Origin of the sequence: Bradyrhizobium sp. SZCCHNR3119, from assembly GCF_032487775.1 — a bacterium.
GTDB lineage: Bacteria > Pseudomonadota > Alphaproteobacteria > Rhizobiales > Xanthobacteraceae > Bradyrhizobium.
In genome coordinates, this window is the sequence record NZ_JAUEUV010000001.1 from 2,658,385 (window position 1) to 2,772,948 (window position 114,564).

A 114,564-nucleotide genomic window follows, 5' to 3' on the forward strand; every position below is an offset into this window, starting at 1 on the left:
CCGTTTTCGCAGTTAGCCCAGGCGCGCGCGGGTCGGGCAGGCCGCCTGCGAGCAGCAGGCGGAGATTCTTACGGCCGGCGATGATCGCGATCGCCTCTTCCGTTGCATCGGGCGCGATGATGACTTCGGTGAAGATGCCGGTGATGGCTCGGGCCGTCTCGGCATCCAAGGTCCGGTTCATCGCGATGATGCCGCCGAACGCCGAGGTCGAGTCGCATGCCAATGCCTTCTGATAGGCGGTGACGAGATCCGGCCCCTCGGCGACGCCACAAGGATTGGCGTGCTTGACGATGACGCAGGCCGCAGTGCGCGCCGGATCGAACTCGGCGATGCATTCATAGGCCGCATCGGTGTCATTGATGTTGTTGTAGGAGAGCTCCTTGCCCTGAAGCTGGCGCGCCGTAGCGACGCCGGGCCGCCGGCCGGGCAGCGCATAGAAGGCCGCTTGCTGATGCGGGTTTTCGCCGTAGCGCAGTGCCTGGATCAGACGGCCGCCGAAGGCGCGATAATCCGGCTTATCGTTCTGGATCGTCGCGTTGAACCAGTTGGAGATCGCAGCGTCGTAGGCCGCGGTGCGCGCATAGGCTTTCGCCGCAAGCTTCCGGCGCAGCAGCAGCGTGGTCGCGCCATCATGTCGGGCAAGCTCATCCAGCACCGCCTGATAATCCTGCACGTCAACGACGACCGCGACATCGTCATGGTTCTTGGCCGCAGCGCGGATCATCGCCGGGCCGCCGATATCGATGTTCTCGATGCAGTCGGCGAAGTCGGCGCCTTTCTCGACCGTGGCTTCGAACGGATAGAGATTGACGATCAGGAGATCGATCGGCGCAATGCCATGCTTCTTCATCGCATCGACATGCTCGGCGTTGCCGCGGATGGCGAGCAGTCCGCCGTGGACTTTCGGATGCAGGGTCTTGACCCGTCCATCCATCATCTCGGGGAAGCCGGTGAGGTCGGACACATCGGCCACCTTCAGGCCGGCTGCGGCGATGGCCTTCGCGGTGCCGCCGGTCGACACCAGCTCGACGCCACGGGCGGCGAGCGAACGGGCGAAATCGACGAGGCCGGTCTTGTCGGAAACGGAAAGAAGCGCGCGGGTTACGCGGCGAAGCTGGTCGGTCATGGGCAGAGTCCTGTTGCAGGAGTTCAATTTGCCCAGGCGCACGGCGGTCCAACCCGCGCTCCCCGATGGTGCTCCATCCAAAGTCGCCAGTCGCGCGAGAGCCGAGTCCTTATCAGCTTTTGGCGTCCGCGACAACGGGCACCGGCGATGCCATCATTCAGAGCGGCAATTCCGGCTCGCGCCGCGCATTCCGCCGCGCACTGGTCTCGGCAGGCGACGCCGACGAGCGCACGAAGCTCCAGCGGATCGAGTCCGTCTGGCGCACCTCCTGCCGGATCACGATCTGGGTGGTCCGGCGCGGACCGTCATTGCCGGCCAGGAAGACGCTGTCCTCGAGGTCGATGCGGTCATCGTCCATGGTCTCGAAGGTCCAGACCTCGCGGTTGGGCAGTACCAGCATGGCGCCGCGGCCGTCGCTGAGCCGGCTGGCCTTCACCGCGGGATGCAAGTGAAAGCGGATCGTATAATCGGAACCGCCACCACGCAGGCGCGCGCCCTGCGCCGGAGTGACCGTGTCCTCGCCGTCGAGCCGCGCTCCATCGTCGGCCACCATCAGGACGCGGCGGTGGATCAAGCCGAACTTGGCGGCATAGCCATTGTGCGAGGTCGACAGCACGGTGCCTTCGGCCACTGCCTCCCGCAGATTTTCCACGCGGGTTGGCCCGGATACGATCGGCGCGCCATGCAGGAGCCGCTTCACTGCCGACATCTCGACGAACTGGCAGGACGAGGTGTTGTGATAGGTCAGGGTCGAATGCGCCACCGTGCTGCGGGCAAACGCCCGCCAGTTGTCGCGGCCGTTGGAAGGCATGCCGCAATTGATGACGATGCGGCAGATGCCGGACGACAGTTCGAAAGCAAGACAGCCGGCATGGGCGTCGTGGCTGAGATGCGGCGGCGGCGGCAGTCCGGTATCCACGATCACCGTCATGGCGCCGGCATCCAGCCGCTGGAACCCCGAATGCGGCATGCTCGCCATCGGGGTGCCGTAGGTGTCGTCATAGGCGAGCAGCGTCGCCAGGAGGTCGGACGGCGTCGCGCCCATGCCGTTGAACAGCGCCATGTTGCCGTCGCCATGGCGGAAGAACCGCAGCATCGGCATCATGCGGTCGATCGCATTCAGGAGCGCCGGTGGCGGCGCGATGTTACGCGCGGCGAAGGTCTGCCGCAGCGGCAGCAGATCGATCAGAAGATCGATCAGCGCGCCGGGATTGCGGGAGACGTGGCCGCCATCGGGCAGGACCTGGCGCTGCAGTTCGTCGGAAAGTTTGCGGCTGGTGCCGCGGATCTGCTTGGACTGATTGGCAAGGCACAAGGCCGCATAGCACAGCGCAATCGATACCTGCAGCCGCGGCACCCCATCGGGGATATCGATCGTGCCATAGCGAAGGTAGCGGATCTCTCGGGCGAGGCCACGCAGATAGCGGCGATAGAATTTGCCGTCGGAATCCGCAAGCACCAGGGGCGCCTGCGACAGAAGCGAGATCACTCGGCGCGCCAGCACATCGGCGCGGCGGCTGACGGGGTGCCGGCCGATCTGATTGGTGATCCAGTCGTCGACCAAAGCACGGGCATTGGCACGGGTCAGGGCGGTGTCCGCGGCACGCAGATGCCGCAACCAGCCGAACCCGAGCAGCGCCACCTCCCAATCCTCCGAGGGCGGCTCGAGGTCGAAGATCGAGCGACCATGGCAGGTGACGATCTTGCCGGCGAACACGAAACGACCGGCGTAGATTTCCGCAGCACGGGTTGCATCCGCCGTCCGCAGATCATGTGGGGCGATGATGAGCCGGTCGGCGCGGCCCGGCCACAAGGCAGACAGGGACACCGCCAGGCCGCTCGCATGCGCCATCAGGCTGCGCGCGAAGCGGCCCAAAACCAGCGTCGATATGCGTCTCGTCTGAGCGGCGGACACGCCTTGCCTTGAGGTGAGGAGGAATCTTCAGCGAAGCCTTACTAGATCGGAAATGCCGCTGATGCACCATTTCGGCCTCGCCGAAAGCTGCCGGTCAGCGCAAAAATCTGGTGCAAAATCAGGATTTAACTAAGGGTTTCACTCTAGCACCCAGACCACGCTACCGCCAGCAGTTCCACACCTGGTAAACGCCAGCGCAGCTCAGCTGCGCCGTTCGAGCCGGGCCGCGTAGAAGCCGTCGAGCCCGCCGAGCCGGGGATCCTGATGCGGCAGATGGCAGGGCAGCGTGCGCAAATCGCCGGCCGGCGTCACGATCTCGCTCAATCCCGCCACCTCGCCAGGTGTGACAGGTATGCGGCGAAGCCCGCTCTCGCCGGCGAGAAAGCTCTCAACCATCTGTTCGCCCTCTTCCGGCTCCAACGAACAGGTGCAGTAGACCAGCGTCCCGCCCGGCTTCAGCAGGCTCATCGCCTTGTGCAGCAGGCGCTTCTGCAAGACGGACAAGGCCGCGATCTCCTGCTCCTGGCGAAGCCAGCCGACATCCGGATGGCGGCGGATCGTGCCGGTGGAGGTACAGGGCGCATCGACCAGAATGGCGTCGAAGCTGTCGCCCGCCGGCTGCCACTCCGCGGCATCGGCGACGACCGATTCGATCTCGAGTTGCAGCCGGGTCATGTTGTCCTTGAGGCGCGCCATGCGGCCGGGGGAGCGGTCGACCGCGGTCACTCGGGCGCCGCCATGCGCGAGCTGCGCGGTCTTGCCGCCCGGCGCCGCGCAAAGATCGGCCACGCTCTTTCCGGCGACATCCCCAAACAGCCGAGCCGGCAGCGCCGCAGCGGCGTCCTGCACCCACCACTGCCCCTCGGCAAAGCCCGGCAGCACGGTCACCGAACCATGCAGGAGCGTCCTGACGGTATCGGTCGGCAATACCTCGCCATGGAGGCGCGCGGCCCACTGCGCGGGTTCGGATTTGACCGTGAGATCGAGCGAGGGCTCGTTACCGAGCGCAGCGGCGATGTCCTTCGCGGTCGCCTCGCCATAATGAGCGATCCAGCGCTTCAGGAGCCAGGGCGCGACGTCGAGCGCCTGGCCTTTGACCTCCTCGACGATGCCTGCACCTTCGCGGGCACAACGGCGCAACACCGCATTGACGAGGCCCGCATATTTCGCCGCGCGCCGGTCGGCCTGGACCAGCCGCACCGAGAGGTCGACCGCCGCATGGTCCGGCACGTCCATCCAGAGGATCTGGGCAGCCCCGATCAAGAGCGCGCTCTGCGCCCGCGGCGCATCGGTCGGAACACCGCGATCGAGCAGGCGGGACAAGAGATGGCCGAGCGTGCCCAGCCGGCGCAAAGTGGTCGCCACCAGGCGACGCATCAGGGCGCGGTCCCGGTCGGCGAGCTGCTTCAGGCCCGGGTGTGCGCCGGCGCCGTCGAGCTGGTCGTCCAGCGTCCGATGTTTGTGTAAAACCCCGTCGATAACGTCTGCTGCGATCCGCCGTGCGGCCAAGCCGGGCACTTCGGAGGGGGTCGCAAATCGCGGTGGAGGCATGCTGGAGCGTCACTCGCAGAAAAAGAAGGCAGTTCCGCGGGCGATCCGGCGCATGCCAATGAGAGCTGTCGGCACCTCTGCCACGGGAATATGCCGAATATAAGAAGCCGCTCTGCTATTTTAACCCTGTCACTTCACCTCCGGGCACACGATCTGATGATATCGGCCGCAAGCCGGTTCAAGCGGGACACGACACCATGAGCGACCATCCTTCCACGCCGGCGGCACCTCCCGGCGATACCGCACGCAAGCCCCTGACGCCCGCCGCCCAGCGCGCGCTCGCCGAGGCCGAGGAGCGGCGGCGGCAGGCCGCCGAGCACGCCAAGGCCATGCCGAGGGAGCTGCAAGGCCCCAAGGGGCCGGAGCCGACCCGCTACGGCGACTGGGAGCGCAAGGGCATCGCCTCCGACTTTTGAGCTTGGCGCCGGAGCCCCAGCGCAAGCGATTATTGCGCGACCACGACCGTGGTCCCGATCGACACGCGATCATAGAGGTCGGTGATGTCGGCGTTCAGCATCCGGATGCAACCATAAGACACGTAGCCGCCCACCGAGTTCGGCAAATTGGTGCCATGGATCGCATATTCGCCGCCGGCCAAGGTCATTGCCGCGACTCCCATCGGATTCCGCGGCGAGCCGCCCGGAATCACGTCGGGAATGTTCGGCTTGTCGCGCTTGACGTCGGCGGGCGGCGCCCAGGCCGGGTATCTGTACTTGCCCTCGATCGAGGTGGTGCCCGCCCACTGCTTGCCGGCCTTGCCGACGCCGACCGGATAGCGCATGGCGTGCTCGCCATCGAGAATGAGGTAGAGATGGCGCTCGTGGGTCCTCACCACGATCGTACCCGGCGAATATTGGCCGCTCATCCCTACCAGCTCCGGCCGCGCCTCGGCCGCACCCGTCGCCGCAAGTCCCGCCCCGATGGTGACGGCCAGCGTCACCGCAATTCCCTTCAGCATCGTCGCTCGCCCCTTTGCCTCGGCGCGCCCTCGCGTCCGGGAATTTCAAGACGCGCCAACACCTGCAAGGCCGACCGCCCCGAACGCGCAGAGATTTTGCCGAACCGCGTTTACCAGCTGGTTTCCGCGCGACAGCTCGGCGGGGTCGAGGAATGAAGATTTTCAACCTAAAGTAAATGATTCAAAAACAACACTCGCGCGGAAATTGCCGCGCGAGGCCGAAATCGTGAGCAGGAGGCCCGGTCTCAGGCCTGCTTCTCCTTGCGGTTCTGCCGGTGCGTGACGAGGTCGTCGACCACGGCGGGATCGGCCAGCGTCGAGGTGTCGCCGAGCGCACCCGGCTCGTCCTCGGCGATCTTGCGCAGGATACGGCGCATGATCTTGCCCGAGCGGGTCTTCGGCAGACCTGGCGCGAACTGGATCTGATCCGGCGAGGCGATCGGACCGATCTCCTTGCGGACCCAGCCCACGAGTTCCTTGCGCAGCTCCTCGCTCGGCTGCTCACCTGCCATCAGAGTCACATAGGCGTAGATGCCCTGGCCCTTGATGTCATGGGGATAGCCGACCACGGCGGCTTCCGAGACCTTGGGATGCGCCACCAGCGCGCTCTCGACCTCGGCGGTACCCATGCGGTGGCCAGAGACATTGATGACGTCGTCGACGCGGCCGGTGATCCAGTAATAGCCGTCGGCGTCGCGCCGGCAGCCGTCGCCGGTGAAGTACTTGCCCTTGTAGGTCGAGAAATAGGTCATCTCGAAGCGGGCGTGATCGCCATAGACGGTGCGCATCTGTCCGGGCCAGGAGCGCGTCAGGCACAGATTGCCGGTCGCCTCGCCTTCCAGCGTCTTGCCCTCGGCATCGACGATCTCCGGCACCACGCCGAAGAACGGCAACGTCGCCGATCCCGGCTTCAGCTTGGTCGCGCCCGGCAGCGGCGTGATCAGGATGCCGCCGGTCTCGGTCTGCCACCAGGTATCGACGATCGGGCAGCGGTCCTCGCCGACGACGCGGTGATACCATTCCCAGGCTTCCGGATTGATCGGCTCGCCGACCGAACCCAGCAGCCGCAGGCTCGCGCGCGAGGTCTTCTTCACCGGCTCGTCGCCGCCTTGCATCAGCGCGCGGATCGCGGTCGGCGCGGTGTAGAAGATGTTGACCTTGTGCTTGTCGATCACGTTCCAGAAACGGGAGTTGTCCGGATAGTTCGGGACGCCTTCGAACATCAGCGTGGTCGCGCCATTCGCCAGCGGCCCATAGAGAATGTAGCTGTGGCCGGTGACCCAGCCGACATCGGCCGTGCACCAGTAGATATCGCCATCATGATAGTCGAACACGTATTGGTGCGTGATCGAGGCATAGACCAGATAGCCGCCGGTGGTGTGCAGCACGCCCTTGGGCTGGCCGGTCGAGCCTGAGGTGTAGAGAATGAACAGCGGGTCCTCGGCGTGCATATGCTCGCACGGGCACTCCGTCGTCACGACCTCGGCGGCCTCGTGATACCAGAAGTCGCGGCTCGGCTTCATCTCGACATGACCGCCGGTGCGCTTGACCACGACCACCCAATCGACGCCCTCGACCTTGTTCAGGGCGGCGTCGACATTGGCCTTCAGCGGCACCTTCTTGCCGCCGCGCAGGCCCTCATCCGCAGTGATGATGATCTTGGACTGGCAGTCCTTGATGCGCTGGGCAAGGCTGTCCGGGGAAAAGCCCGCAAACACCACCGAATGGATCGCGCCGATCCGCGCGCAGGCCAGCATGGCATAGGCCGCTTCCGGGATCATCGGCAGGTAGATGGTGACGCGGTCGCCCTTCTTGACGTTCCGGTTCCGCAGGATGTTGGCCATCTTGCAGACTTCGTCGTGCAACTCACGATAGGTGATGTGGCGGCTCTGCGACGGATCGTCGCCCTCCCAGATGATCGCGGTCTGGTCGCCGCGGGTGGCGAGATGGCGGTCGATGCAGTTGTAGGCGGCGTTCAGAACGCCATCCTCGAACCATTTGATCGAGATGTTGCCGGGCGCGAACGAGGTGTGCTCGATCTTCGTCGGCGCCTTGTACCAGTCGACGCGCTTGGCCTGCTCGGCCCAGAAGCCGTTCGGATCGGAGATGGAGCGGGCGTACATCTCGCGATATTTCGCGTCGTTGATGAAGGCGCGTTTCGCCCAATCGGCAGACACGTCGTAGATCTTCTCGGACATTTAATCCTCCACCCTGCGGCTTGCAGATCGGCACTGCGCAAGCCGTCGTTATTGCCACTATGCGTCCGCGTAACCGGCACCGACAAGTAAAGACAAGTTGGACCTTCGACGGGGAGGCAGCCATGCGCCCGATCAAGGATCGTGCGCCGAGATTGCGGCCGTGAGCGGCCCCCGCGCGTCGCCGCGGCGTCAAGGTTACCCCGAATGGCTGCCATGAAAGGGTAATTTGGAACCGTTTTGCCCAATTTTCGGGACTCGCTATCCGTGCATAAACGCCCTACATGCCGCCATTGTTGTGGATAACCCGGCCGGAACCAAAGTGGAGGCAGGGGCATTAAGCGGGTCAAGAACAGAACAAGGCGTCTAAACCGATGAGGGATCAGCAGAATTTCGATGGGCTCCGGTCCCGTGCCGCCGATCCTGACGTCGCACTCGCCAAGGCTCTCGGCCAGTGGCCGCCCAAGCCGCCCCGCCGGAAGCTGTCGCTGAAGGACCTTTCCACCGCCAAAGCCGCAGCGAACGCCAAAACGACCGTCGAAGAACTCGCCACCGAGCACGGGCTGACGCTGGGCGACCAGAACGAATTGACCATCCGCCGGGTCAAGCGCGGCAAGGGCTACAGCTTCGTCCGCGCCAACGGCACCACGGTCCGCGATTCCAGCACCATCCGCCGCCTGCATGCGATGGCCGTGCCGCCGGCCTATCGCGAAGTCCGCTACTCCCCCGATCCAAACTCGCATCTGCAGGCGGTCGGGATCGATGCCGCCGGCCGACTGCAATACCGCTATCATGCCGACTGGGAGAAGGTGCGCGAGCACCGCAAGGCGCACCGGCTCGCCAAGCTGGTCGGTGCGCTGCCGAAGATCCGCCGCGCCGTCACCAAGCATCTGGCCGGCGACGAGCCGACCCGTGAATTCGCGCTCGCCTCGGTGATCGAACTGATCGCGCGCACCGCGATCCGTCCCGGCAACGAGTCCTACGCCAAGCTGAACGGCACCCGCGGCGCCACCACGCTGTTGAAGTCCAACGTCCTCCTGGAAGACGACTCCGTGGTGCTGACCTTCAAGGCCAAGGGCGGCAAGGCGGTGCGCAAGGAATGCGACGCCGCCAAGCTGGTTCGCGCCATCGGCGTCATGCGCCAGCTGCCCGGCCGCCGCATGTTCCAGTATCGCGACGCTCAAGGCGTCGTGCGCGCGGTCTCGACCACCCAGGTCAATGCATTCCTGCGAGAGATCGCCGGCATCAAGATCTCGCTGAAGGATTTTCGCACCCTGATGGCCTCGGCGGTGGCGCTGGAGACCTTGTCGCGGATCACGCCGGCGGCGAGTGCGCGCGGCCGCAAACGCCAGGTGCTGGACGCGGTGCGCGCCGCAGCCGACGAGCTCGCCAACACGCCGGCGATCTGCCGCAAAAGCTACGTGCATGACACCATCGTCACCGCGTTCGAGGACGGCATCCTGGAACGCTTCGCCGCGACGTTGAAGGGCCAGCGCTCGCAGAGCAAGCGCGAGCTGCTGCTGGCGCAGGTGGTGGTGGCTGCCGCGGTGTAAGCGGCACGCCGTCGCGTGGACCGGCATCATCGGCCAAGTTCTCCGTTGTCATCGCCCGGCTTGACCGGGCGATCCAGTATTCCGAGAGAGTGGTCGTCGATCGAGGGGCCGCGGCGTACCGGATCCCCGCCTTCGCGGGGATGACTGATGAGGATGCCGCGGCACCTCTTTCGAGCAGATACACCTTCGCATTCCCGCGGCGCACGTGCGTCCGGGTCATGCTCATCTTCCGCCCTCGAATTCGTTGAGGGCGCAGGGAAGGCCGGGAGCTTGCCGCCCCCATGGCCCGCCTGCGAAAAAAATGCAGGCGGCAGGTACCACAGGTTCGGCCAAGACATCCCGGCCTTCCCTGCGCGACGGCTTTAACGGCTGCTTCGCGTTCTCCCCGGTGCGCCGGGCTTTCTGGCCACCGTCATCCGCGTGATGCACCAGGCATCATCGCGAACTTGGCATCAGCGTCGGGATGCCAGGACCGCGCGACTTGACCGTGCGTGGCGACGTCGTTCGTCGGCGAACTAACAGCTCGCTGCAACGCCTTCACGCCCATCGCATCTCACCGCCGACGTCCGTGACGATCGCGATCCGCCCCTCATGTGGCGGCGAGACGAGCGGAATGATCGTTCTGATTTGCCCGACATGGCAAGGGCGCAAGCGTGCGACAAACCAACACGACGGGCAGTTTGCGCATGGGAGCGATGCTGCCACCGTCGCCGTCATTGCGAGCGCCGCGAAGCAATCCAGAGCGACGGACGGGACTCTGGATTGCTTCGTCGCTTTGCTTCTCGCAATGACGGTGGCAAGCATCACGCCCAACGTCAGCGGCGGGATATCTCCCATTATGCGATCTCATTCCAGCATGCGGGCGTGATCCCGGGCTCGTGCTTCGCACGCCCCGGGATAGCAGCGGAGAGGACGGCTCGCGGTCTCCCGCGAGGCCAAGGCGCGCGCCATCGCCCTGGCCGACCAATCCGCCTCCTGAATGACTCGCCTCAGAACGAGGTCCCGCCGCCGAACTTGAACTCCTGCACGACGTCGTATTTGCCCTTGGTCAGCGGCACCGCGTAGTCGAAGCGCAGCGGGCCGAAGGGCGAGGCCCAGATCAGGCCGACGCCGACCGAGGTGCGCACCACCTTGCTGTCGTCATATTGCAGGCCGCATTTGCAGGCTGCGGAATTGACCTCGCCCGTTTGTGCCCACGAGGTCGGGCCCTGATAGCCCCAGAGCGAGCCGGCGTCGGCATAGACCGCGCCTTTCAGGCCGACTTCCTTCGGCAGGAACCAGAACGGCATCTGCAGCTCGGCCGAGGCGCCCCAATATTTGGTGCCGCCGAGCGCGTCGCCGGTGGCGCCGAAATTGACGTAGGTGATGTCACGCGGCCCGATGCCGTTGGAGGCGAAACCGCGCACCAGGTTCGCGCCCATCTGGAAATGGTCGAGCATGCGCAGGTCCTTGTCGCCGACCTTGTTCAGGATGCCGCCCTGCAGATGGATGACGCCGACGATCTCCGACACCAGCGGCGTGAAGTATTTCGCATCGACCGCGGTCTTGAGATAGCTGACGTCGCCGCCGACACCGGCGAAATCCTGCTTCCAATCGATCAGCAGGCCGTCGGTCGGGTTCTTGTTGTTGTCGAGCGTGTTGTAGGACAGCGTGTAGCCGATCGCCGAGGTCAGCGCGGCGCCGTCGGAGAGCTCCTTGCGCACCGGCAGAGTCGATTCGCCGTCGGCATAGCAACCCCAGCCGTAATAGCCCGAGCTGGTCGAATTGGTCGGGTCCTTGCCGCCCAGCACGTTGGCGATATAGGCCGGGGTCGGATTGAAGGCGAGCAGGCTGTTGGCGGAATTGTTGTTGCAGTTCTGATAATAGGACGGCAGCGAGATCTGCTGGCGGTACAGCGAATAGCGCAGCTGCAAGGACAGGTCTTCGCGCAGCTGGAAGCCGAGCCGCGGGCTGAAGCCGATCGTGGTCACGCCGTAGCTGGTGTAGCTGTTGGCGAGCTGCTGCTTGTAATAGACGTCGAGCCCGAGCGCGACGCGGTAATCGAGCAGGTAGGGCTCCACGAAGGACAGCGACACGCCCCGGCTATACTGGCCATAGGAGACCGACGCCTTGGCATAGAGGCCGCGCCCGAGGAAGTTCCGCTCGGAGATCGATACCTCAGCGAGCGCGCCGTCGGTGGTGGAATAGCCGCCGGACACCGAGAAATCGCCGGTGGACTTCTCCTCGAGGTCGACGACCAGGACCACGCGATCGCTGGACGAGCCCGGCTCGGTGGTGATCTTGACGCTCTTGAAGAAATCGAGATTCTTCAGCCGCCGCTCGGCCCGATCGACCAGCGCGCGGTTGTAGGCATCGCCTTCGGCGATATCGAACTCGCGCCGGATCACGTAGTCGCGGGTGCGGGTGTTGCCGCGAATGGTGATGCGCTCGATATAGGTGCGCGGGCCCTCGTCGACCGTGAACACGATCGAGACCGTATGCGCCTCGAAATTGCGGTCGCCGCGGGGACGTACGACGGCGAAGGCGAAGCCGCGACGCGACGCCTCGATCTGCATCTCCTCGACCGATTTCTCGACCTGCTCGACATTATAGAGCGAGCCGACACCGACGCGCGAAAGGCCGCTCAGCGATTTCGCGTCGAGTGCCGCGATCGAGGACTGGAAATCGACCGAGCCGACCCGGTATTGCTGGCCCTCGTCGATCTTGAAACTGACCAGGAAGCCCTTCTGCTCCGGATCGTATTCGGTGAGCGCGGCCACCACCTGCACGTCGGCGTAGCCGTTCTTCAGATAGAACCGACGAATCAGGTCGCGGTCGGCCTCGACGCGATCGGGGTCGTAAATGTCGTTGCCGCCGAGAAAGCTCAGCCAATTGGTTTCATGGGTCTTGATGATGTCGCGCAGGCGCGCCGCGGAGAAGGCATTGTTGCCGATGAAGGTCACCGACTTGACCGTGGTCTTCACGCCCTCTTCGATCGTGAAGACCAGGTCGACGCGGTTGTTCGGCTGCTCGATGATCTCGGGCGTGACGCGCACGTCATAGCGGCCGGAACGACGGTAGATCTCGGCAATTCGCGACGCATCGGACTGCACCATCGGCCGGGAGAACGTGCCGCGCGGCTTCGACTGCACCTCGGCCGAGAGCTGCTCGTCCTTGATCTTCTTGTTGCCCTCGAAGGCGACGCGGCCGATCACGGCATTCTCGACCACGGTCACGACGAGACGGCCGCCCTGGCGGTTGATCTTCACGTCCTGGAACAGGCCGGTCTCGATCAGCGCCTTCAGGCCGTCGTCGACCTGGCCCGCGTCAAGCGTTCCGTTCGGCGACGCCTTGAAATAGGAGCGAATGGTGTCGGCCTCGACGCGCCGGTTGCCTTCGACCGCGATCGAAGCCACGGCCTGCGCCACCGCGGGTCCGGCGCCGACGATCCCGATCAGGGGCGCAGCCAGCGGCATGGCGAAGATCATCAGGGCGAGCACGCCCCGCCGCAGTGTCAGACCAGTCATCGACGCTCTTTCGCATTCTCAATCCCCGCGCAGGCGCGACGCACGATTTGCGTCGGCACGCGCATTCGGAATCGGGTGATGCATGTGAAAGATGGTCAGTATGCGCCGAGTTCGTTTCGCGAAATTTCGAAAGATGCTGAGCGTGACTGATTGTTTCTAACTAGAAAGATTTCAGCCGCGACGGGCGCCGCTACAGGGATATGTAGTACATTCCGGCGCGCGATTTTGTGGCGCGCGGCGGCGGACATCCAATTCTACAAATCGAGATGTTCCGCTGAATTGGCAGGCTCCAGAAATCAATCTCTACAATTCTTCGAATGCCGGCAACACGCGAGAAAAACTGCGGTGCTAGTGTCAGCTCATCCGAACTGAAGCCCCCAAGTCGGTTCGGGTAGGCCCGGTGCGCACAGATTCCCATTTTCATTCCGGCGCACCGGGCCGCCTTTTCGGCGAGACGATTGCTCACCCGATGGCGCGATGCTCACTCGTTGCGAGCTTCTCGTCATCACCCGTCGTGTCCCGGCAAGAGCGCGCAGCATCCTTCAAGACCGATGCCCCGGCCATTCACCCCCATGCTGATCCGAACGGCGGACGTGGATGCCCGCGACGAGCGCGGACATGACGAGCAGCACAACCTCCGCGTTGGACGATGTCCGCGTTGAACTGCTGCCGAGAGTTCCCCGACCATAGGCGGCAACCCTGCCGCAACCAGCGGCAGCCTGCGCCCGGCGAAGCGCCATAATCTCCGCCGCTGTGGCCAAAAAACTCTGGATTGGGGCGGCAAAACCGATCAAAACGACGGGACGAGCATGGCTCGTGCGCCGATGGTTAATCGCGTCTTAACCTCGCCTTATCTATGGTGACTTCATCCGCTTCCACCGGAACCGGGCGATCGGCGGCTTCAACAGGTTTGGCGCGTTGACGTATGGCAATGACCGCTTCATCCCCCGCGCCCGTGGGCGCCGGCCAGTCGGAGGGCGAACGCTCGCCGTTCGTACGGCTGACCGAGCTCCTGTCGCCCTATAGTCCGGGCAAGCCCTTGATTACGCTTGCCGTCGGCGAGCCGCAGCATCCAGTTCCGGATTTCGTCGGCCCTGTGCTGGCCCAGCACATCGCCGCGTTCGGCCGTTATCCGGCCGCCAAGGGCATCGAGCCGTTCCGCAAAGCCGCCGCACAGTGGCTGTCGCGCCGCTTCGCCCTGCCGCGGCCGCTCGACCCCGAGAGCGAAATCCTGGTGCTGAACGGCAGCCGCGAGGGCCTGTTCTTCGCCGCGCACGCCGCGCTCCGCCATGTCGGCCCGCGCCGCGGCCGGCCCGCGATCCTGATGCCGAACCCGTTCTATCCCGTGTACGGCGCCGGCGCCCGCACCGCGGGCTGCGAGTCGATCTACCTGCCGACCACGACCGAGACCGGCTTCCTGCCCGACCTCGATGCGCTCGACGAGGCGACGCTGGCGCGCACCGTCGCGTTCTATCTCGCCTCGCCCGCCAATCCGCAAGGCGCGGTGGCGAGCCCGGACTATTTCCGCAAGCTGAAGCGGCTCGCCGATCGCTACGGCTTTCTGATCTTCAGCGACGAATGTTATTCGGAGATCTACACGCAAGAAGCACCGGGCAGCGTGCTCGAACAGGCCGGCCCGGATTACGGCAACGTCGTCGCATTCCAGTCGCTGTCGAAGCGCTCCAACGTGCCGGGCATGCGGATCGGCTTCGCCGCCGGCGACAGGCGTTTTCTGAGCGCCTTTCACGAGCTGCGCAACGTGGCCGCGCCCCAGGTGCCGGTGCCGCTGCAGCATGTCGCGGTCGCGGCTTACGGCGACGAGGCGCATGTCGAGGAGAACCGAAGGCTCTACCGCATCAAGTTCGACCTCGCCGACCAGATCCTCGGCAACCGCTATGGCTACAAGCGGCCGGCCGGCGGCTTCTGCGTCTGGCTCGACGTGTCCGATCGCGGCGGCGATATCGCCTGCACCGTGAAGCTGTATCGCAACGCCGGCGTGCGCGTGGTGCCGGGCAGCTATCTGGCGCAGCCGCAAGCCGATGGCTTCAACCCGGGCGCCGGCTATATCCGGCTGGCGCTGGTGGCCGACAGTGAATCGACCGGCGAGGCGTTGCATCGGCTGGTCGAGGTTTTGGGTTAGCTCCGCGAGACGGATGAGGATGGCGACGATCGAACGAGTCATTCCCCTGGTCAACCACCTGCCGACGTCGCTCCGCGACGCGCTGGTGCGGCGGCTGCGCGAGCTCGTGGGCCTCGTCCTGATCGGCGGCGCGGCGATCGCGGCGGCGGCGCTGATGACCTGGTCGGTGCAGGACCCGAGCCTGAGCCACGCCACCTCGCGCCCGATCCGCAACATCCTCGGCTATCCCGGCGCGATCTGCGCCGACCTGTTGATGCAGATCCTGGGTCTCGGCGCCATCATGGTGATCCTGCCGCTCGCGATCCGCGGCTGGCGCATGCTCACCCATCGTCCGTACGATCGCGAGGCGCTGCGCTTCGGCGCCTGGGTCCTCTGCGCCGTGCTGGCCGCCGGGTTCGCCAGCTGCTGGCCGCATTCGCAGACCTGGCCGCTGCCAACCGGGCTCGGCGGCGTGGTCGGCGACGCGCTGGTGCGCGCGCCGGCGGTGGTGTTCGGCCCGCCGAGCTTCCTCTATCGGCTGGTGCTCGGCAGCATGCTCGGATTTGCGATGGTCGCGGCGCTCCTGGTCGCCGGCGGCCTCGGCGCGCGTGAGAGCGACAACGAGCTGGGCGCCGAGGAGGAGGACGAGACACCGTTGTCCGATCCGGACGAGGAGGACGACAAGGGCGCGGTCCGGCTCGGCTTCGTGTTCCACGCCATCATGAGCGCGAAGGCGCGCGTGGTCTGGTTCCTGACCACGGCCTATCGCGCTTTCGTCTCCAGCGGTCCGCAGACGCGCGCCGCCATCAGCCGCAACGAACCGACGCTCGCCGGGCGCAACCGCGCCAGCCTCGCCCCGAAGCTGGAGGACGAGGCCGAAGCGGAGGAGATCGAGGAAGACGAAGAGGAAGAAGAGGAGGAGGCCCCGGCCGCCCGCGCGCCGCGCAAGAAGCCGGCACCGAAGCCCGCCCCTCGCAAATCCGACAAATATGATCTGCCGTCGGTCTCGATGCTCGCCGCGCCCAAGGCCGCCGATCGGCAGCCGCTGTCGAAGAGCGAGCTGGAGGCCAATTCGCGCGCGCTGGAAGGCGTGCTGCAGGATTTCGGCGTGCGCGGCGAGATCGTCAAGGCGCATCCCGGTCCGGTGGTGACGCTGTACGAACTCGAGCCGGCGCCCGGCATCAAATCATCCCGCGTCATCGGTCTCGCCGACGACATCGCGCGCTCGATGAGCGCGCTGTCGGCGCGCGTCGCCGTGGTGCCCGGCCGGAACGCGATCGGCATCGAGCTGCCGAATGCGCATCGCGAAAAGGTTTATCTGCGCGAGCTGCTGGTGGCCAAGGAAGCGCAGGAGAGCGTGGCCAAGCTGCCGCTCTGCCTCGGCAAGAACATCGGCGGCGAATCGATCATCGTCGACCTCGCCCGCATGCCGCATCTGCTGATCGCCGGCACCACCGGTTCGGGCAAATCGGTCGCGATCAACACCATGATCCTGAGCCTGGTCTACCGTCTCAGGCCGGACCAGTGCCGCCTGATCATGGTCGACCCGAAGATGCTCGAGCTCTCGGTCTATGACGGCATTCCGCATCTTTTGACGCCGGTCGTGACCGATCCGAAGAAGGCCGTGGTCGCCCTGAAATGGGCAGTACGCGAGATGGAAGAGCGCTACAAGAAGATGGCCAAGCTCGGTGTGCGCAACATCGACGGCTACAACGCCCGCCTTGGCGAAGCCCGCAACAAGGGTGAGGAGCTGACGCGCACGGTCCACACCGGCTTCGACAAGGAGACCGGCAAGGCGATCTATGAGGAAGAGAAGCTCGACCTCGATCCGCTGCCTTATATCGTGATCATCGTCGACGAAATGGCCGACCTGATGATGGTCGCCGGCAAGGACATCGAGGGCGCGGTGCAGCGGCTGGCGCAGATGGCGCGCGCCGCCGGCCTGCACGTGATCCTGGCGACGCAGCGTCCCTCGGTCGACGTCATCACCGGCACCATCAAGGCGAACTTCCCGACCCGCATCTCCTTCCAGGTCACCTCCAAGATCGACAGCCGCACCATCCTCGGCGAAATGGGCGCCGAGCAGCTGCTCGGCCAGGGCGACATGCTCTACATGGCCGGCGGCGGCCGCATCAGCCGCGTGCACGGCCCGTTCTGCTCCGACGAGGAGGTCGAGAAGGTGGTGCGCCATCTGAAGGCGCAGGGCTCGCCGGAATATCTCGAAGCCGTCACCGCGGAAGAACCCAGCGAGGAGGACGGCGCCGTGTTCGATGCCACCGGCATGGGCGGCGGCGGGGGCGACGACCTGTTCTCGCAGGCCGTGGCGATCGTCAAACGGGACCGCAAGGCCTCCACCAGCTACATTCAACGCCGGCTACAGATCGGCTATAATAAGGCTGCTTCGCTGATGGAGCGAATGGAACAAGAGGGTATCGTCGGCCAGGCGAATCATGCCGGCAAGCGCGAGATCCTGGTGCCGGAGGAAGAGGGCGGGTTCTGACATCGCCCATTTGGCCCCAAACCGGCCTCATCTGTGTCGTCATGTTCACGCAATTACGATCACGCGGCCCGACCGAACCGAGTTAGAAACGCGCAAAAGCTCAGGACGTCGTTTTGAATAGCCCAGCCCCGAACACCTCAATTCCGTCGCCTTCCGTCGTGCGCGTCGCGCCGGCTCCTGCCGGCTTGGCGCTGGCAGGGCTGGTCATATTCGCGCTCACGGGCACAGCCGGCCATTGTGCAGCACAGACTGCTCCGCCGAAGGCCGCGAAGGGGCGCGATAGCACGCAGCTCAGCGCGTCCGAGAGCCAACGCGGCCAGCAGACCACCGCCACCACCCAGAGCGTGCCGCCGAACCCGATCATCCCGGACCCACGGCGCAACGTTCCGGCCAGTATTTTCACCACCTTCGATGCCAACCAGAAGGCCCAGGCCGCGAAGGTGAGTGCTTACCTGTCGTCGCTGCAGACGCTGGTGGGAAATTTCGTCCAGGTCGGGCCCGACGGCAGCAAGGTGAAGGGCGACTTCTACATCCAGAAGCCGGGCAAGGTGCGCTTCGAATATGATCCGCCGAGCCCGATCGACATCGTCGCCGACGGCTCCTCGCTGGTGGTGCGCGACCGCAATCTCGCGACCCAGGACGTCTACCCGCTGTCGCAGACGCCGCTGCGCTATCTTCTCTCCGACCGCATCGACCTGCTGAAGGACACCAACGTGATCGCGGTGTCGGCGGACGACATGTACATCAGCATCACGATCGAGGAGAAGCAGGCGCTGATCGGGACCAGCCGAATGCTCCTGATGGTCGGCGTCAAGGACGGCCAGCTCAAGCAATGGACCGTCACCGATCCGCAGGGCTACGACACCACGGTCGCGGTCTACAATCTCGACGCGACCAAGAAGCTCGATCCGAGCCTGTTCAAGATCGACTTCACCAATTATCCGACCACGCCGCCGGGCTGAGACCAGGCGGGTCCCGCCCGCAAGCGGCCTGTGGAGAGCTGGGGATAAGCGCCGCGACCGCTCGTAGCGCGACCCCCGGGTGCCCGCAAGTAGCCGATTCCGTTGAAAAAGTCGGCAGTAGTTTCGTCGTGAACGCCAGCTGTTTCGAGGACGAATTGGCGCGGTGTGGTTCACGCGGGCGTCGGTGTGGACATCGGGATCAGCTTGGCCATCTTACGAAGATTTTGAGCGGCTGCAGCCAGGGTGAACTCGTCGCGTGCGCCGTTCGGCCCTCTTAGTCGCAGCCGATCCAGCTTGAGAATGCGCTTGAGATGAGCGAATAGCATCTCGATCTTCTTGCGGAGTCGGCGCGAAGTGCGGCCCTCCCATGAGCTTGCGATCTCGCGTGCCATATCGCGAGCGCCCTCGTAGATCGAGCGCGGCACTTTTCGAGCCGGGGTGTTGGGGCAACATCTGCTTTTCAGAGAGCATGCTTGACAATCGTGCTTGCTCGCGCGGTAGAGGATCGTCCTATCGTCGTTCACCGGCGTCCCTGTGGTGGTTAGGGTTTTGCCACCGGGACACCGATAGACGTCCCCGGTATGGTCGTAGGTGAAGGCCTCCCGCGAGAAGGTCCCGTCGGTGCGGGCCGACTTGTCGAAGACGGTCACGTGCGGCTCGATCCCGTGCTCGTAGACCAACCACCCAAGCATCTCAGCGGAGCCATAGGCGCTGTCGCCGAGAAGTCGGCTTGGATAAAGATCGAACCTTTCGAGTGAACGCTCGATCATGCGCTTGGCGGCCAAGACTTCCGCCTGGCGGATCGCCGTGGTCGCCTCGACATCGACGATGATCGCGTTCTCGACGTCGACCAGATAGTTCGTCGAATAGGCGAAGAAGGCTTGGCCGCCGTGCGCTCCCGTCCAGCGCGCCGCCGGGTCGGAGGGCGACACAAACTTGGGCGTGACCTCCGTCGCGGCACCGAACGCGGCATCATCAAGAACGGCAAGGTACTCGTCGATCGCTCGACCCGCAGCCTCCGGCGGAAGCCCCTTATCGCCTTCGATTCCCTTCTGCCGATTGGCATCCGCCTTGATCAGGCTCGCGTCGACTGCGAACCCTTCGCCGCCGACCAGGCGCTCCCGGATGCAGCGGCGCAAGACGGTCTCGAACACGCGACGGAAGAGATCGCTCTCACGGAAGCGGCCGTGCCTGTTCTTCGAGAACGTCGAGTGATCGGGGACAGTTCCATCCAGACCCAACCGGCAAAACCAGCGGTATGCCAGATTGAGGTGGACTTCATCACAGAGGCGCCGTTCCGATCGTATGCCGAAGCAATAGCCGATCAGGAGCATCCTGATCATCAGCTCCGGATCGATCGAGGGCCGCCCGATGTTGCTGTAGAACGGCGCCAGCTCCCGCCGTAAGTCCTCAAGGTCGACGAACCTATCGATCGACCGCAGGAGGTGGTCGGCGGGGATGTGCCTTTCCAGCGAGAACTCATAGAACAACGCAGCCTGTTCGACTTGCCGATGCCCCATCATGACCTTCAGTCCTGCCCACTAGACAGACTGAATCACCGATATCTCTGCGTCGCAACCGCTGACTTTTTCAACGAAATCGGCCCAAGAAGGGCAGACTCCGCCACAATCCGTGCTATGACGCATCTCCCATGCGTCTCGTTCTCACCACCTGGAACATCAATTCGGTGCGCCTGCGCATCGATCTCGTCGCCAAATTCATCAAGTCGGTGCGCCCCGATGTGCTCTGCCTGCAGGAGACCAAGTGCATCGACGACGCCTTTCCGCTGAAGCGCTTCAAGCGGCTCGGCTATGAGCACATCGCGCTGAACGGGCAGAAGGGCTATCACGGCGTCGCCGTGATCTCGAAATGGCCGTTCGAGAGCACCGATGTCAGAACCTTCTGCGACAAGATCGACTCCCGCCATATCTCGGTGTCGTTCGGCGAAAAGGCCGAGCTCGCAAGGCCGCTGGTGCTGCACAATTTCTATGTGCCGGCTGGCGGCGACATTCCCGATCCCGCGCTCAATCCGAAATTCGAGCACAAGCTGCAATTCCTCGACGAGATGAAGGCCTGCGAGCCGCTGCACCCGCGCGGCGATGACCGCCACATCCTGGTCGGCGACCTCAATGTCGCGCCCTATGAGAACGACGTCTGGTCGCACAAGCAGCTTTTGAAGGTGGTCTCGCACACCCCGGTCGAATGCGAGAAGCTGCTGGCCGCGCAAGCGCATGGCGAATGGTTCGACGTGGCGCGCGAGCGGATTCCCCAATCGGAAAAGGTCTATACGTGGTGGAGCTACCGCGCGGCGGATTGGACGGTGGGCGATCGCGGCCGCCGGCTCGACCACATCTGGGTGTCGCGCGCGCTCAAGGACCAGGTCAGCGACTTCCGCATCCTGCGCGACGCGCGCGGCTGGGAGCGTCCGTCGGACCACGTCCCGGTGACAGTGACGCTGGAGGTCTGACGCCCCGATTCCGAAGTCCGCACCGCATCGCGGCGCATCCGGTTGCGAATCTCGGAAACGAGGAGCCGTAGCTACTTCGTGACTATCCGCTTCGGGGGCGCGGTCGGCATCGGCGGCGCCGGCGAAATGGAGAACGTCACCCAGGCATTCCAGCCGTCGGGCCGGCGTTCTGCGGCAAATTCCTTGTAAGCCTTGAAATTCAGATAGCCCTGCATCTCGCCGACCGGGAAAATGAACCCGACCTGCGGACCCACGGCCGCGACCTGAGAGCGGAAGCAGCCGACCCGATCACCGGAACCGCTGTCGCAGCCGAGCTGCTTGTAGACGTAGCCCACCAGGCCGACCTGGACCTGCTTGCTCAGGAACTGCGACGCGCCCCAGTCGAAGTGCATGTCGACGCCGCTCTGATACTGCGTGTCGGTATTCTTGAGATTGTAGGTAAAGCCAAGCACGCCGGAGAGCTCATGTCCGGTCTGCGGATTGAAGTAGGTATAGCCGCCGCCCGCATCGATCGCACCATGTCCGATGCCGATATTGGCGAGGCGCGTCGAGCTGTAGGCGCCGACCGGGATGTCACCCATGACGTAAGTCATGTAGTTGTTGACGCCGGCATTCCAGCGCATGGCGAATTGCGGGATCAGATCACCGAAGCCCGCTGTGGAGTCGCTGATGGAATCGAACCGCGAGAACGGGATCGAGCCGAGCGGGGTCGAGAGTATGCCCGTCACCGATCCGTTGAGCGAGGTGGTATTGGCACCATAGATTCCGATCAGGCTGGCTGACGCCTGACCGCCGAGCACCGGCGTTGCAAAGACATAGGTCGCATTCAGCAGCCCGAGATCGACCTTGGCATTCAGATTCGCGTTTACTGTCGCGGTGAGATTCACCGGAATGCGGCCGATCTGGATTTCGCGTGCCCGTGCCACTTCGGCGCCTGCAGAAACCGAGGTGTGATAATAGATCGAAGCGGCCGACCATCCCGGCTGTTGAGGTGTGGCCGCAAGGCTGCCGAATGTGCCGGGGATCCAGAAGCTGATACCACCTTCATCTGCCGAAGCCACGACGGGCGCCGAAGCGACGATTGCGAATACAATTGCGGCCAGCGCCTTGGTCATTCTCATTGCAGCTCCCCCCCTCTGAACCACGGCCCCGTCCCGTGTGCAGTCCCGAACACGACGCTGAAAATATGACACCGACGGACAAGCGGGCCATAGCTGCCTTAGAGCAGGGAAAGTATTTTGCAACCATATGTTGCACAACGGGTACAGAGCCCTATCGCACCGCTCACCTCGGATCATTGAGGGCGCTGCACGCTGCAGCAGCAGGCAACGCAACGCGTAGTCTCACCCAGCGCGCGCGAATGACGTTCTCGTCTGGATCAATTCTCACGCCGCCGTCGTAGGTAAGTGACGTGTCGCACACAACATTATTCCTACTTCTCGCTTGTCGTCCAGTGCGTTGATTTGCGTCAATTCGTGGCTGTCGACACCAGCCCATGATTGTTTTCTATTTTGAAGGGAGACACTGCAATGATCTCCACTCGCTTCTTCGTTGTCGCACTTGCATTTTCCTTCTTGACGCCAGCGGTTGCTCAGCAAAGTCAACCAAGCACCTCTCCACCACTCGGCTCACCTGCTGCAACCACCACCATTCCAGGTGATCAGTTGCCGCCACCGCCGCCGAAATTCGGGGGCGTGATCAAGCACGACGCCAAGGATTCGAAGCCCTGGTGGCCGCCGACGGTGGTGCCGCCCAAGGGCGCGCCGAACGTGCTGCTGATCATGACCGACGATTCCGGTTATGGCGTGCCGAGCACTTTCGGCGGCGTGATCCCGACGCCAACGCTCGATCGGATCGCCAACAACGGACTGCGCTACACCCAATTCCACTCGACCGCCCTCTGCTCGCCGACACGAGCCGCGTTGATTTCAGGCCGCAATCATCACTCCGTCGGATTCGGCCAGATCAGCGAATTTGCAACCGGCTACCCGGGCTATGACTCGATCATCGGTCCGGAGAACGCCACCATCGGCCGGATCCTGAGCGACAACGGCTACGCCACCTCGTGGTTCGGCAAGAACCACAATACGCCCTCGTTCCAGTACAGCGCGGCGGGACCGTTCGACCAATGGCCGAGCGGGATGGGCTTCCAATACTTCTACGGATTCATGGGCGGCGAGTCCGACCAGTGGACGCCGTATCTCTTCCGCGATCACACCCCGATCTATCCGTGGATCGGCAGGAAGGACTACAACCTCGTCACCGACATGGCGGACGAGGCCATCAAGTACATGAAGGCGCTCGATGCCTCGGCGCCAGACAAACCGTTCTTCATTTACTACGTGCCCGGCGCGACGCACGACCCGCACCAGCCGACCAAGGAATGGATCGACAAGATCAGCAGCATGCACCTGTTCGACCAGGGCTGGGAGAAATTGCGTGAGCAGATCTTTGCCAACCAGAAGCGCCTCGGCGTGATTCCTGCAAACACGCAGCTCACGCCCTGGCCGAACGAGTTGCCGAAATGGGATTCGCTCTCCGAAATCAAGAAGAAGATCGTCATCCGCGAGGCCGACGTGTTCGCCGCCTACACCGTCTATAACGATCACGAGATCGGCCGTGTGGTCCAGGCCGTCGAGGACATGGGCAAACTGGACAACACGTTGATCATCTACATCAACGGCGACAACGGCACGAGCGCGGAAGGCTCGATGATGGGGACGCCGAACTGGCTGACCGTCGCCAACGGCGTGCTGGAACTGCCGGAGCTCGAATATCTGCGGTATTACGAGTCCTGGGGCTCCGACCAGACCTATCCCCATATGGCAGTGCCGTGGGCGTGGGCATTCGACACGCCATTCAAGTGGGTCAAGCAGGTCGCGTCGCATTTCGGCGGGACGCGGCAAGGCATGGCCATCTCGTGGCCCGGTCACATCAACGACGTCGGAGGCATTCGCAGCCAGTTTCACCACGTGATCGACATCGTGCCCACGATCCTCGAGGCGGCCGGGATCAAGGCGCCGGACATGGTCGACGGCATCAAGCAGAAGCCCATCGAAGGGGTGAGCATGGCGTACACCTTCGACAAGGCGAATGCCAACGCGCCGTCCAGACATACCACTCAGTACTTCGAGATGTTCGCCAACCGCGGCATCTATCACGATGGCTGGTATGCCGCGACCACGCCGCCCGAGCCGCCGTGGCTGGTCGGCACGAAGCCGCTGCCTCCGGTCGATCAGTACAAGTGGGAACTCTACAACATCGCCGAGGACTTCTCGCAGAACAACGACCTGGCGGCGAAGAATCCCGAAAAGCTCAAGGAGCTGCAGGCGCAGTTCCTCTCGGAGGCGGCAAAGTACCAGGTCCTGCCGCTTGACAACTCGGTGCTCCCGCGCCTCCTCACGCCGCGGCCAAGCGGCACCGCCGGACGATCCGAGTTCGTCTACACGGGCGAGAACGTGGACATTCCGATCGGCAATGCTCCGAGTCTGCTCAACCGCAATTACACGATCACCGCCGACATCACGATTCCGGCGGCCGGCGCGGAGGGAATGGTCGCCACCATGGGCGGTCGTTTCGGCGGCTACGGGCTCTACCTGCTCGGCGGCAGGCCGGTCTTCGTCTACAATCTGCTCAACTTGAAGCGCTATCGCTTTGAGGGCGGCGTCGGCGCCGAGGACTGGCTGGGCGGCCGAGCCCTCGAGCCGGGCAAGCACACGATCGTGTTCGATTTCAAGTACGACGGACCAGGCCTCGGCAAAGGTGGCACCGGCGTGCTGACGGTCGACGGAAAGGTGCTGTCGCAGCTGAAGATGGAGCATACCATTCCGTTCATGATGGCGATCGATGAGTCTTTCGACGTCGGGCTGGACACCCGTACGCCGGTGGACGACAGCTACAAACTGCCGTTCCGCTTTACCGGCAGCATCGATAAGCTGACCATCAAGACCGGTCCGGAGCAGTTGGCCGCGGAAGAGCGCGAGCAGATGAAACGGGCCCTCGCGACCGGACACGACTGATCGTCGGACGCAGACCGCAGACTCTCTGTGAGTCCGACAGCGCGCGGTCGTCCTGATCCGACCGCGGGGCTTCCTCCAACGAACGGGCATCGACCATGTTGAGCGAACGGAGTCTATCGTTTCACCGCCGGGACCTGCTGACGACCGCCTTCGGCGCAGGGGTCGGCGCCATGCTGCCGGCGGCGACCGCCCGAGCCGCCGGTCCTCTCGAGCGCGCCTTCGGGGACGTGCGAGGAGATGCGGTCGAGGAGTTCGCGTATTTGCTGGGCATGGAAGCATACGTCTATGGCTTCCCCCTTGTGATGATGGATGTCACCAACCGCGTAGAGACTGCGACCTCCGAGGCGGGCGAATATGCCGCGCCTATAAACCAGCTCTTCAAAATGAAAGGGTTTGTCAGTCCGGACTTCAAGAACTGCGTCCGTATCAGCGTCAACTCGGTGTGGTCCGGCGGCGTCTTCGATCTCGAAAAGGAGCCACAGGTCTTCTCGTACCCGGACTCGAATGGACGCTATTTCGTCATCCAGTTGCTGAACATGTGGACCGACGATTTCGCCTCCGTCGGGACCCGCACCACCGGTAGCGCCGGTGGCAACTTTCTGATTGTCGGCCCGAACTGGAACGGCACGGCGCCACCCGACGTCAAAGCTGTCTATCGCTGCTCCACCCGATACGGGTGGGCCCTGGTGCAAATGGCCGCCGCTGGTCCGCAGGACTTCCCGGAAATCCACAAATTGCAGGATGGGCTGAAGCTTACGCCACTGAGCGCCTGGGGTACTCCATACGAGCCTCCGAAGAATGTTCCCGTCGATCCCGACGTCGATCTCACCGCCACACCTTACGATCAGGTGCGATTGATGACAGGGGAGATGTTCTTCAGCCGTCTCGCCGCTCTGCTGAAAGACAATCCGCCGTACCTGGCTGACGCTCCGATGATTACCAAGCTCAAGCGTATCGGTGTCGAGCCCGGCAAGCCGTTCGACCGCACGACCGTGGAGCCCGCCATCATCAAAGGGCTGAACCGGGTGCCCGCTGAAATCTGGTTCAAGCTTGAAACAGGTCCGTATACCGCGCCTACCGTCAACGGTTGGCAGAACACGCTCAATATCGGGAGATTCGGCACGGATTATACGACGCGCGCGTTCGTCGCCTGGTTCGGACTTGGAGCGCTCACGGCGGACGACGCGGTCTATCCCACGGCCTTCGTCGATGGCGATGGCGATGTTCTCGACGGCTCACAAAAATATCTTCTGCATTTCGCAAAGGATGAGATGCTGCCTTCCGAGAGCGGCGTCTGGTCGATATCGCCGTATCGCGAAAACTTCTACGTCCGCAACGCCATCGATCGCTATGGCGTGACGTCCGGAATGCCGCTGAAATACAATCCGGACGGCTCGTTGGACATCTACATCCAGTCGCGGTCTCCGGGAGGAGACAAGGAAGCAAATTGGCTACCTTGCCCGCCGAGCCTTCCCTTCAACCTGAGCATCCGGGTGTATCAACCGAAGGCTGCCCTCAAGGACGGCACGTACAAGATTCCGCCAATTCGGCGCGTTCGCGACAGTTGACGCGGGTGTGACGGCCAATACGATTCAAAGCGCCGCTCGCTTGAAACCGGTGGCGTCCGCCATTGCTCAGTTGGAGCGGGTCATCGATGGCCGATCATCGGCAATGTCGCTGCGCCCGCAATTCGCTCGGGTCTCTTGTCTCTCGGGTCTCTTGGGCGCAGTGGCAACGTCGATCTCAGTCCTGATTTCCGGATCGGTGAGGTCACCGACAGATCTTTACCATTCCATTCACGCTGTCCGAAGCGTGATTCCTCGACATGATTCCTCAAGGCTGATGCGCTTTGGCTGCGGTGCGCGCCACTCTTGTACAGATCACTTTTTGCGTAATCGTCTTTGCTAGCGCGGTCTCACCTGTTCTTTGCCCAGGTTCTTTGCCCAGGTCGGCAGCATGCGGCGCAGCGTATCGTCGCCGAAGACGACGTGATGGACGAGCGCCGCGGCCATGTGGAAGAACGCCAGGGCCAGAAGGACATTAGCCAGGACCTCGTGCACTTCCTTGACGGTATGGGCGAATGCCTTGTCGGCCAGCCACGGCGATGGAATTTCGACGAGCCCAAAAATCGGAAGGGCATGCCCCTTGGCAAATTGCAGCGCGATTCCGCAGATCGGGACTGCAATCAGCAGCGCATAGAGCGCATAATGCATGAGTCGCGAGACCGGGTCGGTCCACTCGACGAGCCACTTTCCGAATTCCGTCGGCGTGACCTTCGGCGGCGGATTTGCCATCCGCCACGGTACCCGAACGAAGGCGATCAGGAGGATGACCAAGCCGATCCAGATGTGAGCGAGCAAGCCCGCGTCCCGCGCGCCTCCCCGAGGAAGCTCATCGCCAAACGTGCCCAAGACCCAGGCCAGGGCCACCAGGGCCACCGTGATCCAGTGCAAGAGCTTTGCGACCGGACCGTACCCTTGACTTAGCTCTTGAGAATCCATGTCCCGTCCTCCTGCGGGAAATTTAGGCCACGCAGCAGGCGAAGATTTGATCCGCATCAAGAGGCAAATCTCGTTTGTTGCTTTCTCGCGTGAGGAAGGTGCGATGCTGCGGACGGAACAGGACACATAAGGAAGGTCATCTTGCGCGACGACATGGAGCGGACGCCTTCAGACAGCTTCGCGCGGCGGCTTGTTCTGGTGTGCCTCGTCGGTGCGGCACTGATCGCGATCTGGAAGCTCTCGGACGTTCTCGTCTTGGCTTTCGGCGCCGCGCTCCTCGCGCTCCTGCTGCGAGGCTTGGCGCACGAACTCGGCCGCAGAACCCGGCTGCCGGATCAATGGGCGGTACTGCCTGTCATCGTCGCGCTTGCCGGATCGATCGGCGCCGTCGGTTGGCTGTTCGGGGCGCAAATCTCGGCGCAATTCAGCGTGCTCGCGAAGGACCTCCCGCAGAGCCTCTCGGAAATCGTCCGCGAATTCGGATCGAGTTCGGTGGGCGTGTGGCTGCTCGGGCAGGTGCGCGACATGAACCTCGGCAACGCGACCGGGCAGGCTGCGGGTTATCTTGCGGCGCTCTTTGGCTCGGTCGTTCGGGCAGGCGCCTACGTCGCCGTCCTGCTGTTCGCTGCGGTCTATCTGGCGGTGCAGCCGACACGGTATATCGAAGCCCTGCTGCGGCTCGTTCCGGCAGATCGCCGCGAGAGAAGCCGCGATGTCGTCGATCTCCTTGGAATGACCCTGCGGCGCTGGCTGATCGGTCAGTCGGTCACGATGGCGGTCGTCGGCACATTGACAAGCATCGGCCTCCTCACGCTCGGCGTCGCTGCGCCGATCGCGCTCGGGATCATCTCGGGGATGTTTGCCTTCATCCCCTATGTCGGGCCGATCCTGGCGTCGGTGTCCGCCATACTCATGGCCGCGATGCAGGGACCGATGCTGGTCGTCTACGTCATCGCGCTCTACGCCGGAATTCATTTTATCGAAGGCAATCTCATTACGCCGTTGGTCCAGGCGGAAGCCGTCGAGCTGCCTCCGGTGCTCACGCTGTTCGCGACGCTCGTCTTCGGATTGTTGTTAGGTCCGTTCGGCGTCCTGCTGGCCGCGCCGCTCGCTGTCGTGCTGCTGGTTCTGGTCAATACGGTCTATATAGAGGGACTGCTCGGCGAACGCCGCGTGTGGCCGTCAAGCCCCAAGCCACCGCGCTGACTTTACGGATGTGGCGCTCATGGACTCCGCGGACGAGCCAGGCCAACACGGGATCGAATGTGGCGTTGCCGCCGCAGCTGAGACCCCAACACCCGTCTTCCGTGCCCGTCGTCTTTCAAAAACCTACCATATGGGCGACGTCGAGGTGCATGCCCTACGGGATGTCGACCTCGATATCTTCGAACGCGAATTTGTCGTGCTGCTGGGACCATCGGGTTCGGGCAAATCGACGCTGCTGAACATCCTTGGCGGGCTGGACAGTCCGACTTCGGGCGAAGCCCATTGGCGCGATCACGATCTGGTCGCGGCAGGAGATGCCGAACTGACGCGCTACCGGCGCGAACATGTCGGCTTCGTCTTCCAATTCTACAATCTCATCCCCAGCCTCACCGTGCTGGAGAACGTCGCGCTGGTCAAAGAGATTGCGGAACGGCCGCTCGATCCTCTGGAGGTGATCAGGCTGGTCGGCCTCGAGCACCGCATCGACCACTTTCCGTCCCAGCTGTCCGGCGGCGAACAGCAGCGCGTGGCGGTGGCCCGCGCCATCGTCAAATCCCCGGACGTGCTGCTCTGCGACGAGCCCACCGGCGCGCTGGATTACGAGACCGGCAAGGTGGTTCTGGCGGCGATCGCGCGTGCCAACGAGAGGTTTGGCACCACGATCATCATCATCACCCATAATGCCGCGATCGCCGGCATGGCCGATCGCGTGCTGCGGCTCGGCGGTGGACGGATCGTCGGCGAAGAGCGCAATGCGCGACGGCTCTCGGCCGACGAGGTGCGCTGGTGAGCCTGCTGGACCGCAAACTGCGGCGCGACATCAGCGCAATGCGCGGCCAAGTGCTTACCATCGCGCTGCTCGTTGCCGCCGGCGTCGCGGTCTTTGTCGGGTCGGTTTCGACCTACGTATCCTTGCGCTCGGCCTGCGAGCGGTTCTACGCGTCCGCCCGGTTTCCAGAGATTTTCGTGACGCTCAAGCGGGCGCCATTGTCGATCGTGCCGCGCCTCAGCGCCACTGCGGGCATCGTTGCCGTCGAGCCCCGCATCGTCCGCGAAGTCATCATCGACTGGCCGGCGGCATCACAGCCGGTGTCGGCACGCATGGTCTCTTTGAATCATGCCGGCGACGAACAGCTGGCGCGGCTACATTTTCGCCGCGGCACGGCACCTGACCCGGGCTCGCCGAGGGACGCCGTCATCAACGAAGCCTTTGCCGAGGCGAACGGCGTGAAGCCCGGCGACGAGGTCCGCGTGCTGCTCAACGGCAAGCTCCAGAGCTTTCGCGTCTCGGGGATCGCGCTGTCACCGGAATATGTCTACGCGGTCAAGCCTGGACTGCCCATTCCGGACGACCGGCTCTACGCTATCCTTTGGGTGGACCGTCGCGCCGCCGAAGCGGCTTTCGACATGAAGGCCGCCTTCAATGATGCCGTCATTTCCCTGGCTCCCGGTGTGGATCCGCAGCCGGTGATCGAAGAACTGGATCGGCTGCTGGACCCCTATGGCTCGGTCGGGGCCATCGCACGCCGGGACCAGCCCTCCAATCGCTTCCTTCAGGATGAGCTGAACCAGCAGAGGGTGATGTCGATCACCATTCCGTTCATCTTCTTTGGTGTCGCCGCGTTCCTTCTGAACAGTGCGCTCGGCAGACTGGTCGGCGCTCAGCGCGAGCAGATCGCAGCACTGAAGGCGCTGGGCTTTCCGACCGTCACACTCGCGCTGCATTATCTGAAGCTCGTCCTGGTCATAGTGCTGATCGGCTCGGTGCTCGGCATCGCTGCCGGTCTTGGCTTCGGGGAAGCGATGATGGCCAGCTATCAGGGCTTTTTCCGCCTGCCCGACCTCCCATTCAACCTGACGCCTTGGTCGATCGTTGCGGGCGTCGCGATCAGCCTGGCCGCAGGTTCGCTAGGCGTCCTGACGGCGTTGCGGGATGTCGTCGGCCTGGCCCCGGCGGTTGCGATGCGACCGGCCGCGCCGCTCGGATTTCGTCGCTCTCTCTTCGAGACGCTTCTGCCGGGCAGGGCGATGACGGTGCGTTGGATGATGATGCTGCGGAACATGGCCGGACGACCGTTCCGTTCGCTGCTCACCGTGGTCGGGGTTGCGTTTGCCGTGCCCATGATGGTGCTGGGCATATTCTGGCGCGACGCCATCGACCAGATGATCGATCTGCAGTTCAATCTGATCGAGCGGGGCAATGTTTCGATCACGTTTTCGCACCCAATGGACCGCGTCATCATTCGCGATCTGGCGCGCCTGCCCGGCGTGTTGGCCGTCGAGGGGCAACGCATCGTGCCGGTTCGGCTGCGTGCCGGACAGCACAGTTATCTGACCTCGGTGATCGGCCTGTCGTCCGCCGACCAGCTTCGCCGGCCGCATGACGCGGCGCTGCGACCGATTGCCGCTTCTCCGGATGGCGTGACGCTGACCCTGAGGCTGGCCGAACGCCTCGGGGCGAAGCCGGGCGATGTGATCACCGTCGAGACGATGGAAGGCCGTCGGCTGAAGCGCGACCTTCCGGTGAGCGCGACCGTCGACGAGTCGATCGGGATGGCATCCTACATGGATATCGATACGCTCAATCGCTTGACCGCAGAAGGAGCCACGATTTCCGCAGCCAGCCTGTATGTCGAGCCGACCGCACTGCCGGCATTGGGGCGAAGCTTCAAGAACCTGCCGACGATCGAATCCGTATCGATGAAAGCCTACACGCTATCGTCATTTCTGGAGAAGATCGGCGGGTTGGTTTTCGTCAGCGCCGGCATTCTCACCGTCTTTGCCGGGATCATCACCGTGGGCGTCGTCTACAACAGCGCGCGGATCAGCCTGCAGGAGCGCGCCTGGGAGCTTGCAAGCCTGCGCGTGCTCGGCTTTACCCGCAGCGAGGTCGCAGGCATCCTGTTTGGAGAATTCGCCGTCGAGATAGCACTGGCCATTCCGATCGGGCTCTCGTTGTCACATGGGATCATCGCCGTGATTGCCCGCTTTCATTCCAACGAAAGCTTCCAGATTCCCGCGGTCATCGAGCCCCGGACGTATCTGATCGCGGCCGGCGTCGTCCTGGCGGCAGCCGCGGGAAGCGCATTCGTCGTCCGCCGGCGCGTCGACCAGCTCGACCTGGTGGCGGCACTCAAGACAAGGGAATAAGCATGCACGTGGCCATCCGCCGCATCGCGATCGCCGGGGCCCTTATCGCGGTCGCGGCGCTGGTCGCCTGGGCGGTGATGCCGAGCGCCGTGACCGTCGAGACGGCAGTCGTCGCCAAAGGGCGATTTGTTGCCACCGTCGATGACGATGGGAAGACTCGTATCCGCCAGCGCTATGTGGTGGCGGCGCCGCTCGCCGGCCGGCTTGGACGTATCCGCTTCAAGGCAGGAGACCAGATCAAGTCTGACGATGCCGTCGCCACCATCACGCCTTCGCCCGCACCCCTGATGGATCCTCGCAGCCGTCACGAAGCCGAGGAGCGGCTTGGCGCGGCGGAGGCCAATGTGGCGCGCGCCAAGGCAGTGGTCGAGCGGGCGCATGCCCAGAGTGATCAGGCGAACGCCGACGTGGCCCGCACGCGGACACTGGCTGAGCACGGGACGGCGACGGCTCAGGCATTGGAGCACGCCGAGCTCGCTGTTCGGACCGCGGACCGGGATCTGCGCGCAGCAGAGTTCCTGGACCATGCTGCCGAACACGAGCTGAGCCAGATGCGCGCCTTGTTGGCACGCTATAGCGGCAACACAAATCCGGACGAGACCCCGGAAAGCTGGAGCGTCACGGCGCCGGTTACCGGAGTCGTGCTGAAAGTCGCGCAGGAGAGCGAGACGATCGTCCAGCCGGGAACACCGCTCCTGGAGGTCGGCGATCCGCACGATCTCGAAATCGTCGTCGATGTCTTGAGCACGGATGCCGTCGAAATTCGCCCGGGGGCGGATGTGACGATTATTCATTGGGGCCGTCCGGAGCCGCTGTCCGGACGCGTCCGCCGGGTCGAACCGGCAGCCTTCACCAAGATCTCGACTCTCGGGGTGGAAGAGCAACGGGTCAACGTCCTGATCGACATCACCTCGCCGGCGGAGCAGTGGACACGGCTCGGCGATGCCTATCAGCTCGATACGCAGATCGTCGTGTTCACGAAGGATGACGCGACCATCGTTCCGGCCGGAGCTCTCTTTCGCCGCGGCGATCAATGGAGCGTCTACGCCGTCAAGGATGGCCGGGCCGAACTGCGCAGCGTCGAGGTGCTACGCCGCTCGGGTCGGTTTGCCGCAATCGCCTCCGGGCTTACCGACGGCGAAGCGGTTATCGTCTATCCCGGCGATCGTGTTGCGTCGGGAGTGCGCGTCACATCGCGCCCGCAGGCCGCGCCGTAGCCATGCCGGCCAATCTTCAAAGTAGCTACCGCCGGAAAGAATATGACAGCTCTCCGAGATGATGGGTGTCCGATGGGTCTGACCGGCCTCAGCGAAAGCGAAGCGCAGGCGCGGCTGGCCGCCGAGGGCGCCAACGAACTCCCTCAACCGGAGCGTCGCACGCCGCTTCGTATCGTGCTCGAAGTCCTCCGTGAGCCGATGTTCGCGCTGCTGATCGGGGGCGGGGTCATCTACGTCCTGCTCGGGGACATCAAGGAAGCGCTGATCCTGCTCGGCTTCGCGATGCTCTCGATCCTGATCACTGTCGTTCAGGAAAGCAGGACCGAGCGCGTGCTCGACGCGCTGCGCAACTTGGCGAGCCCGCGCGCATTGGTGATCCGCGATGGCGTGCGCAAGCGGATTGCCGGACGCGAGGTGGTCCGCGGCGATCTCATCCTTCTGACCGAGGGCGACCGGGTTCCAGCCGATGGCTTGTTGCTCGAGGCGCGGGATTTGCAAGCCGACGAATCCTTGCTGACCGGCGAGTCCGTTCCGGTGCGAAAGCTCGCCTCGCCCGACGCACAGCGCACGATTGCGGCGCCTGGCGGCGAAGATTCGCCGTACGTCTTTTCAGGCTCGCTCGTGGTTCGCGGCAACGGCACGGCCGAGATCGTCGCCACGGGCGCGCGCAGCCAGATGGGCAAGATCGGGCAATTGCTCCATGGGCTCGAGCCCGAGCCGCCCCGTCTGCAAATCGAGACCCGCAGTCTGGTCCGGCTCGCGGCGATCGGCGGCGGCGCCGTCAGCCTCGTGGTCATGGTCCTCTACGGCTTGTTCCGCGGCGGCTGGCTGGAAGCATTGCTGGCGGGCATTACCATCGGCATGTCGATGTTGCCGGAAGAATTTCCGGTGGTGCTCACGGTGTTCATGGCAATGGGGGCCTGGCGCATCTCCCGCGCGCGGGTGCTGACACGCCGCTCGACGGCGATCGAAGCGCTCGGCTCGGCGACGGTGCTGTGCACGGACAAGACCGGGACGCTGACCGAAAATCGAATGTCCATTGTCGAACTGCGAGCGGGCGAAGCCAGATGGCGGCCTGGCGATGCGGGTCCGGCCAGTGATGACATTCAGCAGCTTGTCACCTTTGGCGTTCTCGCGAGCGCGCCGGAGGCGTTCGATCCGATGGAGAAGGCGCTGCGCGAGGCTGCAGACCGGCTCTCCGAACCAGACGTCGATCCGCGGCCGGACGCAAGACTGGTGAACACCTACGGCCTGCGACCGGAGCTTCTGGCGGTTACGCAAGTTTGGGCCAGAACTGACGGCGAGCCGCTGGTCGTCGCCGCGAAGGGAGCTCCGGAGGCGATTGCTCGGCTGTGCCGGCTCTCGACGAGCGAGACCGCCGATCTGGAAGCGTCGGTCGAAGCCATGGCCGCGCAGGGCATGCGCGTGCTGGCGGTCGCGCGCGCGCAGTATGGCGGGACGAAGCTGCCTGACACGCCGGCCGATTTTGCGTTCGACCCGCTCGGCCTGATCGGGTTCGCCGACCCGTTGCGGGCGAGTGTTCCGGCCGCAGTGCGGCAGTGCCAGACCGCCGGCATCCGGATCGTGATGATCACGGGCGACTATCCGACGACCGCCGTTGCGATTGCCCGCCAAGCCGGCATTGCGGCGAACGAAGCTGTCACGGGTGAGATGATCAACAGGGAGGACGCCACAGCGCTGGTCTCCTACGCGCGGAGCGCGACCGTGTTTGCGCGGATCGTGCCCGAACAGAAACTGCGCATCGTGGAAGCGCTGAAAGCGGACGGGCAGATCGTCGCCATGACCGGCGACGGCGTCAACGATGCACCCTCGCTGAAGGCGGCGCATATCGGCATCGCCATGGGCGGGCGCGGCACGGATGTCGCCCGCGAAGCCTCCGCCATCGTGCTGCTGGATGACGATTTCGGATCGATCGTCACCGCCGTCCGACTCGGTCGGCGCATCTACGACAATCTGCGCAAGGCGATGAGCTTCATCGTGGCCGTCCATGTCCCCATCGCCGGCCTTGCCTTGCTGCCGCTGCTGCTGGGATTGCCAATCATTTTCAGCCCGATCCACATAGCCTTCCTCGAACTGGTCATCGATCCCGTCTGCTCCCTGGTCTTCGAGGCCGAGACGGAGGAGGAGGACGTGATGCGCCGGCCGCCGCGGTCGCCGACCGAGCGATTGCTGCCGCTTCCATTGATCGCCTGGGGAGCCCTGCAGGGCGCACTTGTGCTTGTCATGGCTGGGGCCATGTTCATCTTCGCATCGAGGAATGGCATGCCCGGCGACGAGGTGAGGGCACTCACCTTTGTTTCGCTCGTTGCCGGCATTTTCAGTCTGGTGCTGGTGGACCGCTCTTTCAGTTCATCGCTCAAGCTTGCGCTGGTTCGTCCCAACTTGGCGCTGCTCTCGATCCTGCTCGGCGTTTGCGCCATGCTCGGCCTCGGCCTGAGCGTCCCGGCCTTACGTGAGCTGTTTCGGTTCGGCGCGCTGCATCTCGACGATCTGGCGCTGGCGCTCGGTTCCGCACTGCTCATCTTCGCGGTGTTGGAGTTGCTGAAGCCGTTCTGGCGGCCGAGGCTCACGGGCCGCCGTCTCAGCCTGGGAGCCGGGGAACTCTGACAAAAGGCCGTTGATCCATATCAGCTGGCTGTCAGCTTCGATCTGCCATATTGCGGGTCAAACAAGCCGTGTTTTCCGGGAGCATGTCCATTGTCCAGGTCCGCCGCGGTCCTGCCCGCCGCAATGAGGGCGCCGGCAATGCGAGCATCTATCCGGAAGCGAATGGCTTGCGGCAGAGCTGCCGGCAATACCGTCAGATTTGCTCTGGCTGGGGCGATCGTCACTGCCGCCCTGGTCGCGTCTTACGCGCCGCCGGCGCTGGCCCTGAGCGAGGAAGATTGGGATTCCTGCGCGCGTGCTGCCGAGTTGGCGTCCGACCGTCCGATCCGCGGCTGCACGGCTGTCATCAAGGCGAGTGAGAGGGTGCTTGCCCATCTCGTCGCCGCCTACAACAACCGGGGTCTTGCCTTCAGGTCCAACGGCGAGCTCGACCGCGCCATCGAGGATTACGACCAGGCCATCCGCCTGCAGCCGGATTATTATATCGCGATCAATAATCGCGGCGTCGCTTTGATGGCCAAAGGGGAGTTCGATCGCGCCATTGCGGATTTCGATCGCGCCATTCAACTGAAGCCGGACTATCTGGCAGCGTTCGGCGCACGCGCAGCAGCTTATGGCCACAAAGGCCTGTTCGATCGCGCGATCGCCGACCTCGACGTGGTGATCAAAGCCGATCCGAAGAATGCGTTGTTCGTCCGTGAGCGGGGAACGATGAAAGCGAAACTCGGCGACCGCATCGGCGCTGAAGTGGACTTCCGCCGCGCCGAGGCTCTCACCTCCGGCGTTGCTCGGACAGAGCGCCCGAAGTGAAGCGCGGCTCCGATCGGACCGCCACGGCCGCGATCAAGGCAGATCCTCGGCCGAGCCGTCGACCACCCCGAATTCCAAAACGGGCATGATCCAATAGACCATCCTGGATCCGGCGAAGGCCGTCTTCAGGCGCTGGATCAATTGCGTTGCATCCTGCCGACGAAGAATGGTCCGCACCATCACTTCATCGGCATGGCCTCTGACCCGTTCGGACGGAGTCTGCAAGCGGACGTTCGGGCCGTGCCCGGCAACAGCAGACGCCGTAAAGCCGGACGCGAGGTCGCCCTGTTCGCCGAAATAATCGAACAGTTCGTCGCGAAGCGATTGCGGGATGACCAGCGTGAGGCAGACGAGCTCGGCACTCATTTGGCGACCTTCGCGGCGCCGCCGAAGCGGCGATAGAGGATTGGCAGCAGGATCAGCGTCAAAGCCGTCGACGAGACCAGCCCGCCGATGACCACGATCGCCAATGGGCGCTGGATCTCCGACCCCGGACCGGTCGCGAACAGCAGCGGGATCAAGCCGAGCGCCGTGATGCTCGCCGTCATCAGGACCGGCCTGAGCCGGCGCTGGGCGCCCTCGACCACGATCTGCCTTTCCGGCACGCCGCGGGCGCGGAGTTGGTTGAAGTAGGAGACCAGCACGACGCCGTTGAGCACCGCGATGCCGAGCAGCGCGATGAACCCAACCGATGCCGGAACCGACAGGTACTCACCGGTCAGGATCAATGCGAAGACACCGCCGATGACGGCGAACGGAATGTTGACCAGGACCAGCAGCGCCTGGCGGATCGAGCCGAAGGTCGTGAACAGCAGCACAAAGATCAGCCCGATCGCAACGGGGACCACGATCGACAGGCGCGCGGCGGCCCGCTGCTGATTTTCGAATTGACCGCCCCAGGTCAGCCGATAGCCTTGCGGCAGCGGCAACTCCGCCGCCACCTTCCGCTGGGCCGCCTCGACGAAGCCGACCATGTCGCGCCCGCGGACATTGACGCGCACCACGCTCATTCGGGATCCGTTCTCTCGATTGACCTGGACGGGACCGTCGACGCGGCGAATCCGGGCCACTTGCGACAGCGCAACATGTTGACCCGAAGCGAGCGTCAGCGGCAGGCTTGCGAGCAGCGTCGGCGTCTCCCGCGAGGTCTCGCTGCCGCGAACCAGGATCGGGGTGCGGCGGCCGTCTTCGAGCACCGTTCCGATCGTGCGGCCTTCGATCTGGGTGCGCAACGAATTGGCGATCGCGTCCACGCTGAGACCGAGCCGGCCGGCTTCCATGCGGTTCACCGCAACCGTGTAGTACTGCGCACCTTCGTTGAGCGTGGTGTAGACGTCGTCGGCGCCGTCGATGCTGGACAGGATGGCGGACAGCTTGCTCGCGATCTCGTTGAGCTTGGTGATGTCAGGGCCGAATATCTTCACTGCGACATCGCCGCGCACGCCGCTGATCATTTCCTGCACGCGCATGTCGATCGGCTGGGTGAAGCTGAGTGACAGTCCCGGGAAATCGGTCAGCACATGCCTTAGCTCTTCGAGCAGCGCCGTCTTGTCAGCTGCCTTGCGCTCCTCGACCGGCTTCAGGACCAGGAACGTGTCGGTCTGGTTGGGTCCCATCGGGTCGAGCCCGAGCTCGTCGGAGCCGGTTCTCGCGACGATGCCTTTGACGTCCGGCACTTTCGCCAGAATGGCAGACTGAAGCCGCGTATTGATCGCGATCATCTCGTCGAGATTGATCGACGGAAGCGCCTCGACACTGATGATCGTATCGCCTTCGTCCATCGTCGGCATGAACGTCTTGCCGAGCTGGGTATAGGCGTAGGCTGCAGCTGCCAGCGCCAGCAGTGCGGCGATCACAACCTTGCGCTCGTTCTTGAGCGCCCAGCCGAGTGCAGGCGCATACAGGCGCGAGGCCATCCGGACCAGCCATGGATCGCCATGCGATGCGCTCTTCAGGAGGAAGGAGGTCGCAACCGGGATCACCGTAAGCGCGAGCAACAGCGAAGCGGCCAATGCGAATATGATCGCGAGCGCGACCGGAATGAACAGCTTGCCCTCGAGCCCCTGCAGCGTCAGCAGCGGCACGAACACGATGATGATGATCAGCACGCCGGACGCGACCGGCTGCAGCACTTCTGAGACCGAGCGGAAAATGATATGGACGAGCGGAGCGGCCGTTCCCTGCCGCTCCTTGCTGAGATTTCCGACGACGTTCTCGACGACCACGACGAGCGCATCGATCAGCATGCCGATGGCGATGGCAAGGCCGCCCAGGCTCATCAGGTTCGCCGACATCCCCACGATGCGCATCACGATCAGGGCGATCACGATTGCGAGCGGCAGGCTCAAGGCGATCACCAGCGAGGCGCGCCAATTGCCCAGAAACAGCAGCAGGAGGACAACCACCAGGACGGTTGCTTCGCCGAGCGCGCGGACCACGGTGCCGACGGCACGGTCGACCAGCCGGCTGCGATCATAAAACACGTTGATGCTGACGCCCTGCGGCAGCAAAGGCTTGAGTTCGTCGAGCCGTGCCCGCACGTCGCTGACGAGCTGGCGCGCATTGGCGCCGCGCAGTCCGACGACGATCCCTTCGACGGTTTCGCCGCGACCGTCACTCGTAACCGCGCCATAGCGCGTCAAGGATCCCACCTGGACGCGGGCGACGTCCTTGACCCGGATCGGGACGCCGTCCTTGGTATCGATAACGATCTGCCGGATGTCCTCGATCGAGCGGATGCTGCCTTCGATCCGGACCAGGGCGCTGTCCTCGCCCTGGTTGACGCGGCCGGCGCCGTCGTTCTTGCTGTTGGCGTCGATCGCACGCCGAAACATATCGTAGGAAATGCCACGCGCCGCGAGCGCATCGCTGAGCGGCACGATCTCGAACGCACGGACATGACCGCCGAGAGCGTTAACATCGGCCACGCCGGGAACGGTGCGCAGCGCCGGTCGGATCACCCAATCAAGCAGACTTCGCCGCTCGGCAAGCGAGAGGTCCGCACCATCGATGGTGAACATGAACATCTCGCCGAGCGGGCTGGTGATCGGGGCGAGGCCGCCGGTCACACCCTCCGGCAGATCACGGCTGACATTGGCCAGGCGTTCGGAGACCTGGTTGCGCGCCCAATAGATGTCGGTGCCGTCCTCGAAATCGACCGTGACGTCCGCAAGCGCGTATTTGGTCGTCGAGCGCAGGATCTTCTTGTTCGGCAGTCCGAGCAGTTCAAGCTCGATCGGGACCGTGACGCGCTGCTCGACCTCCTCCGGCGTGAGCCCCGGTGCTTTCATGATCACCTTGACCTGGACGGGCGAGACATCCGGAAAGGCGTCGATCGGCAGGCTGGGCAACGCGACCAGTCCGGCACCGACGAGGAGAAGCACGCCGAGTGCGACGAACAGCCGCTGCGAAAGTGCAAATGCGACAAGACGCTCGAGCATGATCAACCCGCACCGAGCTTGAGCAGGACCCCGCGAAGCGCAGAGATGCCGCTGACGGCGATGGCGTCCTTGTCGCTGATCGGACCGGACACCACCACATGCTCCTGGTCCTCTTCGAGCAGCGTAACCGGAACGAGGTGAAAGCCGCCTTCCGTCGCAACGAATACCGAGGCCTGTTCGCCGCGGCGGATCAATGCGCTGTAGGGAATCTGCCAGGCCGTTTCGACAGAGGATACAAATCCGATCCGCGCCTGGGCTGTCTGCCCAGGCCGCAGCTGGCCGTTGTTCGGCACCTCCGCCCGGACCAGGACGGTCTGGGTCGCGGGATCGGCGGTTTCCGAAACCAGCACCACCTGCCCCGGCGTCGAATAGCCCTCAACGTCCACCTTCGCCCCCGGGCGGATGGCGCGGATATTCGACGCAGGGATTGCGATCTCGACCCATAACGGAGACAGCTGGGCAAGCTTGATCAGCGACGCCGTCTGTTCCACCCGCTGTCCGGGAGAGACCGCGATATCGACGACGGTCGCGGCGCGCGGCGCCACCACGGACAGCGCCGCGCTGATGGCACCTTCGTTGGTCAGTTTCGAGAGCGCCTCATCCGACAGCCCGCTCAGCCGCAGCACTTGCCGCCGCTCAGCAACCACGATGCTGGCCTGCCGGGCTTCGGTCTGGCTCGCCTCCAGAACCCGCTGAGGGGTCGCATTGCCCTGGAATAGCTGAGTGTTTCGCGCGAGCTGCTGAGCGGTCAGGGACTCCTGCGCCACGGCCTGCAGGTACTCGCGTTGCTGCGACACGAAGCTCGGGCTCTCCATCATGACGAGAGGCTGGCCGGCCTTGACCCGGTCGCCGCGCGCCACCGAAAGGCTCGTGACCATGCCGGCGACAGGGCTGCTCACGACCCATAATTGCGGCGTCGGAATAACGATCTGGGCGGGGTAGGGCAGCGTCTTATCGATCGGGCTCGCGATCGGATGGACCACGCGGACCCCGAGGCTGGTTGCCTGCTCCGGGCTGAGTTTCACGGTATCCTCGGCCATCGCCTCTGACGGCAGGGCCAGAAGCGCCAACGTCATCACGATGCGAGCCCTCTTTCGCCATGAGGGCGTTGCTGAACTCAGGTGCATGGCAAGGATTCCACGGGCAAGATCGCGATAACAGATTTGGCCCTTTGCAACCGGCTAGTCCCGATCTGCATGTCGGAGGTTGATATTTATCAATGCCGCTCGTCTTCCGGGGCGCTAATCGGTGCCGAGCGTAGACTTGCTTCGTCGCAAGTCCATGACCTCCTGAACAATGATGAATCAGCGCTGACGGGATGCTGTCGATCCATGTCAGCACATTGTAAGCTCGAATTTGCGACGCTGCGACGACGAATTGCACGTCGTGCCGCGTGCGGGCGGCGAACTGAGCGTGCTGTTCCGGCGCCGACATTCGCTCTCTCCTCTTAAGAGGCACCCGAGCGAAATGTGGGCGCGCCAAAAGGACAAGAAAACCACTGGGAGTCCCGCCATGCTGTCGAGGAAGTGGGCCCTTCCGGCAATTGCGTTCGCTCTCTGCTTGTTGGGCTCTCCCCAGGCCGCGTCGGCATACGGAGGAATTGGGCAGAATCCATGGAATCCTGCGCACCTCAGCAATCTACCTTCGGACCTCCGCGTGCAGGCGAAAAAATGGGAGGCCGCCTGTGGTGCTCCGATCGCTGCCGCCCAAGGGTTTGCGCTTTACCTGACCGCTCCGGGCGTTCAATTCGTCGCACTTCACTTCGATGATTTCCAATGCCGGAACAAGATCGCAGTATGCGACGCATACGGGTGTTTGCATGAAGTGTATGTGGCAAACCGAGGACGATATCGGAAAGTGCTGACCGTGCGTGCTCAAGATATCCGGCTGGTCCGCGACCAAGGCGCCGTATTTCTGGAGATACGAAACGGCTCGATCGCCGGTCCAACAATGCTTCGCTGGACCGGGTCACGCTTCATGCGATGAGCTGATACGTGGAAGTCGTGCGGCCGATTCCTTCCGATCGGTTCGTCGCAGATGCTGCCGACCTCTATGCGAGGCCGCCCCACGACCATGGGGCTTGCGACACCCAAAGTGCTTACGACGACACAGTCGCTGCAACTACGAAATCAGCTTCGCACCGGCGGTGAGGATGTCACTGGCGATCTGGTTCGCCCTGTTGGCGAACGCGTCGCGGAGCCGAACGGCAGCGGCCGGATCGCTCTCCAGAACTCGTTGAAACAGGCTTCGCGACAACCGCACCACGGTCGAATATTCCAACGCGATCGCAGTGGACGGTCGTGGCATCTCGAGCAAGAGAGCGAGCTCGCCGATCAGCATGCCGGGCTTGGCTACGATCTCGGCCCCGTTATCGTCATGAATGCGCAAGGAGCCGCGCTGGACCACATAGCCGCAATCGGCCGTATCACCAACACGGAACAGCACCTCGTCGGCCTGGACGTTGCGATTCTCGGCGCCGATCGCGAGCATGCGCAACGACTCGGGGCCAAGCAGCCGCAGGGTAGGGACGCGCTCCAAGAGCGCGATATCGTCTTCAATCGACATCAATGGCCCGGGAGAGGCGAGAACGACTCATTAAACTATAAACTATGCGGCAACTCGCCGCTCCCGGATCGTATCACGGCACCAGCTTGTAGCCACCGGCCTCCGTGACCAGGATTTCGGGATTGGCAGCATCTTTCTCGATCTTCTGCCGGAGCCGGTAGATGTGGGTTTCGAGCGTGTGGGTGGTGACCCCCGAATTGTAGCCCCAGACTTCCTGGAGCAGGGTCTCGCGCGAGACCGGCAGCTGTCCGGCGCGATAGAGGAAACGGAGGATCGCCGTCTCCTTCTCGGTCAGCCGAACCTTGCGGGCGTTGGGCCCGGTCAACATCTTCGAGCCCGGCCGGAAGCTGTAGGGGCCGACCGAGAACACCGCGTCCTCGCTCGCCTCGTGCTGTCGGAGCTGAGCGCGAATCCGGGCCAGCAGCACCGCGAAGCGGAAGGGCTTTGCGACGTAGTCGTTGGCGCCGGATTCGAGGCCGAGGATCGTATCGGAATCCGTGTCGTGCCCCGTGAGCATGATGATCGGCGCCTTGAAACCGCCCTTGCGCAACGAGCGCACCACCTCGCGCCCATCGGTATCGGGCAGGCCGACATCCATCAGGACCAGGTCGGGCGAGTTGGCTTTTGCAGCGCTGGCGCCCTTGGCACCGGTATCGACCGCTGAGGCTTCGAATTCGTCATGCAGCGAGAGCTGCTCCATCAGGGTGTCGCGCAGATCGGTATCGTCATCCACGATCAGGATCTTGCGGGCATTGGCCATTGGTACAATCCTCATATTGGCGCCGGAAGACCACACAGCAGGCGCCTGCAGCGGTGGCAATACAAGCCTCACGGGCCGTATTTCGTTTGAAGTAGGCGTCTGTTACCGATTCACAAGCGCGAGCACAGTCTACTCCAGATTTCCCGAGCGGCGAGACGAATGTCCTGCCAGGCCCGAGGCCGGACCATTTTCCCACATTAAGGCAATTGACGGGCAGAGCTGGCCAATGAAAAGGCAAGATTTATCATATTGTTACGAACGTAACCCAAAAATGAGGCAGCTCGCTACGGTGCGGATTCATACCGCTGCGGGGACTCGGATTCGTGGCTGGATGAGATTCTCGGGCCATGTCGTCCCCGTGGCGCTTGGCCGGGGCGGCGTCCTCGCCAACAAGCGGGAAGGTGACGGCGGCACCCCGCGGGGCACATTCCGGCCGCTTCGGCTGTGGTGGCGGAGCGACCGCCATGTCCGGCCCCATACTTTTTTACCGGTCCGGGTGATCGGCGCTGACGACGGATGGTGCGAGGATCCCGCCGACCGCCGCTACAACCGGCCGCTCCGGGTGGAGGGAGCCCAAGCCGGCGATCGGCTGCGACGTGACGACCGCCTCTATGATTTCATCATCGAAATCGACCACAATACCCGGCCGCGCGTTGCCGGCCGCGGCAGCGCGGTTTTCCTGCATCTCGCGCGCGCCAATTTCGGCCCCACCGCCGGTTGCGTGGCGATGAGGCCATCAACCATGCTGCGCTTGCTGCAACGGATCGGCCCGCGCACGCGGATCATCATCGAATAGGCGCCCGGCGAGACACGCCGCTACGGCGCAGCCCGCTATAGCCGGCGACCGAAAATGGCCGACCCCACCCGGACATGGGTGGCTCCGAACTGGATGGCGACCGCAAAGTCTGCACTCATGCCCATCGACAGGTTCGCCAGTCCGTTGCGCGCGGCGATCTTCGCGGTCAGGGCAAAATGCGGCGCCGGCGCTTCATTCACCGGCGGGATGCACATCAGGCCGGATATCACCAAGCCATAATGATCGCGGCAGCTCGCGATGAACGCATCGGCGTCGCCAGGCGCGATGCCGGCCTTCTGCGCTTCCTCGCCGGTGTTGATCTGGACGAACAGCTGCGGCCGGCGCTTCTGAGCCTCGATCTCCTTGGCAAGCGCCTGGCACAGGCTCGGCCGATCCACTGAATGGATCGCATCGAACAGCGCCACGGCCTCTTTGGCCTTGTTCGACTGCAACGGCCCGATCAGGTGGAGCGCAAGACCCGGATGAGCCGACATCAGAGCCGGCCACTTGGCCTTGGCCTCCTGCACCCGATTTTCGCCGAACACCCGCTGCCCGGCCGTAATCACCGGCTCGATCGCGTCAGCACCGTACGTCTTCGACACCGCGATCAGGGTCACGGCTTCGCGCGGGCGCCGCGCCTCGTTGCAGGCGCGCAAGATTTCCTGTTCCACCGCCGCCAATGCCGATGGTGAAGGCGAGGTTAAAGTCATGGGACGTTCTGTCGCCATCAGGTCTGGCACTCGTAAATTTGCGGACGTTCGTTCCAATTTTACCGAGTCCGGGAAAGGCTTTTTGAACCCTTCCACCTATCCTCGGCAATTGGGGGTACGGGACCGAAGATGCCAAGCATCCGCTTCAACCGCAATAGAGTAAGGCTCAAGCGGATACTGGGAATCCGTGCCCGCCTGGCCCTGCTGGCGGTGATCCTGGTTGCGCCATTGATGCTGGAGCGCGCGCGTTCGCTGGAAACCACGCGGGCGCGACAGATCGCGCTTGCCACCGAAGAATTCTCGACCGTCGCCAAACACAGCGCCGATACGCAGCGCGAGATCATCATGTCGGTCGAGACGCTGCTGAAGTCCTCGGCCTATATCCGCGCATCCACCGCCGGCATCGCGCGGAGCTGCGACATGTTGCGGGCCAGCCTGCCGCTGAACCTGCCCTGGATCCGCAGCATCATGATCGCGGGCCAGGACGGCCGCGTGCAGTGCTCGACCGATAACAACATTGTCGGCCTGGATGTGAGCAACCGTCCCTATTTCCGGAAGGCGCAAGACACGCGCAATTTCGTGTTCAGCGACTTCATGCTGGCACGGCAGGAGCAGAAGCCGATCATCATGGCCGCCTATCCGGTCTCTGCCATCACCGGCGAACCGGACGCTGTCTTGCTCGCGTCGGTCAATCTGGCGTGGATGTCCAAGATCATGAGCAATCTGGACGGCCGCCCCGGCATCTCGGCGGTGCTGGTCGACAGCACCGGGACCGTCCTGGCGGCGTCCGGCGACGAGTCGAGCTTGATCGGACAGTCGCTCGACAGCGCGCCGCTGTTGTCCGCGATCGCGGAGACCGCGATGAGTTCGGATCGCCGCGAAGGCTCGATCTCCTTCGCCGCCGCAGACGGCTCGCGCCGCGCCGTCACTTTCACCCGCATTGCCGACACCGGATCGCGTTTGATCCTGAGCATCGACGAGACAAGGGTCACCGCCGCAATCGATCAGGAAATTCGCACCGCCTATCTGCAGGCCGGCTTCGTCTGCCTGTTCGTTCTGCTGGGTGCCTTGATCGCCGCGGAGCATTTGATCGTCAAACCAATCAACCTGCTTGCCGCGACCGCGAAGCGGTTCGGACATGGCGATTGGCTGGCGCGCGCGACGACCGCGCGACTTCCGGCGGAATTCATGCCGCTCGCCAAGGCATTCAATGCCATGGCGACCAAATTAGCCCAGCGTGAGCGCGAGCTGGTCGAAGCCAACGACCGTCTGACAGTCATTGCCTCGATGGACATGCTGTCCGGCCTCGCCAATCGCCGCGGCTTCCAGAGCCGGCTCGATTTCGAATGGATCAAGGCACAGCAGCACGGCGGCGAGCTGGCGCTGCTGATGATCGATGTCGATCATTTCAAGCTGTTCAACGACACCTATGGGCATCCGGAAGGCGACGCGTGCCTGGCACAGCTCGGTGAGACACTTTCCAACATCGCGGCGGCGGCGACAGGTTTCGCAGGACGTTATGGCGGCGAGGAATTCTGCCTGTTGGTGCCGAATGCCGGTGCCGACCGTGCGTTGGAGATTGGCGAGATCGTCCGCGCGGCCGTGCTCGAACTCGGGCTGCCTCATGCGACGTCCGGACATCAATGCGTCACGGTCAGCGTCGGCGTCGCCTGCGCGCGGCCGAATCCCTCGCTGCGCCCGGTCGATTTGATCGAAGCGGCGGATGCCGCGCTCTATGCGGCGAAGCATCGCGGCCGTAATGCCGTGGTCGCGCATGGCTTCATCCAGATGGTCGAGGAGGGAAGCGACGCGGTTCGCGCGAGCTGACGCGACTTTCGAGAGAGGTTCTCGCGATCAGCCTACCGCGAGCTTGCGATCGAGCTCGGTCTCAGTGACCACGCGATTGCGGCCGAGCTTCTTGGCCAGATACAACGCACGATCGCAACGGTCGATCAGATCCGCCATCGATTCTCCGAACTGGAATTGGCCGACGCCGATCGAGACCGTGATGCGCGGCAGGGTTTCCCCGGTTGACCGGCGCGTGAACTGGCACTCCGAGATCGACCGGCGGATGCGTTCGGCGATCGCGGTGCAGGTCTCGAGGTCGGCCCGCGGAAGCACGGCAATCAGCTCCTCACCGCCATAGCGCGCCGGCAGATCCTTCTCCCGTACGCGCTCGCGCACCGCTTTCGCAACCAGGCGGAGCACCTGGTCGCCGACGCCGTGGCCAAAATTGTCGTTGAACTTCTTGAAGTGATCGACGTCGATCAGAAGCACGCTGAGCGGCTCATCCTGCTCCATGGCCGCGATCTGCGCCTGGCGGAAGAACTCCTCCAGCGCGCGGCGGTTCGGCAGGCCCGTCAGCGTGTCGGTCCGGGCCCGCTGCTCGGATTTGTTGAGGGAGTCGCGGATGGTGTCGAGCTCGCGCGACTTCTCCGCAAAGCTGGCTTCGAGCTTGGCCGCGCGTTCGGTGGCCTTGGCCAGCTCGCTCACCAGATTTTCAATCAGGGGCTTCGGATCGAAGCCGTCGCCGCTGCGGTCGGCAACGTCGTCGATCGCCTCGATCTGGGTCCGGTTCTCTGCAATGGCCGCCGTCAGGTACTGCTTGGCGGAATCCATCACGCCATAGAGCTGCTGCGACACCTTGTGAACCACCGCCGCATCGGCGCCTTGCGATCCGATGTAGGTATCATAGAGCGCCTGGCTCGTGGTCTTGTCGAACTTGCGCTTGTTGCTGATCAGGATGTCGACGGCCCGCTTCAAGTCGGACGCCGCACCCAGCGAGTATTGGAACCAGAGATGAAAGTTATTCGGTGTCGGCGGCACGTGCTGCTGCACCATCGCACGCAGCGCCTTGTCGGCGACAGAGGTCGCGTATTCGAAATCGAGCTCGTGGAAAGTGGCACTGGACACGATTTGAATGGGTCCCAGATACGGGCAGCAGAGCGCGCGCTGCGACGAGACTGTCCCACCCAAGTCTTAACCCCGCCTCAATCCGATCTCCGAGACTCGGCAGCAATCCCGTAAAAAACCTACCAAGTACCGTCGCTTAGCGCCCCGCCAGGCCGGTATCATCATGTGACCAGCCCATTGACCGGGCTGCAGATTTTATGGCCTAGTGCGGCGGATTTGATGGTCCGAACGGTTCGTCCGCACGTGTCATCGGAACTTCAAATCCAAGGCCGCACCAGAATCCCAGATTTGCTGGTGCTCCTGCTTTCCGAAGTTCGCAAACGAACGCGCCGCGATCGGGTGTGAACGTCGGAATGGGAGCACTGGTCCGCGTCTTCACTCGACGCGAATCCTCGAAAATTACAAGCGATTCCATGACATCCGAACGCTACAACGCCCGTGAAGCCGAGCCGCGCTGGCAGCGCGAATGGGACGAGAAGGCGATTTTCGCCGCCAAGAACGACGATCCGCGCCCCAAGTACTACGTGCTGGAGATGTTTCCCTATCCCTCCGGACGAATCCATATCGGCCATGTCAGGAATTATACGCTCGGCGACGTTCTGGCCCGCTTCATGCGCGCCAAAGGCTTCAACGTGCTGCACCCGATGGGGTGGGACGCGTTCGGCCTGCCGGCCGAGAATGCGGCGATCGAGCGCAAGGTGGCGCCAAAGGCCTGGACCTACGACAACATCGCAGCGATGAAGAAGCAGCTGCGCTCGATCGGCCTGTCGCTCGACTGGAGCCGCGAATTCGCTACCTGCGATCCATCCTACTACAAGCACCAGCAGAGGCTCTTTCTCGATTTCATGACGGCGGGGCTGGTCGAGCGCGAGAAGCGCAAGGTCAACTGGGACCCGGTCGACATGACCGTGCTCGCCAACGAACAGGTGATCGACGGCCGCGGTTGGCGCTCGGGCGCTGTGGTCGAGCAGCGCGAGATGAACCAGTGGGTCTTCAAGATCACGAAGTACTCGCAGGAGCTGCTGGACGCGCTCGACAAGTTGGACCGCTGGCCGGACAAGGTGCGGCTGATGCAGCGCAACTGGATCGGCCGCTCCGAAGGCCTCTTGATCCGCTTCGCGCTGGATCCTGCAACGACGCCGGCCGGCGAGACAGAGCTGAAGATCTTCACCACGCGCCCCGACACCCTGTTCGGCGCCAAGTTCATGGCGATCTCGGCCGATCATCCGCTGGCGCAGGCCGCGGCCGCGAAGAACCCCGACCTCGCTGCCTTCATCGCCGAGATCAAGCGCATCGGCACGGCGCAGGAGATCATCGACACCGCCGAGAAGCAGGGTTTCGATACCGGCATCAGGGCCGTGCACCCGTTCGATCCAAGCTGGAAGCTGCCGGTCTATGTCGCGAACTTCGTGTTGATGGAATACGGCACCGGCGCGATCTTCGGCTGCCCGGCGCATGACCAGCGCGACCTCGACTTCGTCAACAAATACGGGCTCGGCAACACGCCAGTGGTCTGCCCGGAGGGGCAGGACCCCGGCACCTTCGTGATCACGGATACCGCCTATGACGGCGAAGGCCGCATGATCAATTCGCGCTTCCTCGACGGCATGAGCATTGCGCAAGCCAAGGAGGAGGTCGCCAAGCGGCTGGAAGGCGAGACGCGCAGCAATGCGCCGGTCGGTGAGCGCCAAGTGAACTTCCGCCTGCGCGACTGGGGCATCTCGCGGCAGCGCTACTGGGGCTGCCCGATCCCGGTGATCCACTGCCCAAAATGCGACGTCGTGCCGGTGCCGGCCGGCCAATTGCCGGTGACGCTGCCGGACGACGCCACCTTCGACAAGCCCGGCAATGCGCTCGACCATCATCCGACCTGGAAGCACGTCACCTGCCCCCAATGCGGGGCGAAGGCGCTGCGCGAAACCGACACGATGGACACCTTCGTCGATTCGTCCTGGTATTTCGCGCGCTTCACCGATCCCTGGAACGAGGCCTCGCCGACGACGCCTAAGGTCGCCAACCGGATGATGCCGGTCGACCAATATATCGGCGGCGTCGAGCACGCGATCCTGCATCTGCTCTACAGCCGCTTTTTCACCCGCGCGATGAAGGCAACCGGCCACGTGGCGATGGACGAGCCGTTCGCCGGCATGTTCACGCAAGGGATGGTCGTGCACGAGACCTACCAGAAGGCCGACGGCACCTATGTGAGCCCGGCCGAGGTCAAGATCGAGACCGGCGACAACGGCCGGCGCGCCGTGCTGGCGGCGACCGGCGAGGACATCACCGTCGGCCCGATCGAGAAGATGTCGAAGTCGAAGAAGAACACGGTCGACCCCGACGACATCATCGAGAGCTACGGCGCCGACGTCGCCCGCTGGTTCATGCTGTCGGACTCGCCGCCCGACCGCGATGTGATCTGGAGCGATGAGCGGGTGCAGGGCGCCGCGCGCTTCGTGCAGCGGCTCTGGCGGCTGGTCAATGAATCGGTCGAATTCAGCAAGGGTGCGCCCTCCTCCCGGCCGACGCAGTTCGGTGCCGACGCGCTGGTCCTGCGCAAGGCCGCGCACGGCGCGCTGGACAAGGTGTCGGGCGGCATCGAGCGGCTGCACTTCAATGTCTGCCTGGCTCACATCCGCGAATTCGCCAATGCGCTGGCCGAGGTGCTGGCAAAGGGCGGCAATCCCAGCGCGGACCTCGCCTGGTCCGTGCGCGAAGCGGCCACCATCCTGGTGCACCTGTTCTCGCCGATGATGCCGCATCTGGCGGAGGAGTGTTGGCAGGCGCTGGACCAGCCTGGGCTGGTCTCGGAAGCCGGCTGGCCACAAATCGAACCGGATTTGCTGGTTGAGGACAGCGTCACCCTGGTGGTCCAGGTCAACGGTAAGAAGCGCGGCGAAGTCACAGTCGCCAGCAATGCGCAGAATCCGGAAATTGAGGCTGCCGTTTTGGGCCTCGATGCAGTAAAATTGGCGCTGGACGGCAAACCTGTCCGCAAGGTGATCATCGTCCCCAAGAGGATCGTGAATGTCGTCGGCTAAGTTTCGGATCGCCTCTCGGCTCGTGGCCGTAGCCGCCCTGGCTGCGCTGACCGCGGGCTGTTTCCAGCCGATGTACGCCGAACATGCCGACGGCACGCCGGGCCTGCGCGACAAGCTGATGGCAATCGACCTGCCGCCGGTCGACAAGCCCACCGCCTCGCCGGAAGCGCGGATCGGCGTCGACATCCGCAATGCGCTCGCCTTCAAACTCTATGGCAATGCCACCGGCTCGCCGCCACTCTATAAGTTGGTCCTGAAATTCCAGACCACTCGCTCGTCGCTGATCATCGATCCCAATACCGGGCTGCCGACCACCGAGAATGTCGGGATCGACGCACAGTATAATCTGGTCGAACTCGCGACCAACAAATCGGTGATGACCGGCACGACCTTCGCCCGCACCTCCTATGACATTCCGGGCTCCTATCAGCGCTTCTCGCGTCTGCGCGCGTTCCGCGATGCCGAAGACCGGGCGGCCGATCAGATCGCCGAAAACATCAAGACCCGGCTAGCCTCCTATTTCAGCGCCGGCATCTAGCCAGCGCGCTCTGAAGAACCGTGGTCGCGCTACGCGGACAAGACATCAACGCTTTCCTCGCCAAGCCGGATGCGGCGCGGCCGGTCATCCTGCTCTACGGCCCCGATGCCGGCCTGGTGCGCGAGCGCGCCGACGCGTTGATCACCTCGGCGGTCGACGATCGCGATGATCCATTTTCAGTGGTCAAGCTGGACGGCGACGAGCTTGCCGCCGAACCCTCGAGGCTGATCGACGAAGCGATGACGGTGCCGCTGTTCGGCGGCCGCCGCGCCATCCGGGTCCGCGCCGGCGCCCGCAATTTTGCCAGCGGCATCGATACGCTCGCAGAGATGTCGCTGAAGGATTGCCGCATCGTCATCGAGGCCGGCGATCTCAGGCCGGAATCGCCGCTGCGCAAGGCGTGCGAACGATCCAAGACCGCGGTCGCGATCGGCTGCTATCCCGACACCGAGCGCGATCTGGCCAAGCTGATCGACGACGAGCTGCGCACGTCCAATCTGCGGATCGCGCCCGACGCTCGGGCCTCGCTGATGTCCCTGCTCGGCGGTGACCGTCAGGCCTCGCGCAACGAACTGCGCAAGTTGACCCTGTTCGCGCACGGCCAGGGCGAGGTGACGCTCGATCACGTGATGGCTGTGGTCGCTGACGCCTCCGAGATGAAGCTCGATCCGATCGTCGACGGCGCCTTCGGCGGCAAGCCCGAACTGGTCGAGACCGAGTTCGCCAAGGCGATGGTCGCCGGCACCTATCCCGGCCTCATTATTTCCGCAGCACAGCGCCATGCGGCCTGGTTGCACAAATCGGCGCTGGCGGTCGCAGCAGGCACGCCGGTCTCGGGGATCCTCGAAGGCGGATTCCCACGGCTGCATTTCTCACGCAAACCTGCTGCGGAAGTGGCGCTGCGAAATTTCTCCCCGGCGCGCCTGCTGCCGATCATCGATCAGCTCGCGACCGCCGCGCTGGAGGCGCGCAAGCAGCCGACGCTGGCCGCGGCGATCGCACAGCGCGCGCTGCTGTCGATTGCGGTCAGCGCCAGACGCCGCGGGTGATGGTTGCGTGGAAGACGTCGGACAGAAGTGACGCTTCGCCCTTCTCCTGAAGAGCCGGATGACCGCAACTTCGTCGAACGGCGCCGCTTGGACGAACTAATTATCAGCCCTGCTCCAACCGGCGCATCACCTCGTCGAGCTGTTCGAGGTTGCGGTAGCTGATTTGCACGGTACCGCCGGGATCGCGGTGATTGACCGACACCGTCAGACCCAGCGCGTCGCCGACGCGCTTCTCGAGTGCGAGCGTGTCGGCATCCTTCTTCTCGCCGGCAGACGCCGCACCGGCACGCGGCTTCTGCGGCTTGCGCTCCGGCACGCCCTCTTCATGCGCCAGCGCTTCGGTCTGACGGACATTGAGTCCCTCGGCGACGATGCGCTTCGCAGCGGACAGCGGGTCGGGCAAGTTAATCAGCGCCCGCGCATGGCCGGCCGAGATCTGACCGGTCGCGATCAAGCCCTGCACCTCCGCCGGCAGCTTCGTCAGTCGCATCATGTTGGCGACATGGCTGCGGCTCTTGCCAACGATCTTGGCGATGTCTTCCTGGCCGCGCTGAAACTCGTTGGCGAGCGCGTGATAGCCCTGCGCCTCTTCCATCGGATTGAGGTCTTCGCGCTGCACGTTCTCGATGATCGCAAGCTCGAGCGCGTCGCTGTCGCTGACATCGACCGGCACGATCGGCACCTCGTGCAGACCCGCGGCCTGCGAGGCGCGCCAGCGGCGCTCACCGGCGATGATCTCATAACGATCCTGCACGCCCTTCACCGGCCGCACCACGATAGGCTGGATCACGCCGTGCTGCTTGATGGAATTGGTCAGCTCGCCAAGCTCGGCCTCTGAGAAGGTACGGCGCGGGTTGCGCGGATTGGGCTTCAAGAATTCGATCGGCACCTTGCGCTGCGCACGCGGCCGCTCCGGCGGCGCGCCGGCTTCACGCCCGACATCTCCGATCAGACTTGCAAGACCGCGGCCCAAACGCGAACGCGCTTCATCGGCCATCGCCTTCTCCCTTGGACTCACGCCGTTCGACTCCTGCTCCCGTTTCCGATCCGGGACGCAGGAGCACAAGCGAACCCGAACTATCTCGATGCGATAACCGGTCCCGCAAAGCGCAAGCGTTGACCGATCCGGACTGATGGCGGGATCAGCTCGTCTTGAGCTCGCGCTCGCGCTGGATCACTTCGGTTGCAAGCTTGAGGTAGGCTTCGCTGCCGACGCACTTCAGATCATAGACCAGCACTGGCTTGCCGTAGGACGGCGCCTCCGAGATGCGCACGTTGCGCGGGATCATCGTGTTGTAGACCTTCGATCCCATGAACTGGCGCACGTCCGCCACCACCTGGTTCGACAGGTTGTTACGGGAGTCGAACATGGTGAGCACGATGCCATGGATCGACAGGTGCGGATTCAAGGTGGCGCGCACCTGCTCCACGGTTTGCAGCAGTTGCGACAGACCTTCGAGGGCGAAGAACTCACACTGCAGCGGCACCAGGATCGCATCGGACGCGGCCATCGCGTTGACCGTGAGCAGGTTCAACGACGGCGGACAATCGACCAGCACATAAGTGTAGTCGGCGTCGGGCGAGACATTGTTGTTGAGACCGGCGATCGCATCGCGCAGCCGGAACGCGCGGTTCGCGCTGGAGCCAAGCTCGAGCTCGAGACCGGAGAGGTCCATCGTCGAGGAGGCGATGTGCAGGCGCGGCACGGCGGTCGGCACCACCGCGTCGCGCAACGCGGCCTCGCCGATCAGAACGTCGTAGGTCGAGCAACTGCGGTTGCGCCGGTCGATGCCAAGTCCGGTCGAGGCATTGCCTTGCGGGTCGAGGTCGACGATCAGCACACGCTCGCCGATCGCGGCCAGCGCGGTCCCGAGATTGATGGCGGTCGTGGTCTTGCCCACCCCACCCTTCTGATTGGCGAGCGCGAGAATGCGCGGCTGGCCCTCTGGGTGCTGGGCCCTATCCTCTTGATAGACTTGATCAATTACGGTCATGCGCGGTCGCCATGTCTGTCGCGGGGGTCAGTTGCGTCGTTCGATATGATCGATCTCGACGATCCAGCCCTGTCCGCCCGTCCGGCTGGGATGAAGTTTCGCCGCAATCTTCCAATATTTGGTAGATTCGGTCAATTCTGACTCTACATCTTGACCCTTGAGAAACAGCGCCGTTGAGCCTCTGTTAACCAAGGGTTCCACAAAACTAATTAGCTGATGTAGCGGAGCCAGCGCACGCGCGGTGACGCAATCGATTCGCCCGCTCCAGTTCTCCACGATATCCCCGATTTCGGACAAATGCACGACGCCAGGTGCGCCGGTGACGCGAATCGCTTCGCGCAAGAATGCTGCTTTCTTGGCGATCCGTTCCACCAAGTGAACCTGCGCGCCCGGCGTTTCCGCCAAGGCACAGGCCAGGACCACGCCGGGAAAGCCGCCGCCGCTGCCGAGATCCATCCAGATCTTGGCCTGCGGCGCGAGCTCCAGGAGTTGCAGCGAGTCGGCGATATGCCGGGTCCAGATCTGCGGCAGCGTCGACGGCGCGACCAGATTGGTCTTGGCTTGCCACTCCCGCAACAAAGCAACATAGCGATCGAGCCGCGCTTCCGTTTCACGTGAAACGGACACGAGCCGCAACGCCGCTGCTTTGTCTGAAGCCAAGTCCATGACGGCCGTTGGCCGCGCGTTTGGTTTCACGTGAAACGATCCCTCACCTTAAGTTAAGCGGTCGCTTTGGTCCGTCGCGCCTCCCGGCGTAGATACGCCGCGAGGATGCCGAGCGCAGCGGGCGTCATGCCATCGATCCGGCTCGCCTGCCCTACTGTCCACGGTCGCGCCGCGATCAGCTTGGCGCGCGCCTCATTGGAAAGGCCCGGAACTGCGCCATAATCGATATCGCCGAGCACCATGCCTTCATCGCGCCGGAACGCATCGACATCCGCGCTCTGACGCTTGAGATAGACATCATATTTGGCATCGATCTCGAGATGGACGGCAATGCCCGGATCGATCGAACCTAGCTCCGGCCAGATCGCGCGGACATCGTCCCACCCCACTTCCGGATAGGCGAGGAGCTCAAACGCAGAGCGGCGCTGACCGTCCTTGTTCAAATTGAGCCCATGCTTGGCCGCCTCATTGGGGGTCAGAGTTAGTGATCGCGCGTGTGTCCTCGCCGCCTCCAGCGCCGCCATCTTTGACCGATGCCGCTCTGCGCGGAAACTGCCGACGCAGCCAAGAGCGATGCCCTTATCGGTCAGGCGTTGGTCGGCATTGTCAGCGCGCAGTGTCAGGCGATACTCGGCGCGCGAGGTGAACATGCGATAGGGCTCGCTGATGCCGCGCGTCACGAGATCATCGATCATCACCCCGAGATAACCATCGGCGCGGTCGAGCACGATGGCGTCGGCGTCACCCGCCACCAACGCGGCATTGAGGCCGGCGACAAGGCCCTGTGCCGCCGCCTCCTCATAACCCGTGGTGCCATTGATCTGTCCGGCCAGGAACAGCCCCTTGAGCCGCTTGGTCTGCAGCGTCGGCTCAAGCTCCCGCGGATCGACGTGATCGTATTCGATAGCATAGCCAGGCCGGATCATCCTGACCCGCTCCAGTCCCGGAATGGTCGGCAGCAGCGCCAGCTGAACCTGTTCCGGCAGCGAGGTCGAGATCCCGTTCGGATAGACCGTGCTATCGTCCAGTCCTTCCGGCTCGAGAAAGATCTGATGACCATCGCGATCGCCGAAACGGACGATCTTGTCTTCCACCGACGGGCAATAGCGCGGGCCCGTGCTCTTGATCTGACCGGAATACATCGGCGACCGGTGGACGTTCGCCCGGATCACCTCATGCGTCGCCGCCGTGGTGCGGGTGATCCCGCATTGAATTTGAGGCGTGACGATCTTGCCCGTAAGCACTGAAAACGGCTCTGGCGGATCATCGCCGGGCTGCATTTCGACCGCGCTCCAATCGATCGTCGTCCCATCGAGACGCGGCGGTGTCCCGGTCTTCAACCGTCCGAGCTTGAACCCGATCGCCTCGAGCGAACGGGACAACCCAAGCGCCGGCGCTTCACCGACCCGGCCAGCCGGCCAGTTCCTCTCACCGAGATGGATGAGACCCCGAAGAAACGTGCCGGTCGTGATCACGACGGCTCCGGCGGACAAGTGCCGTCCATCGCTCAGCTTGATGCCGCTCACGCGGCCGTCGGAAACGACGAGCTCGTCAGCCTCGCCCTCGATCACGTCCAGATTGGCGGTATCATTGATCGCAGCCTGCATCGCCGCTGCATAGAGCTTCCGATCAGCCTGCGCACGGGGACCGCGAACGGCTGGTCCCTTCCGGCGATTGAGTACCCGGAACTGGATGCCGCCGGCGTCCGCAACACGCCCCATCAATCCGTCCAGCGCATCGACTTCGCGAACCAGATGGCCCTTCCCGAGACCGCCGATAGCCGGATTGCAGGACATAGCGCCAATAGTTGCGAACCGATGCGTCACCAACGCGGTCCGAGCGCCCATTCGCGCCGCCGCAGCTGCGGCTTCACAGCCGGCATGGCCGCCGCCGATGACGATGACGCCGAAGGTCTTCATGGCTGTGCTCATGGATCGATATTTAGCGCCGGAAGGCGACCGTCGAAAGACGTTTCACGTGAAACAAGGAAGAGATGCGCGGGGCGCTGTTTCACGTGAAACACCTGCGAGCAATCGTCCATCGTGTTTCACGTGAAACAGCCGGCCGGCCCCGACTTTAACCTCGCATTAAACATAGACAGAGATATCCGCGCCTACTTGCCAATGCAGAACTCGCGAAAGATGACGTCGAGTAAATCCTCGACATCGACCCGGCCAAGCAACTTTCCCAACGCGAAAGCGGCAATGCGCAGCTCCTCGGCGGCAAGCTCCTCCCCGAGCGAGACGACTTCCAGACTCCGCCGCAACGATACGGCCGTTTCCTCCAGAAGCTTTCGATGTCGTTCGCGACTGATCAGACCAGCCTCGGAGCTGCCGAAGTATTCGCCGGCGAACGCGACCAGCCCGTCGAGGAGCTCGGGGACGCCCTTCCCGTTCTTTGCAGCGATCCGATAGGTCGGCACACCATCATTCCGTTGGAGGTCTACCCCATCGCCGCTCAGGTCGATCTTGTTCCGAAGCAGCCAAACCGGAGCTTCGCCATCGTAGTCGATCTTGGCTTCATCCCTCTCGGCGAGCCATAGCACCAGATCGGCGTCGGCCGCGCGTGCCCGCGCCCGACGGACACCCTCCTGCTCCACCGGATCATCCGTGTCCCGGATTCCGGCCGTGTCGATCACCGTCACCGGATAGCCGTCGAGGTCGAGCTGGACTTCGATCACGTCCCGCGTCGTCCCCGCGTGCGGAGAAACAATCGCGACGTCACGCCGCGCGATCTGATTCATCAAGGTCGATTTGCCAACGTTCGGAGGCCCTGCGATCACGACCGTCAGACCTTCACGCAAGCGCTCGGCTCGACCGCCTTCGGCGAGGACGCTTTCGATCTCACCGAGCAGCGTCTCGATGCGCATCGTCGCGGGTCGCATCAGCTCCTGCGGCACATCGCCCTCGTCGGAGAAATCGATCCCGGCTTCGACCAACGCCGACGCCTCAATGATCTGGCGCCGCCATTCGCGCGCTCTATCCCCGAGGAGACCCCTGAACTGCTGTAGCGCCCGACGGCGCTGCCGGTCCGTGTCAGCATGGATCAGATCATCCAGGGCCTCGGCTTCGGTCAGATCGATCTTCCCGTTCTCGAAGGCACGCCGGGTGAATTCGCCGGGCTCCGCGGTGCGCATATTCGGGAGCGCCGAGAGAGCAGAAAACAACGTTGCGACGACTGCGCGACTGCCATGAATATGAAGCTCGGCGACGTCCTCCCCGGTGGCACTGGCCGGGCCGGGAAACCACAGCACCACCGCATCGTCGATTGGCTCGCCCGTAACATCACGCAGCAGCGCCCGTGTCGCGATCCGCGGACGCGGCAGCTTCCCTATTATGGACTGCAGCGCGAACCCGGCCTGCGAACCCGACAGCCGGACGATCGCAATCGCGCTCGGCAGCCGTCCGGAGGACAAAGCAAAGATCGTTTGATCGTGAGGGTGCATGTGCCCTCAGGTGGACCTTCAGGGCCGCAAAAACAATCGATTTGCCGCAAGATGCTTTACGTTCGGCGGAGCGTCTGCCTGACACCGCAGCAAGCACCGGCAAACAAAAAGGGCGCCCGTAACGGCGCCCTTCGTAACCTAGTCTCTGAGCCGTCGCTCAAGTGTTCATCGACTCGAAGAACTCGGCGTTGCTCTTGGTATTGCGGAGCTTGTCGAGCAGGAAGTCGATCGCATCCATGGTGCCCATCGGATTGAGGATGCGCCGGAGCACGTACATCTTCTTGAGGTTCTGCGTGTCGGTGATGAGTTCTTCCTTGCGGGTGCCGGAGCGGGCGATGTCGATCGCCGGGAAGGTCCGCTTGTCCGCAACCTTGCGGTCGAGGATCAGCTCGGAGTTGCCGGTGCCCTTGAACTCTTCAAAGATGACCTCGTCCATGCGACTGCCGGTATCGACCAGCGCGGTCGCGATGATCGTGAGCGAACCACCTTCCTCGATGTTGCGGGCTGCGCCGAAGAACCGCTTCGGGCGCTGCAGCGCATTGGCGTCGACACCGCCGGTCAGCACTTTGCCCGAGGATGGCACCACCGTGTTGTAGGCGCGGCCGAGGCGCGTGATCGAGTCCAGCAGAATGACGACGTCGCGGCCGTGCTCGACCAGGCGCTTGGCCTTCTCGATCACCATCTCCGCGACCTGGACGTGGCGCACCGCCGGCTCGTCGAAGGTCGACGACACCACCTCGCCCTTCACCGAGCGCTGCATGTCGGTGACTTCTTCCGGACGTTCATCGATCAGAAGAACGATGAGGTAGCACTCTGGATGATTAGCCGTGATGGAATGTGCGATGTTCTGCATCAGCACGGTCTTGCCGGTCCGCGGCGGCGCGACGATCAGTGCGCGCTGGCCCTTGCCGATCGGCGCCACAATGTCGATGACGCGTGACGACAGATCCTTCCGGGTCGGATCTTCAATCTCGAGCCGGAAACGCTCATCCGGAAACAGCGGCGTCAGATTGTCGAAATTGACCTTGTGCTTGGACTTCTCGGGATCCTCGAAGTTCAGCGTATTGACCTTCAGCAGCGCAAAATAGCGTTCGCCTTCCTTGGGGCTGCGGATGTGGCCTTCGATCGTATCACCTGTGCGCAAACCGAACCGGCGGATTTGCGACGGCGAAACGTAGATGTCGTCTGGGCCGGGAAGATAATTGGCGTCCGGCGAACGCAGAAAGCCGAAGCCGTCAGAGAGGACTTCGACGACGCCTTCCCCGATAATGTCGGTCTCAGCGATCGCGAGCTGTTTGAGGATGGCGAACATCAGCTCCTGCTTTCGCATCGTGCTGGCGTTCTCGACCCCGTTTTCCTCAGCAAAGGTGACAAGCTCGGCCGGTGTTTTCGACTTGAGGTCCTGAAGTTTGATTTCCCGCATTGGGAGGTCCTGTGGAACGACTTGGGAAGGATGCGAAGTGGCTGTGGGAAGCGCGGACGGAAAAGAAGGTCCGCAGGTCTAAGCAAAGTTGGCGCCATGGAGGCACCAAACCTGATGCGGCGGCCGGTCAAACCGGAACGCAACCACATCCGCCTGCGTGGGGTGGGGATGACCTCAATATAGAAAATCGCATCTCATTGCGCAAGGCGCCACGCAGCAAACTGTCATGCTGGTTTTACCGGTCTAAAACGGCTTTACAATCACGAGGATAACGATACCGATCATCAGTACCGTCGGTAGCTCATTGATGATGCGATAGAAACGCTGGGTGTGCGTATTGCGGTCGGCTGCGAACTCCCTGACCCAGCGTGAAAAGAACCCGTGAACGCCGGACATGATCAGGACCAGCAGGAATTTGACGTGGAACCAGCCGGCCATATACCAGCCGCCGGCCCAGACCAGATACAGCCCGGCGAGCCAGGTCACGATCATGGCCGGGTTGATGATCGCCTTGAACAGCCGCCGTTCCATGACCTTGAAGGTCTCGGACTGCTTGGAGCCGATCTCGGCTTCGCAGTGATAGACGAACAGTCGGGGCAGATAGAGCATGCCGGCCATCCACGAGATGACCGCAATGACGTGCAGCGCCTTGATCCACTCATACATCGAGACGAGCAATCCTCTGGTGGGCCGATCCCTCTTGCAGAGGAGACATATCCGCTCGCTCGATGCCCTCCAAACCAAATAAATTTTGAATCTTAAGGTTTGAGTCTAGGTAGACGTGGATTGGACTCATGCAATGCAGCTCGCAGCTTTCGCCCAGCTTCTTCACATCCCTCAACAAGCCGGTGCTGAACCTCTGCCGGCGGCACAAGACAATGCATCTCAGGGACTTGCGCAGAGTGATCGACAGCTTATCCAGAGACAAGCGAGCTTCGTCCCGATATCATCGAGCCATCGGGTCGACTTATCCTGGCGGGCAGGCATGTGTAGAAGATTGGCGGTTATCCAAAGCCTCCGGGGTGAGGCCGCTTTTTTCGGCGCATCCTTCACCGAGATTCACAGATTGTTAGGGAATTGATGCCCACCACCGGCAACTATTTTCACCTGCATTTGGTTTCGGACTCGACCGGCGAAACCTTGATTACGGTCGCCCGTGCGGTGGCCGCGCAATACACCAACATCACACCCGTCGAGCATGTATATCCGCTGGTCCGCAGCCAGAAGCAGCTCGACCGCGTGCTCGACGAGATCGAGGAATCACCGGGCATCGTGCTGTTCACGCTGCTCGAGAAGGATCTGGTCAGCCGGCTGGAGGCCAAGTGTCAGGAAGTCAACATCCCTAGCCTGTCGATCATCGGGCCGGTGATGCAGCTGTTCGAAGCCTATCTGGGCGCGGCGACCGCCGGTCGCGTGGGCGCGCAGCATGTGCTCAATGCGGAATATTTCGCACGCATCGATGCGCTGAATTACACCATGCTCCACGATGATGGGCAGCTGGTCGAGGATCTCGAAGGAGCCGAGGTCGTGCTGGTCGGCGTGTCCCGCACCTCGAAGACGCCGACCTCGATCTATCTCGCCAATCGCGGGGTGCGCACGGCCAACGTGCCGCTGGTCCCCGGCATTCCGATCCCGCATCAGCTTGAAAATTTGAAGAAGCCTCTGGTCGTCAGCTTGCATGCGACGCCGGAACGGCTGATCCAGGTGCGACAGAACCGGCTGCTCAGCATGGGCGCCGACACCAGCAACGAGACCTATGTCGACAAGCAGTCGGTGGCTGAAGAGGTCGCCTATGCGCGCAAGCTCAGCGCGAAGTTCGACTGGGTCATGCTCGATGTCACGCGTCGCTCGATCGAGGAGACGGCGGCTGCAATCCTGAAACTCTATTCCGACCGGCAGCGACAGCGACTGCTGGAGTGATGAGCGCGACATGACTTTATGGCGCGGCGAAGTGCCGCTTGTCCTTGCCTCCCAGAGCCGGGCGCGGCGAACGCTGCTCGAGAATGCCGGACTGGCCTGCGTGGCCGAGCCGGCCGATATCGACGAGCGTGCGATGCAGACGGAATCCGGTCTGGTTGCGCCCTATGAGCTCGCGCTGCATCTCGCAAAGGCCAAGGCGCTGGCGGTCTCGGCCACGAAGCCCGGTGCCCACGTCGTCGGAGCCGACCAGACGCTGGCGCTGGGTGACCGTCTGTTCAACAAACCCGCGGGCCGTGATGAGGCCCATCGGCAATTGCTCGCGCTTGCCGGTCGGACCCATGCGCTGCATTCGGCCATCGCGGTTGCCCGCGACAGCGAGGTGGTGTTCTCGCATGTCGCGGTCGCTTGGATGTCGATGCGGCCGCTGAGCGAGACCGATATTTCGGCCTATCTCGACGAGGCCGGGGCGGCGGTCACGACGAGCGTCGGCGCCTATCAGCTCGAAGGGCTCGGCGTGCATCTGTTCGATCGTATCGATGGTGATCATTTCACCATCCTCGGCCTGCCGCTGCTGCCGCTGCTGGCCTTCTTCAGAGATGCGCAGCTGCTCGCAATGTAACGGCTGGCCGCGCAGACCGGAGAGAGGCGAATGAAAGTGCTTGGGCTGACCGGCTCGATCGGGATGGGCAAATCAACGACGGCAAAGCTGTTCGCCGAGGCCGGCGTTCCGGTCTACGATGCCGATGCTACGGTCCATAAGGTATATGAGGGCGAAGCCGTGCCTGCGATCGAGGCCGCCTTCCCTGGCACCACTCTCAATGGCAAGGTCGATCGCACCAAACTGTCGGCGAGGGTCGTCGGCGATCCCGAGGCGATCAGGCGGCTCGAGGGAATCGTCCATCCGATGCTGCGCTCCTATCATCAGAGGTTTCTCGAGGATGCCGAGCGGTCGGGGGCCGCGGTCGCGGTGGTCGATGTGCCACTGTTGTTCGAGACCGGCGGCGATAAACGTGTCGATGCGGTTGTCGTGGTTACGACATCGCCGGAGATTCAACGCGAGCGCATTCTGGCACGTGGGACCATGTCGCGTGAGGCGCTCGATGCTATTCTGGCTCGCCAAATGCCCGATGAGGAAAAGCGCAAGCGGGCCGATTTCGTCGTGGATACGTCACACGGACTCGAGCCCGTACGGGCCCGTATTCGCGACATCCTCGATCAGCTTGTTAAGATGCCGCGGCGGCGAAGCTGATTCGTGACGGTCAAGCCGATCTGACGGACCAGACAAGACATGCGTGAAATCGTTCTCGACACGGAAACCACAGGCCTCGATCCCTTGCGTGGCGATCGGCTGGTCGAGATCGGCTGTATCGAGATTTTCAACCGCATGCCGACGGGCCAGGTCTTTCATCGCTACATCAACCCGGAACGCGACATGCCGGCCGAGGCCTTCGCGGTTCACGGACTGTCGACCGAATTTCTCGCGACCAAGCCGCTGTTCCACGAGATCGTGGAGGAGTTTCTGACCTTCATCGGCGATGCGCCGCTGGTCATTCATAATGCGTCATTCGACGTCGGTTTCATCAACGCCGAACTCGACCGCGTGAGGCGGGCACCGATTCCGCGCGAGCGGCTGGTCGATACCTTGTTGCTGGCACGCCGGAAGCATCCAGGCGTGTCGAACCGGCTGGATGATCTCTGCTCCCGTTACGCGATCGATAATTCCCGCCGCACCAAGCACGGCGCGTTGCTCGATGCTGAGCTGCTCGCCGAAGTCTATGTCGATTTGGTCGGGGCGCGGCAGTCGCAGCTCATCCTGACCCAGGAGAGTGCGGAGATTCGTGTCGGGACATCCACCGACATGCCGCGTCGGCAACGTGACGTGCCGCTTGCGCCGCGGATTTCCGAGGCAGAACGCGAGGCCCATCGCGCCTTTATCGCAACTCTGGGCGATAAGCCGCTCTGGACTGATTTCATGCCGGGAACGTGATCCGCCTCGGCCTATTGGCCTGACGGATCACGCGCCTTCGTCTCAATTCACCCGACGATATTCACTTGGCGGTCTTCGTCTAGCAGCGCTCAGCTCAGCTGACCCTGGCCAGCTGCCTGCCGTTCCATGTTCTGCCGGTACAGGCCGACGAAATCCACCGGGTCCAGCATCAGCGGCGGGAACCCGCCGTCGCGTACCGAAGTCGCCACGATCTCGCGAGCGAACGGGAACAACAGCCGGGGGCACTCGATCAGCAGCATCGGCGACAGGTTTTCGCGGGGGATGTTGACCAGCCGGAACACGCCGCCATAGACGAGTTCGAAGCTGAACATCAGCTTGCCGGCGCTTTCGGCCTTGCCGTCGATCGACAGCGTCACCTCGTACTCGTTCTCGGCGATGTTGTTTGCACCGACATTGATCTGAATGTTGATCTGCGGCGGCTGGGCCTGCGGGGACAGCGACTGCGGCGCATTCGGATTCTCGAACGAGAGATCCTTGGTGTACTGCGCCAGGACGTTCAGCTGGGGAGGAGGGGCTGCCTCGGGAGTGGCGCCGTTACCATTGGTCATGAAGTGTTCTCCTGGCACAAAAAGGGCGAATTATCGCGGCGCGTGGCTAACATACGGCCGGTCTGTTCCACAAGGACGAGCGTGGGAAGGACGGATGTCAGCTCCTGCGGCGGACCCGTTTTTACCGACCGCCATCACGCCAGCCACGCAACCCTAACGGCCGGTAAACACTTGAACGGGCATTAATTCCCGGCGGGATCGGATTTCCCCTCCGTTCCGAAACAGGTTACAATTCCGTGCCAGAATGCGTCATTGGCTGGGCTCAATTGAGTGACTACATCGAGGCGATAATCGACCCGGTAGTCTCAGCCGGCTTTGAAACAGCGAGCCCGACGGTCGATTTCGTGGCCGGCGCGAGAAGTCAGAAAGCGAAAACGACGTGGATATCTATACCATCATCTTCCTGGCGCTGGCGGTCTTTATCTTTGTGCGCCTGCGCGCCGTGCTTGGGCAGCGGACCGGTAGCGAGCGTCCACCCTTCGATCGGGCCGCTCGGAACGCTGTCCAGGGTGCGCCTGATAGTAATGCCATGCCGGTTCCAGGCAAACTGATCGAGCCGGCCGCGCCTCTGCAGACGGCCGACTTGGCTCCTGCAGCCGACCGCTGGAAGGGACTGGCCGAACCGGGCAGCGCGCTGGCCCGGGGTTTGGACGGCATCGCCGCCCAGGACTCCGCTTTTGACCCGCGCCATTTCATCTCGGGTGCGCGCAGCGCCTACGAGATGATCGTGCTGGCCTTTGCCAATGGCGATCGCCGCGCGTTGCGCGACCTGTTGTCGCCGGACGTTTATGACAGCTTCGAAGCGGTCATCAAGGATCGCGAGAAGCACGAGCAGACGAACGAGACCCGCTTCGTCTCGATCGACAAGGCCGAACTGGTCGGCGCCGAGCTGCGCGACCGCACCGCGCAGCTGACGGTGCGCTTCGTCTCGCAGATGATCTCCGTCACGCGCGACAAGGCGGGCACGATTGTCGACGGCAATCCGGACAAGGTCGCCGATATCACCGACATCTGGACTTTTGCCCGCGACGTCACCTCGCGCGATCCGAACTGGAAACTGATCGGCACCGGCAGCCATTGAGGTCAGGCAGCCGCGCCGTGCACGGCTCCGCTATGGAGGAGGACAGATAGAACATCGTGAGAGCATCGCCGAGGCACTGAGGCGCAGCGCTCGTAGGTATTCTTGTCTAAGTCTTAATTTCCAAGGTTCGCGTTGAGTGGTGTTTAGATGGTGCAGCGATGGTTCGCGAATTTTGGAAGCTGCCTTTTTCAGGCAATCGCCTCAACTACGCTGTCGCGGCGCTTGGCTTGACCGCGGCTGTGGGCGTGCTGACGCCCTATGCCGCCGAAGCCGTTCGCGCCGCCCGCCGCCATGAGCCGGTAGCACCGGCCCGCCACCTCCCCTACCCACATTTGGACTGGCCGCTGCAGATCGCCGGCAGCCAATATGTTCCGTTATCCTGGGCCGAGGTCCCCGGCTGGACCGATGATGATCATCTGGCAGCTTATCGGACATTCCGTGCGAGCTGTAAGCCGATCGCCGCGCAGCAGAATGCTGTCGCTGATCCGAAAACCCCCAACGCAAACGGCGGCGAGCCAAAAGCGCTGGGCGACTCCTTGCGCGATCCTTGCCGCGCAGCGCAATCGCTCGATATCTCCGACGGCACCAAAGCACGGGCCTTCTTTGAAGCTCACTTCCTGCCCTTGAAGATTTCACGACTGGGCGACAGCAACGGCTTCGTCACCGGCTATTACGAGCCAGTCTTGGACGGATCGCGCACGCAGAATGAAGTCTACAATGTCCCGGTCTATCGCCGGCCTTCCAACCTGTTCGTGCGAGGCTTCAAGCAGGATGCGCCGAGCTTGCCTAACAAGGGGCCGGTCTACCGCAAGATCGGACGCCGCAAGCTCGTGCCCTATTACGACCGTGCTGCGATCGAAGACGGTGCGATCGAAGGTCGCGGACTCGAAATCTGCTGGCTCAAGAGCCAGACCGACTTGCTGTTCATGCAGATCCAGGGCTCGGCACGTATTCAGCTCGACGACAGCTCGACCCTTCGCGTCAATTATGACGCCTATAACGGTTACCCCTACACGCCCGTCGGCCGCATTCTGATCGAACGCGGCATCATCCCCCGCGAAGAGATGTCGATGCAGCGGATCAGGGAGTGGATGGAGCAGAATCCGAACGCTGCGGACGAAGTTCGCCGGCAGAATCGGTCCTACATCTTCTTTCGCGAGGTGCAGCTCTCGGATAAGGACGAAGCGGTGGGCGCACAGGGCATTCCGCTGACACCGGGACGATCGATCGCCGTCGACAAGTCGCTGCATGTCTATGGTACGCCGTTCTTCATCACCGGCGAGTTGCCGATCGAATCGGAGCGCTCCAAGACCGCGTTCCACCGGCTGATGATCGCGCAGGACACCGGCTCGGCCATCGTCGGGCCCGCGCGGGCCGATCTCTATTTCGGTGCCGGTGCGGACGCAGGCAAGGTTTCCGGTCGGCTCAAGCACAACATGGAATTCGTAATGCTCGTGCCGAAAAGTCTCGATCCAGTGGCGCGGGGCCACAAGATGCCGCTGCCGGATTCGCGACCGTCGGAGAAGATCGCCAAGCTGTTTCCGCAGCTACCGCCCAAGGATCCGGACCAAGCCAAGGATCAAACGAAGGATCGGAAGTCCGCGGCAGTCGTTCCCGACCCGGCCCCACCTGCTGCTGCCGCTGCCGCTTCAGCCCCGGCATCCGCAGCGAATTCGCCTGCCTCATCGGCTGCGAGCGCGGCGCAAGCCGTGCCGCTGCCGGAGCCGAGGCCCAGCATCGAAAGTGATGCAACGATCAGCGGCTCTCATCGTGGCCGGCATCACCGTCATCGCCAATGAAACCGCCGTCGCAGGATCCGAAGTCACCGCGCGGTCGACGGCGCGGCTTGAGCGAAGAAGATCGCGCTTTGTGGGAGACCGTAATCAAGCAGGTCAGGCCGCTGCGCAAGAAGCCACGTCCGACCAAGCCGCATCCGCCGATGTCGGCGCCTGAGCCGGTCCTCGCAAAACCAAGTTCACCGCGTCCGGTTACTCCGATCCCGGTGCCGAAACCTGCAAAGGCTCCGATGCCGCCGCTGGCGCCGCTCGGCCGCCGTGAACGCGCGCGCCTGTCGCGCGGCCGCAACGAGATCGACGCGCGGCTCGACCTGCACGGCATGACCCAACATCGGGCGCACCAGGCGCTGCATCTATTTCTGCAGCGGGCGCATCATGAAGGCCTGACCTTCGTGCTCGTGATCACCGGTAAGGGCACGGTCGGCAGCGACCCCGAGCGGGGGGTGCTGCGGCGGCAGGTGCCGCAATGGCTGAGCCTGCCGGAATTCCGCTCCCTCATCGTCGGCTTCGAGGAGGCCCATATTGGCCACGGCGGCGCCGGGGCACTCTATGTGCGGATCCGGCGCACCCGAGCTTAAGCCGCAAGAATGCGAGACGGGGGTACACCGCGCGTTTCTGCGTCCGAGCGCTTCTCGCGGGAATGACAGGGTCGAGAACTACAAAATGAACCGGCTCAGGTCGGCGTTCTTGGCGAGGTCGCCGATGTGCTGCTGCACGTAGTCGGCATCGACCCGGATGGTCTCGCCGCCGCGGTCGGATGCGGTAAAGGAGATGTCGTCCAGCACCCGCTCCATGACGGTCTGCAGCCTGCGCGCGCCGATGTTCTCGACCGTGGAATTAACGGCCACCGCGACGTCAGCCAGCGCGTCGATGGCATTGTCGGTGATCTCGAGGGTGACGCCTTCCGTCTGCATCAGGGCGACATACTGCTTGATCAGCGAAGCCTCCGGCTCGGTCAGGATCCTGCGCATGTCGTCGCGGCTGAGCGCCTGCAGCTCGACCCGGATCGGCAGGCGGCCCTGCAGCTCCGGCAGCAGGTCGGACGGTTTGGCGATGTGGAAGGCACCCGAAGCGATGAAGAGGATGTGATCGGTCTTGACCGCACCGTGCTTGGTCGAGACCGTGGTTCCTTCGATCAGCGGCAGCAAATCGCGCTGGACGCCCTCGCGCGAGACATCGCCGCCGGCACGGTTTTCGCGGACGCAGATCTTGTCGATCTCATCCAGGAACACGATGCCGTTGTTCTCGACCACGCTGATCGCTTCCTGCACCAACTGGTCGTTGTCGAGCAGCTTGTCGGATTCCTCGTTGATGAGGATCTCGTGCGAGCCTGCCACCGTCAGGCGCCGCGTCTTGGTGCGCCCTCCCATCTTGCCGAACAGATCGCCGATCGAGATTGCACCCATCTGCGCGCCCGGCATGCCCGGAATCTCGAACATCGGAAAACCGCTGCCGGAGGATTGCGTCTCGACCTCGATCTCCTTGTCGTTGAGCTCGCCGGCGCGCAGCTTGCGGCGGAACGAGTCCCGCGTGGCAGCACTAGAGTTCGCGCCAACCAGTGCGTCGAGCACGCGCTCTTCGGCGGCGAGCTGGGCGCGCGCGGCGACATCCTTGCGCTTGCGCTCGCGCACCTGGATGATTGCGATCTCGACGAGGTCGCGGATGATCTGCTCGACGTCGCGGCCGACGTAGCCGACCTCGGTGAATTTGGTGGCTTCGACCTTGAGGAACGGCGCGCCGGCGAGCTTTGCCAGGCGCCGCGCGATCTCGGTCTTGCCGACGCCTGTCGGCCCGATCATCAGGATGTTTTTGGGCAGCACCTCTTCGCGCAAGCCGGCGTCGAGCTGCAGCCTCCGCCAGCGGTTGCGCAGCGCGATGGAGACCGCGCGCTTGGCGTCGGCCTGGCCGACGATGAAGCGGTCGAGTTCGGAGACGATTTCGCGGGGGGAAAAGTCGGTCATGGACTTTAGCTAGGGCTGGTTTGGGATCGGGGCAAGCCGGGTTGCTGCCGCAATGTCCGGCCGTCGGCTCGGGTCGGCGGACACAGCGCGAAGCCGGCTGGATCAGCCCGCCTCGAGCGCCTCGATCGTGATGTTGCGGTTGGTGTAGACGCAGATGTCGGCCGCGATATCGAGGGCACGGCGGACGATGGTCTCGGCGTCCTTGTCGGTATCGATCAAGGCGCGGGCCGCGGCCAGCGCGTAATTGCCGCCGGAGCCGATCGCCATGACCCCGGCCTCTGGTTCCAGCACGTCGCCGGTGCCGGTCAGGACCAATGAAACGTCCTTGTCGGCGACGATCATCATCGCTTCCAGCCGACGCAGATAGCGGTCCGTGCGCCAATCCTTGGCGAGCTCGACCGCCGCCCGGGTGAGTTGCCCCGGATATTGCTCAAGCTTGCTTTCCAGCCGTTCGAACAGGGTGAAGGCGTCGGCCGTGGCGCCGGCAAAGCCGCCGATCACGTCGCCCTTGCCGAGCTTGCGGACCTTCTTGGCGTTGGACTTGATCACGGTCTGGCCGATCGAGACCTGGCCGTCGCCGCCGATCACCACGCGTCCGCCCTTGCGGACCGTCAGAATCGTGGTGCCATGCCAGACCGGCAGCTGGTTTTGGGATGCTTGCATGCGGAATCCTTGCTCAGAGCCTTGCATCTAGGGCCTGCTGGCCGGGGATGCAATTACCAGCCAAGGTAACGGTCAAAGCTGGCATGGACTTGAAATCCGCTCACCATAGGCCGAGATGGAGGTCTCATCCCGTCATCCCGCAGTAGCGAAGCTGACATCCGCCTGTTAAAAGGGCCGCGTTTTCAAGGGAAAGCAGACCCTCATGCGCAGCGCGACCATCAAGCGCAAGACCAAAGAGACCGACATCGAGGTGGCCGTCAATCTGGATGGCTCCGGACTGTCCGAGATCGCGACCGGTATCGGCTTCCTCGATCACATGCTCGACCTGCTGGCGCGTCATTCCCGCATCGACATGACGGTCAAGGCGGCCGGCGATCTGCACATCGATTACCATCACACCACTGAGGACGTCGGGATCGCACTCGGCCAGGCCGTCAAGCAGGCGCTGGGCGACATGGCGGGTATCACCCGCTACGCCTCGATCCACATGCCGATGGACGAGACGCTGACCCGGGTCGTGATCGACGTCTCGGGGCGGCCGATGCTGGTGTTTCGCACCACCTTTCCGCGCGACAAGATCGGTGAGTTCGATACCGAGCTGGTGCGCGAATGGTTCAATGCCTTCGCGATGAACGCCGGCATTACGCTGCATGTCGAAACCCTGTACGGCGAGAACAGTCATCATATCGCCGAATCCTGCTTCAAGGGTCTCGCGCGCGCTCTTCGCGTGGCGGTCGGCATCGATCCGCGCGCGGCAGGCGAAGTGCCATCCACCAAGGGTCGGCTCGGCGGCTGACCTCCTTGCGAGGACTATCAAGATGCCGGTCTACACCGTTCACGCTCCTCTCGCGGCCGGAGCCGATCTGCGCTCGACCGACCGTTTCGTGTTCGTGCGCGACGGCTTCCATCTGTGGGCGGCCGTCTTGAGCGTGCTCTGGCTTGCCTGGCACCGGTTGTGGCTCGGGCTGATCGGCTGGGTCGTCCTGGTTGCAGCTGTCGATGTCGTCCTGCGCCGAGTTGGGATCGGTTGGGGTACGGTCGTTGTCGCCGATATCCTGCTCGCGATCCTGTTGGGCTTCGAGGCGTCCAGTCTCAAACGCTGGAGTTTTTCGCGCGGGAATTGGCGGCAGCTCGACATCGTGATCGGCGACGATCTCGATTCGGCTGAGCGGCGTTTCTTCGAGCGCTGGGCCGCGCGTCGCGGCGCCACAAATTACGACAATCACACCGTCGATCGCGGCGCACCGCCGCCGACGCGTGACAATGGCAATGCGCTTCGGCCGCCGCCGCTGCCGCATGCCAGCATCATTGGCTTGTTTCCGGAACCGGGAGGTGGACGATGAGTGTTGCGATCATCGATTACGGATCCGGCAATCTGCATTCGGCGGCCAAGGCTTTCGAGCGCGCCGCACGTAGCATGCAAGATCCGCAGAAGATCGTCGTCACGAGCGACCCCGAAACGGTTTATCGCGCCGATCGGATCGTGCTGCCGGGCGTCGGCGCCTTCGCCGATTGCCGTCGCGGCGTCGATGCGGTCGACGGCATGTTGGAGGCGCTGAACGAGGCGGTGCGGCACAAGGCGCGGCCGTTCTTCGGGATCTGCGTCGGCATGCAGCTGATGGCATCCCGCGGCAAGGAGCATGTCATCACCGAGGGCTTCGACTGGATCGCGGGCGATGTCGAAAAGATCGTGCCGCGCGACGAGAGTTTGAAGATTCCGCACATGGGCTGGAATACGCTCGATCTCGTGCAGGAACATCCGGTGCTGGAGCGGCTGCCGCTCGGGCCGAACGGGCGGCACGCCTACTTCGTGCACTCCTATCATCTGAACGCGGCAAATGAGAACGACGTGTTGGCGCGCGCCGACTATGGCGGGCCGATCACCGCGATCGTCGCCAAGGACACTGCGATCGGCACCCAATTTCACCCGGAGAAGAGCCAGCGCTTCGGGCTCGCGCTGATCTCCAACTTCCTGAAGTGGAAGCCGTAGGTCTTGCTGCCCTCTCCGCCCGCTGCTGCGCGGAGAGGAGCGGCATGCTTGAAAGATTTTCTCTGATGATCCTGTTTCCCGCCATCGACCTTAAGAATGGCCAATGCGTTCGCCTCGAGCAGGGCGACATGGCGCGCGCGACCGTGTTCAATCTCGATCCCGCCGCGCAGGCCAAGAGCTTCGCCGACCAGGGTTTCGAGTATCTCCACGTCGTCGACCTCGACGGTGCCTTTGCTGGCAAGCCGGTCAATGCGCAAGCTGTCGAAGCGATGCTGGCGGCGGTCAAGATGCCGGTGCAACTCGGCGGCGGCATCCGCGATCTCAAGACCGTGGAAGCCTGGCTCGTCAAGGGCATCACCCGCGTCATCATCGGCACGGCGGCGGTGCGCGATCCCGGGCTGGTGAAGACCGCGGCGAAGGCCTTTCCGGGCCGCGTCGCCGTCGGCCTCGACGCGCGCGACGGCAAGGTCGCGGTCGAAGGCTGGGCCGAGACCTCCGAGGTCACGGCGCTCGACATCGCCCGCCGCTTCGAGGACGCAGGCGTTGCCGCCATCATCTTCACCGATATTGCGCGCGACGGCCTGCTGAAGGGACTGAACCTCGATGCGACCATCGCGCTTGCCGACCAGATCTCCATTCCCGTGATTGCCTCGGGAGGGCTTGCCTCGATCGAGGACGTCAAGGCGATGCTGTCGCCGCGCGCCAGCAAGCTGGAAGGCGCGATCGCCGGCCGTGCGCTGTACGATGGCCGGCTCGACCCCGCTGCCGCGCTCGATCTGATCCGCCGCGCACGCGCCGCGTAGGAGAAACCGCCATGTTCAAGGTTCGTGTCATTCCCTGCCTCGACGTCAAGGACGGACGGGTGGTCAAGGGCGTGAATTTCGTCGATCTGCGCGATGCCGGCGATCCGGTCGAAGCGGCCATCGCCTATGATGCGGCCGGCGCCGACGAGCTCTGCTTTCTCGATATCACTGCGACCCACGAAAACCGCGGCATCATGCTGGATGTCGTCCGGCGCACGGCGGAAGCCTGCTTCATGCCGGTCACCGTCGGCGGCGGCGTCCGCACCATCGACGATATCAGGACCCTGCTGCGCTCCGGCGCCGACAAGGTCTCGATCAATTCTGCGGCAGTGGCCCGGCGCGAATTCGTCAAGGAAGCGGCCGAAAAGTTCGGCGAGCAGTGCGTCGTGGTCGCGATCGACGCCAAGCGCGTAGCCCGCCCGGGCGGTTCGGAGCGTTGGGAGATCTTCACCCATGGCGGGCGGAAATCGACCGGGATCGATGCGCTGGAATATGCCCAGGAGGTGGTCGCGCTCGGGGCCGGCGAAATTCTTCTGACCTCGATGGATCGTGACGGCACCAAACAGGGCTTCGACATTCCGCTGACCCGCGCGATTGCCGACAGCGTGCCGGTGCCGGTGATCGCCTCGGGAGGCGTCGGTAATCTCGACCACCTGGTCCAGGGTATCCGGGAAGGCCACGCCACCGCCGTGCTGGCGGCATCGATCTTCCATTTCGGGGAATTTACAATCCGTGAGGCCAAGGATCACATGGTCCGCGCCGGCCTGCCGATGCGGCTGGATCCCTGAGGACTTCGCGTCGCAAAACTGCTACATAGGAACCCTAGCGTCCGCTCTCCTGCCGCGGGCGTCTGTATCGAGTACCGACTGATGCCCCGTTTCACGGTCCACGATCTCGCCGCCATCATCGATGCCCGCGCAGAGGCGGGTGGCGAAGCGTCCTATACCCGCAAGCTGCTCGACAAAGGTCCGCAGCACTGCGCCAAGAAGATGGGCGAAGAGGCTGTCGAAACCGTGATCGCTGCGGTCGAGAACGATCGCGATCATTTCATCGCCGAAAGCGCCGATCTGCTGTTTCATCTGTTGGTGTTGCTGAAGTCGCGCGGCGTCCGCCTCGAAGAGGTCGAGGCGACCCTGGCCAAACGAACCGGGATGTCCGGGCTGGAAGAAAAGGCGTCACGCAAGACGGAATAGCGCAGCGGCTACTTGGGAACCGCTCGGGGGAAGCGAGGTCAGCGTCATGGATATGCGCACCACAGAACAACAATATAATCCGTACCGCATCTTCACCCGCGAGCAATGGGCGGAGCTGCGCAACGACACCCCGATGACGCTCGAGCCCGGCGAATTCTCCAAGCTGCGTTCGATGCATGATCGCCTCGACTTGCAGGAGGTCGAGGACATCTATCTGCCGCTGTCGCGCCTGCTGTCGATCTATGTCGATGCGATGCAGCGGCTCTATTACGCGCAGCGCCAGTTCCTCGGCATCCGCGACCGCAAGATGCCCTACATCATCGGCGTGGCTGGATCGGTGGCGGTCGGCAAATCGACCACGGCGCGCGTGCTGCAGGCGCTGCTGGCGCGCTGGTCGCCCCGGCCGAAGGTCGACCTCATCACCACCGACGGCTTCCTGTACCCCAAGGCGGTGCTGGAACGGCAGGGCCTGATGCAGAAAAAGGGCTTTCCAGAGAGCTACGACCTGCCGCTGCTGCTCGGCTTCCTCTCCGACATCAAGGCCGGACGCCATCCGGTGCGGGCTCCGGTCTACTCGCATCTGACCTATGACATCGTGCCCAATCAGTGGACCGAGATCGATCAGCCGGACATCCTGATCGTGGAAGGCGTCAATGTGCTGCAGACCGGTCCCTTGCCGCGCGATGGCAAGGCTGTGCCCGTGGTGTCGGACTTCTTCGACTTCTCCGTCTACATCGATGCTGAGGAGCCGGTGTTGCGGAACTGGTATGTGAAGCGCTTCCTGGCGCTGCGCGATACCGCGTTCCATGATCCGCGCTCCTACTTCCATCGCTACGCGCTGTTGTCGGATGAAGAGGCGACCGCGACCGCGACCGCGATCTGGGAGCGCACCAACCTCGCCAACCTCGAGGACAACATCCTGCCCACGCGGCCGCGTGCGACCCTGATCCTCAAGAAGGGTCCCGATCACGGCGTCGAGACGGTGGCACTGCGGCGGCTGTAAGGGCCGTGCCGTTCACGCCGGCACGTGGCGCGCCGCCGTCAGCGCGGCGAGCGCCTCGTCGAGCTTGTCGCGATCGAGCGGCTTGATCAGGAAGCCGTCCATGCCCGCTTCGAAACAGGCGTAGCGGTCTTCCACCAGCGTATTGGCGGTCAATGCCAGGATCGGCGTGCGCCGGCTTGGCTCAGACGCTTCTCGAGCGCGAATGCGTTTGGCAGCCTCGATGCCGTCGAGCCGCGGCATTTGCACATCCATCAGGATCAGGTCGTGCGGCGTGCCGGCGGATTTCGCGGCAAGCCAGGATTCCAAAGCCGCTTCGCCGTTGGTTGCGATCACAGTGCGATGACCCAGCCGCGTCAGGAGCGAGCGCATCAGAAGCGCATTGATCTCATTGTCTTCTGCGACAAGGATCGACAGGCCTGAGCTCGGGTTCACCGGCGTCTGTCCGTGGGATTCGATGGCGGCTTCATCGGCCAATGCGGGTGCGGTCACGTCGGTCGCAATGGCGAGACGGGCTGCGAGCGATGCCGCCCGCAAGGGTTTGACGAGATAGCCGGTGAAGGGCGAGCTCGCCTGCAGCTCGTGACGCGTGGCTGGTGTGACCAGCACGATGCGACGGGCAGTGTGGTGTCGCGCGGCTTCGCCGACCTTCAACGCCGTATCGCGCCCGATCGCCTCGTCGATCAGCACGGCGTGCCACGACCGTTCCGGCAGCAGCGCCTGTGCCGTCCCGCCATCCGATGCGAGGCAGGTTTGAGCGCCCCAGTTCTGCAACCGCCGTTCGATCAGCTCCGTCGCAAGACCCGGCGCAGCCAGCAGCATGACGGAGTGGCCGCGCAAATCCGGGCCGGCAAAGCTGTTCTGTTCGCCGCGTTCGAGCGCAGCGGGCAAGGGGACGGCAATCTCGAAGGTTGCGCCCGCACCGGGCGCACTCTCCAGCGTGATGCGGCCGCCCATGCGCCTGACGATCCGCTCGGAGATCGCAAGGCCGAGCCCGGTGCCGCCGAAGCTGCGCGCAACCCGTTCGTCGGCCTGCTCGAACTCCCGGAAGATGCGCGTCTGCGCCTCCGGCGCGATGCCGATGCCGGTGTCGCGGACGCGGAAGCTGATCTCGCCCGGCCAGATTCCCGGCTCGACGATCAGCGCGATGCTGCCTTTCTCAGTGAACTTGATCGCGTTGCCGGCGAGATTGAGCAGAACCTGACGCAGCCGCGCGGCGTCGCCGACCACGCAGGACGGCAGGCGCTCGTCGACATAGGCGGCAATCTCCAGATTCTTCGCCTGCGCCCGCGGCGCCAGCAATTCGGTGACGTCCTCGATCAGCGGCGCGAGCGCAAACGGCCGCGCCTCCAGGTCGAGCTTGCCGGCTTCGATCTTGGAATAGTCGAGCAGCTCCTCGATCAACGACATCAGTGCTTCGCCCGATGTCCTCACCGCTCTGGCGTAGGTGGTCTGCTCCGGCGTCAAAGCGGTGTCGAGCAGCAAGCCGCTCATGCCGATGATGCCGTTCAGCGGCGTGCGGATCTCGTGGCTCGCCATCGCCAGGAAGCGCGACTTGGCACGGCTCGCCGCATTGGCCTGGTCGCGGGCTTCGGCTAATGCGCGCTCGGTCTCGGTACGGTCGGTGACATCGCGGCCGACACATTGCAGCACCGCGGGCTGCCCGGCATCCGAGCGCACCAGCGCTTCCCGCCAGGCGATCCAGCGCGGTCCGATCGCGCTCTCGATGCGCTGGTCGTGAACGCGCGTGCCGTTCGGCTCGAGCGCGTTGTCGCCCTGTTCGATCAGTTCGAAGACAAAACGGCTGCCGAGCAGGTTCTCCCGATCAAGGCCTGCCATTTGACAATAAGCGTCGTTGACGAAGGTGATGCAGCCGTCCGCATCGCGCATCACGATCAGGTCACCCTGGGACTCGAACAGGCTGCGGGCTCGCTGCTCGGCTTCCTGCAGCTCCCAGTTCCGGTCGGCGAGCACCTCGTTGTGGAGCGCGAGCTTGTGGAGCTTCTTGGCGACGAAGCGTAGCCGCATGCTGAGCGTTGCGAGCGCAACGCAGGCGATCGCGAACAGAAAGCTGGCGCCGATCGCAAAGGCATGCGGATTGTAGCCCGAGTTTTCGGACAGGCTGGCCTTGATGAAGCCGTAGGCGCCGCCGAACCCGGCGGAGAAGATCATCAGCGAGCGCAGAATGGCGATCACAAGCTGGTGGCGGCGCGCGAAGCGGAGCAAGCGCAGCTTGATGCGGAAGAACCGTCCCATCGCCATACCCCTGATGAATTCGAACGTTGCCGATCAGTCCAACCAACATGCGGTTGCTATCTTGCGGAGAGCTTGAGCCGGTGTTCAGCAGCGGCGTTGCCGTGCGAACAAGGTGAACGAGGTCCTAATTCCGTTCAGAACTGCGCGTCGGCCAGGTGCGATCTGCCGCCGTGCGCGCCGACGATCAGCGCGGCCGCCTGGCGCGCGGTGACGCGCGTGAATCGGACAAATATCCGATAGTCAGCAGGGCCGTCCGCTGTGAGATAAATCCGCAACGGCGGGTTCTGTGCGGGATTGGCGGCCAGTGCGACGAACTCGGTCGCCGCCGCGGCGCCGCAGCCTTTGTCATCCGCCACCGTCCCATCGTCGACGATGACGAGATCGGCGGTCTCAGGGCTGTCCGTCAGGGCGACACGAACCGTGGCAAGCGCAGGGTCATCGGTGAAGTCGACGTGGAGGTCGGCATGAAATGGCGTAGAGCCGATCTCGACGGCGTCGGCGCCGACGACGATGCAGGGGCGAGCCGCGGAGGATAATTCGATCTTGCCGACGACCGCCGCCGTCACCGCGAGGGTGATCATCACCAGCACTTTGAAACGCAACATCACATACCCGCCAATCCCGAGCCGACAACACCGGCTGTTATGGTTGGCGGAGTGTAAAGGGAACTGGTTACCGTCCTGTTGACGGAGGAGCGGCTCAGGCCGCGTGCCGCGCTTCGTCCGCGAGCGCGCGATAGGACAAGGCTTCGGCCAGATGCAGCCGCCCGATCTTGTCGGCATGGTCGAGATCGGCGAGCGTCCGGGCGACGCGCAGCACCCGATGATAGCCGCGTGCCGACAGCCGCATGGTCTCCGCAGCTTCGCGCAGCAGCTTCTGGCCTTGCGCATCGGGCTTTGCGATCTCGTCCAGCACGGCAGCCGGCGCCTCGGCATTGGTGCGGACTTGCGGCAGGCCGGCTGCCGCGTAACGCGCAAGCTGGATGCCGCGCGCCGTTGCGACGCGCGCAGCGACCTCCTTCGAGCCCTCGGCGGCTGGCGGCAGGATCAGATCGGCTGCGGTCACCGCGGGCACTTCGATGCGCAGGTCGATGCGGTCCATCAGCGGACCGGAGATGCGCATCTGATAGTCCGCGGTGCAACGCTCGATCCGGTTGCGCTTGCAGGCATAGCCGGGCTCGAAGGCGTTGCCGCAGCGGCAGGGATTCATCGCTGCGACCAGCATGAAGCGGGCAGGATAGGTCACGCGATGGTTGGCGCGCGAGATCGAGACCTCGCCATTCTCCAGCGGCTGACGCAGCGAGTCGAGCACGCGCGGATCGAACTCCGGCAGCTCGTCCAGGAACAGCACGCCCTGATGGGCGAGAGAAATCTCGCCGGGCTTGGCGCGCAGGCCGCCGCCGGTCAGTGCCGCCATGCTGGCCGAATGATGCGGGCTGCGGAACGGCCGTCGCGAGGTCAGCGCGCCGCCCTCGATCTCGCCGGCCACCGAGGCGATCATCGAGACTTCAAGGAGCTCGGCCGGTGACAGCGGCGGCAGGATCGATGGCAACCGCGCCGCCAGCATCGACTTGCCGGCGCCGGGCGCACCGATCATCAGCAGATGATGGCCGCCTGCCGCGGCGATCTCGAGCGCCCGCTTGGCGCTCTCCTGGCCTTTGATGTCGCGCAGGTCGAGCGCGCTCGACGGCGCCTCGTGGATCTTCGGCTGCGGCCGCGACAGCACCTGCGTGCCCTTGAAATGGTTGGCGATCTGGATCAGCGAGCTTGCCGCAATGATCTGGATATCGGGGCTGGCCCAGGCCGCTTCGGCCCCGCACGCAGCCGGACAGATCAGGCCTTCCTCGCGGGCATTGGCACCGATCGCGGCCGGCAGCACGCCGGCGACAGGCGCAATCGAGCCGTCGAGGCCGAGTTCGCCCAGCACGGTGAAGCCGCTCAGCGCATCCGGCGGGATGGCGCCGATCGCGGCCATCAGGCCGAGCGCGATCGGCAGGTCGTAATGGCTACCTTCCTTGGGCAGGTCGGCTGGCGCCAGGTTCACGGTGATCCGCCGGGCCGGCAGCGCAAGACCCGACGCGATCAGCGCCGAGCGCACCCGCTCGCGCGCTTCCGAGACCGCCTTGTCCGGCAGGCCGACGATGGCAAAGGCCGGCAACCCCGGCGCAACCTGGACCTGCACGTCCACTGCGCGGGCTTCGATCCCTTCAAAGGCAACGGTAGTGACGCGCTGGACCATGCCGCCCTCCCCAACGGGTGGAAGGTAACTGAAGACGCCAGTAGCCGCAAGAACAATACATGAACACGAGGAGGCGCCGCTGCGCGGCAATCAAGGACATCCGCCGGAGCGAATTAACGTCGCCTTAGGCCCCACTCTGGATGCTCGTTCCGCGCGAGCGGATCCTCCGGGCCACAATCACCACGTCGTTCCGTCAATTCGACCATTGAAGGCCGCCAGTGCCAAGCATGCAGATCAAGGATAGCGAGCTGAGGCCGGCGGCACTTGCGAGAGCGCAGGCGACGAGCCTGCTGCAAAATATCGCCCTGACTTTGCTCTCGAACGTTGCGATCGCGGTCTCGCTCGCGCTGCTGATCTATCTCGAGCATGGAGGGACGATCATCTCCTCCTGGCTCGCCGCCGCGGTCGCCTTTGCACTGGTCCGGGCCTGGTGGATTCTGAGGATGAAATCCTCGGGAATGCTGGAAACCGATCCGCAGCGGGTGCTGCGGTCCCTGACCGTCGCGGCGTTCCTGAGCGGGCTGCTATGGTCGGTCGTGCCGCTCTGCTTCGGGGCTTTCCTCGCCACGCAGACGATATACTGCGTTGTCTTCATCATGGCCGGGACGACGACCGGCGCAATCATCCAGAGTCTCGCCTATTCGCCGCCGGCGATTGCGTTTGGCGCGCCGCTCATGGGGGCCACGCTGTCGAGGATGCTGATGTCCGGGAGCGGCGTCAGCTACATCATCGCGCTCGACGTCCTCTTCCTGACCTTGATGCTGTTCCGGGCTGCCCGCGTCGGAGAGCGCGGCTTCATCGCCAGCCAAGTCACCGCATTCGAAGCCACGGACCTTGCCTCCTCGCTTGCGGAAGCCAACAGCGAGGTGCTGCATTCCAACCGCGCGCTGGAACGCCTCGTGCGCACCGATGCGCTGACCGGGCTTGCCAACCGGAGTCACTTCCGCGACGTCGCCGACGCGGCGTGCTCCGCTGGGCGGGGCGTCGCGTTCCTGCTGTTCGACATCGACAACTTCAAGACGATCAACGACACGCGCGGCCATGAAGCCGGGGATCGCGTCCTCGCGGCGGTAGCCGACGTGCTCCGGTCCAGCTGCGAGGCAGATGACCTGCCGGTACGGCTGGGCGGCGATGAGTTTATCGTGGTGTTCCAGGGCCGTGATGTCGAGGAGCGCGCCATCGCCTTCGCCGAACGGCTCAGCGAAGGCTTGCTGCAGCCATTGGCAATCGCAGGCCAGCCACAGTCCATCAGCTGCTCGATCGGCATCGCCGCGCACCTCGACGGCGATATCGATGTCGAGGTGCTCTGCGCCCGAGCCGATGCGGCGCTCTATCGGGCCAAAGAGGATGGGCGCGCCTGCATACGCGTGTTCGACGCGCAGATGCAGATTGAGCTGGCGCTGCAGCGTTGCCTCGATCTCGAACTGCCGCAGGCCCTGGCACGCGGTGAGCTCCACCTCGAATTCCAGCCGCAGGTCGTGATGGCGACGCGCGAGGTGATCGGCTTTGAAGCCCTGCTCCGCTGGCGGCACCCGCGGGTCGGCATGATCCCGCCGCCGGAGATTGTGCGTGCTGCCGTTCGGCTACGCTTGTCGGACAAGCTCACGAGCTTCGTCGCCGAACGGGCCTGCGCATTCGTGCGGGCGCTCGACGCGAGTCACGCGCCAAACGCCAAAGTCGCGATCAACGTCTCGCCGCGCGAGTTTTCGATCCATTCGCCTGCGACAATCCTCAACGACGCAGCGCAGCGATACGGCATCGACCCGCGGCGAATCGAGATCGAAATCACCGAGGAGGCGATGTTCGATCCGAAGCGTTGCGCGCAGGAGCTGGAGCTGATCCACGCATACGGATTTGGTCTGGCAATCGATGATTTCGGCGTCGGTCACTCCTCGATCTCCAACCTGGTGGCCCTTGAGCTCGATACCATCAAGATTGATCGCTCATTCGTCCATGGCCTCACGACGAGCTGCCGAAACCAACAACTGATCACGGCAATTACCGCGGTCGCCTTGCCGCTCGGGCACAGGATCATCGCCGAGGGAGTGGAGACGGAGGAAGAGGCGCGACTGCTGCGGACGCTCGGATGCATCTACGGGCAGGGCTGGCTCTACGGTCGCCCGATGGTGGATAGCGACGCGATCGCATGGTTGACGTGCAGTCAAGGCAGCGAGGTCGGTGCCGACGCAGTCTCGGCCGCCTGATCCCTTAACGTGGCTTTAGGCGGACGCTTGCATGCTCTGGCAGGGTCGTGCCGGCGCTGCCGGTCGGGCTGACATCCTCGCGACGCAAGAGGTAAACGAACCATGACTCAAAGGCATCCGGTGCTCCCGGCGGCACGACAGGCCGCTCCTGAGAGCAGGACGATGTCCGATCTGTCGATCGAAATCTTGCGCAAGACGACCGCGCTGCTTCTGTCCGGGCCACGGCCGCACGCAGCCGAGCAACTCGATCTGTACGATCAGATCTTTGCCCGGCTGTTGCCGCAGGTCGGCGTCGAAGCGCTGGCCGAGTTAAGCGCCGCTTTGGCCTCGGTCGAGCGCGCGCCCTACGCCACCGCGCGCCTGCTGGCGAGCCATCCGGAGGTGCGTGTTGCGGCGCCGATGTTGGCGAAGGCCGCGGTGCTGTCGGAGCGTGACCTCGCGGACTTCATCAAGACCGGCAACCAGCCGCATCTGATCGCGGTCGCAAGCCGCAAGGCCATTGGTGAGCCATTGACCGAGCTTCTGATCGCGCGCAGCTATCCGGCAGTGCGCATGGCGCTGGTGCAGAATCTCACGGCGAAGTTTTCCGAGGACGGTTACCGCAGCCTGTTCAAGAGCGCCGAGCGCGACGCCGATCTCGCCGAGAAGCTCGGGGCCCGTCCCGATCTGCCGGCCAAGCTGTCCCGCGCCTTCGTGGCGGCGGCGAGCGAGGACGCGCGCGCGCGTTTCATCAAGGCGGCGCCGCCGGCCGCCAAGGCTACGCTGCAGGCGACTCCTACCCGATCCGCGGCCGCAGCGATGCGTGCCACCTGGGACTACACGCAGGTCAAGAGCGAGGTCGCTGCCCTGAACAGGACCGGCAAGCTCAGCGATTCCGCGGTCAACCGGTTCGCCGCGACCAACGACTATCCGGCCGTCATTGCCGCGCTGGCGCTGCTGTCGGACGTCAGCATCGAAACCATCGAGGCGCTGCTGGATGACGATCGCATCGGCGATCTCCTGGTCGCCTGCAAGGCATCGCGCCTGAGCTGGGCCACGACCTCGATCATCCTCCGCGGCAGGCCGGGCTGTGCGCCGATCTCCGCCGAGGATTTCGACGAAAGCCGCAAGCGTTTCGACAAGCTCGTGCTCTCCGAGGCCCAGCTGAAAGCGCGGGGCATGAAGCCTTAAATCAGCTCCGCTTCTTTTCGATCACGTCCCAGACGCGCGCCGCAATATCGGGACCGCCGAGTCGGGAAATGGCGCGGATACCGGTCGGCGAGGTCACGTTGATCTCGGTCAGGTTGCCGTCGATCACGTCGATGCCGACGAACAGCAGCCCGCGCTCGCGCAAGGCCGGCCCCAAGGTCTCGCAAATCTCGCGCTCGCGGGCGCTTAGGTCGGTCGCCTGCGCCGCGCCGCCGCGAACCATGTTGGAGCGCAGATCATCGGCCGCCGGCACGCGGTTGACGGCGCCGGCGAATTCGCCATCGACCAGGATGATGCGCTTGTCGCCGTGCTTCACCTCCGGCAGGAAGCGCTGGATCACCCAAGGCTCCTTGAACGTGACCGAGAACATGTCGAACAGCGAGCCGAAATTCATGTCTTGCGGCATCACGCGGAACACCGCCGCACCGCCATGGCCGTGCAGCGGCTTCATCACCACGGCGCCATGCTGATCGCGGAAGGCGTTGATCTCGTCGAGATCGCGCGAGATCAGGGTCGGCGGCATAAGCTGCGGGAAATTCATCACGAACAGCTTTTCCGGTGCGTTGCGGACGCTGGCCGGGTCGTTCACCACCAGCGTCTTAGGATGAATCCGCTCGAGGAAATGCGTCGAGGTGATGTAGGCGAGATCGAATGGCGGATCCTGCCGCAGCAGCACGACGTCGAACGATGTCAGCGGCGTCGGCTTCGGCTCACCCAAGGTGAAGTGATCGCCGACTTGGTCACGCACGGTCAGCGCCTGCACGGGCGCGACCAGCTCCTCGCCGCGCAAGGAGAGCTTGTCGGGCGTGTAGTAGGATAGGCCATGTCCGCGGCGCTGCGCTTCCAGGAGCAGCGCGAAGGTCGAATCGCCACGGACGTTGATGCGGGCGATCGGGTCCATCTGGACGGCGACATTCAATTTCATGAGGCTGGTCCTGGTCTTATGAGCGTGTTTAAGGGCTGGCGTCGAATGCGGCCAGCAGATGACGCGGCAGGCTCTTCGGCGCAATCAGAATCGCATCGAAGCGCAATTCGAATTCGGCATGTTCGGGATGCGCCATCAGCCAGGCCTGCGCGGCATCGATAATGCGCTGCTGCTGGCGCGGCGTCACCGCGTAGGCGGCGTCATCCAGGGAGGCGCGAGCCTTGACCTCGACGAAGGCGAGCAGGTTGCGCTTGCGCGCGACGATATCGATCTCGCCGTGCGGCGTGCGGAAGCGCTTAGCCAGAATGCGATAACCCTTGGCCATCAGCAACGCGGCCGCACGACTTTCGGCCGAAAGCCCGGTGCGAAAGGCGGCGACGCGCTCGGGCGCGGCGACCTTCGCAGGTTTTGCCGACGCGGCGTCAGGGCTCGCCGGGTCAGTCTTGGCAGGTGCAGTCTTGGTCGACTCAATCTTGGCCATCGGCCTCTCCGGCCCGCATGTCCTTGGTCTGCATATTCTTGGCGAGTGCCAGCGCACGGGCATAGACCTCGCGCCGCGGCCGCCCGGAGAGCTCGACCGCGTGCATGACCGCGTCCTTGACGGTCTCGGTCCGCAACTGCTCCGTCAGTAATTTATCGAGCTCATCGGATGACATGAGGCCGGCATCGCGTGCGGGCGGACCGATGACGAGGACGAATTCGCCGCGCGTCTCCAGGCTGGCGGCATTTGCGGCGAGCTCGGCGAGCGATGCGCGCGTGATCTCCTCATGCAGCTTGGTCAGCTCGCGGCAGATCGCGGCCTCGCGCGCGCCCATGATCTCGGAGAGATCGTGCAACGTGTCCTGCACTCGGCTGCCGGACTCGAACAGCACCAGCGTCGCCTCGATGCGGGCGAGTTCCGCGAGCCGGCTGCGGCGCGCCTGCTGTTTCGCCGGCAGAAAGCCTTCGAAGAAGAAGCGGTCCGTCGGAAGTGCCGCCACGTTCAGCGCCGTAAGCACGGACGAGGCGCCGGGCAACGCCGTCAGCGGATGACCGGCCGCGCAGACGGCGCGCACCAGCTTGTATCCGGGGTCGGAGATCAGCGGCGTCCCGGCGTCGGAGACCAGCGCGATCGCCGCGCCCTCGGCCAAACGCTGCAGCAGCTTTGGCCGCGCGGCTTCTGCATTGTGCTCGTGATAAGGGGTAAGTTCCGCCGAGATGGCGTAGCGTTCCGTGAGGCGCCGCGTGATCCTGGTGTCCTCGCAGGCGATCAGGTCGACACCGGCCAGGGTCTCGAGCGCACGCAGCGTGATATCGCCAAGGTTGCCGATCGGCGTTGCCACGAGGTACAAGCCAGGTCGAGCCCGTGGCGCCGGAATGCCGTGTCCCGCCACCACATAGCTGGCTTCGGCAATGTGGCCGTTGTCGATCGGTGTGTTCGGGATTGCCTTTGCGCCCATGTCCCCAATCTAGAGGGTGGATTGGGCGAATGCCACCCGCGTTCGCGACGTGCCCGTTGCCGTCGAAAGCAAGACGCAAAACAGTGAATTTGACCAGCTGTGGGGGTCCTCTAATCCTTTTGTTTTGGTTAACTATTCGTCGACAATATGCCTGAATCCGTCCCCCATGTCGGTGCGGGGGCGGATCAATCCTGGCCGGTCTCCGGCCAAGCAAAGAGATGCCATGGCGGGCCCGCGTGATCCCAATTCAGCTGCTCCGAGGCCGGAGCCCACCCGGCTCGCTCGGCGGACCGCGCTGGGCCTTATTCTCGGCGCGCCGCTGCTGTCGGCCTGCTCCAGCGTGTCCAATCCGTTCGAGCAGGCGGCCCCCGGCGGACCGCCGCAGCAGCCGGCGGTCGCAGGCAATGGCCAGGTCAAGGTCGGGCTGATTCTGCCGCTGTCGGCCTCCGGCAATGCCGGTGTTGCCGCCCTGTCGATGCGGCACGCGGCCGAGATGGCGCTGGCCGAGTTCCAGAACCCCAATATCCAGCTTCTGATCAAGGACGACGCCGGCAGTCCGCAAGGTGCACAACAGAGTGCACAACAGGCCTGTGACGAAGGCGCGGAGATCATCCTCGGGCCGCTGTTTGCCGGCTCAGTGCCGCCGACCGCACAGGTGGCGCGTGCACGGAACGTCTCGGTGATCGCCTTCTCGACGGATTCCAGCGTCGCCGGGCGCGGGGTCTATCTGCTCAGTTTTCTGCCTGAGTCCGACGTCAGTCGGATCGTCGAATATTCTGTCGGCATCGGCAAACGATCCTTTGCGGCGATGTTGCCGGACAACGCGTACGGCACGGTCGTCGAAGGCGCTTTCAAGACCGCGGTCAGCCGCAAGGGCGGCCGTATCGTTGCGTTCGAGAAATACGGACAGGATCGCGCCACCACGGCACGGACCGTGGCGCAGTCGCTCGGCGGTGCCGACGCGCTGTTGCTGGCCGATGATGGCGACGCCGTCGTCGCAACCGCCGATGCGCTCACGGCGGCGGGCGCCAATCTCCGCAACATCCAACTGCTCGGGACCGGCCTGTGGGACAATCCGCGCGTCTACGCCAGCGCCAACTTGCAGGGCGGCTTGTATGCCGCGCCGGATCCATCGGGCTTCCGCGCCTTTTCCGGCCGTTATCGCACGCGCTTCGGCTCGGAGCCGGTACGCACCGCGACGCTCGCCTATGATGCGGTGGCGCTGGTTGCGGCATTGGCGCGGACCCAAGGCCCGCAGCGCTTCGCGCCTGACGTGCTGACCAACGCATCCGGCTTTGCCGGCATCGACGGCCTGTTCCGCTTCCGCACCGACGGCACCAATGAGCGGGGGCTTGCCGTGATGCGGGTGGCATCGGCCGGTGGCCAGGCGGTTGCGGGGTCGCCGAAGAGCTTCAGCGCCACCTAAAAGATCTCGTTATTACTCGAGCATGATCTTTTTGGGAAAACCGGTCTCAACTCTTCCGGATCATGCTCTAGGCTGCGAGATCGGCCACGACTGCGTCGAGCACGGGGAACCCCTCCTGCGTCACGCGCAGCCGGCCGTCGCTATCGACGACGATCGCGCCTTCCTCGCGGAGCAGCGCAATCCGCTGCGGGTCGAGCGTACGTCCTGAAATAGCCGCGTAGCGCTTGGGATCGATGCCTTCGGCCAGCCGCAAGCCCATCAGCAGAAATTCGTCGGCGCGTTCTTCGCGGTTGAGCGCGTCGTCGATAGTCACACCATGGCCGTTGGCTTCGACCCGCATCAGCCAGGCCTCAGGGCGCTTGTCGGTCGCGGTGGCGTAGCGGACGCCGTTGATGTCGAGCCGGCCATGCGCGCCGGGTCCGATGCCGGCATATTCGTGGCCGCGCCAATAGACCAGATTGTGCCGGCATTCCGCGCCCGGTCGGGCGTGGTTGGAAATCTCGTAGGCCGGCAGGCCGTGACGGCTGCAGACCTCCTGCGTCACGTCGTAGAGTACCCGTGCCAAACCTTCGTCCGGCGTCTTCAGCTTGCCCGCGGCGTGCAGGCCGAAGAAGGGCGTGCCCTCCTCGATCGTGAGCTGGTACAGCGACAGATGCTCCGCCGCCTCGCCGATGGCGCGCTTGAGCTCCTCCGTCCACATCTGTGGCGTCTGATCGGGACGCGCGTAGATCAGGTCGAACGAATAGCGTTCGAACGTGCTGCGTGCGATCGCAACCGCATCCATGGCTTCTTGCGCCGTGTGCAAACGGCCCAGCATTTTCAGCGAGACGTCGTCGAGCGCCTGCACGCCGAGCGAGACGCGATTGACGCCGGCCGCGCGATAGCCGGCAAAGCGCGTGGCTTCGACGCTGGTCGGATTGGCTTCCAGCGTCACCTCCACATCAGCGGCGACGCGCCAATGTTTGCCGATGGCATCAAGGATGGTGCCGACGGTCTGCGGCTGCATCAGCGACGGCGTGCCGCCGCCGAGGAAGATCGATGTGACATCGCGCTGCCCAATACGTCCCGCGGTGGTCTCGATCTCGCGCGCGAACGCGCGCGCAAAGCGCTCCTGGTTAATGGCGACGTGGCGGACATGGCTGTTGAAGTCGCAATAGGGGCACTTCGACAGGCAGAACGGCCAATGCACATAGACGCCGAAAGCGGACGGATCAGGCAAGGCAGATCTCCGCAAGCTTCACGAAGGCCCGGGCACGATGCGACAGGCCGAGCCCGAGCGGCGGCAGGCCGTGCTTTTCGACCGCGGTCATCTCGCCGAATGTCCTGTCGTGGTCGTCGGGCCGGAACATGGGATCATAGCCGAAGCCTGCATTGCCGCGCGGCGGCCAGACCAGGGTGCCGTCGACGCGCGCCTCGACCTCCTCGATATGGCCGTCGGGCCAGGCCACGCACAGCGCGGAGACGAAATGCGCGCGGCGCTGCTCCGGCGACGTCGCGCCGCGTTCCTGCAACAGGCGCTCGATCTGTGTCATCGCGGCGGTGAAGTCCTTGGATGGTCCCGCCCAACGCGCCGAATAGATGCCAGGTGCGCCGTCGAGCGCCTCGACCACGATGCCGGAGTCATCGGCGAACGCCGGCAATTGCGCGGCTTTGGCCGCTGCGATCGCCTTGATGCGCGCATTGGCCTGGAACGTTTCCCCGGACTCGTCGGGTTCGCCGAGCCCCAGCTCGCCGGCCGATACTGCCTCGACCCCATGCGGCGCCAACAGCTCGCGCATCTCGGCCAGCTTGCCGGGATTGTGCGTGGCGATGACGAGGCGGCCTTCGATTTGCCGGTGCGTGTTCGTCATGCGACCGCGAGCTTTTGTAGATCGACCAGCCGGGCCACGCCCTTGCGCGCAAGCGCCATCAAGGCGAGGAACTCGGCCTCCGTGAAGGGCGTCTTCTCGGCCGTGCCCTGTACTTCGATGATGCGGCCGTCGCCAGTCATCACGAAATTGGCATCGGTCTCAGCTTCGGAATCCTCAGCATAATCGAGATCGAGCACCGGGGTTCCGTTGTAGACACCACAGGAGATCGCAGCGACATGGTCGCGCAGCACCTCGGTTTTCACCATATTGCGCGCCTTCATCCAGCTGATGCAGTCCGCGAGAGCGACCCAGGCGCCGGTGATCGATGCGGTGCGGGTGCCGCCGTCCGCCTGGAGCACGTCGCAGTCCACAGTGATCTGGCGCTCGCCGAGTGCCTCAAGGTTGATCGCGGTCCGCAGGGAGCGGCCGATCAGGCGTTGGATTTCGACCGTGCGGCCGCTCTGCTTGCCGGCCGAGGCTTCGCGCCGCGTCCGCTCCAGGGTCGCCCGCGGCAGCATGCCATATTCGGCGGTGACCCAGCCGCGGCCCTGCCCTTTCAGCCAGGGCGGCAAGCGATCCTCCAGGGTGGCAGTAACCAGCACATGGGTGTCGCCGAACTTCACTAGGCAGGACCCCTCGGCATATTTGACGACGCCACGTTCCAGGCTGACGGCGCGCAGTTCATCCGGTGCACGGCGGCTCGGCCGCATGAGAATCCTCCGAAGCAGGGTAAAATATCGGCTATGCCGAGGCCTTGTAGGGGGGGTGATCAGGACCGGCAAGGCCTTATCGTGCCCCGGACTGGCTTGCCACGGGCCTGCCGCATGGACAAATTATGGGCAATCCGGAAGGGGATAGCTGTGGCACACCACGACCCGATCAACCTGATAACACCGCCTGCCGGGCTCGCGCAGCTCAACGAGCGGTCGCGGGAGATTTTCCGGCAGATCGTCGAAAGCTATCTGGCGACCGGCGAGCCGGTCGGCTCGCGCAACCTCTCCCGCCTGATTACGGTTCCGTTGTCACCGGCCTCGGTCCGCAACGTCATGGCCGATCTCGAGCAGCTTGGCCTGATCTATGCGCCGCATACGTCCGCCGGACGGCTGCCGACTGAGCTCGGCCTGCGCTTTTTCGTCGACGCCCTGATGCAGGTGGGCGACATGACCGAAGCCGAGCGGCAATCGATCGAGGGCCAGTTGGCATCGGTCGGCCGGGCGCAATCGGTCGAGGCCGCGCTGGATGAGGCGCTGACCCGGCTCTCCGGCCTTACACGGGCGGCCGCGGTGGTCCTCACGGCCAAGTCCAATTCGCGCCTGAAGCACATCGAGTTCGTGCGGCTGGAGCCGGAACGGGCGCTGGCCGTGCTGGTGGGCGAAGATGGCCAGGTCGAGAATCGGGTCCTGACCCTGCCGCCGGGCGTTCCCTCGTCGGCTCTGACCGAGGCCTCGAACTTCCTCAATGCCCGGATCAGGGGACGGACGCTCGCCGACGCGCGGCTGGAGCTCGAGACCGCTCTGGCGCGAGATCGCGTGGAGCTTGACGAACTGGCCCAGAAGGTGATCGCCGCAGGATTTGCGAGCTGGTCCGGCGGTGACAATGATGACAGGCAGCTGATCGTTCGCGGCCATGCCAATCTCCTCGACGATCTGCACGCCCTCGAAGATCTCGAGCGCGTGCGCCAGCTGTTCGATGATCTCGAGGCCAAGCGCGGCGTGATCGATCTGCTCGGCCGGGCGGAAAATGCGGAAGGCGTCCGCATCTTCATCGGCTCCGAGAACAAGCTGTTCTCGCTGTCGGGTTCGTCGACCATCGCGGCACCTTATACCGATGCGAGGGGTCGCATCGTCGGTGTGCTCGGCGTGATCGGTCCGACGCGGCTGAATTATGCGCGGGTGATCCCGACCGTCGACTATGCCGCGCGTCTGGTCAGCCGGCTTCTGGGTGGCTGATGAGGGCAACAGCGGGGTTGCTCGACCGTGACTTCGTCGGCCAAGTCCATGCTGTGCTTGATTTTCGGCGCTCAAAGCACGATATCCCGGCCGACACACCCCCCTTCCAGTTGATTTTGCGAGAAGTCTGTCCATGACCGATCCCGACCTGCAGAAGAACGATCCGGCGAACCCGGCGCAGGCCAACGAACCCGTCGTTTCCAGGCCTTATGTGATGCCCGACGATCCCGAGACCGGCTCTGTGGAGGCATTGGCCAAGGAGGCCGCCGAGGCCCGGGACAAGATGCTGCGGACGCTGGCGGAGATGGAAAATCTGCGCAAGCGCACGGCGCGGGAAGTTGCCGACGCGCGCATGTACGGCATCACGGGCTTTGCCCGCGATGTACTCGATATCGCGGACAATCTGCAGCGTGCGCTCGATGCGGTGCCGGCAGAAGCGCGGGCCGCAGCCGACCCCGGTCTGAAAGCGCTGATCGAAGGCGTCGAGCTGACGGAGCGCTCGCTGCACAACACGCTGGAGAAGAACGGCGTGAAGAAGCTGGATCCGTCCGGCCAGAAGTTCGATCCGAATTTTCATCAGGCGATGTACGAGGTTCCTGATCCGTCGGTACCCTCCGGCACGGTCGTTCAGGTGGTCCAGGCGGGCTATACGATCGGCGAGCGCGTGCTGCGGCCGGCCTTGGTCGGCGTATCCAAGGGCGGACCGAAGGCTGCGCCGGCGGCTGCAAACACGGATGAACCCAACAGCGCGGCTTGATTTTCCGCTCAGTGCTCGGCCGCTTTCGTCAACGATCGACGGATGACGAATGTGAAGCCACGGTGTCGTGCCGTGGCTTCCGGCTGCGTAGCGATCGCAACGCGGTCCGGATCTTCTCCGGAGCTCCTGAAACAAAGCCTTAATGGCGCTTGGCTACGGTCCCGAGAGTTGCGGGGGTGTACGCCATGGCTATGAATATCCATACCGCGCCCCGGCCGATCTGCAGGCCGGAGGTGGACCGGACCTTAGCCCTGCAATGGGGCGCGATCGTTGCGGCGTTCAGCGCAGCGATCGTGATGCGCCACATTGTGGCGGCGAGCCCCGACGTGAGCTGGCTGCTGATTGCGGGCGAGCGCTGGCTCGACGGGCAGCGGCTATATTCCGAAATCCTGGAGACGAACCCGCCCATGGCGGTCTTCGTCTATCTCCCCGGGATCCTGATTGCCCGCGCCCTTGGCTGGAATGCTGAGGACGTCGTCGATGGCCTCGTGTTCCTGGCCATCGCTCTGTCTCTCGGTCTGAGCGCTCTCATCCTGCGAAAATCGACCGTTATCGGGGCGAGACAGGGCTGGGTCCTTGCAATCACTGCCGTTCTCGTCCTGGCGGTCTTGCCGGTCCAGTCCTTTGGACAGCGCGAGCATATCGCCGTGATCGAGATGATCCCTGCGATGGCTGCTCTTGCGCTGCGCCTAAACCGCGAAACTCCGCCCGCATGGACGATCGGGATAACAGGCGTCGGCCTTGGCTTGGCACTGTGTTTCAAGCCTCATTTCGCGCCTGCAATGTTCTGCTGTCTGCTTGTGGCGGCAGCGTCTGCGAGATCGTGGCGAGTGCTCGTCGCACCGGAGAACATTGTCGCTGTCGGTGTGATCCTCGCCTACAGCGTCTGCACGATCTGGTTCTTCCCCGAATACTTCACCTTTATCGTGCCGCTGATCCGCGACGTCTACTCGATCGGACAGCCGATGGGCGCCATGTTGATGAAGCCGGCCGTCCCATTGTTGGGCCTCACCTTGATCGCGACGCTCGTGCAGAAGCGATGCAAAGCTATGACGCCGACATTGCTCCTTTTGCTGGCCGCGTCCGTCTGCTTCGGAATCGTCTATCTGTTGCAGCGTAAGGGCTGGCCATACCACGCCTATCCGATGCTGGCCTTTTCCTGGCTCGGGTTCGGCTATGCCATCTCGTTCAGCGAGGATGGCTTCGACGCCGTTCCTCGCGGGCTTCGCCCTGGCGAGCTTGCCGCATGTGGGGCTCTGTTCCTGGCCGCGATGGTGTGGTTCAATCTGGGGATGGATGCGCGCTTCTTGCAGCCGGCCATTGCAAGGACAGGTCTGCAACATCCGACCATCCTGGCGATCTCGGCCGATGGAGCGATCGCTCATCCGCTGACGCGCGCGATCGGGGGCGTGTGGGCGTCGCGCGAGCAGCGGCTGCTCGTACCGAGATACGAGCAGCTGGTCAGAAGCATACCATCATCGGATTCGAACACGCTGGCAGCGCTCGCGGGATATGCGCAGCGCGAACGCGCGTGGCTGATCGAGGATTTCCGCCGAAATCGGCCCGCGATCGTGCTGGTCGACAATGCAACGGACGATTGGGCCGCCTGGATACACGACAGCCCCGAGCTCGACAGGTTGTTGCAGGGTTACCGGCTCTCGGAAACCGTCCAGAACATCGATGTCTACGTCCGCCGGGGCGGCTGACGTGGCGCTTCGTCACCCCTTCGGCTGGATTCCATCCCGCACGGCCCGGAAGCGCGGGAACGCCGCCGACCATTGATCGCGCGGAGCGCTGCCGATGATGCGCAGCGTGGTCGGACCGCCGAAGCGCAGCCACTGCACGATGGTGACGGGCGTATTGTCCTTGCCGCTGGTCGCATCGATCCGCGTCTCATAGGCCGGCAAGCCGTCGATGCGGATCGGCTCCGACATCGTCAAGCGAGCATCGCGCACGCCGGGGATCGTCGTTGCGGCTTGCTGCGCGAAGCGCCCGCGGTCGCCAGGCTCCGTCGGTGCCGCGGCAATCAGGCTGACCACCATGAAGGGGGCGGACTCGAAGCCTTTGGCTTCATCGCCATCAGCAAGGATCAGTGCGGCGCCCGGTGCCAAGGTGCGGACCGTCTTGAAACTCGCGAGCTCGGTAACCTTGAACGGCATCAGCGAGAGCTGCTCGTCGACCGGGACTTCTTTTCGGACTGCGGCGGAGGCAAACATCTGGCGAATCGCGTCGTCGGTGTAGATCTTGCTCGCGCTCTCCGGGACCTGCACGGCGACATAGCCCGAGAAGGTGCCGCCGGCGACAATCATGGAATAGCGACGCACCGGCGTGGCGCCATCCTTGCCGTTCTCGACGGTGTAGTAGCCGAGCCCGGCGGTGGTCTCGATGCTTTCCGGCTTGATGCCGCCGGTGCCGCCCGGATTGGCGGTGAAGGCGTTCTTCACTTCGCCATAGGCATCGGCGGGCAGCTCCGCGAGCAGGACCTTGACGCTGTGATCTTCGGTCTCGAAGCCGGGGAAGGACTTGGCGACGGAGAGGCCGACCAAAGGGGCCAGCCCGACGCGGGCGCCGGGTGGAAAAACCGCGTCTGCCGCGAGGACCGGCCGCAGCAGCATAGTAGACAGTGCGGCCGCAATGAGGAGTCGAAAGAACGTCATGAATCATCTGCCTCGTTAACGAATACCGCCAGATCGCCGGCTGTCGCGGTCCCCGCCGGGTGGTGGTTCGGCCGCACGCTTTTAACGGGTTTGCGGCAATGGCGACAGGCTCTTGCTCGGGATTTGAAGTTCCGCGAGCCGCGGCTGCCCTGCCCGTTTGGAATTTCCTAACCACAGCGCATGATGGCGCGTGGTCCTGGGCGGGACCGGACCGGATCCGGTCAGCCGCGAGCGCGCCTCATCGAGGGCCGTAAAAGCTTCGGTCTTTCGACCACCGAGCCGGTGGTTCGGTCCTTGCGGGCCGGTCCCCCCCTCCTATATGAGGCTCATCGTCGCAATATCGCGAGCATTTGATCTGAGGGGGTTTGGATTGGGGGCGCCGTCAGGGCCCCTCCCAACCTGCCGCAAAAAGAAGGACATGAGACCATGGGAAAGGTCATTGGGATCGATCTTGGCACCACGAATTCGTGCGTGGCCGTGATGGATGGCAAGGCGCCGAAAGTCATCGAGAATGCCGAGGGCATGCGCACGACCCCGTCGATCGTCGCCTTCAGCGATGATGGCGAGCGGCTGGTCGGCCAGCCTGCGAAGCGCCAGGCGGTGACCAATCCCGAGCGCACCTTCTTTGCGGTCAAGCGCCTCATCGGCCGCCGCTATGACGACCCGATGGTCGAGAAGGACAAGAAGCTCGTCCCCTATAAGATCGTCAAGGCCGGCAACGGCGACGCCTGGGTCGAGGCCGACGGCAAGGCCTATTCGCCCTCGCAGATTTCGGCTTTCATTCTGCAGAAGATGAAAGAGACCGCCGAGGCCCATCTCGGCCAGAAGGTCGACCAAGCCGTCATCACCGTTCCCGCTTACTTCAACGACGCCCAGCGCCAAGCCACCAAGGACGCCGGCAAGATCGCCGGCCTCGAAGTGCTGCGCATCATCAACGAGCCGACCGCAGCCGCGCTCGCCTATGGCCTCGACAAATCGAAGTCCGGCACCATCGCGGTGTACGACCTCGGCGGCGGCACCTTCGACGTCTCGATCCTGGAGATCGGCGACGGCGTGTTCGAGGTGAAGTCGACCAATGGCGACACCTTCCTCGGCGGTGAAGATTTCGACATGCGGCTGGTCAACTACCTGGCCGACGAATTCCAGAAGGAGCAGGGCATCAACCTGCGCAACGACAAGCTCGCGCTGCAGCGCCTCAAGGAGGCTGCTGAAAAGGCCAAGATCGAGCTGTCCTCGACCACGCAGACCGAGATCAACCTGCCCTTCATCACGGCCGACCAGTCCGGCCCGAAGCATCTGACGATGAAGTTGACCCGCGCCAAGTTCGAGGCGCTGGTGGCCGACCTCATCGAGAAGACGGTCGAGCCGTGCCGCAAGGCGCTGAAGGATGCCGGCCTCACCGCCGGCGAGATCGGCGAAGTGGTCCTGGTCGGCGGCATGACCCGCATGCCGAAGATCCAGGAGATGGTGAAGCAGTTCTTCGGCAAGGAGCCGCATAAGGGCGTCAACCCGGACGAGGTCGTGGCGATCGGTGCTGCGATCCAGGCCGGCGTGCTGCAGGGTGACGTCAAGGACGTGCTGCTGCTCGACGTGACCCCGCTGTCGCTGGGCATCGAGACCTTGGGTGGCGTGTTCACCCGCATCATCGACCGCAACACCACGATCCCGACCAAGAAGAGCCAGGTGTTCTCGACCGCCGAGGACAATCAGAACGCGGTCACCATCCGGGTCTTCCAGGGCGAGCGCGAAATGGCGGCCGACAACAAGATGCTCGGCCAGTTCGACCTGATGGGTATTCCGCCCGCACCGCGCGGCATGCCGCAGATCGAGGTCACCTTCGACATCGATGCCAACGGCATCGTCAATGTGTCGGCAAAGGACAAGGCCACCGGCAAGGAGCAGCAGATCCGCATCCAGGCTTCGGGCGGTCTGTCGGAAGCCGACATCGACAAGATGGTCAAGGACGCGGAAGCCAATGCCGCGGCCGACAAGAAGCGCCGCGAGGCGGTCGACGCCAAGAACCACGCCGACGCGCTGGTGCACTCCACTGAGAAGGCGCTGGCCGAGCATGGGTCGAAGGTTGCCGACAGCGAGCGTCGCGCCATCGAGGATGCCGTCAGCGATCTGAAGGAAGCGCTGAAGGGCGACGACGCGGAGGCCATCAAGGCCAAGACCAACACGCTGGCGCAGGCTTCGATGAAGCTCGGTGAGGCCATGTATAAGCAGCAGGCCGAGAGCGATGCGGCTCGCGATGCCGCCAAGGATGACGTGGTCGACGCGGAGTTCACCGAGGTCGACGACGACAAGAAGAAATCTGCTTAAGTCCAGGCAGAGGCGATGTCATGACCCCCATGCCAAAGAGCGCACGATGCGTCTCATTGGATGGGGGTCATTTTCATTGAGCCGAAGCCTGCGCGTTTCGCGCCAGCCCTTCGGCCTGACGACGTTCGGGCGGGTTTGATTGATGTCCACCAAGCGCTGCTACTACGAAACTCTGGAAGTTGAACGCGATGCTGACGAGGGCAAGCTCAAGGCTGCCTTCCGCAAGCTCGCCATGAAATGGCATCCGGACAAGAATCCGGGCGACGCGTCCAGCGAAGTGAAGTTCAAGGAAATCAACGAAGCCTACGAGGTGCTGCGCGACGCCGACAAGCGCGCGGCCTACGATCGCTACGGCCACGCTGCATTCGAGCAGGGCGGCATGGGTGGCCCGCACGGTTTCGGTGCCGGTTTCGCCTCGTCATTTTCCGATATTTTCGAGGACCTGTTCGGCATGGCCGGGCAGCGCCGCGGCACCGGGCGCGAGCGCGGCGCCGACCTCCGTTACAATATGGAGATCACGCTCGAGGAGGCCTTCCAGGGCAAGACCGCGCAAATCGAAATTCCCGTGTCGGTCACCTGCGAGTCGTGCTCGGGCACTGGAGCCAAGGCAGGCACCAAGCCCAAGACCTGCGGCATGTGCGGCGGCGCCGGCCGCGTTCGCCAGGCGCAAGGCTTCTTCACCTTGGAGCGGACCTGTCCGGGCTGCCAGGGCCGCGGGCAGATGATCGAGGATCCCTGCCCGTCATGTTCGGGCTCCGGCCGCGTCACGCGCGACCGCACTCTGTCGGTCAATATCCCGCAGGGCGTCGAGGACGGCACGCGAATCAGGCTGGCGGGCGAAGGCGAGGCCGGCGTCCGCGGCGGACCGCCGGGCGACCTCTACATCTTCCTGTCGCTGACACCGCACGAGTTCTTCCAGCGTGACGGCGCCGACCTGCACTGCCGCGTGCCGATCTCCATGGTCACTGCGGCGCTCGGCGGTGAATTCGAGGTGCCGACGATCGACAAGGGCAAGACCAAGGTCAAGATTCCTGCCGGGGCCCAATCGGGTCGTCGCTTCCGCATCGCGGCAAAGGGCATGCCGGTGCTGCGCTCGCGTCAAACCGGCGACATGTACGTCCAGATCGTGGTCGAGACGCCGCAGAATCTCACCAAGAAGCAGCAGGAACTGCTGCTTGAATTCGAGAAACTGTCGTCTGGCGAGACCCACCCGGAGGCTGCCGGCTTCTTCGCCAAAGTGAAGGACTTCTTCGGTACGCGCGCCACTTGAAGCGCGTGCTCATCGGCTCAGTCGTTGCACCGGCAGGTATAGGTGCAGCGCAACCGCTTAGCCGCCTGCAAATAATTTGCAGGGACCCGCGGAGCCGCGCCGCTTGGCCGAGCGTTACGGTTCAGCTTGACCGCCTCGCCTCCGCCCTATACGTCTTTGTGACTCTTTTCTGACATCGCCGTGAAGACGGTCCCGTCTGGTACTGAGATGCCTCTCCCCTCGTCCGTGCGTGCGTCGAAAAAGCCTCTTCGTCTGGACGACGAGGTTCGATTTCTCCGCTCCTGGATCGAAAAACCTCTGCACATGGGTGCAGTCATGCCATCGGGCCGGTTTCTCGCCCGTACGATGGCGCAATACGTTGACCCGCACGCGTCGGGGCCGGTCGTCGAGCTCGGGCCCGGCACGGGCGCGATTACCAATGCGCTGGTCGAGCACGGCATCGATCAAAAGCGCTTGGTGCTGGTCGAGTACAATCCCGGTTTTTGTGCCCTGTTGCGCGACCGCTACCCGCAGGCGCGGGTGGTCCAGGGCGACGCCTACACCTTGCGAGACACGCTCTGGAACGTCCTGGCGGCGCCGGCCTCGGCGATCGTGTCCGGGCTGCCGCTGGTGACCAAGCCGATGCTCACCAGGCTGAAGCTGATCCGCGATGCCTTTGCGGCATTGGCGCCGGGCTCGCCCTTCGTCCAGTTCACCTATTCGGTGGTGCCCCCAATCCCGAAATCATTGCCCGGCGTGACCACGGAAGCCTCGGAACGGATCTGGATGAATCTTCCGCCGGCCCGCGTCTGGGTGTATCGCAAGGGCTGACGGACCTATCCGCCGCTGGTGCCTGGTTCTGACATTCGTATCATTCGCGGCGCGCGGTTAGAGTAAAGCAGCGAATGTCAGACGCGCCACACGAGTCGTGGCGGGTCGCTCATGACCCACCCGAACATGACCGCACTGAAAATCCTCATCATTCCCGGCTCGGTGCGATCAGGCTCGCGCAACGTCAAGCTGGCGGCAGCCGCGGCTGATCGGTTCCACCAGGCCGATGTCGATGTGACCCGCATCTCGCTGGCCGACTATCCGCTGCCGATCTACGACGCGGACCTGCAGGGGATGTCAGGCGTGCCGAGGCATGCGCTGAACCTCAAACGCATGATCGCCGCACATGATGGTGTCCTGTTCGTCACCCCCGAATACAACGCATCGATCCCGCCGCTTCTGAAGAATGCGATCGATTGGGTGAGCCGGATTGCAGAACCGCATGAGCGCGGCAGCGGGGTGTTTCGCACACGACCCTTTGCCATCGCCGCAGCATCCGAAGGCGGGCTTGGGGGCGCTCGTGCGCTGGCCGCCTTGCGGCTGATCCTGACGGCATGTCATGCCAGCGTGATCCCCAACCAGCTTGCGCTATCCTTTGCCGATCAGGCCTATAACGAGACCGACCGCTTGAAGCAGCCTCAAGATGTCGATGCGCTCGATGCGCTGGTCCGGCAACTGATCGCGTTTGCACAACAGATGAAGTGAGATGGGCATGGCACACCAGATTGCACCGCGTGACCGACTGATCGTCGCGCTCGACCTGCCTGGGCTGAGTGAGGCAGAGGCCATGATCGCCCGCCTTGGCGACAGCGTGAGCTTCTACAAGGTCGGTTATCAGCTCGCCTTCGCCGGCGGCCTTTCGCTGGTGCCGAAACTCGCCGCAGGCGGCAAGAAGGTGTTCGTTGACCTGAAGCTGCATGACATCGGCAACACGGTGATGCATGGCGTCGAAAGCATCGCCAGGCTCGGTGCGACCTTCCTGACCGTCCATGCCTATCCGCAGACGATGAAGGCCGCGGTCGAGGGCCGTGGCGGATCAGGCCTGAAGATTCTCGCCGTCACCGTCCTGACCTCCTATGACGAGGCCGATCTCGCTGCGGCTGGCTACCGCGCCGGGGTTTCGGAGCTGGTGGAGATGCGCGCGCAGCAGGCGCAGTCGCTCGGCGTCGATGGCCTGGTCTGCGCGGGGGAAGAGGTGAGCGGCTTGCGTAACATTGTCGGCGATCGGCTCTGTCTGGTTACCCCCGGCATCAGGCCGGCTGGCGCCGCCGTCGGCGATCAGAAGCGCGTCATGACGCCCGCGCGCGCCATCGGAGCCGGCAGCGATTACCTCGTCGTCGGCCGTCCCGTGATCGGCGCGTCCGATCCCAAAGCGGCGGCGGAGGCCATTCACGCCGAGATCGCCGAGGCGCTCGGTCGGTAACGACAAATCAAAGGAGAACGAGATGGCGAAGGCCTATTGGATCGCCCGCATCGATGTGCACAACATGGACGGCTACAAGGAGTACGTCGCCCAGAATGGCGCCGTGTTCCACAAATACGGAGCCAAGTTCCTGGTCCGTGGCGGCAAGTATGAAACCAAGGAAGGCACCTCGCGTTCGCGCAATGTGGTGATCGAGTTCAAGGACTACGACACCGCGCTGGCCTGCTACAATTCGCCCGAATATCAGCGTCTGGTTGCGATCCGCGCCCCGCATTCCGAGGGCGATCTCGTGATCATCGAGGGCTATGACGGGCCGCAGCCCTGACCTCGCACCCGGTCGGGTTGCCGCCGCCGCCTGCCACGGGGTATAGCCTTCAGCAGTGAGGAAATGACATGTCCAAGATGCGGTTGATTGTTGCTGGTGCCGGCGGTCGGATGGGCCGCGCGCTGGTGCGTGCGATTGCTGAAACCGACGGCGCGGTGTTGACCGGCGCGCTGGAGGCGCCCGGTTCCGAGCTGATCGGCAAAGACGCCGGCATGCTCGCCGGCCTGCCCGCCAACGGCATCAAGCTGTCCGCCGATCTGTGGGCGCTGTCGGGCGAGGCCGATGGCATCCTCGACTTCACCGTGCCGGCGGCGACCATCGCCAACGTCGCCATCGCGGCCGAGCGCGGCATCGTCCATGTCATCGGCACCACCGGCCTGTCGGCCTCCGACGACGCCGTGATCAAGAGCGTCACCAAGCGCGCCGTGGTCGTGCAGTCCGGCAATATGAGCCTCGGGGTCAATCTGCTCGCCGCGCTGGTCAAGCGCGTCGCGCAGTCGCTCGACGACAGCTTCGACATCGAAATCCTGGAGATGCACCACAAGGCCAAGGTCGATGCGCCTTCGGGCACTGCCTTGATGCTCGGCCGGGCCGCGGCCGCTGGCCGCGGCATCGACCTGGACCAGCATTCAGCACGGGGACGCGACGGCTTCACCGGGGCACGGCGCACCGGCGACATCGGCTTTGCGTCCTTGCGCGGCGGCACCGCCGCCGGCGATCACAGCGTGATCTTCGCAGGCGCCTCGGAGCGGCTGGTGCTGGCGCATCACGCTGAGGATCGGATGATCTTCGCCCACGGCGCGCTGAAGGCGGCGCTCTGGGCCCATGGCAAGCCGCCCGGCCACTACTCGATGGACGACGTGCTCGGCCTCAAGAATCTGTTCTAATCAATATAAGTGGATCGAAGAATGAGCGAACGTCTCCTGGTGCTGGTGCGCCACGGCCAGAGCGAGTGGAATCTGAAGAACCTGTTCACCGGCTGGAAAGATCCGGATCTGACCGAGCAGGGCGTGTCGGAAGCCAAAGAGGCTGGACGCAAGCTCAAGGCTCACGGCCTGACGTTCGACGTCGCCTTCACCTCGGTCCTCCAGCGCGCTCAGCATACGCTCGATCTCATTCTTGCAGAGCTCGGCCAGACCGGGCTCAAGACACAGAAGGACCTCGCGCTGAACGAGCGCGACTATGGCGATCTCTCCGGGCTCAACAAGGACGATGCGCGCAAGAAATGGGGCGAGGAGCAGGTGCACGTCTGGCGCCGCTCCTATGATGTGCCGCCGCCCGGCGGTGAGAGCCTGAAGGACACGCTGGCGCGCGCCCTGCCTTACTATGTGCAGGAGATCCTGCCGGGGGTGCTGCGCGGCGAGCGCACGCTGGTGGCGGCCCACGGCAATTCGCTGCGCGCGCTGATCATGGTGCTGGAGAAACTGTCGCCCGAGGGCATCTTGAAGCGCGAACTCGCGACCGGCGTGCCGATCATTTACCGGCTGAACGCGGACTCGACGGTCGCCTCCAAGCTCGATCTGGCGTCATAGGCGACCGGTTCGATGAGCGCGGCGGCGCGCGGAATTTGCGCGCCGCAGGGAGAATTAGTTGACGCCAACCTGCCCGGCTTCCCAGCCCAGCATCGCCTTCTTTCGTGTGAGACCCCAGTGATAGCCGGTCAGCGCGCCGCTCTTGCCGAGCGCGCGATGGCAGGGGACCACGAAGGAGATCGGGTTCTTGCCGACTGCCGCGCCCACCGCCCGTGACGCCTTCGGCGCCTGCAGCCTGTTGGCGATGTCGGAATAACAAACCGCGCGGCCCATCGGGATCTTCAAGAGCGTCTCCCAGACCCGCACCTCGAAGTCGGTGCCGATCAGGACGACGCGCAGCGGCTGATCCTGCCGCCACAGGCTGGTATCGAAGATTCGCTGCGCCAATGTCGCCGTGCCCGCCGGGTCCTCGACATAACTGGCGCGTGGCCAGCGGCTCTTCATGTCAGCCAGTGCCGAGGCCTCTTCGCCTGGATCGGCAAAGGCGAGCCCGGAAAGACCATGGCCGGTGGCCATCACCAGCGCCGTGCCGAACGGCGAGGGATGAAAGCCGTAACGCATGGCCATGCCGGAGCCACCGCTCTTCCATTCCCCCGGCGACATCGCCTCATGCGTGACGAACAGGTCGTGCAGTCGCCCCGGCCCTGACAGCCCGGAGTCGAGTGCGGCATCCAGCACGCTGGCCGAGCCCTTGAGCAGGCCCTTGGCATGATCGAGCGTCAAAGCCTGCATGAAGGCTTTCGGGGTCAGGCCGGCCCAGCGGCGGAACAAATGGTGCAATTCGTCCGGGGTGACGCCGGCAGCGTCGGCCATGTCCTCGATGGTTGGCTGCCGCCGCCAATGTTCCGAGATGAACGCGATCGCGCGGCGCACGGAGTCATAATCGCGCAGCGCGGCGGGCTGCTGTGGCCCCGGCTTGGCCAGGGCTTGGTCGTGGATCGCAAGGGTCATCATGGCGCTCAATCTAAGGCGGCCAGGGGTCCCGCTCCACCCGATTTCCGATCTTCCCGTTCAGATCGGGTTGTAGACCGGACCCCGCCGTGCCGCCTGCAGGGCGGCGGTCAACGCCTTGGCGAAGCTTGCCTTTTCGTTGGGACCCAAAAAGCTTCCGATCGCGACCCGTTGCCCCCTGGAGACCAGATAGAGGTACTCGACCCCGAACTCCTCATGGACGATCTGGTCGAGCTTGACCCAGAGCGGATTGAACGTCCATTCCATGACGTGGCCGCGATGGCTGACCCGCCGCAGCCGCAGCTCGGAGGGGGTGACCGAGACCTCCTCATAGGCGCGGGCGCGGCGGAAGTTGACCTTGAAGGCCCAATAAATCGCGAGCGCGTCGAGGCCGAAAAAGCCGAGGATGGGCCAGGCTCCCGTCAGCCAGGAGGCGACGCCGCCGACGAAGCTGACGCCGCTGACCACCACCATCAGCACGACGAAGCCGGTTCGGTTGAGCGAGCGGTGCGGGGTCAGCAGCGCCGAGAACAGCTCAGTCTCGGCGGGATCCGGTACCTGCTCCTGGTGCGCAAAGGCATTGCCTGCAGTCATGGCGGATCAGTATACCCAGAACATGGCCAAAATCACCCGTCCCCAACGCGCCAACGCAGTGCCGGTTCGTTCCGCACCCAAGAAGGCCCTCAAAACCGCCGTGAAGGGCACAAAGGCAAAAAAGCCAGCGAAGTTGCCGAAGACGGCGCCGGCTTCCAGGCCCGCGAAAAAGTCCCTGAGAGCGCCGAAACCCTGGACCCCGGCGGAGGTGCGCGAGGCCTTCAGCCGCTTCGCCAACGCAAATCCGGCGCCAAAGGGCGAACTCGAGCACCTCAATCCCTTCACCTTGCTGGTTGCGGTCGTGCTGTCGGCGCAGGCGACGGACGCCGGCGTCAACAAGGCGACGCGGCCGCTCTTTGCCGTGGCCGACACGCCGCAGAAGATGGTCGCGCTCGGTGAAGAGCGGTTGCGCGACTACATCAAAACGGTCGGGCTCTATCGGACCAAGGCCAAGAACGTCATCGCACTATCCGAGAAGTTGATCAGAGATTTCGGCAGCGAGGTGCCGCGCACGCGCGCGGAGATCGAGTCGCTGCCCGGCGCCGGGCGCAAGACGGCCAACGTCGTGCTCAACATGGCGTTCGGCGAGCGGACGATGGCGGTCGATACGCATGTGTTTCGGGTCGCCAACCGCACCGGGCTCGCGCCGGGCAAGACGCCGCTCGAGGTCGAGCTCGGCCTGGAAAAAGCGATCCCGGCCGAGTTCATGCTCCATGCCCATCACTGGCTGATCCTGCACGGCCGCTACACGTGTCTCGCCCGCAAGCCGCGTTGTGAGGTCTGCCTCATCAACGATCTGTGCCGCTGGCCGGAGAAGACCGTTTGAACACGACGGCGCGATCGGAGCGCCACCACAGCCTATGAAATGGTGACTTCAAATCGGCGGCATCGGGCGCTGTCTCACCACGGGCGGGCCACATCGGTGCCCCCATTTGAAATTGAAATGCACTCGCCGATGGACGCGAGTGGCATGTGACATGATCGGCGCCGCCACTCGTTGAGGTTGATCGGAGTTGGAGGAAGGACCCCGTCGCATGAACAACACCGCCGCACTCGTATCACTTGCGACCGCGGTCCCGCCGCATCGATTCCAGCAGCAACAGGTGATGGAAGCCGCGCGCGACGTGCTCGCGCCGCGCTTTCCGCAATTCGATACGCTTGCCAGCCTGTTCTCCAACACCGGAATCCGCCATCGCTTCGGCGTCAAGCCGATCGAATGGTACATGGAGCGGCGTGGTTGGCCGGAGCGGACGCAAGCCTATCTGGAGGGCGCGGAAGCGTTGTTCGTCGACGTCGCGAACAAGGCGCTGATGCAAGCCGATCTTGCGGCGTCCGAGATCGACACGGTCGTGACCGTCAGCTCGACCGGCATCGCCACGCCGACGCTGGAAGCGCGCGTGGCGCGGCAAATGGGCTTCCGCCCCGATATCTCGCGCGTTCCCGTCTTCGGGCTCGGTTGCGCCGGAGGCGTATCCGGTCTGTCGATCGCCTCACGGCTCGCCCAGGCGCGGCCCGGCACCAACGTGCTGCTCGTGACGTTCGAGCTCTGCACGCTTGCGGTCCGCCATGACGAATTGACCAAGGCCAATATCGTCGCGCTCAGCCTGTTCGGTGACGGTGCCGCTGCGGCGGTACTGCGCGCCGGCGACGGCGGCGCCACGCGAGTGGAGGCGACCGGCGAGAAGTTGTGGCCGGATACGCTCGACATCATGGGCTGGAGCGTCGACCCCGAAGGGTTCGGCGTGATCTTCCAGCGCACGATTCCGGATTTCGTGACCGAGAACATGGGTCCGGCCGTCACCGAGATCCTCGAAGGAATGCAGCTTGCGCCTCACGATGTCGATCGCTTCGTCTGCCATCCCGGCGGCTCGAAGGTGATCACCGCGTTGGAACGGGCGCTGTCGCTGGATCAGGGCACGCTGGATCACGAGCGGGACATCATCGCCGACTACGGCAACATGTCGGCCCCCACCGTGCTGTTCGTGCTGGAGCGTGCCCGTAACAGCGGACTGCCGCGACGCTCGCTGCTGACGGCGCTTGGCCCCGGCTTCACCGCCAGTTGCGTCTCGTTACGGCACGCCGCATGACGATCGCCTCCTTCATCCTTGCGCTCGTCACCATGCAGCGGCTCGGCGAGCTCGTGCTGGCCCGCCACAATACGAGCCGTCTGCGTGCACGCGGTGCGATCGAGGTCGGCGCCGGCCACTATCCGTTGCTGGTCTCGATGCACGGAGCCTGGCTGATCTCGTTATGGGTCCTGGGCCATGACCAGCCGGTGGATCCGTTCCTGCTGCTGGCCTTCATCATGCTTCAGGCCATGCGCTGGTGGGTGCTCTCGACCCTGGGTCCGCGCTGGACCACGCGGATCATCGTGCTGCCCGGTGCGCCGCTCGTCACCGGTGGGCCGTACCGATATATGTCGCATCCCAACTACGCCGTCGTCACCGCCGAGATCGCAGTGCTGCCGCTTGCCCTACATCTGCCGTGGCTCGCGCTGATATTCACGCTCTTGAACGCGGCCATGCTGGCGGTTCGGATCCGAGCCGAGCAGCAGGCGCTTGGGGAGATCGGGGGGCGGGTCGCATGAGCAGCCAGTCCGCGTCGCAGCCGACACCGGCCGTTGCCACATGGCTCGGTTTCCTGCTGATGTGCCTGGGCATGTTCATGGCGATCCTGGACATCCAGGTGGTCGCGACCTCGCTGCCGACCATCCAGGATGCGCTCGGCATCTCGCCGGAGGCGATGAGCTGGATCCAGACCGCCTATCTGATCGCGGAAGTGATCGCGATCCCGCTCACGGGCCTGCTGACGCGCGTGTTCAGCCTCCGCTGGCTGTTCGTCGGTGCAGTCGGCCTGTTCACGCTGGCCTCGTTCGGTTGCGCGCTCAGCGCCAGTTTCGGCATGCTGCTGAGCTTCCGCGTGCTGCAGGGCTTCTCCGGTGGCCTCCTGATCCCGGCGGTGTTCTCTGCCGTGTTTCTGCTGTTTCCATTGCGCCTGCATGCGGTCGCCACCACGATCGCCGGCGTCGTCGCGGTCTTGGCGCCGACCATCGGCCCGGTGGTCGGCGGTTACATCACCGATACCTGGTCGTGGCCGTGGCTGTTCCTGATCAATGTCGCGCCAGGCATTGTCGCGGCATCGGCCACGCCGCGCCTGTTGCCGCGCCAACCGACCGATTTTGCCGAATTGTCCAAGCTCGACCTGCCCGCCTTGGCGTTGCTGGCGCTGTCGCTGACGAGCCTCGAGATCGGATTGAAGCAGGCGCCCGAGCGCGGCTGGCTGTCGCCGAACTGCCTCGCATTGCTGGTGCTGAGCGGCTCGAGCCTGGTCCTGCTGGTTCAGCGCACGCTGCTGTCGGAACATCCCATCGTAAGGTTCGGGAGTCTGCGGCGGCGCGGCTTTGCGGCCGGGTGCGGCTTGAGCTTTTGCCTGGGCGTCGGGCTGTTCGGATCGGTCTATCTGATGCCGGTGTTCCTCGCCTTCGTGCGTCACCACTCCGCCTTCGAGATCGGCACGATCATGCTGGTGACCGGCGTCGCGCAGCTGCTCGCTGCACCATGTGTGACCCTGCTGGAGAGCCGGGTCGATGCGAGAGTCCTGTCGGCATTCGGCTTCACGCTGTTTGCGGCCGGACTCGCCATGAGTGCGTTTCAGCCGCGTACGGCGGATTACGCCGAGATGTTCGGACCGCAGGTGATCCGCGGCATCGGGATCATGTTCTGCCTGCTGCCGCCGACGCGGATTGCGCTTGGTGACCTGCCGCAAGCGGAGGTCGCCGATGCGAGCGCGCTGTTCAACCTGATGCGAAATCTGGGCGGCGCCATCGGCATCGCGCTGATCGACACGATCATCTATGGCCGCGTCAGCATTCATGCGACCGATCTTCGCGATCGTTTGATCGCCGGCGATGTTACGGCGGCCAAGGCGATCGGATTGCCACCGGAGCTCCTGCTCCACCGCCCTCCGGGACCGCCCGATGCGGCCACCATCGCTTATGTCCGGCCGCTGGTGGAGAAAGCCTCGCTGGCGCTGTGCGTCAACGAGGCCTGGGCCCTGCTCGCGGGCGTATCGCTATTCGCTCTGCTGATCCTGCTATTTGCGCGCGAGCGCGAAGTTGCCGGCGAGGCGCCGGTATCAATCGCGCTGGAATCCCGTCACGCTGCGGCGTCGCGACGGCTCGATCAGCTCGGGTCGCGACCCAGATAGCCGCTTGTGCATGTGGACCATGAAGGCCATGCCGAACAGCGGCGTGGCGAGATTGACGATCGGGATCGAGACGAAGGCGGCAATGATCAGGCCGGCGGTGAACACCGTCGCCGCGTTGTCGCGCCGCATCGCCTTGGCCTCTGCAGGCGGCCGAAATCGCATTGCCGCCAGCTCGAAATATTCGCGGCCGAGCAGCCAGGCGGCGGCAATGAAGAAGATGACGAAGCCCGCGCCCGCCAGGAACACGAAAGGCAGTGCGATCAGATAAACCAGGATGGTGAGGCTTGCGGCCTTCAGCCCCTCTTGGATTGCGAGACCGAACGGCAGCGCGACGCCGGGGCGTTCCGCGGGATAATATTCGCGCTCGACATGCTCGGCCACCTCATCGACGAACAGGCTTGCCACCAGCGAGGTGATCGCCGGCATCAACATGATGCCGCCGAACACGACGCCGAATCCGGCCGCGATCGAAATGATCCAGGCCAGCGCGTCGAGCGAGGTATGCGAATGGGGGCCCAGCATGCCTTCCGCCCAGCCTTCGCCAGCGGTGGCCAGCCAGCTCAGGAGCCGTTGCAGGCCGATCGCCAGCACGGTCACGAGGACAAGCGCAAGCCCGACCGATCGCCACAGGATCGAGCGCATCGGCGGCGACAGCATCTGCGAAAACGCCTTGATGGCAGCATCGATCATGGCGGTTCAACCCCTTCGAAATCCAGCGGAAGAGGTAACGATGCCGGCCTGTTTCGACAAGGCCGGTATCGGTGTCGCCAGCTCCAACTTAGAGCTTCACGCTGCGCAGCCGCAGCGCATTGCCGACCACGCTGACCGAAGACAGCGACATCGCTGCGGCGGCAATGATCGGCGAGAGCAGGATGCCGAAGGCTGGATAGAGAATTCCCGCCGCGATCGGGATGCCGGCTGCGTTGTAGATGAAGGCGAAGAACAGGTTCTGGCGGATGTTGCGCATCGTCGCCGCTGAGAGCTTGCGCGCCCGCGCGATGCCCCCGAGATCGCCTTTCAGCAGCGTGACCCCTGCGCTCTCCATCGCGACATCGGTCCCGGTGCCCATGGCGATGCCGACATCGGCCGCGGCCAGCGCCGGCGCATCGTTGACGCCATCGCCGGCCATGCCCACGATCTTGCCGGCTGCGCGCAGCCGCGCGACCACGGCGCTCTTCTGATTCGGCAGCACCTCCGCTTCCACCTCGGTGATCCCGATCCTGCGCGCGACGGCGGTGGCGGTCGTCCTGTTGTCGCCGGTCAGCATGATCACCTTGATGCCGTCGGCGGCGAGCGCTTTCAGCGCATCCGGCGTCGACGCCTTGATCGGATCTGCAATGGCGAACAGTGCTGCCGGCTTTCCGTCGATCGCCATGACGATGACCGTGGCCCCTTCGCTTCGCAACCGCTTGCTCTCGACGCCGAGCGCATCGCTGACGATCCCAAGCGAGGCGAGATAGGTGGCGTTGCCGAGTACGATCGATTTGCCGTCGACCGAGCCCTGTGCGCCTTTGCCGGTCGGCGCGTCGAAGCCGCTGACCTCGCCGAGCGGCAGGTTGCGCCCCTTTGCATGTCGTACGATCGCATCCGCGAGCGGATGTTCGCTGGCGCGCTCGACGCTGGCGGCGAGCCGCAGCACCTCGCTCTCGTCGAAGCCGGATGCGGTCACGATCGCCGTCACCTTCGGCTTGCCTTCGGTCAAGGTGCCGGTCTTGTCGACCACGAGCGTATTGACCTTCTCCATCCGCTCCAGCGCCTCGGCATTCTTGATCAGAATTCCGGCCTGCGCGCCGCGCCCGACGCCGACCATGATCGACATCGGCGTCGCAAGCCCAAGCGCGCAGGGGCAGGCGATGATCAGCACGCTGACGGCTGCCACGAGGCCGTAAGTGAACCGCGGCTCCGGCCCAAATGCGTACCAGGCGGCGAAGGCGATGATCGCGGCCGCGATCACCATCGGCACGAACCAGCTGGCCACCTGATCGGCGAGCCGCTGGATCGGCGCGCGCGAGCGCTGCGCCTCGGCGACCATCTGGACGATCTGCGACAGCAGCGTGTCCCGGCCAACCTTGTCGGCGCGCATCACGAAGCCGCCGGACTGGTTCATGGTGCCGGCGATGACGTGGGCGCCCTCCTCCTTGGTCACCGGCATCGATTCGCCGGTCACGAGCGATTCGTCGAGCGTCGAGCGGCCGTCGAGAATGGTGCCGTCGACCGGCACCTTCTCGCCCGGGCGTACGCGCAAGCGATCGCCGACCTGCAATTGGTCGATCTCGATCTCGTGGTCCTGACCGTCCTCGCTTACGCGCCGCGCCGTCTTCGGCGCGAGCTGCAGCAGGGCCTTGATCGCGCCCGAGGTGGCTTCGCGCGCGCGCAGTTCCAACACCTGTCCGACGAGCACGAGGACGATGATGACCGCGGCCGCCTCGAAATAGGTCGCAACCGCGCCGCCGTGATCGCGGAACGTCGCCGGGAAGGCTTGCGGCGCCATCGTTGCAATCGCGCTGTAGACATAGGCGACCCCGGTCCCCATCGCGATCAGCGTGAACATGTTGAGGTTGCGCGTCTGCAGCGATTGCCAGCCGCGCACGAAGAACGGCCACCCGGCCCACAACACCACGGGGGTTGCGAAAGCGAACTGGATCCAGTTCGACCAGAGCGGGTCGACCAGGCCGTGGCCGCCGCCGAGCAGATGCCCGCCCATTTCCAGAATGACAACGGGCACGGTCAGCAAGGCGCCGATCCAGAGCCGTCGGGTCATGTCGACGAGCTCGGGATTCGGCGCGCTGTCGAGGCTGACGATCTCCGGCTCCAGCGCCATGCCGCAGATCGGGCAGCTTCCCGGGCCGACCTGCCTGACCTCAGGGTGCATCGGGCAGGTGTAGATGGTGCCGGCCGGCATCTCCGGCGGAGGCTCTTTCTTCTCGAGGTATTTGGCGGGGTCGGCGGCGAATTTGGCGCGACAGCCGGCGGAACAGAAAAGGAAGGTCTGGCCGCGATGGTCGAAGCGGTGTTTTGACGTCGCAGGGTCGACGGTCATCCCGCAGACCGGATCCAGCGCTTTTGCGTTGGTGTCGGAATGATCATGCCCATGACCGCCACAGCAACCCGCACTGGCAGCCGCCGTTTCAGTCACGGCATGATTGCTGCAGCAGCTCTTGGCGACCGCCTCGGTTTGTACGGTTTCCGGCGCTGGCGCCTTCGATCCGCAGCCGCAGGTCCCGGAAGCGGCAATGGCTCCTGAATGCGTGTGTTCGCTTTCCGACATCGGTGTCCAACTCCGGGCTTGTAACCACTACCCCGTAGGGGTATATAGGCCGAATGCGGAAGGACATCAAGATATCCTGTCAGAAGCGGTTGAGCCGGATCGAAGGGCAGGTCCGCGGCCTGTCCAAAATGGTCGAGGACGATCGCTACTGCATCGACATCGTCACCCAGATCTCGGCGGTCCGGGCTGCCCTGCGCCGCGTCGAGGAAGAGATCTTGCGTGATCACGTCGCTCATTGCGTCGAGCACGCGATCGCCTCGGGCGACAAGACCGATCAGCGGCAGAAGATCGCGGAACTGATGGATGTCATCAGCCGCTCCGATCGGTAGCGGTGAGGCCACGCCTGAGGCTAGACGACCGCTTTGTGCCGTCCGGTATCGTCGCGGGAATTTGCCCTACGAGCAGGCCATGCACGGTCACGCTCGACCGCCTTCGCGGCCAGGTTTATTTGCTCAGGCGTAGCCGGCGCTTCCGGGTCAAGCGCTTCAGGAACCAGCGACGGCGTTTCGACCATTTCTGGAAACACACCGAATTCGCCCGCTACCTCCGCGAGCGGCTTCTGCTTGTCCGCCCAGTGCAGGGCCGTGTAGTCGAATCCGTTGATGATGGTCGGCTTGACGATCTCGAAATAGGGCGAGATGTCGAAGTCGCGCGGCATATAGAGCGAGGAATCGCGGATGTGCAGGATCTCGCGCTTGGCGCGCCTGGATCCCGCGCGGGTGATCTTCGGCAGGATCGGATAGCGCACGGCATCGAAGGCCTGCGCAATCAGCGCCGAGCAGATCATTTTTGTTGGATCGCCGGAGCCGAGCGCGATCATGCGCCGACGCCAGCGTTGCGGCACCGGCAGCGGAACCAGATAGCGCATCAGGTCGATGATGTTCTTCGTGTCGTAGCCGAAGCCGATGCGATTGATGGCGTAGCGGCACACCGTGTGCCGGTCTTCGAATGTCAGGCCGACCGGCCGGCAGATGCGCGTGTGGTAGGTGACGTATTTCGACAAGGGCGCCGAAATGACGCCTTCATCGACATAGGCCTCGACCAGCACATGCGGTTCGCCATCGGGTTCCGCCGCACCATCGATCGGTCCGACATAAAGCGCCGCATGCGACCAGGTCGACTGCGTCAGATATTTGATGATGCCGGAGATGCGGCTGTTGCCCTCGACGAGCAGCACATCGCCGGGTTGGACGTCCTTGCGCAGATTGTCCGGATCGCTCGGCGTGAACGGCTCGTAGCCCGGCACCTCCTTCTGCAGGTACGCGGCAATCAGCTTGCCGATCTGATCGAGCACGACGCCCATGACGGTCAATCCCCCCGGAGGGCCTCGGTCGGCCGCTTTTCCCTGTGTGTATCATGGTCGACTGCGGTTGCCATTTGGTTCATGTTCAGTGTGACATCAATCATGGTTGATTCACTATGATGGTTGCCGCACCGCGCCTGATGCGGCAGAGTTCTCGCTACAATCCTGTTTTTCCAATCTTTCGGAAACCATGACATGACTTTCACGCGCCGCGGCTTTCTCTCCGCATCCGCGGCGCTCGCGGCGACGCCATGGCTCGACCGCGGCGCTGTCGCCGCGACGCCGCCGCGCGATGCCGATATCGTCGTGATCGGTGCAGGTGCGGCCGGCATCGCTGCGGCGCGGCGGGTGCTGGCGGCCAATCGCAGGGTGCTCGTGCTTGAAGCCGCGAACCAGATCGGTGGGCGCTGCAGTACCGATACCAGGATCTTCGGCGTACCTTTCGATCACGGTGCGCGTTGGCTCTACAATCCTGACGGCAATCCGCTGGCGAAGCTCGGGCGTGCGGCCGGGCTCGACGTGATGGCTGCTCCTGTCGGGCACAAGATCCGCGTGGGCCGCCGCAACGCGCGGGCCGGTGAAACCGAGCAGTTCCTGGCCGCGCTGGTTCGCGCCAAGCACGCGATCGACGAGGCCGGCCGCAGCAAGCTCGATACCTCCTGTGCTACTGCCTTGCCGAAGGATCTCGGTGATTGGACCGCGACGGCGGAGTTCGTCCTTGGACCTGCTACAGCGGCCAAGGACTTGAACGAGCTCTCGGCCATGGACAAGGCGCGGGCGCAGGACCGCAGCGCGGCGCTTGCGTGTCGCCAGGGGCTCGGCACGCTGATCACCAAACTTGGCGAGCAGCTGCCGTTGGCTCTATCGACTCCCGCCACGCGCATCGTATGGACCAATCGCGAGGTCTGGGTGGAGACGCCGTCGGGTCGCGTCACCGCGCGTGCCATCATCCTGACGGTCTCGACCAATGTGCTCACCTCTGGCGCGATCAAGTTCACGCCCGAACTGCCGAAGCGGCAGCTCGATGCCGCCGCCAAGCTCAGTCTCGGCAGTTACGATCGCATCGCGCTGCAGCTTGCGGGCAACCCCCTCGGTCTGTCGCGCGACGATCTCATGATCGAACAGAGCAGCTCGAAGCGAACCGGCCTTTTGTTCGCCAATATCGGTGGCTCGTCGCTCTGCACGATCGATGTCGCCGGATCCTTTGGCCGCGAGCTGTCGGCACAAGGCGCAGCGGCGATGGTCGCCTTTGGCAAGGAGTGGCTGGCGAAGCTGTTCGGCAGCGACGCCGCTGCTGCGGTGCAGGCCTCCGCCGTCACGCGCTGGAATGCCGCGCCAACCATCCTCGGCGCGATGTCGGCGGCTGCACCCGGGGGACAGGGCTCGCGCAAGATCCTGAGCGAGCCGCTGGGTCCGTTGTTTCTGGCCGGTGAAGCTACGCATGAAACGATGTGGGGCACGGTCGATGGCGCCTGGGAGTCCGGCGCGCGTGCCGCCGAAGCCGCTCTGCGCAGGATTGGTGCGCTTAGGGATTCCGAGCCGGCCGAAGCGCCGGAACCAAAGCGGTCACGTCGTCGCGGCTCGATCCGCTCCGCATCGCCACGCAACTAACCGCCCGCTCACACCGGCAGCTTGAGCTCCATGAGGTCCTTGGCCACGATAATACGGCCGGAGAAGCTTGCCTTCACATCGCGCGTCCAATCGTCATCGGTGATGTCGGGGTCATCGCCCGGCACGAGGTGACTCAGCACGAGCGTCTTTACACCGGCTGCGGCGGCGATGCGTCCGACATCGGCGGTGGACGTGTGACTGTCCATCAGATGCTTCTTCAACGTGGCCCCGTTCTTGGTCTTCAGCACCAGACGGTCGACTGCCGGTACGTAGAGACATTCATGGACCAGCACATCGGCGCCCTTGGCGAACTCGGCCAGCTTGGGATTGTAGGCAGTGTCCGAGGAGAACACGATCACCCCATCCGGCGTCTCGAACTTGTAGGCAAAATTGTCCGTAATCGGCGGATGCGGCGTACGAAACGCGGTCACGGTCACATCGTCCGTCTTCAGCACCATGCCGTCGTCGGTGATGTCCTTGGCGATCAGGAGCGGACGCGGATCGGGGCGGCCTTCGTCATCGATCCGGGTCTCGACGTCGAACTTGTTCAGCTCCCAAAAGTTGCGCGTCATCGCTTCAAGTCCCTTCGGCCCGAAGGAGCGGATCGGAGCGGATAGCCCGGCCGCCCACGCATTGTAGAACAAGTTGCCATATTCCAGGTTGTGATCGGAATGGTGATGGCTGATGAGGATATATTTCACCGAAGGAAGCGGGACGCCCGCGGCCACGAGCTGACGGCTGACGCCCATCCCGCAATCGATCACGAACGGCGTGTTGTTGACGACGACGAGATTGGCGGGGTTGGAGGCGCCGATGCCGACGCGCGGTCCGCCTTTGGTGCCGAGGAAGACGATGCGCGTGCGCGGCTTTGTGGTTTGCGCAAGCACCGAAGGCGCCGCCAGCGTACCGGCTGCGCCGAGCGCAAGGGTCAGCACGCCACGCCGATCGATCATGATCTCCTCCTCGATTTTGTTATGTCGAGGAGAACACTAGCGACGGCCCAGCACCCCGTCGAGAGCCGGCAATCCAAAGACGACCGCCAGCGCGATCAGCGCATAGCAGATGGCGCGAAATGCGCGCTCGCTGGCACGCCCGAACAACGAGGCGCCGAAGAACACGCCGAGCGCATAGATCGGTCCGACCAGGAGCGACAGCTTCAGCGAATCCCAGGTGATCAGCCCGCTCACCGCATAGCTCGCCATCGAGAACAAATCGGAGGCGCCGAAAAACAGCAGGATGTTCGCGCGTGCAGTTTTCGACGCGATCGGCCGCCCGAGCCAGTAGCCGACGATCGGCGGCCCACCGGTCTGCGCGAGCCCGCTGCAGAAGCCGGACACGCTCCCCACCGCGACGGCCAGGGCCGGATGGTCCTTGCCG

97 protein-coding genes and 1 riboswitch (2 of these 98 cut by a window edge) are annotated in these 114,564 nt (G+C 64.1%); of the genes, 54 read left to right on the top strand and 43 right to left on the bottom strand.

Annotated features, from left to right (window positions below; all coding sequences use genetic code 11):
* From purH to QX034_RS12450, 3 genes are all read right to left on the bottom strand, one after another.
* Positions 1 to 1,126 carry the 5' portion of a bifunctional phosphoribosylaminoimidazolecarboxamide formyltransferase/IMP cyclohydrolase gene (purH, locus tag QX034_RS12440; RefSeq protein WP_315702298.1) on the bottom strand. 467 nt of this gene lie to the left of the window's left edge, so the window shows 1,126 of its 1,593 coding nt (coding positions 1-1,126); it begins with the start codon at positions 1,124 to 1,126; its stop codon lies off the left edge, out of view.
* A 23-nt stretch (positions 1,127 to 1,149) separates the two neighbouring features.
* Positions 1,150 to 1,230, bottom strand: a riboswitch (ZMP/ZTP riboswitch).
* A gap of 53 nt (positions 1,231 to 1,283) precedes the next feature.
* On the bottom strand, positions 1,284 to 2,978 hold the full coding sequence (locus QX034_RS12445; protein WP_315702297.1) for a heparinase II/III family protein: 1,695 nt from the start codon (positions 2,976 to 2,978) through the stop codon (positions 1,284 to 1,286).
* Between the two features lie 264 nt (positions 2,979 to 3,242).
* Positions 3,243 to 4,592, bottom strand: a complete 1,350-nt coding sequence (locus tag QX034_RS12450; RefSeq protein ID WP_315702296.1) for an RsmB/NOP family class I SAM-dependent RNA methyltransferase — start codon at positions 4,590 to 4,592, stop codon at positions 3,243 to 3,245.
* Positions 4,593 to 4,789: 197 nt separating this feature from the next.
* On the opposite strand from QX034_RS12450, the gene QX034_RS12455 reads away from it, so the two are divergent.
* The gene (locus tag QX034_RS12455) at positions 4,790 to 5,008 is read left to right on the top strand and encodes a DUF1674 domain-containing protein (RefSeq protein WP_315702295.1); all 219 of its coding nucleotides are present in this window, start codon (positions 4,790 to 4,792) and stop codon (positions 5,006 to 5,008) included.
* 29 nt (positions 5,009 to 5,037) lie between these two features.
* Here QX034_RS12455 and QX034_RS12460 read toward each other — a convergent pair whose 3' ends face one another.
* Both QX034_RS12460 and acs read right to left on the bottom strand, forming a co-directional pair.
* Entirely contained in the window at positions 5,038 to 5,550 is a 513-nt protein-coding gene (locus QX034_RS12460; RefSeq protein ID WP_315702294.1) for a L,D-transpeptidase, read from the bottom strand.
* Positions 5,551 to 5,795: 245 nt separating this feature from the next.
* Positions 5,796 to 7,748: an acetate--CoA ligase gene (acs, locus tag QX034_RS12465; RefSeq protein ID WP_315761568.1), complete on the bottom strand. Its 1,953-nt coding sequence runs from the start codon at positions 7,746 to 7,748 to the stop codon at positions 5,796 to 5,798.
* Positions 7,749 to 8,119: 371 nt separating this feature from the next.
* Here acs and QX034_RS12470 point away from each other — a divergent pair, with 371 nt between their 5' ends.
* Positions 8,120 to 9,298 (top strand): DNA topoisomerase IB, encoded by a 1,179-nt coding sequence (locus tag QX034_RS12470; protein ID WP_315702292.1) that lies wholly within the window; start codon positions 8,120 to 8,122, stop codon positions 9,296 to 9,298.
* A gap of 989 nt (positions 9,299 to 10,287) precedes the next feature.
* On the opposite strand, the gene bamA is transcribed toward QX034_RS12470, so the two are convergent.
* Positions 10,288 to 12,804, bottom strand: a complete 2,517-nt coding sequence (gene bamA / locus QX034_RS12475; RefSeq protein ID WP_316195427.1) for an outer membrane protein assembly factor BamA — start codon at positions 12,802 to 12,804, stop codon at positions 10,288 to 10,290.
* 925 nt (positions 12,805 to 13,729) lie between these two features.
* Between bamA and QX034_RS12480 the strand changes: the two genes are divergently transcribed.
* The 3 genes from QX034_RS12480 to QX034_RS12490 all read left to right on the top strand — a co-directional run bounded on the left by QX034_RS12480 (position 13,730) and on the right by QX034_RS12490 (position 18,385).
* Positions 13,730 to 14,944: an aminotransferase class I/II-fold pyridoxal phosphate-dependent enzyme gene (locus QX034_RS12480; RefSeq protein ID WP_316195430.1), complete on the top strand. Its 1,215-nt coding sequence runs from the start codon at positions 13,730 to 13,732 to the stop codon at positions 14,942 to 14,944.
* Between the two features lie 13 nt (positions 14,945 to 14,957).
* Positions 14,958 to 17,423: a DNA translocase FtsK gene (locus QX034_RS12485; RefSeq protein WP_316195432.1), complete on the top strand. Its 2,466-nt coding sequence runs from the start codon at positions 14,958 to 14,960 to the stop codon at positions 17,421 to 17,423.
* Positions 17,424 to 17,623: 200 nt separating this feature from the next.
* The gene (locus tag QX034_RS12490) at positions 17,624 to 18,385 is read left to right on the top strand and encodes an outer membrane lipoprotein carrier protein LolA (protein ID WP_409977481.1); all 762 of its coding nucleotides are present in this window, start codon (positions 17,624 to 17,626) and stop codon (positions 18,383 to 18,385) included.
* Between the two features lie 170 nt (positions 18,386 to 18,555).
* On the opposite strand, the gene QX034_RS12495 is transcribed toward QX034_RS12490, so the two are convergent.
* Entirely contained in the window at positions 18,556 to 19,908 is a 1,353-nt protein-coding gene (locus QX034_RS12495; RefSeq protein WP_316195434.1) for an IS1182 family transposase, read from the bottom strand.
* Between the two features lie 128 nt (positions 19,909 to 20,036).
* Between QX034_RS12495 and QX034_RS12500 the strand changes: the two genes are divergently transcribed.
* A complete protein-coding gene (locus QX034_RS12500; RefSeq protein ID WP_315702288.1) occupies positions 20,037 to 20,852 on the top strand; it encodes an exodeoxyribonuclease III in 816 nt (271 codons plus the stop codon).
* 71 nt (positions 20,853 to 20,923) lie between these two features.
* Here the strand turns inward: QX034_RS12500 and QX034_RS12505 are convergent, their stop codons facing one another.
* A complete protein-coding gene (locus QX034_RS12505) occupies positions 20,924 to 21,967 on the bottom strand; it encodes a transporter (protein ID WP_315743637.1) in 1,044 nt (347 codons plus the stop codon).
* Between the two features lie 414 nt (positions 21,968 to 22,381).
* Between QX034_RS12505 and QX034_RS12510 the strand changes: the two genes are divergently transcribed.
* Together QX034_RS12510 and QX034_RS12515 are read left to right on the top strand one after the other, a co-directional pair.
* Entirely contained in the window at positions 22,382 to 24,871 is a 2,490-nt protein-coding gene (locus QX034_RS12510) for an arylsulfatase (protein ID WP_316195436.1), read from the top strand.
* Positions 24,872 to 24,966: 95 nt separating this feature from the next.
* Positions 24,967 to 26,439 (top strand): DUF1254 domain-containing protein, encoded by a 1,473-nt coding sequence (locus QX034_RS12515; RefSeq protein ID WP_316195437.1) that lies wholly within the window; start codon positions 24,967 to 24,969, stop codon positions 26,437 to 26,439.
* 336 nt (positions 26,440 to 26,775) lie between these two features.
* Here the strand turns inward: QX034_RS12515 and QX034_RS12520 are convergent, their stop codons facing one another.
* Positions 26,776 to 27,372, bottom strand: a complete 597-nt coding sequence (locus QX034_RS12520; RefSeq protein ID WP_315702285.1) for a cytochrome b — start codon at positions 27,370 to 27,372, stop codon at positions 26,776 to 26,778.
* Positions 27,373 to 27,513: 141 nt separating this feature from the next.
* Between QX034_RS12520 and QX034_RS12525 the strand changes: the two genes are divergently transcribed.
* From QX034_RS12525 to QX034_RS12550, 6 genes are all read left to right on the top strand, one after another.
* Positions 27,514 to 28,578 carry an AI-2E family transporter gene (locus QX034_RS12525; protein ID WP_316189183.1) on the top strand — a complete coding sequence of 355 codons (1,065 nt, stop codon included), beginning with the start codon at positions 27,514 to 27,516 and terminating at the stop codon, positions 28,576 to 28,578.
* 130 nt (positions 28,579 to 28,708) lie between these two features.
* Positions 28,709 to 29,368, top strand: a complete 660-nt coding sequence (locus QX034_RS12530) for an ABC transporter ATP-binding protein (RefSeq protein ID WP_315702283.1) — start codon at positions 28,709 to 28,711, stop codon at positions 29,366 to 29,368.
* Positions 29,365 to 31,728, top strand: coding sequence for an ABC transporter permease (locus QX034_RS12535; protein WP_316189182.1), 2,364 nt, complete (start codon positions 29,365 to 29,367; stop codon positions 31,726 to 31,728). Before QX034_RS12530 ends, QX034_RS12535 begins: the two co-directional genes overlap by 4 nt.
* Before the next feature lie 2 nt (positions 31,729 to 31,730).
* The gene (locus QX034_RS12540; RefSeq protein ID WP_315702281.1) at positions 31,731 to 32,945 is read left to right on the top strand and encodes an efflux RND transporter periplasmic adaptor subunit; all 1,215 of its coding nucleotides are present in this window, start codon (positions 31,731 to 31,733) and stop codon (positions 32,943 to 32,945) included.
* Between the two features lie 72 nt (positions 32,946 to 33,017).
* On the top strand, positions 33,018 to 35,573 hold the full coding sequence (locus tag QX034_RS12545; RefSeq protein WP_315702280.1) for a cation-translocating P-type ATPase: 2,556 nt from the start codon (positions 33,018 to 33,020) through the stop codon (positions 35,571 to 35,573).
* A gap of 138 nt (positions 35,574 to 35,711) precedes the next feature.
* Positions 35,712 to 36,383: a tetratricopeptide repeat protein gene (locus tag QX034_RS12550; protein WP_315743601.1), complete on the top strand. Its 672-nt coding sequence runs from the start codon at positions 35,712 to 35,714 to the stop codon at positions 36,381 to 36,383.
* 33 nt (positions 36,384 to 36,416) lie between these two features.
* On the opposite strand, the gene QX034_RS12555 is transcribed toward QX034_RS12550, so the two are convergent.
* From QX034_RS12555 to QX034_RS12565, 3 genes are read right to left on the bottom strand one after another with little or no spacing between them, the layout of a single operon-like run.
* The gene (locus QX034_RS12555) at positions 36,417 to 36,749 is read right to left on the bottom strand and encodes a DUF3240 family protein (protein ID WP_315702278.1); all 333 of its coding nucleotides are present in this window, start codon (positions 36,747 to 36,749) and stop codon (positions 36,417 to 36,419) included.
* Entirely contained in the window at positions 36,746 to 39,823 is a 3,078-nt protein-coding gene (locus QX034_RS12560; RefSeq protein WP_315702277.1) for a CusA/CzcA family heavy metal efflux RND transporter, read from the bottom strand. The genes QX034_RS12555 and QX034_RS12560 overlap by 4 nt, the downstream gene beginning before the upstream one ends.
* 2 nt (positions 39,824 to 39,825) lie before the next feature.
* Complete coding sequence (locus QX034_RS12565) at positions 39,826 to 40,899, bottom strand: efflux RND transporter periplasmic adaptor subunit (protein ID WP_315702276.1); 1,074 nt, start codon at positions 40,897 to 40,899, stop codon at positions 39,826 to 39,828.
* A gap of 436 nt (positions 40,900 to 41,335) precedes the next feature.
* Between QX034_RS12565 and QX034_RS12570 the strand changes: the two genes are divergently transcribed.
* The gene (locus tag QX034_RS12570; protein ID WP_315702275.1) at positions 41,336 to 41,809 is read left to right on the top strand and encodes a hypothetical protein; all 474 of its coding nucleotides are present in this window, start codon (positions 41,336 to 41,338) and stop codon (positions 41,807 to 41,809) included.
* A 135-nt stretch (positions 41,810 to 41,944) separates the two neighbouring features.
* On the opposite strand, the gene QX034_RS12575 is transcribed toward QX034_RS12570, so the two are convergent.
* Both QX034_RS12575 and QX034_RS12580 read right to left on the bottom strand, forming a co-directional pair.
* Positions 41,945 to 42,388, bottom strand: coding sequence for a cyclic nucleotide-binding domain-containing protein (locus QX034_RS12575; RefSeq protein WP_315702274.1), 444 nt, complete (start codon positions 42,386 to 42,388; stop codon positions 41,945 to 41,947).
* Positions 42,389 to 42,461: 73 nt separating this feature from the next.
* Positions 42,462 to 43,148 carry a response regulator transcription factor gene (locus QX034_RS12580; protein WP_315702273.1) on the bottom strand — a complete coding sequence of 229 codons (687 nt, stop codon included), beginning with the start codon at positions 43,146 to 43,148 and terminating at the stop codon, positions 42,462 to 42,464.
* Positions 43,149 to 43,419: 271 nt separating this feature from the next.
* Between QX034_RS12580 and QX034_RS12585 the strand changes: the two genes are divergently transcribed.
* Positions 43,420 to 43,944 carry a L,D-transpeptidase gene (locus QX034_RS12585; RefSeq protein ID WP_315702272.1) on the top strand — a complete coding sequence of 175 codons (525 nt, stop codon included), beginning with the start codon at positions 43,420 to 43,422 and terminating at the stop codon, positions 43,942 to 43,944.
* Between the two features lie 35 nt (positions 43,945 to 43,979).
* Here the strand turns inward: QX034_RS12585 and QX034_RS12590 are convergent, their stop codons facing one another.
* Positions 43,980 to 44,654, bottom strand: coding sequence for a YggS family pyridoxal phosphate-dependent enzyme (locus tag QX034_RS12590; protein WP_315702271.1), 675 nt, complete (start codon positions 44,652 to 44,654; stop codon positions 43,980 to 43,982).
* A 129-nt stretch (positions 44,655 to 44,783) separates the two neighbouring features.
* Between QX034_RS12590 and QX034_RS12595 the strand changes: the two genes are divergently transcribed.
* Complete coding sequence (locus QX034_RS12595) at positions 44,784 to 46,481, top strand: diguanylate cyclase domain-containing protein (protein WP_315702270.1); 1,698 nt, start codon at positions 44,784 to 44,786, stop codon at positions 46,479 to 46,481.
* A 27-nt stretch (positions 46,482 to 46,508) separates the two neighbouring features.
* On the opposite strand, the gene QX034_RS12600 is transcribed toward QX034_RS12595, so the two are convergent.
* Positions 46,509 to 47,495, bottom strand: coding sequence for a GGDEF domain-containing protein (locus QX034_RS12600; protein WP_315703141.1), 987 nt, complete (start codon positions 47,493 to 47,495; stop codon positions 46,509 to 46,511).
* Between the two features lie 485 nt (positions 47,496 to 47,980).
* On the opposite strand from QX034_RS12600, the gene leuS reads away from it, so the two are divergent.
* Genes leuS through holA form a run of 3 tightly spaced genes read left to right on the top strand, consistent with a single transcriptional unit; the run spans position 47,981 to position 52,192 of the window.
* A complete protein-coding gene (gene leuS / locus QX034_RS12605; RefSeq protein WP_315702269.1) occupies positions 47,981 to 50,605 on the top strand; it encodes a leucine--tRNA ligase in 2,625 nt (874 codons plus the stop codon).
* Positions 50,592 to 51,143, top strand: a complete 552-nt coding sequence (lptE, locus tag QX034_RS12610) for an LPS assembly lipoprotein LptE (RefSeq protein WP_315702268.1) — start codon at positions 50,592 to 50,594, stop codon at positions 51,141 to 51,143. Before leuS ends, lptE begins: the two co-directional genes overlap by 14 nt.
* A gap of 20 nt (positions 51,144 to 51,163) precedes the next feature.
* Positions 51,164 to 52,192 carry a DNA polymerase III subunit delta gene (gene holA / locus QX034_RS12615; RefSeq protein WP_315702267.1) on the top strand — a complete coding sequence of 343 codons (1,029 nt, stop codon included), beginning with the start codon at positions 51,164 to 51,166 and terminating at the stop codon, positions 52,190 to 52,192.
* A 103-nt stretch (positions 52,193 to 52,295) separates the two neighbouring features.
* Here holA and QX034_RS12620 read toward each other — a convergent pair whose 3' ends face one another.
* From QX034_RS12620 to hemJ, 7 genes are all read right to left on the bottom strand, one after another.
* Positions 52,296 to 53,189 carry a ParB/RepB/Spo0J family partition protein gene (locus QX034_RS12620; protein WP_315702266.1) on the bottom strand — a complete coding sequence of 298 codons (894 nt, stop codon included), beginning with the start codon at positions 53,187 to 53,189 and terminating at the stop codon, positions 52,296 to 52,298.
* Positions 53,190 to 53,334: 145 nt separating this feature from the next.
* A complete protein-coding gene (locus QX034_RS12625; RefSeq protein ID WP_315702265.1) occupies positions 53,335 to 54,186 on the bottom strand; it encodes a ParA family protein in 852 nt (283 codons plus the stop codon).
* 27 nt (positions 54,187 to 54,213) lie between these two features.
* A complete protein-coding gene (rsmG, locus tag QX034_RS12630) occupies positions 54,214 to 54,852 on the bottom strand; it encodes a 16S rRNA (guanine(527)-N(7))-methyltransferase RsmG (RefSeq protein ID WP_315703140.1) in 639 nt (212 codons plus the stop codon).
* A 53-nt stretch (positions 54,853 to 54,905) separates the two neighbouring features.
* Positions 54,906 to 56,783 carry a tRNA uridine-5-carboxymethylaminomethyl(34) synthesis enzyme MnmG gene (gene mnmG / locus QX034_RS12635; protein ID WP_316195442.1) on the bottom strand — a complete coding sequence of 626 codons (1,878 nt, stop codon included), beginning with the start codon at positions 56,781 to 56,783 and terminating at the stop codon, positions 54,906 to 54,908.
* A gap of 182 nt (positions 56,784 to 56,965) precedes the next feature.
* Positions 56,966 to 58,297, bottom strand: a complete 1,332-nt coding sequence (gene mnmE, locus QX034_RS12640; protein ID WP_315728096.1) for a tRNA uridine-5-carboxymethylaminomethyl(34) synthesis GTPase MnmE — start codon at positions 58,295 to 58,297, stop codon at positions 56,966 to 56,968.
* A gap of 157 nt (positions 58,298 to 58,454) precedes the next feature.
* Positions 58,455 to 59,720 carry a transcription termination factor Rho gene (rho, locus tag QX034_RS12645; RefSeq protein ID WP_315702262.1) on the bottom strand — a complete coding sequence of 422 codons (1,266 nt, stop codon included), beginning with the start codon at positions 59,718 to 59,720 and terminating at the stop codon, positions 58,455 to 58,457.
* 243 nt (positions 59,721 to 59,963) lie between these two features.
* Complete coding sequence (gene hemJ, locus QX034_RS12650) at positions 59,964 to 60,386, bottom strand: protoporphyrinogen oxidase HemJ (RefSeq protein ID WP_315702261.1); 423 nt, start codon at positions 60,384 to 60,386, stop codon at positions 59,964 to 59,966.
* A gap of 414 nt (positions 60,387 to 60,800) precedes the next feature.
* Between hemJ and QX034_RS12655 the strand changes: the two genes are divergently transcribed.
* From QX034_RS12655 to dnaQ, 4 genes are read left to right on the top strand one after another with little or no spacing between them, the layout of a single operon-like run.
* A complete protein-coding gene (locus tag QX034_RS12655; protein WP_315702260.1) occupies positions 60,801 to 61,640 on the top strand; it encodes a pyruvate, water dikinase regulatory protein in 840 nt (279 codons plus the stop codon).
* A gap of 10 nt (positions 61,641 to 61,650) precedes the next feature.
* Positions 61,651 to 62,259 carry a Maf family protein gene (locus QX034_RS12660; RefSeq protein ID WP_315702259.1) on the top strand — a complete coding sequence of 203 codons (609 nt, stop codon included), beginning with the start codon at positions 61,651 to 61,653 and terminating at the stop codon, positions 62,257 to 62,259.
* 30 nt (positions 62,260 to 62,289) lie between these two features.
* On the top strand, positions 62,290 to 62,889 hold the full coding sequence (gene coaE / locus QX034_RS12665) for a dephospho-CoA kinase (protein WP_315702258.1): 600 nt from the start codon (positions 62,290 to 62,292) through the stop codon (positions 62,887 to 62,889).
* A gap of 39 nt (positions 62,890 to 62,928) precedes the next feature.
* Positions 62,929 to 63,627: a DNA polymerase III subunit epsilon gene (dnaQ, locus tag QX034_RS12670; protein WP_315702257.1), complete on the top strand. Its 699-nt coding sequence runs from the start codon at positions 62,929 to 62,931 to the stop codon at positions 63,625 to 63,627.
* A gap of 89 nt (positions 63,628 to 63,716) precedes the next feature.
* Here the strand turns inward: dnaQ and secB are convergent, their stop codons facing one another.
* Entirely contained in the window at positions 63,717 to 64,196 is a 480-nt protein-coding gene (gene secB, locus QX034_RS12675; protein ID WP_315702256.1) for a protein-export chaperone SecB, read from the bottom strand.
* 379 nt (positions 64,197 to 64,575) lie between these two features.
* On the opposite strand from secB, the gene QX034_RS12680 reads away from it, so the two are divergent.
* The 3 genes from QX034_RS12680 (at position 64,576) to QX034_RS12690 (ending at position 67,651) form a co-directional block, all read left to right on the top strand.
* Complete coding sequence (locus tag QX034_RS12680; RefSeq protein WP_315702255.1) at positions 64,576 to 65,277, top strand: Tim44/TimA family putative adaptor protein; 702 nt, start codon at positions 64,576 to 64,578, stop codon at positions 65,275 to 65,277.
* A 158-nt stretch (positions 65,278 to 65,435) separates the two neighbouring features.
* The gene (locus QX034_RS12685) at positions 65,436 to 67,076 is read left to right on the top strand and encodes a murein transglycosylase A (RefSeq protein WP_316195444.1); all 1,641 of its coding nucleotides are present in this window, start codon (positions 65,436 to 65,438) and stop codon (positions 67,074 to 67,076) included.
* Positions 67,073 to 67,651, top strand: a complete 579-nt coding sequence (locus QX034_RS12690; RefSeq protein ID WP_315702253.1) for a Smr/MutS family protein — start codon at positions 67,073 to 67,075, stop codon at positions 67,649 to 67,651. Before QX034_RS12685 ends, QX034_RS12690 begins: the two co-directional genes overlap by 4 nt.
* A 78-nt stretch (positions 67,652 to 67,729) precedes the next feature.
* Here the strand turns inward: QX034_RS12690 and hslU are convergent, their stop codons facing one another.
* Positions 67,730 to 69,034 carry an ATP-dependent protease ATPase subunit HslU gene (hslU, locus tag QX034_RS12695; RefSeq protein WP_315702252.1) on the bottom strand — a complete coding sequence of 435 codons (1,305 nt, stop codon included), beginning with the start codon at positions 69,032 to 69,034 and terminating at the stop codon, positions 67,730 to 67,732.
* Positions 69,035 to 69,136: 102 nt separating this feature from the next.
* Positions 69,137 to 69,697, bottom strand: coding sequence for an ATP-dependent protease subunit HslV (hslV, locus tag QX034_RS12700; RefSeq protein WP_315702251.1), 561 nt, complete (start codon positions 69,695 to 69,697; stop codon positions 69,137 to 69,139).
* A 202-nt stretch (positions 69,698 to 69,899) separates the two neighbouring features.
* Between hslV and hisB the strand changes: the two genes are divergently transcribed.
* The 7 genes from hisB (at position 69,900) to coaA (ending at position 74,686) form a co-directional block, all read left to right on the top strand.
* Positions 69,900 to 70,493 (top strand): imidazoleglycerol-phosphate dehydratase HisB, encoded by a 594-nt coding sequence (gene hisB, locus QX034_RS12705; protein WP_315702250.1) that lies wholly within the window; start codon positions 69,900 to 69,902, stop codon positions 70,491 to 70,493.
* Between the two features lie 22 nt (positions 70,494 to 70,515).
* Complete coding sequence (locus QX034_RS12710) at positions 70,516 to 71,040, top strand: DUF2628 domain-containing protein (protein ID WP_315702249.1); 525 nt, start codon at positions 70,516 to 70,518, stop codon at positions 71,038 to 71,040.
* Complete coding sequence (gene hisH / locus QX034_RS12715) at positions 71,037 to 71,687, top strand: imidazole glycerol phosphate synthase subunit HisH (protein WP_315702248.1); 651 nt, start codon at positions 71,037 to 71,039, stop codon at positions 71,685 to 71,687. Before QX034_RS12710 ends, hisH begins: the two co-directional genes overlap by 4 nt.
* Before the next feature lie 65 nt (positions 71,688 to 71,752).
* Entirely contained in the window at positions 71,753 to 72,490 is a 738-nt protein-coding gene (hisA, locus tag QX034_RS12720) for a 1-(5-phosphoribosyl)-5-[(5-phosphoribosylamino)methylideneamino]imidazole-4-carboxamide isomerase (protein ID WP_315703139.1), read from the top strand.
* 11 nt (positions 72,491 to 72,501) lie between these two features.
* A complete protein-coding gene (hisF, locus tag QX034_RS12725) occupies positions 72,502 to 73,278 on the top strand; it encodes an imidazole glycerol phosphate synthase subunit HisF (RefSeq protein ID WP_315702247.1) in 777 nt (258 codons plus the stop codon).
* 81 nt (positions 73,279 to 73,359) lie between these two features.
* Entirely contained in the window at positions 73,360 to 73,683 is a 324-nt protein-coding gene (locus QX034_RS12730; protein ID WP_315702246.1) for a phosphoribosyl-ATP diphosphatase, read from the top strand.
* Between the two features lie 46 nt (positions 73,684 to 73,729).
* Positions 73,730 to 74,686 carry a type I pantothenate kinase gene (coaA, locus tag QX034_RS12735; protein ID WP_315702245.1) on the top strand — a complete coding sequence of 319 codons (957 nt, stop codon included), beginning with the start codon at positions 73,730 to 73,732 and terminating at the stop codon, positions 74,684 to 74,686.
* A gap of 12 nt (positions 74,687 to 74,698) precedes the next feature.
* On the opposite strand, the gene QX034_RS12740 is transcribed toward coaA, so the two are convergent.
* From QX034_RS12740 to QX034_RS12750, 3 genes are all read right to left on the bottom strand, one after another.
* The gene (locus QX034_RS12740; protein ID WP_315702244.1) at positions 74,699 to 76,939 is read right to left on the bottom strand and encodes a PAS domain-containing hybrid sensor histidine kinase/response regulator; all 2,241 of its coding nucleotides are present in this window, start codon (positions 76,937 to 76,939) and stop codon (positions 74,699 to 74,701) included.
* 134 nt (positions 76,940 to 77,073) lie between these two features.
* Entirely contained in the window at positions 77,074 to 77,544 is a 471-nt protein-coding gene (locus QX034_RS12745; RefSeq protein WP_316195446.1) for a hypothetical protein, read from the bottom strand.
* Between the two features lie 94 nt (positions 77,545 to 77,638).
* Entirely contained in the window at positions 77,639 to 79,177 is a 1,539-nt protein-coding gene (locus QX034_RS12750) for a YifB family Mg chelatase-like AAA ATPase (protein ID WP_315702242.1), read from the bottom strand.
* Positions 79,178 to 79,404: 227 nt separating this feature from the next.
* Here QX034_RS12750 and QX034_RS12755 point away from each other — a divergent pair, with 227 nt between their 5' ends.
* On the top strand, positions 79,405 to 81,381 hold the full coding sequence (locus QX034_RS12755; protein ID WP_315767755.1) for a putative bifunctional diguanylate cyclase/phosphodiesterase: 1,977 nt from the start codon (positions 79,405 to 79,407) through the stop codon (positions 81,379 to 81,381).
* 162 nt (positions 81,382 to 81,543) lie between these two features.
* Entirely contained in the window at positions 81,544 to 82,551 is a 1,008-nt protein-coding gene (locus tag QX034_RS12760) for a DUF2336 domain-containing protein (RefSeq protein WP_315702241.1), read from the top strand.
* Position 82,552: 1 nt separating this feature from the next.
* Here the strand turns inward: QX034_RS12760 and gshB are convergent, their stop codons facing one another.
* Genes gshB through rsmI form a run of 3 tightly spaced genes read right to left on the bottom strand, consistent with a single transcriptional unit; the run spans position 82,553 to position 84,933 of the window.
* Positions 82,553 to 83,494 (bottom strand): glutathione synthase, encoded by a 942-nt coding sequence (gshB, locus tag QX034_RS12765; RefSeq protein WP_315761546.1) that lies wholly within the window; start codon positions 83,492 to 83,494, stop codon positions 82,553 to 82,555.
* 28 nt (positions 83,495 to 83,522) lie between these two features.
* On the bottom strand, positions 83,523 to 83,975 hold the full coding sequence (locus QX034_RS12770; protein ID WP_315702239.1) for a YraN family protein: 453 nt from the start codon (positions 83,973 to 83,975) through the stop codon (positions 83,523 to 83,525).
* Positions 83,962 to 84,933, bottom strand: coding sequence for a 16S rRNA (cytidine(1402)-2'-O)-methyltransferase (gene rsmI, locus QX034_RS12775; protein ID WP_315702238.1), 972 nt, complete (start codon positions 84,931 to 84,933; stop codon positions 83,962 to 83,964). The genes QX034_RS12770 and rsmI overlap by 14 nt, the downstream gene beginning before the upstream one ends.
* A gap of 223 nt (positions 84,934 to 85,156) precedes the next feature.
* On the opposite strand from rsmI, the gene QX034_RS12780 reads away from it, so the two are divergent.
* The gene (locus QX034_RS12780; protein ID WP_315702237.1) at positions 85,157 to 86,359 is read left to right on the top strand and encodes a penicillin-binding protein activator; all 1,203 of its coding nucleotides are present in this window, start codon (positions 85,157 to 85,159) and stop codon (positions 86,357 to 86,359) included.
* Positions 86,360 to 86,426: 67 nt separating this feature from the next.
* Here the strand turns inward: QX034_RS12780 and hemW are convergent, their stop codons facing one another.
* From hemW to rph, 3 genes are read right to left on the bottom strand one after another with little or no spacing between them, the layout of a single operon-like run.
* Complete coding sequence (gene hemW, locus QX034_RS12785) at positions 86,427 to 87,578, bottom strand: radical SAM family heme chaperone HemW (RefSeq protein ID WP_316195447.1); 1,152 nt, start codon at positions 87,576 to 87,578, stop codon at positions 86,427 to 86,429.
* On the bottom strand, positions 87,571 to 88,209 hold the full coding sequence (rdgB, locus tag QX034_RS12790) for an RdgB/HAM1 family non-canonical purine NTP pyrophosphatase (RefSeq protein WP_315702235.1): 639 nt from the start codon (positions 88,207 to 88,209) through the stop codon (positions 87,571 to 87,573). The genes hemW and rdgB overlap by 8 nt, the downstream gene beginning before the upstream one ends.
* Complete coding sequence (rph, locus tag QX034_RS12795; RefSeq protein WP_315702234.1) at positions 88,206 to 88,919, bottom strand: ribonuclease PH; 714 nt, start codon at positions 88,917 to 88,919, stop codon at positions 88,206 to 88,208. The genes rdgB and rph overlap by 4 nt, the downstream gene beginning before the upstream one ends.
* A 150-nt stretch (positions 88,920 to 89,069) precedes the next feature.
* On the opposite strand from rph, the gene hrcA reads away from it, so the two are divergent.
* The 3 genes from hrcA to QX034_RS12810 all read left to right on the top strand — a co-directional run bounded on the left by hrcA (position 89,070) and on the right by QX034_RS12810 (position 92,621).
* The gene (gene hrcA, locus QX034_RS12800; protein WP_315702233.1) at positions 89,070 to 90,158 is read left to right on the top strand and encodes a heat-inducible transcriptional repressor HrcA; all 1,089 of its coding nucleotides are present in this window, start codon (positions 89,070 to 89,072) and stop codon (positions 90,156 to 90,158) included.
* A 133-nt stretch (positions 90,159 to 90,291) separates the two neighbouring features.
* Entirely contained in the window at positions 90,292 to 90,915 is a 624-nt protein-coding gene (grpE, locus tag QX034_RS12805) for a nucleotide exchange factor GrpE (RefSeq protein ID WP_315702232.1), read from the top strand.
* Positions 90,916 to 91,100: 185 nt separating this feature from the next.
* Entirely contained in the window at positions 91,101 to 92,621 is a 1,521-nt protein-coding gene (locus QX034_RS12810; RefSeq protein ID WP_315728093.1) for a hypothetical protein, read from the top strand.
* 12 nt (positions 92,622 to 92,633) lie between these two features.
* Here the strand turns inward: QX034_RS12810 and QX034_RS12815 are convergent, their stop codons facing one another.
* Positions 92,634 to 93,572, bottom strand: coding sequence for a hypothetical protein (locus tag QX034_RS12815; protein ID WP_315728091.1), 939 nt, complete (start codon positions 93,570 to 93,572; stop codon positions 92,634 to 92,636).
* Positions 93,573 to 93,998: 426 nt separating this feature from the next.
* Between QX034_RS12815 and dnaK the strand changes: the two genes are divergently transcribed.
* The 8 genes from dnaK to QX034_RS12855 all read left to right on the top strand — a co-directional run bounded on the left by dnaK (position 93,999) and on the right by QX034_RS12855 (position 101,254).
* Positions 93,999 to 95,894, top strand: coding sequence for a molecular chaperone DnaK (gene dnaK, locus QX034_RS12820; protein WP_315702229.1), 1,896 nt, complete (start codon positions 93,999 to 94,001; stop codon positions 95,892 to 95,894).
* 142 nt (positions 95,895 to 96,036) lie between these two features.
* Entirely contained in the window at positions 96,037 to 97,164 is a 1,128-nt protein-coding gene (gene dnaJ / locus QX034_RS12825) for a molecular chaperone DnaJ (RefSeq protein WP_315702228.1), read from the top strand.
* A 207-nt stretch (positions 97,165 to 97,371) separates the two neighbouring features.
* Positions 97,372 to 97,974: a class I SAM-dependent methyltransferase gene (locus QX034_RS12830; protein ID WP_315728089.1), complete on the top strand. Its 603-nt coding sequence runs from the start codon at positions 97,372 to 97,374 to the stop codon at positions 97,972 to 97,974.
* A 126-nt stretch (positions 97,975 to 98,100) separates the two neighbouring features.
* Positions 98,101 to 98,679: an NAD(P)H-dependent oxidoreductase gene (locus QX034_RS12835; RefSeq protein WP_315728327.1), complete on the top strand. Its 579-nt coding sequence runs from the start codon at positions 98,101 to 98,103 to the stop codon at positions 98,677 to 98,679.
* A gap of 7 nt (positions 98,680 to 98,686) precedes the next feature.
* The gene (pyrF, locus tag QX034_RS12840; protein WP_315728087.1) at positions 98,687 to 99,397 is read left to right on the top strand and encodes an orotidine-5'-phosphate decarboxylase; all 711 of its coding nucleotides are present in this window, start codon (positions 98,687 to 98,689) and stop codon (positions 99,395 to 99,397) included.
* A gap of 22 nt (positions 99,398 to 99,419) precedes the next feature.
* Positions 99,420 to 99,722: a DUF1330 domain-containing protein gene (locus tag QX034_RS12845; RefSeq protein ID WP_315702225.1), complete on the top strand. Its 303-nt coding sequence runs from the start codon at positions 99,420 to 99,422 to the stop codon at positions 99,720 to 99,722.
* 68 nt (positions 99,723 to 99,790) lie between these two features.
* Positions 99,791 to 100,609, top strand: coding sequence for a 4-hydroxy-tetrahydrodipicolinate reductase (gene dapB, locus QX034_RS12850; protein ID WP_315702224.1), 819 nt, complete (start codon positions 99,791 to 99,793; stop codon positions 100,607 to 100,609).
* A gap of 21 nt (positions 100,610 to 100,630) precedes the next feature.
* Positions 100,631 to 101,254, top strand: a complete 624-nt coding sequence (locus tag QX034_RS12855) for a 2,3-bisphosphoglycerate-dependent phosphoglycerate mutase (RefSeq protein ID WP_315702223.1) — start codon at positions 100,631 to 100,633, stop codon at positions 101,252 to 101,254.
* Positions 101,255 to 101,308: 54 nt separating this feature from the next.
* Here the strand turns inward: QX034_RS12855 and QX034_RS12860 are convergent, their stop codons facing one another.
* Both QX034_RS12860 and QX034_RS12865 read right to left on the bottom strand, forming a co-directional pair.
* Positions 101,309 to 102,208 carry a bifunctional helix-turn-helix domain-containing protein/methylated-DNA--[protein]-cysteine S-methyltransferase gene (locus QX034_RS12860; protein ID WP_316195449.1) on the bottom strand — a complete coding sequence of 300 codons (900 nt, stop codon included), beginning with the start codon at positions 102,206 to 102,208 and terminating at the stop codon, positions 101,309 to 101,311.
* Between the two features lie 57 nt (positions 102,209 to 102,265).
* Positions 102,266 to 102,799, bottom strand: a complete 534-nt coding sequence (locus QX034_RS12865; protein WP_315702221.1) for a DUF2244 domain-containing protein — start codon at positions 102,797 to 102,799, stop codon at positions 102,266 to 102,268.
* Positions 102,800 to 102,821: 22 nt separating this feature from the next.
* Here QX034_RS12865 and nth point away from each other — a divergent pair, with 22 nt between their 5' ends.
* From nth to QX034_RS12885, 4 genes are all read left to right on the top strand, one after another.
* Positions 102,822 to 103,625, top strand: coding sequence for an endonuclease III (gene nth / locus QX034_RS12870; protein ID WP_315702220.1), 804 nt, complete (start codon positions 102,822 to 102,824; stop codon positions 103,623 to 103,625).
* 208 nt (positions 103,626 to 103,833) lie between these two features.
* On the top strand, positions 103,834 to 104,886 hold the full coding sequence (locus QX034_RS12875) for a type III polyketide synthase (protein ID WP_315702219.1): 1,053 nt from the start codon (positions 103,834 to 103,836) through the stop codon (positions 104,884 to 104,886).
* Positions 104,883 to 105,386, top strand: a complete 504-nt coding sequence (locus QX034_RS12880) for an isoprenylcysteine carboxyl methyltransferase family protein (RefSeq protein WP_315702218.1) — start codon at positions 104,883 to 104,885, stop codon at positions 105,384 to 105,386. The genes QX034_RS12875 and QX034_RS12880 overlap by 4 nt, the downstream gene beginning before the upstream one ends.
* Positions 105,383 to 107,005, top strand: coding sequence for a DHA2 family efflux MFS transporter permease subunit (locus QX034_RS12885; protein WP_315702217.1), 1,623 nt, complete (start codon positions 105,383 to 105,385; stop codon positions 107,003 to 107,005). Before QX034_RS12880 ends, QX034_RS12885 begins: the two co-directional genes overlap by 4 nt.
* Here QX034_RS12885 and QX034_RS12890 read toward each other — a convergent pair.
* Positions 106,934 to 107,695 carry a sulfate transporter family protein gene (locus QX034_RS12890; protein ID WP_315702216.1) on the bottom strand — a complete coding sequence of 254 codons (762 nt, stop codon included), beginning with the start codon at positions 107,693 to 107,695 and terminating at the stop codon, positions 106,934 to 106,936. The genes QX034_RS12885 and QX034_RS12890 overlap by 72 nt on opposite strands.
* An 88-nt stretch (positions 107,696 to 107,783) precedes the next feature.
* Positions 107,784 to 110,273, bottom strand: coding sequence for a heavy metal translocating P-type ATPase (locus QX034_RS12895; protein WP_315702215.1), 2,490 nt, complete (start codon positions 110,271 to 110,273; stop codon positions 107,784 to 107,786).
* 53 nt (positions 110,274 to 110,326) lie between these two features.
* Between QX034_RS12895 and QX034_RS12900 the strand changes: the two genes are divergently transcribed.
* Positions 110,327 to 110,602, top strand: coding sequence for a metal-sensitive transcriptional regulator (locus QX034_RS12900; RefSeq protein ID WP_315702214.1), 276 nt, complete (start codon positions 110,327 to 110,329; stop codon positions 110,600 to 110,602).
* Positions 110,603 to 110,622: 20 nt separating this feature from the next.
* Here the strand turns inward: QX034_RS12900 and QX034_RS12905 are convergent, their stop codons facing one another.
* Entirely contained in the window at positions 110,623 to 111,576 is a 954-nt protein-coding gene (locus QX034_RS12905) for a YiiX/YebB-like N1pC/P60 family cysteine hydrolase (RefSeq protein WP_315702213.1), read from the bottom strand.
* 195 nt (positions 111,577 to 111,771) lie between these two features.
* Between QX034_RS12905 and QX034_RS12910 the strand changes: the two genes are divergently transcribed.
* Entirely contained in the window at positions 111,772 to 113,187 is a 1,416-nt protein-coding gene (locus QX034_RS12910) for a flavin monoamine oxidase family protein (RefSeq protein ID WP_315702212.1), read from the top strand.
* A gap of 8 nt (positions 113,188 to 113,195) precedes the next feature.
* Here the strand turns inward: QX034_RS12910 and QX034_RS12915 are convergent, their stop codons facing one another.
* Positions 113,196 to 114,140: an MBL fold metallo-hydrolase gene (locus tag QX034_RS12915; protein WP_315702211.1), complete on the bottom strand. Its 945-nt coding sequence runs from the start codon at positions 114,138 to 114,140 to the stop codon at positions 113,196 to 113,198.
* Positions 114,141 to 114,176: 36 nt separating this feature from the next.
* Positions 114,177 to 114,564, bottom strand: the end of a protein-coding gene (locus QX034_RS12920) for a sulfite exporter TauE/SafE family protein (RefSeq protein WP_315702210.1). Its footprint extends 389 nt past the window's final position; 388 of the gene's 777 nt are visible here — the last part of the coding sequence; its start codon lies beyond the right edge, outside the window — the gene reads right to left on this strand; its stop codon occupies positions 114,177 to 114,179.

What these genes read in the sequence shown, in the direction of transcription:
- QX034_RS12710 (WP_315702249.1), top strand. Translation starts at nt 70,516, where the DNA reads ATGCCGGTCTACACCGTTCACGCTCCTCTCGCGGCCGGAGCCGATCTG.
- secB (WP_315702256.1), bottom strand. Translation starts at nt 64,196, where the DNA reads ATGACCAATGGTAACGGCGCCACTCCCGAGGCAGCCCCTCCTCCCCAG.
- QX034_RS12660 (WP_315702259.1), top strand. Translation starts at nt 61,651, where the DNA reads ATGACTTTATGGCGCGGCGAAGTGCCGCTTGTCCTTGCCTCCCAGAGC.
- QX034_RS12515 (WP_316195437.1), top strand. Translation starts at nt 24,967, where the DNA reads ATGTTGAGCGAACGGAGTCTATCGTTTCACCGCCGGGACCTGCTGACG.
- mnmE (WP_315728096.1), bottom strand. Translation starts at nt 58,297, where the DNA reads ATGCACCCTCACGATCAAACGATCTTTGCTTTGTCCTCCGGACGGCTG.
- dnaJ (WP_315702228.1), top strand. Translation starts at nt 96,037, where the DNA reads ATGTCCACCAAGCGCTGCTACTACGAAACTCTGGAAGTTGAACGCGAT.
- QX034_RS12595 (WP_315702270.1), top strand. Translation starts at nt 44,784, where the DNA reads ATGCCAAGCATCCGCTTCAACCGCAATAGAGTAAGGCTCAAGCGGATA.
- QX034_RS12655 (WP_315702260.1), top strand. Translation starts at nt 60,801, where the DNA reads ATGCCCACCACCGGCAACTATTTTCACCTGCATTTGGTTTCGGACTCG.
- QX034_RS12480 (WP_316195430.1), top strand. Translation starts at nt 13,730, where the DNA reads ATGGCAATGACCGCTTCATCCCCCGCGCCCGTGGGCGCCGGCCAGTCG.
- rho (WP_315702262.1), bottom strand. Translation starts at nt 59,720, where the DNA reads ATGCGGGAAATCAAACTTCAGGACCTCAAGTCGAAAACACCGGCCGAG.
- rph (WP_315702234.1), bottom strand. Translation starts at nt 88,919, where the DNA reads ATGCGGCCGAGCCGCCGTGCACCGGATGAACTGCGCGCCGTCAGCCTG.
- QX034_RS12810 (WP_315728093.1), top strand. Translation starts at nt 91,101, where the DNA reads ATGGCTATGAATATCCATACCGCGCCCCGGCCGATCTGCAGGCCGGAG.
- QX034_RS12845 (WP_315702225.1), top strand. Translation starts at nt 99,420, where the DNA reads ATGGCGAAGGCCTATTGGATCGCCCGCATCGATGTGCACAACATGGAC.
- QX034_RS12915 (WP_315702211.1), bottom strand. Translation starts at nt 114,140, where the DNA reads ATGATCGATCGGCGTGGCGTGCTGACCCTTGCGCTCGGCGCAGCCGGT.
- QX034_RS12620 (WP_315702266.1), bottom strand. Translation starts at nt 53,189, where the DNA reads ATGGCCGATGAAGCGCGTTCGCGTTTGGGCCGCGGTCTTGCAAGTCTG.
- QX034_RS12860 (WP_316195449.1), bottom strand. Translation starts at nt 102,208, where the DNA reads ATGATGACCCTTGCGATCCACGACCAAGCCCTGGCCAAGCCGGGGCCA.
- QX034_RS12540 (WP_315702281.1), top strand. Translation starts at nt 31,731, where the DNA reads ATGCACGTGGCCATCCGCCGCATCGCGATCGCCGGGGCCCTTATCGCG.
- QX034_RS12600 (WP_315703141.1), bottom strand. Translation starts at nt 47,495, where the DNA reads ATGGTGCAGCAGCACGTGCCGCCGACACCGAATAACTTTCATCTCTGG.
- QX034_RS12575 (WP_315702274.1), bottom strand. Translation starts at nt 42,388, where the DNA reads ATGTCGATTGAAGACGATATCGCGCTCTTGGAGCGCGTCCCTACCCTG.
- QX034_RS12590 (WP_315702271.1), bottom strand. Translation starts at nt 44,654, where the DNA reads ATGACTTTAACCTCGCCTTCACCATCGGCATTGGCGGCGGTGGAACAG.
- QX034_RS12470 (WP_315702292.1), top strand. Translation starts at nt 8,120, where the DNA reads ATGAGGGATCAGCAGAATTTCGATGGGCTCCGGTCCCGTGCCGCCGAT.
- QX034_RS12910 (WP_315702212.1), top strand. Translation starts at nt 111,772, where the DNA reads ATGACTTTCACGCGCCGCGGCTTTCTCTCCGCATCCGCGGCGCTCGCG.
- QX034_RS12760 (WP_315702241.1), top strand. Translation starts at nt 81,544, where the DNA reads ATGTCCGATCTGTCGATCGAAATCTTGCGCAAGACGACCGCGCTGCTT.
- QX034_RS12685 (WP_316195444.1), top strand. Translation starts at nt 65,436, where the DNA reads ATGGTTCGCGAATTTTGGAAGCTGCCTTTTTCAGGCAATCGCCTCAAC.
- coaE (WP_315702258.1), top strand. Translation starts at nt 62,290, where the DNA reads ATGAAAGTGCTTGGGCTGACCGGCTCGATCGGGATGGGCAAATCAACG.
- QX034_RS12565 (WP_315702276.1), bottom strand. Translation starts at nt 40,899, where the DNA reads ATGACGTTGGCGCTTCTGGCCCTGCCGTCAGAGGCGATGGCCGAGGAT.
- QX034_RS12510 (WP_316195436.1), top strand. Translation starts at nt 22,382, where the DNA reads ATGATCTCCACTCGCTTCTTCGTTGTCGCACTTGCATTTTCCTTCTTG.
- QX034_RS12740 (WP_315702244.1), bottom strand. Translation starts at nt 76,939, where the DNA reads ATGGGACGGTTCTTCCGCATCAAGCTGCGCTTGCTCCGCTTCGCGCGC.
- QX034_RS12545 (WP_315702280.1), top strand. Translation starts at nt 33,018, where the DNA reads ATGGGTCTGACCGGCCTCAGCGAAAGCGAAGCGCAGGCGCGGCTGGCC.
- QX034_RS12445 (WP_315702297.1), bottom strand. Translation starts at nt 2,978, where the DNA reads ATGGCGCATGCGAGCGGCCTGGCGGTGTCCCTGTCTGCCTTGTGGCCG.
- QX034_RS12690 (WP_315702253.1), top strand. Translation starts at nt 67,073, where the DNA reads ATGAAACCGCCGTCGCAGGATCCGAAGTCACCGCGCGGTCGACGGCGC.
- QX034_RS12830 (WP_315728089.1), top strand. Translation starts at nt 97,372, where the DNA reads ATGCCTCTCCCCTCGTCCGTGCGTGCGTCGAAAAAGCCTCTTCGTCTG.
- leuS (WP_315702269.1), top strand. Translation starts at nt 47,981, where the DNA reads ATGACATCCGAACGCTACAACGCCCGTGAAGCCGAGCCGCGCTGGCAG.
- QX034_RS12745 (WP_316195446.1), bottom strand. Translation starts at nt 77,544, where the DNA reads ATGTTGCGTTTCAAAGTGCTGGTGATGATCACCCTCGCGGTGACGGCG.
- QX034_RS12455 (WP_315702295.1), top strand. Translation starts at nt 4,790, where the DNA reads ATGAGCGACCATCCTTCCACGCCGGCGGCACCTCCCGGCGATACCGCA.
- QX034_RS12570 (WP_315702275.1), top strand. Translation starts at nt 41,336, where the DNA reads ATGCTGTCGAGGAAGTGGGCCCTTCCGGCAATTGCGTTCGCTCTCTGC.
- bamA (WP_316195427.1), bottom strand. Translation starts at nt 12,804, where the DNA reads ATGACTGGTCTGACACTGCGGCGGGGCGTGCTCGCCCTGATGATCTTC.
- QX034_RS12835 (WP_315728327.1), top strand. Translation starts at nt 98,101, where the DNA reads ATGACCGCACTGAAAATCCTCATCATTCCCGGCTCGGTGCGATCAGGC.
- QX034_RS12750 (WP_315702242.1), bottom strand. Translation starts at nt 79,177, where the DNA reads ATGGTCCAGCGCGTCACTACCGTTGCCTTTGAAGGGATCGAAGCCCGC.
- hemJ (WP_315702261.1), bottom strand. Translation starts at nt 60,386, where the DNA reads ATGTATGAGTGGATCAAGGCGCTGCACGTCATTGCGGTCATCTCGTGG.
- QX034_RS12905 (WP_315702213.1), bottom strand. Translation starts at nt 111,576, where the DNA reads ATGGGCGTCGTGCTCGATCAGATCGGCAAGCTGATTGCCGCGTACCTG.
- gshB (WP_315761546.1), bottom strand. Translation starts at nt 83,494, where the DNA reads ATGAAATTGAATGTCGCCGTCCAGATGGACCCGATCGCCCGCATCAAC.
- rdgB (WP_315702235.1), bottom strand. Translation starts at nt 88,209, where the DNA reads ATGACGAACACGCACCGGCAAATCGAAGGCCGCCTCGTCATCGCCACG.
- QX034_RS12520 (WP_315702285.1), bottom strand. Translation starts at nt 27,372, where the DNA reads ATGGATTCTCAAGAGCTAAGTCAAGGGTACGGTCCGGTCGCAAAGCTC.
- rsmI (WP_315702238.1), bottom strand. Translation starts at nt 84,933, where the DNA reads ATGGGCGCAAAGGCAATCCCGAACACACCGATCGACAACGGCCACATT.
- acs (WP_315761568.1), bottom strand. Translation starts at nt 7,748, where the DNA reads ATGTCCGAGAAGATCTACGACGTGTCTGCCGATTGGGCGAAACGCGCC.
- hslU (WP_315702252.1), bottom strand. Translation starts at nt 69,034, where the DNA reads ATGACCGACTTTTCCCCCCGCGAAATCGTCTCCGAACTCGACCGCTTC.
- QX034_RS12555 (WP_315702278.1), bottom strand. Translation starts at nt 36,749, where the DNA reads ATGAGTGCCGAGCTCGTCTGCCTCACGCTGGTCATCCCGCAATCGCTT.
- QX034_RS12900 (WP_315702214.1), top strand. Translation starts at nt 110,327, where the DNA reads ATGCGGAAGGACATCAAGATATCCTGTCAGAAGCGGTTGAGCCGGATC.
- QX034_RS12530 (WP_315702283.1), top strand. Translation starts at nt 28,709, where the DNA reads ATGGGCGACGTCGAGGTGCATGCCCTACGGGATGTCGACCTCGATATC.
- QX034_RS12865 (WP_315702221.1), bottom strand. Translation starts at nt 102,799, where the DNA reads ATGACTGCAGGCAATGCCTTTGCGCACCAGGAGCAGGTACCGGATCCC.
- QX034_RS12780 (WP_315702237.1), top strand. Translation starts at nt 85,157, where the DNA reads ATGGCGGGCCCGCGTGATCCCAATTCAGCTGCTCCGAGGCCGGAGCCC.
- hisA (WP_315703139.1), top strand. Translation starts at nt 71,753, where the DNA reads ATGATCCTGTTTCCCGCCATCGACCTTAAGAATGGCCAATGCGTTCGC.
- QX034_RS12875 (WP_315702219.1), top strand. Translation starts at nt 103,834, where the DNA reads ATGAACAACACCGCCGCACTCGTATCACTTGCGACCGCGGTCCCGCCG.
- dnaK (WP_315702229.1), top strand. Translation starts at nt 93,999, where the DNA reads ATGGGAAAGGTCATTGGGATCGATCTTGGCACCACGAATTCGTGCGTG.
- QX034_RS12550 (WP_315743601.1), top strand. Translation starts at nt 35,712, where the DNA reads ATGCGAGCATCTATCCGGAAGCGAATGGCTTGCGGCAGAGCTGCCGGC.
- QX034_RS12450 (WP_315702296.1), bottom strand. Translation starts at nt 4,592, where the DNA reads ATGCCTCCACCGCGATTTGCGACCCCCTCCGAAGTGCCCGGCTTGGCC.
- QX034_RS12755 (WP_315767755.1), top strand. Translation starts at nt 79,405, where the DNA reads ATGCAGATCAAGGATAGCGAGCTGAGGCCGGCGGCACTTGCGAGAGCG.
- mnmG (WP_316195442.1), bottom strand. Translation starts at nt 56,783, where the DNA reads ATGAGCACAGCCATGAAGACCTTCGGCGTCATCGTCATCGGCGGCGGC.
- QX034_RS12895 (WP_315702215.1), bottom strand. Translation starts at nt 110,273, where the DNA reads ATGTCGGAAAGCGAACACACGCATTCAGGAGCCATTGCCGCTTCCGGG.
- QX034_RS12495 (WP_316195434.1), bottom strand. Translation starts at nt 19,908, where the DNA reads ATGATGGGGCATCGGCAAGTCGAACAGGCTGCGTTGTTCTATGAGTTC.
- QX034_RS12730 (WP_315702246.1), top strand. Translation starts at nt 73,360, where the DNA reads ATGCCCCGTTTCACGGTCCACGATCTCGCCGCCATCATCGATGCCCGC.
- lptE (WP_315702268.1), top strand. Translation starts at nt 50,592, where the DNA reads ATGTCGTCGGCTAAGTTTCGGATCGCCTCTCGGCTCGTGGCCGTAGCC.
- hisF (WP_315702247.1), top strand. Translation starts at nt 72,502, where the DNA reads ATGTTCAAGGTTCGTGTCATTCCCTGCCTCGACGTCAAGGACGGACGG.
- QX034_RS12505 (WP_315743637.1), bottom strand. Translation starts at nt 21,967, where the DNA reads ATGACCAAGGCGCTGGCCGCAATTGTATTCGCAATCGTCGCTTCGGCG.
- QX034_RS12585 (WP_315702272.1), top strand. Translation starts at nt 43,420, where the DNA reads ATGAGGCAGCTCGCTACGGTGCGGATTCATACCGCTGCGGGGACTCGG.
- nth (WP_315702220.1), top strand. Translation starts at nt 102,822, where the DNA reads ATGGCCAAAATCACCCGTCCCCAACGCGCCAACGCAGTGCCGGTTCGT.
- QX034_RS12485 (WP_316195432.1), top strand. Translation starts at nt 14,958, where the DNA reads ATGAGGATGGCGACGATCGAACGAGTCATTCCCCTGGTCAACCACCTG.
- QX034_RS12460 (WP_315702294.1), bottom strand. Translation starts at nt 5,550, where the DNA reads ATGCTGAAGGGAATTGCGGTGACGCTGGCCGTCACCATCGGGGCGGGA.
- hslV (WP_315702251.1), bottom strand. Translation starts at nt 69,697, where the DNA reads ATGCAAGCATCCCAAAACCAGCTGCCGGTCTGGCATGGCACCACGATT.
- QX034_RS12500 (WP_315702288.1), top strand. Translation starts at nt 20,037, where the DNA reads ATGCGTCTCGTTCTCACCACCTGGAACATCAATTCGGTGCGCCTGCGC.
- QX034_RS12890 (WP_315702216.1), bottom strand. Translation starts at nt 107,695, where the DNA reads ATGATCGATGCTGCCATCAAGGCGTTTTCGCAGATGCTGTCGCCGCCG.
- QX034_RS12885 (WP_315702217.1), top strand. Translation starts at nt 105,383, where the DNA reads ATGAGCAGCCAGTCCGCGTCGCAGCCGACACCGGCCGTTGCCACATGG.
- coaA (WP_315702245.1), top strand. Translation starts at nt 73,730, where the DNA reads ATGGATATGCGCACCACAGAACAACAATATAATCCGTACCGCATCTTC.
- grpE (WP_315702232.1), top strand. Translation starts at nt 90,292, where the DNA reads ATGACCGATCCCGACCTGCAGAAGAACGATCCGGCGAACCCGGCGCAG.
- QX034_RS12855 (WP_315702223.1), top strand. Translation starts at nt 100,631, where the DNA reads ATGAGCGAACGTCTCCTGGTGCTGGTGCGCCACGGCCAGAGCGAGTGG.
- QX034_RS12770 (WP_315702239.1), bottom strand. Translation starts at nt 83,975, where the DNA reads ATGGCCAAGATTGAGTCGACCAAGACTGCACCTGCCAAGACTGACCCG.
- QX034_RS12625 (WP_315702265.1), bottom strand. Translation starts at nt 54,186, where the DNA reads ATGACCGTAATTGATCAAGTCTATCAAGAGGATAGGGCCCAGCACCCA.
- dnaQ (WP_315702257.1), top strand. Translation starts at nt 62,929, where the DNA reads ATGCGTGAAATCGTTCTCGACACGGAAACCACAGGCCTCGATCCCTTG.
- QX034_RS12560 (WP_315702277.1), bottom strand. Translation starts at nt 39,823, where the DNA reads ATGCTCGAGCGTCTTGTCGCATTTGCACTTTCGCAGCGGCTGTTCGTC.
- QX034_RS12815 (WP_315728091.1), bottom strand. Translation starts at nt 93,572, where the DNA reads ATGACGTTCTTTCGACTCCTCATTGCGGCCGCACTGTCTACTATGCTG.
- rsmG (WP_315703140.1), bottom strand. Translation starts at nt 54,852, where the DNA reads ATGGACTTGGCTTCAGACAAAGCAGCGGCGTTGCGGCTCGTGTCCGTT.
- QX034_RS12580 (WP_315702273.1), bottom strand. Translation starts at nt 43,148, where the DNA reads ATGGCCAATGCCCGCAAGATCCTGATCGTGGATGACGATACCGATCTG.
- pyrF (WP_315728087.1), top strand. Translation starts at nt 98,687, where the DNA reads ATGGCACACCAGATTGCACCGCGTGACCGACTGATCGTCGCGCTCGAC.
- hisB (WP_315702250.1), top strand. Translation starts at nt 69,900, where the DNA reads ATGCGCAGCGCGACCATCAAGCGCAAGACCAAAGAGACCGACATCGAG.
- QX034_RS12880 (WP_315702218.1), top strand. Translation starts at nt 104,883, where the DNA reads ATGACGATCGCCTCCTTCATCCTTGCGCTCGTCACCATGCAGCGGCTC.
- hisH (WP_315702248.1), top strand. Translation starts at nt 71,037, where the DNA reads ATGAGTGTTGCGATCATCGATTACGGATCCGGCAATCTGCATTCGGCG.
- dapB (WP_315702224.1), top strand. Translation starts at nt 99,791, where the DNA reads ATGTCCAAGATGCGGTTGATTGTTGCTGGTGCCGGCGGTCGGATGGGC.